The organism is Pseudomonas sp. IT-P258, assembly GCF_949767825.1.
Classification (GTDB): domain Bacteria; phylum Pseudomonadota; class Gammaproteobacteria; order Pseudomonadales; family Pseudomonadaceae; genus Aquipseudomonas; species Aquipseudomonas monachiensis.
This window is the reverse complement of record NZ_CATKPU010000021.1, coordinates 113,968-226,242: the sequence shown is the minus strand read 5'-3', so window position 1 is coordinate 226,242 and position 112,275 is coordinate 113,968. Positions and strand designations below refer to the sequence as shown.

The window sequence follows — 112,275 nt, the reverse complement described above, 5'->3', positions numbered from 1 at the left end:
GTGGCTGTTCTCGATGCAACTGTGTGCCGCGTGGACCTGCAATTGCAGACACCGTCGGGCGCCGTTGCCTTGCGCGAATGGGCCGGCGCTTCGTCGCGGGTCCTGCTGAAAAGTGCCACTCAGGCCAGCCTGGTGACTGATCCGTGGAATCCACAGGAGCAAGCAGCATGAGCAGCTTGCTGGTGTTCCCCGGCCAGGGCGCGCAACAACCCGGAATGCTCGCGCGTTTGCCTGGGGAAACATTGAACGAGGCGAGCGACCTGCTCGGTGAGGATGTGACGCAGCTGGATTCTGCCGAGGCGTTGCAGTCGACGAGGGCGGTGCAGCTTTGCCTGCTGATCGCTGGTGTCGCCGCTTCACGCCAGTTGGGCTTGACCCCGGACTACGTGGCCGGCTTGTCGATCGGTGCTTACCCGGCAGCGGTGGTGGCCGGTGCCCTGGGGTTCAGCGATGCGTTGCATCTGGTCAGCCTGCGCGGTGAGCTGATGCAGCAGGCTTATCCGCAGGGCTACGGTATGACCGCGATCATCGGTCTGGACCTGGCCACGGTGGAAGGATTGCTGGCCCGGGTGCACAGCGCGCAAATGCCGGTTTATCTGGCCAATATCAACGCCGATAACCAGGTGGTGATTGCCGGTAGCGACACGGCGATGAAAGCAGTGGCCGAGTTGGCGAAAGGTTGCGGGGCTGGCCTGGCCAAGCGTCTGGCAGTGAGCGTGCCGTCCCACTGCCCATTGCTTGAGGTGCCCGCGCAACGGTTGGCCGAAGCCTTCGCCAAGGTGCCGCTGCAAACCCCGAAGATCGGTTACCTGAGCGGCAGTCGCGCGCGCCCGCTGATCAAGCCTGAAGCCTTGCGTGACGACCTGGCCTTCAATATGTGCCGCATCGTCGATTGGCGCGGCACGGTACAAGGCGCCTACGAGCGCGGTGTACGTCTACAGATCGAACTGCCGCCCGGTGCGGTGCTGACCGGACTGGCGCGCCGGGTGTTCGAGCAGGGTACCGTGATTGCCTTCGACGGTGCCCGGCTCGATACCTTGCAGGCGCTGATGCGAGAGGAGGAAGGCCGCCACTCTTAAATCACCCGACTTAAGGCTTCGAACAACAAAAACAACATTCGAAATGCACTTTGAGGACTACAACAATGATTATTTACGGTGTGGCGCTGTTGGCGATCTGTACGCTGGCAGGGGTGATCATGGGTGACATGCTCGGTGTGTTGCTGGGAGTGAAGTCAAACGTCGGCGGAGTCGGGATCGCGATGATCCTGCTGATCTGCGCACGGTTGTGGATGCACAGGCGTGGCGGCATGACCAAGGATTGCGAGCTGGGCGTCGGCTTCTGGGGCGCCATGTATATCCCGGTGGTGGTGGCGATGGCCGCGCAACAAAACGTGGTCACGGCGCTGCATGGCGGTCCGGTGGCGGTGTTGGCGGCGATCGGTTCGGTGGTGATCTGCGGCTGCACCATTGCCCTGATCAGCCGGACCCACAAAGGCGAACCCTTGCCCGATGAACCGGTGGATGTAACACCGGTTGGCGCACCGGCAGGAGGTCGCTGATATGTGGGATCTCATCAAGAGCGGTCTGGAGCACAACGGTCTGGTCACCGCATTCGCCTTCGTCGGCGTGATCATGTGGGTGTCAGTGCTGATCTCCAAGCGCCTGACCTTCGGGCGTATCCACGGCTCGGCGATTGCCATCGTCATTGGCCTGGTACTGGCCTGGGTCGGCGGCACGATGACCGGCGGGCAAAAAGGCCTGGCGGACCTGACACTGTTTTCCGGTATCGGGCTGATGGGCGGCGCGATGCTGCGGGACTTCGCCATCGTCGCCACGGCATTCGAGGTGCAAGCCACGGAAGCGAAAAAGGCCGGCTTGATCGGCGTGATCGCGCTGCTGTTGGGCACGGTGCTGCCGTTTATTGTCGGCGCATGCATGGCCTGGGCATTCGGCTACCGCGATGCGGTAAGCATGACCACCATCGGCGCGGGTGCGGTGACTTACATCGTCGGGCCGGTGACCGGTGCGGCCATTGGTGCCAGTTCCGATGTGGTGGCGCTGTCGATTGCCACGGGTCTGATCAAGGCGATTCTGGTGATGGTCGGCACGCCGATGGCGGCGCGCTGGATGGGCCTGGATAACCCGCGTTCGGCGATGGTGTTCGGTGGGCTGGCCGGGACGGTCAGTGGCGTCACCGCCGGCTTGGCGGCGACGGATCGGCGTCTGGTGCCTTATGGCGCGTTGACTGCGACCTTCCACACCGGGCTTGGCTGCTTGCTCGGGCCTTCGCTGTTGTACTTCATTGTTCGCGGGATTGTTGGGTAGTCCAGTGACTGCTGTTTGTGGCGAGGGAGCTTGCTCCCGCTGGGCTGCGTAGCAGCCCTGAAATCTACCACCGAGATGAGTCAGGTAAATCCGGTGGCCTGATTTTGCGGGCGCTTCGCACCCGAACGGGAGCAAGCTCCCTCGCCACAAGGGCTCCGTCAGACCTGCCGATTGGCATACATCCGACACTCCGCCAGCAACGCCAGCAGATTCGGATCACGCTCCTTGGCTTTCAGGAACACCACGCCAATGTGCTGCTGCAACCGGTACTTTTCCTGCAACGGGATCAGCTTCACCCGGTTCTCGTACACCGCCGCAATCCGCCCCGGCAGCAACGCATAACCCACACCTGAACTGACCATGCTCAGCAGGGTGAAGATGTCGTTGACCTGCATCGCCACCTTCGGCTCGAACCCTGCCTGCTCGAATACCCGCTTGCCGTCCTGATGGGTGGCGAAGCCTTGGGTCAGGGTGATGAAAGTTTCGTCGCGGACCTCGGCCAGGTCGACTTCGGTGCGCTGGGCAAACTTGGAATCGGCGGGTGTGGCGAGGAAAATATCGTCGGAAAACAGCGGGATCTGCTCGCAATCCGGATCGTTGACACTCTCGTCCAGGGACACCAGGGCCGCATCGACTTCCATGTTCTTGAGCTTGTAGAGCAGGTCGATGTTGGAACCCAGAATCAGGTCGATGTTGAGCTCGCTGCGACGGATCTTCAAACCCATGATCAGCTGTGGCACGGTCTTCACCGTCAGTGAGTACAGCGAGCCGAGTTTGAAACGCTCGGCCGAGAATCCGGCGGCTTCGCGGGTCAGGCGCACGCTTTCGACGACATCCTGAATCAGCTTCTGCGCTCGCTCTTCCAGCACATATGCGCTTTCCAGCGGCGTCAGGCTGCGGCCTTCGTGCTTGAACAAAGGACAGCGCAGGGCGCTTTCCAGGGAATGGATCGCCCGATGCACGCTGACGTTGCTGGTCTGCAACTCGGCCGCGGCCCGCGCCAGGTTGCCGGTGCGCATGAAGGCCAGGAACACCTCGAGTTTTTTAAGGGTCAACTCTTCATCGATCAGCATGGGGCGGACTCTTTTTGGAATGACTCGATTGTGCCCAATTACGCCGGGCCCGTCGTACAGAAACATTGCGCTTTTACGCTGCAAGCCTGAGCCTTGCGCTCTGCGGCAATGAAATTCGAGGTGAGCAACGTATGTATCACGGGGAAAGACTGAACGCCTGGACGCATCTGGCCGGGGCCGTGGCGGCGTTTATCGGCGGGGTTTGGCTGATTGTGCTGGCCAGTCTCGACGGCAGCCCGTGGAAGATCGTCAGCATGGCGATCTACGCCTTTACCTTACTGGTGCTCTACAGCGCATCGACCGTGTACCACAGCGTGCGCGGGCGCAAGAAAGCGATCATGCAGAAGGTCGATCACTTTTCGATCTACCTGTTGATCGCCGGCAGCTATACGCCGTTTTGCCTGGTGACCCTGCGCGGGCCGTGGGGCTGGACGTTGTTCGGGATTGTCTGGGGACTGGCACTGATCGGCATCCTGCAGGAGATCAAGCCACGTTCGGAAGCGCGGATTCTGTCGATCGTGATTTATGCGGTGATGGGCTGGATTGTGCTGGTGGCGGTCAAGCCGCTGCTCGCGGCGCTGGGCGGCGCCGGGTTTGCGTGGCTGGCATCAGGCGGGGTGCTGTACACCGTCGGGATTATCTTTTTTGCCCTCGATCATCGCCTGCGCCATGCCCACGGGATCTGGCATCTGTTCGTGATCGCCGGGAGCTTGCTGCACTTTGTGGCGATTTTCTTTTATGTCCTTTAAGGCTGTACCGGGACCAGGCGATCCAGCTGCTCCCGGGCTCGACGGCTGAATACCTGCAACAGATCGTTCAAGGTGTGGGGCGGCGGTTCGGCGGCGCGGGTCACTGCGTACAGGGTGATGGGTAACGGTGGTGCCAGGGGGCGGATCGTTGTGGTGGCGGGAGAGGCGCCAAGGGCGGTGAACGGATCGATCACCGCCAGGCCCGCGCCGGACTCCACCATCGCCCGTGCCAGTGAGTAGGTTTGTACGGCGATGCGTACCCTAGGCGGCGGTTCGACCGCTTCCAGGTAACTGTCGAGTCGCGCGGCCAGTGGATCGGCGCTGGATAAACCGATCAGCGGCGCATCCGCCAGCGCCAGCAGAGGCAACGGTTTACCCACCTCTTCCTGGGGCCAGTAACCAATCGGAGCCAGCGCCACCAGCACGCCGGACGCCAGCGCCTGGGCCTTGAGCCCCGGGTGATCCGGACGTTGCAGGGTCAGGGCGACATCCACTTCGCGCATCAACAGGTTCTGCACCAGTTCGCGACTGTGGGCGCTGGAGAGTTCGCAAGCGATGTCCGGGTAACGCCCGGTCCATTCGTGAATGGCCGGCGGCAGCAATGACAGGGCCAGCGCCGGGGTGGCACCGATGCGCAGGCTGTGGCCCGGTTCGCGGCGCAGGCTCTGCGCCAGGCGTCGCACGCCTTGCAGGCTTTCGCTGACCTTGTCCACTTCGCGCTCCAGTTCCAGCGCTTCCGGCGTCGCCTGCAACTTGCCGCGTACCCGCAGGAACAGCGGAAAACCCAATTGTTGCTCGGCGTGCTGCAACACCTTGCTCACCGCCGGTTGCGAGACGTGCAGCAATTGCGCGGCAGCGCTGATCGAACCGGTCTGGCGGATGGCCTGGAAAATCTCGATATGGCGAAGACGCATGGCAAGTCCATAACCTTTGTTTATGGGGTTGCCATCTTTATGCATTGTTCAGCGTCTGTCACCTGGCTCTAACCTTGGCCTCGTCTTCACAACAGTTTTAAGGACGGACATGGCTCAGCGTGTGTGCATCATCGGTGGCGGTGTGATTGGCCTGGCAACGGCCTACGCGCTGGTGCGCGACGGCTTTGAGGTGACGGTGGTCGAGGCCCGAGACTCGCTGGGCAGCGAAACCAGCTTCGCCAACGGCGGCCAGTTGTCCTATCGCTATGTCGCGCCCCTGGCCGACGCCGGTGTGCCATTGCAAGCCATCGGCTGGATGCTGCGCGGCGATTCACCGCTGAAGCTACGCCCGCGCTTCGACCTGGCCCAGTGGCGCTGGATGGCGTCGTTCCTCGGCGCTTGCCGTCGCTCGGTCAACCGCGAGAACGCCGCGCACTTGCTGCGCCTGGCGCTGTTCAGCCAGGACACATTGAAGTCTTGGCGCGAGGATGATGGATTGGCGGGATTTCAGTGGCGGCGCAACGGCAAACTGGTGACTTTCCGCCAGAGCAGCAGCTTCGAGCATGCGCGCCTGGGCCTGGCTGACCCGCAGCACCAGCAGGTGTTGTCGCCGGCCGAATGCGCGCACCTTGAACCGGCGCTGATCGATGCGCCCTTTGTCGGCGCGATCTACACCCCGGACGAAGAGGTCGGCGACTGCCACGGTTTTTGCCAGCAACTGGCCGCCCGGCTGCAAGCGTCCGGCCGTTGCGAATTTCGTCTCGGACAAGCAGTGACCGGCATCCGCCACAGCAACGGCGGCGTCAACGCCATCGAACTGGGTGAGCTAGTGCTGTCGGTCGATCAACTGGTGATCGCCGCCGGTCACCGCAGTCCGCTGTTGGCGCTTCCCGGGCTGCAACTGCCGCTTTATCCGCTAAAGGGCTACAGCCTGACCGTGCCGATCGACGCCGGTCACCGGGCGCCGGACGTGAGCATCACTGACTACGACCGCAAGATCGTTTACGCCCGCATCGGCCAGCAATTGCGAGTGGCGGCGATGGTCGACATCGTCGGTTTCGACCCTGCCCTGGACCCCAAGCGCCTGGCGCTGATCAAGCGTCAGGCCCATGACACCTTTCCCAATGCCGGCGCCTATGACGAAGCCATTGAGTGGGCCGGCATGCGTCCGGCCACCCCCAGCGGCGTGCCGTTGCTGGGCGCGACGGCGTATCGCAACCTGTGGCTCAACCTCGGCCACGGCGCGCTGGGTTTCACCCTGGCCTGCGGCAGCGGGCGCTTGCTCAGCGAGCTGATCGGCGAGCGCCGGCCGTCCATTGACCTTCAGGGTTTCAGCCACCGGGCCGCCTGAATACTGATTTTTGAAGAGGGCACTGCAATGACCATTACCCGACTGCACAGCAACCCGCGCCTGTCTGGCGCCGTGACCTTTGGCGACCTGGTGTTTCTCTCCGGGCAGGTGCCGGGCGATGCCCGGGATGCCAGCGGTCAGACCCGCGAAGTGCTGGCGAAAATCGATACCTTGCTGGCCGAGGCGGGCAGCGACAAGGATCATCTGCTCAGTGCGACCATTTACCTGAAGAACATCACCGAGGATTTTGCCGCGATGAACGAGGTCTGGTCGGCCTGGCTATCGCCGGGACAGGCACCGAGCCGCACCACCGTGCAGGCCGAGCTGGCCCGACCGCAGGTGCTGGTGGAAATCACCGTCATCGCTGCGCGCGTCTGATAAACCAACACCCACAACGGAGAATAACAATGCAAAAAATCACGTTGCTCGCTTGTACGCTTGGCCTGTTGCTCGGCAGTCAGGTCCGGGCCAATGAAGCGCCGCTGACCGGCACCCTGAGCAAAATCGCCAGCGCCAACAGCATTACCCTGGGCTATCGCGATGCTTCGGTGCCGTTTTCCTACGTGGGTGATCACAGCGGCAAGCCGATGGGTTACTCGGTGGATCTGGCGGGCAAGATCGTCGAGCGCATCCAGCAGCAACTGGCGCTGCCGGACTTGAAGGTGAAGTACAACCTGGTGACCTCGCAGACCCGCATTCCACTGGTGCAGAACGGCACCGTGGACCTGGAGTGCGGCTCCACCGGCGTGACCGCCGAACGGCAGAAGCAGGTGGCGTTCTCCTATGGCTTCATCTACGTCAAAGGCCAGTTGCTGACCGCGAAGGACAGCGGGATCAAGAGCTTCGCCGATCTGCGTGGCAAGAACGTGGTGACCACCGCCGGTACTACCAACGAGCGCTTCCTGAAAAGCTACAACGTCGATCACAAGATCGACATGTTCGTGATCAGCGCCAAGGACCACGGCGAAGCCTTCCAGATGCTGCAGTCGGGCCGGGCGGCGGCGTTCTACATGGACGACGCGCTGCTCTATGGCGAGCGCGCCAAGGCCAATGACCCGCACAAGTGGGTGGTGGTCGGGGAGGAGCAATCTCGGGAGATCTACAGCTGCATGGTGCGCAAGGACGATCCGCAGTTCCTGGCGCTGGTCAACGGCGCGTTGGCGGATCTGTACAGCTCGGGCGAGATCAATGGCATCTACAAGCGCTGGTTCGAGCAGCCGATCCCGCCGAAGGGGTTGAACCTTGAGTTCCCGATGACCAGCGAACTCAAGGCAATCATTGCCAAACCGGTGAGTGATCCGGTGCAGTAAATGCAAAAGATCGCAGCCTGCGGCAGCTCCTACAATTGGATGGCGTACATCCTGTAGGAGCTGCCGCAGGCTGCGATCTTTTTAGAAATCACCCCAGAGTTGCTGGGCCACCGCCAGTGCAACAACCGGCGCGGTTTCGGTGCGCAGTACCCGTGGACCGAGGCGGGCGGCGTGGAAGCCGCTGGCCTTGGCCTGATCGACTTCGGCATCGGACAAGCCACCTTCCGGACCGATCAGGAATGCCAGACTTGAAGGTTTGGCATGGCTCACCATCGGCTCCGCCACCGGATGCAGCACCAGCTTCAATTCGGCTTCGGTCTGCTTCAACCAGTCAACCAGTAACAGCGGCGGATGAATCACCGGTACTCGCGAGCGTCCGCACTGTTCGCATGCGCTGATCGCCACCTGGCGCCAGTGCAGCAGGCGTTTGTCGGCGCGCTCGTCCTTGAGCCGGACTTCGCAGCGCTCGGTGAAGATCGGGGTGATTTCGGTGACGCCCAGCTCCGTGGCTTTCTGGATCGCCCAGTCCATGCGTTCGCCCCGGGACAGGCCCTGGCCGAGATGGATCTGCAGCGGCGATTCGATCTGCCCGGCGAAGCTTTCATCGATCTGTACCACGACACGCTTTTTGCCGACGTCGGCCAGCCTGGCGCGAAACTCCTGGCCCGAACCGTCGAACAACTGCAACGCATCACCCTCGGCCATGCGCAGCACGCGGCTGATGTAATGGGCCTGGGCTTCGGGCAACTCGTGCTCGCCGATGCTCAGGGGGGCGTCGATAAAGAAGCGGGACAGTCTCATGCGGGGTCTCTGTAATTCATGTATAGGTCTTATGGGCGTCTTCACGAGCAAGTCGGATCGCCGCACCGCCGCTCCCACAGGGGATTGCGGTCAACTGTGGGAGCGGGCTTGCTCGCGAAAGCTTCAGCCCTGACACCACAGAAACTCAGGAAACAAATCAGCCCGGATCACGGAACCCCGGATGGAAGTCCTTCGGCACCGCCACGCTGACGCTGTCACGGGTCGCAATGTCGATCCCTTCGCTGGCCACTTCGGCAAGGAAGTCGATCTGCTCCGGGGTAATCACATAGGGCGGCAGGAAATACACCACGCTACCCAGCGGGCGCAGTAAAGCACCGCGCTCCAGGGCATGCTGGAACACCTTCAGGCCGCGACGTTCCTGCCATGGGTAAGCTTCCTTGGTGGCCTTGTCCTTGACCATCTCGATGGCCAGCACCATGCCGGTCTGGCGCACTTCGGATACGTTCGGGTGATCGACCAGGTGCGCCGTCGACGAAGCCATGCGCTGGGCCAGGGCCTTGTTGTTCTCGATGACGTTGTCTTCTTCGAAAATATCCAGGGTCGCCAGGGCCGCCGCGCACGCCAGCGGGTTGCCGGTGTAGCTGTGGGAGTGCAGGAAGGCGCGCAGGGTCGGGTAGTCGTCGTAGAACGCGCTGTAGACGTCGTCTGTGGTCATGCATGCCGCCAGCGGCAGATAGCCGCCTGTCAGGGCCTTGGACAGGCACAGGAAATCAGGGCGGATGCCGGCCTGTTCGCAGGCGAACATCGTCCCGGTGCGGCCGAAGCCGACGGCGATTTCGTCGTGGATCAGGTGCACGCCGTAACGGTCGCAGGCCTCTCGCAGCAGCTTGAGGTACACCGGGTGGTACATGCGCATGCCACCGGCGCCCTGGATCAGCGGCTCGACGATCACCGCCGCGACCGTGTCGTGGTTTTCGGCCAGGGTCTGCTCCATGGCGGCGAACATGTTGCGCGAGTGTTCTTCCCAGCTCATGCCTTGGGGGCGCAGGTAGCAGTCCGGGCTCGGTACCTTGATGGTGTCCATCAACAGCGCTTTGTAGGTCTCGGTGAACAGCGGTACGTCGCCCACTGACATCGCCGCCATGGTTTCGCCGTGGTAGCTGTTGGTCAGTGTGACGAAGCGCTTCTTGTTCGGCTGGCCGCGATTGAGCCAGTAGTGAAAGCTCATTTTCAGTGCGACTTCGATGCAGGACGAGCCATTATCGGCGTAGAAGCACCGGGTCAGGCCTTCCGGTGTCATCTTCACCAGGCGCTCGGACAACTCGATCACCGGTTGATGGCTGAAGCCGGCAAGAATCACATGTTCGAGCTGGTCGACCTGGTCCTTGATGCGTTGGTTGATCCGCGGGTTGGCGTGGCCGAACACATTGACCCACCAGGAGCTGACCGCATCGAGGTAGCGCTTGCCTTCGAAGTCTTCCAGCCACACGCCTTCCCCGCGCTTGATCGGGATCAGCGGCAGTTGTTCGTGATCTTTCATCTGGGTGCAGGGATGCCACAGCACGGCGAGGTCGCGTTGCATCCACTGATTATTCAGGCCCATTTTCACTCTCCTGGAGGCGGTCCGTGACCAGCGCGGACAAACAATCGCGCAAGCCTATGCAATGCGTGCCACGGGGACAACCCATTGTGTCGAATGAGCTACTTTGTACAGGCCGATAGACGTTGCTGGCGGGCGTCTGAAGGCTGACGTATCCTTCGCCGTTCTTGAGCCGTCTGGCTCGCAAAAACTGCTGTTTTCCTCGTGTGATTCCGGAGTTCGCTGAATGTCTGTCGGTTGGCTGCGCGCCTGTGCGCTGGTGATGTTGGGGCTGTTCAGCGTGTCTGCGCTGGCCAAGGATAAAACCGCGATCGTGATCGGCGGCGGCCTGTCGGGCCTGACTGCCGCGTACGAACTGCAGAACAAGGGCTGGCAGGTCATCTTGCTGGAAGCCAAGTCGAGCCTGGGCGGTCGCTCGGGCATGGCCACCAGCGAGTGGATCGGCAACGACAAGGTCCAGCCGGTGCTGAACAAGTACGTCTCGACCTTCAAGCTGAGCACCACGCCGGCCCCTGAGTTCGTGCGGACCCCAGGCTACCTGATCGATGGCGAGTATTTCTCCGCCGCCGACCTGGCGACCAAACAGCCGGCCACCGCCGAGGCGCTCAAGCGCTTTGACAAGACCGTGGACGATCTGGCCCGCTCGATCGACGACCCGCAGAACCCGGCCGCCAACAATACGCTGTACGCGCTGGACCAGATCAACGTGTCGAACTGGCTCGACAAGCAGAACCTGCCGGCCACCGCCCGCCAGTTGATCAACCAGCAAATCCGTACCCGCTACGACGAACCTTCGCGCTTGTCGCTGCTGTACTTCGCGCAACAGAGCCGCGTCTATCGTGGCGTCTCCGATCGTGACCTGCGAGCTTCGCGCCTGGTCGGTGGCAGCCCGGTGCTGGCCCAGGCCTTCGTCAAGCAGCTGAAAACCATCAAGACCAGCTCCCCGGTCTCGTCGATCACCCAGGACAAGGACGGCGTGACCGTCAAAGTCGACAACGTCGGCTATCAGGCGGACTACGTGGTACTGGCCGTGCCACTGCGCGCCCTGAACAAGATCCAGATGACCCCGGCGCTTGACGCCCAGCACCTGGCGGCGATCAAGGGCACCAACTACGGTTGGCGCGACCAGATCATGCTCAAGTTCAAGACGCCGGTGTGGGAAAGCAAGGCGCGCATGTCCGGCGAGATCTACAGCAACGCCGGCCTGGGGATGTTGTGGGTCGAGCCTGCCATGAAGGGTGGCGCCAACGTGGTGATCAACCTGTCCGGCGACAACGCGCGGGTGATGCAGGCATTCGGCGACAAGCAGATGGTCGACCAGGTGTTGATCCGCCTGCACGCGTTCTATCCACAGGCGCGTGGTTCGTTCACCGGTTATGAAATCCGTCGCTACAGCACCGACCCGTCCACCGGCGGCGCCTACCTGGCCTTCGGTCCGGGCCAGATCAGCAAGTTCTGGCGCCTGTGGGAGCGCCCGATTCAGCGCGTAGCCTTCGCTGGTGAACACACCGATACCCTGTACCCGGGCACCCTGGAAGGCGCGCTGCGTACCGGTCAGCGTGCAGCCAGTCAGGTTGAAGACCTGGCGGCGGGCAAGTCGTTCGAACCGGCGAAAGTGGGTCCGGCTGCCGCAGCGGCGGGCGCTGGTGCGGTGGTGGCGAAGAAAGGCAATTTCTTCAGCAACCTGTTCGGCGGCTCCGACGACGAGAAGAAGCCGGAGCCGGTCAAGGCGCCAGAGCCGGTAGCGCCGGCAACTCCGGCACCTGCTCCGGTACCGGTTGTTGCACCGGCTCCGGTCGAAGCACCGAAGCCAGTAACCCCGGCAAAAGCCGAGCCGGTCAAAAAGGCTCCGGCGAAACCGGCTGCCAAGACCGAGGCGAAAAAAGCCCCGGCCAAGGCACCGGTAAAGAAGGCCGAGCCAGTGAAGAAGCCAGTGGCTAAACCCGCGGCGACTCCGACAACGGATGCCAAGGCGTAGTCAGCCCTGGGATAAAAAAACGCGGCGCAAATGCCGCGTTTTTTTATGCCCGGAGAAATCTGGGCACACAATCGAATAAACCTTTGGCAGGAAGTGTTATTGAGTTGGGCTACATTTTTGTACACACATTGGCCTTTAATCTTTTCTTAACTCATCTGTTTCAGACTCTTGATCGTATTTCTCGATATTTCAAAGCAAAATTTTCCGCTTTAATTCGATAGATAACTCGATAGTCTTGGGCCAGCACTTACAGGGATCTAGGCAATGCAGCTACGTAACTCTACCTCCCGCTACGGCTGGGTCAGCATCGTCATTCACTGGGTGGTGGCACTGGCGGTCTTCGGTCTGTTCGCGCTTGGGCTGTGGATGGTCGGGCTCGATTACTACAGCACCTGGCGCAAAGACGCGCCGGACCTGCACAAGAGCATCGGCCTGGTGTTGCTGGGTGTGATGCTGCTGCGGGTGCTTTGGCGCTTCATCAGCCCGCCGCCACCGACCTTGTCCAGCTACAGCCGCATGACGCGCCTCGGCGCCAGGTTCGGCCATGGATTTCTCTATCTCAGTCTGTTTGCCGTGTTGATTGCCGGTTACCTGATTTCCACCGCAGAAGGTGTCGGTATCCCGGTATTTGGCTTGTTTGAAGTCCCGGCGCTGATATCCGGACTGCCGGACCAGGCAGATACCGCTGGCGTGATTCACCTCTATCTGGCGTGGGTGCTGGTAATTTTTTCCGGCCTCCATGCGTTGGCAGCATTGAAGCACCACTTTATCGACCGTGATGTGACCCTCAAGCGAATGCTGGGTCGCAAAGCCTGAAGTTCAACCTCGACTCCAAAGGAAAACAAAGCATGTTGAAAAAGACTCTGGCCGCCCTGGCAATCGGTTCGGCCCTGTTGTCCGCCGGTAACGTAATGGCCGCTGACTATGTGGTCGACAAAGAAGGCCAGCACGCCTTCGTTGACTTCAAGATCAGCCACCTGGGCTACAGCTTCATCACCGGTACTTTCAAGGACATCGACGGCAAGTTCAGCTTCGACGCTGCCAAGCCTGAAGACAGCAAGATCGAGTTCAACGTGAACACCGCCAGTGTGTTCACCAACAACGCCGAGCGTGACAAGCACATCGCCAGCAAAGACTTCCTGAACGCCAGCAAAGCCACGTTTGTGTCGACCAGCGTCAAACCCACCGGCAAAAACGCCGCTGGCAAGGACACTGCTGACGTGGCTGGTGACCTGACGATCCTCGGTGTAACCAAGCCAATCGTGGTCAAGGCCACGTTCCTGGGCGAAGGCAAGGATCCATGGGGCGGCTACCGTGCAGGCTTTGAGGGTACTTTCAGCCTCAAGCGTTCCGATTTCGGCAAGCAGAAAGACCTGGGCCCATCGTCCGATGCGGTTGAGATGTACGTGACCTTTGAAGGTGTAAAAGCGAAGTAATGCTGAGACCGTAGGAGCTGGCGCAGGCTGCGATCTTTTCAGAATCAAAAGATCGCAGGCTTCGCCAGCTCCTGCAAAAGCAATTCGCGGCACAAACAAAAATGCCCTGATCGCGAGATCAGGGCATTTTTTATTTCAGCGATAACTCAGCGATTGCGGGTCAGCAACGCTGGTTTTTCACCACGAGGACGGCTTGGCAGTTGATCCAGCTGCTCAGGTGTCGGGAAGCGGTCAGCCTTCGACTCCTTGTGCATGATCTTCGGCGCGGGACCGCGCGGGTTCTGTACGGCAGGCTCCGAACGCGGCTGGTCGTCACGGGCCGGGCGGCGATTGCGCGAGTCTTCGCGGCGGGCCTGGCCGTCGCGCGGTGCGCCACTGCGAGGACCGCTACGCTTGGCCGGTGGGGTGCCAGTGCTGGCGCCATCGCTGTTGCGTGGACCGTTCTGGCGACCTTGTGGCTTGCCGGAACGTGGAGCGCCCGAACCTGCCGCGGTGCCCTGTGCCGGAGCGCCCGGACGGCGACCACGGCCTTGAGCCGGCTTTTGCTGTGGCACGTAGTCGACGCGGTTACCGAAGTTATCCACATCGTCGTCCAGGAACTCGTCCGGGGCACGGTCAGCGGCGGCACGAGGAGGCTGCGACGGACGCTGTTCGCGAGCCGGAGTGCCTTCACGTGGTTTTTGCTGACGGGCCGGGCGCTCACCGCGTTCGCCGGCCGGTTTTTCCTTGCCCTTGTCCTTGCCTTTGTCCTTGCGACCACCGCCGCCACCGCTGCCATTCGGACCGTCGCCGCGCGGGCCACGTGGATTGCGTGGGTTACGCATGTCCGGACGCTCGCGCACTTCAGGCTTTTCCGCCTCGATGGTGCTGGCATCGAAGCCCATCAGGTCGCCGTCGGCGATTTTCTGCCTGGTCATGCGTTCGATGCTTTTCAGCAGTTTTTCTTCGTCCGGGGCTACCAGCGAAATCGCCTCGCCCGAACGGCCGGCACGGCCGGTACGACCGATACGGTGCACGTAGTCTTCATCGACGTTCGGCAGCTCAAAGTTGACCACGTGTGGCAACTGGTCGATGTCCAGGCCGCGAGCGGCGATGTCGGTGGCGACCAGGATGCGCACGGTGCCGGCCTTGAAGTCGGCCAGGGCTTTGGTGCGGGCGTTCTGGCTCTTGTTGCCGTGGATCGCGACGGCGCTCAGGCCGTGCTTGTCCAGGTACTCGGCCAGGCGGTTGGCGCCGTGCTTGGTGCGGGTGAACACCAACACTTGTTCCCAGGCGCCAGCGGTGATCAGGTGCGCCAGCAGCGAACGCTTGTGGCTGGCCGGCAGGCGGAACACGCGCTGTTCGATGCGCTCGACCGTGGTGTTCGGCGGCGTGACTTCGATGCGTTCCGGATTGTGCAGCAGCTTGCCGGCGAGGTCGGTGATGTCCTTGGAGAAGGTCGCCGAGAACAGCAGGTTCTGGCGTTTGGCCGGCAGACGGGCCAGGACCTTCTTCACGTCATGGACGAAGCCCATGTCGAGCATGCGGTCGGCTTCGTCCAGCACGAGGATTTCCACGTGGGACAGATCGACGCTGCCTTGGCCGGCGAGGTCGAGCAGGCGGCCAGGGCAGGCCACCAGCACGTCTACGCCACGGGACATGGCCTGAACCTGCGGGTTCATGCCGACACCGCCGAAGATGCAGGCGCTGACGAACTTCAGGTCACGGGCATAGACCTTGAAGCTTTCATGCACTTGGGCTGCGAGTTCGCGAGTCGGGGTCAGGACCAGGACGCGCGGTTGGCGCGGGCCGTGACGCTGGGATTTGTCCGGGTGACCGTTGGGGAACAACCGCTCCAGAATCGGAAGGGCGAAACCGCCGGTTTTACCAGTACCTGTCTGTGCCGCGACCATCAGGTCGCGACCTTGCAACACGGCGGGAATGGCCCGCTGTTGCACCGGAGTAGGCTCGGTATAGCCCGCTGCCTCGATGGCGCGGACTAAAGCCTCGGAGAGACCGAGGGAAGCAAAGGACATGAGTAATCCTGTTCTAGTTAGGGCTTGGCCCAATGGGAGTCTTGCCTGGCGCGAATCGCGTTTAAGAGGACGCAATCCCGTCCGGTCCTGCTGGGTCTCGAAGGCTCGTCTGCAAGCGCTCGCGCGGGCTGAAAGCTGCGCAGTAGCGGGGTTGAGATGCCTTTAACGATTCCGAGCGTCCGGGCGTGAGCCTGGCGGGAAGGCCGGAGTATAACAGAGCAATCACTGCGCGCCGCTTTCCTGCTGCTCAACGGTTTTTTCCGTGGCAACCGTGGCCTTTTCAGTCTTCACGCTGGCTGCCGGTTCCGCGCCGTAGCGGGCACTCAGTTCAGCGTAGGCGGGCTCACGTTTGAAACGCTTGAGTTCGGCGCCGAAACGCTGCACCAGCAGATCCATGCCCGCATTGCGCCGCACGGCGAGAAACTGGCTTTGCTGGCTGATGATCGTGGGGTTTTCGGTGATCTTGTCGCGGATGCCCAGTTCGTCGAGCAAATGCTGACCGACCCGGCGGTCGGTGATCAGCAGGTCAATCCGTCCGCGCACCAGTTTGCCGAAGTTGGCTTCATGGGTAGGGGCCGGCTCGCGGGTGAAAAACGTCGAATCGCTGAAATCCTTGCTGTAAAGGTAACCCGGCGAGGTGCCAATGGTCAGGCCTTGCAAGTCATCGAGGGTGCGAAACGGATGGGGCCGTTCATTGGCGTAGAACATCACGAACTGGACTTCAGACAGGGGTTCGCTGGGGTAGAGCAGGGTCGCTTCGCGTTCTTCGCTGTGAAAGATGTCCAGCGCGCCGTCGGCCTGGCCTGTCTCCAGCATCGACAGGCAGCGTTTCCATGGCAGGAACTGCCACTCCACTTCGATGCCCAGGCGCTTGAAGACAATGGCGGTGGTTTCGTAGTCCAGGCCCAGGGATTTGCCGTTGTTGTCTTCGTATACGTAGGGCGCCCAGGGTTCCGTGACAATGCGCAGCTTCTCGCCCCGGGCGGTGAGGCTCAGGCAAGTGAAGACAAGCACGGCGATTAGCTGCGTGATCAAAGGCATGGGCTGAGATTACGACGAGAAACCGGAAAGAGCCAGAAACTGACCGCAGATGCTCTAACTCCGTGGATTGCCGCACATTAATAGTGCGTTGAAAGCAAAAGATCGCAGCCTGCGGCGGCTCCTACAGGGAATACACATTTCTCTGTAGGAGCTGCCGCAGGCTGCGATCTTTTAATCGTGCTTTAACGACTTTTAACGCGGCAACTTCAGGTTGTTCCACACCGCCAGGCTCGCTTCAGCCTGGTTCAGGGTGTAGAAGTGCAGCCCTGGAGCGCCACCCTGCAGCAGTTGTTCGCACATCTCGGTGATGACCTGTTCGCCAAAGCGTTGAATGCTCTGGGTGTCGTCGCCGTAGGCTTCCAGTTGCTTGCGGATCCAGCGCGGGATTTCCGCACCGCAGGCATCGGAGAAGCGCGCCAGCTTGCTGTAGTTGGTGATCGGCATGATGCCCGGCACGATCGGGATGTTCACGCCCAGCGCCCGCACGCGTTCCACGAAGTAGAAGTAGCAGTCGGCGTTGAAGAAGTACTGGGTGATCGCACTGTCGGCGCCAGCCTTGGCCTTGCGCACGAAGTTGGCAACATCGTCTTCGAAATTGCGCGCTTGCGGATGCATTTCCGGGTAAGCGGCGACTTCGATGTGGAAATGATCACCGGTTTCTTCACGAATGAATTCAACCAGGTCATTGGCGTGGCGCATTTCACCGCTGGCCATGCCCATGCCCGAAGGCAGGTCACCGCGCAGGGCGACGATACGCTTGATGCCGGCGGCCTTGTACTGGGCCAGCAGGCCACGCAGGTCAGCTTTGCTATCGCCCACGCAGGACAGGTGCGGAGCGGCAGGGATTTTGACTTCGCTTTCGAGCTGCAACACGGTGTTCAGCGTGCGATCACGGGTCGAACCGCCGGCGCCGTAGGTGCAGGAGAAGAAATCGGGGTTGTAGGCGGCCAGCTGGCGAGCAGTGGCCAGCAGCTTTTCTTGCCCAGCATCGGTCTTCGTAGGGAAGAACTCGAAGCTGTAGCGACGATCTTGGGACATGGGAATACCCTTGAAAACGCGTAAGCCTGTGAGGCTTGCACATCCCATGTGGGAGCGGGCTTGCTCGCGAAAGCAGTGGGTCAGTCGACATTAATGTTGAATGATAAATCGCTTTCGCGGGCAAGCCCGCTCCCACAGGGAGAGCAGGCAGCAGATCCGATCAGTAGCGGTAAGCGTGCGGCTTGAACGGACCTTCGACGGTCACGCCGATGTAGTCGGCCTGGGTCTTGGTCAGTTGAGTCACAACGCCGCCGAAGCCGCGAACCATTTCCAGGGCCACTTCTTCGTCGAGTTTCTTCGGCAGTACTTCAACGGTCAGGCGCTCGGCTTTCTGGGCTGGCGACAGGTCGGCGTACTTCTGGCCGAACAGGAAGATCTGCGCCAGAACCTGGTTGGCGAACGAACCGTCCATGATGCGGCTCGGGTGGCCGGTTGCGTTACCCAGGTTAACCAGACGGCCTTCGGCCAGCAGGATCAGGTAGTCGTCGTTCTGCGGGTCGAAATCGCCAGCGCCGGTACGGTGGATCTTGTGAACCTGCGGCTTCACTTCTTCCCATGCCCAGTTCTTGCGCATGAAAGCGGTGTCGATTTCGTTGTCGAAATGGCCGATGTTGCAGACAACAGCGCGCTTCTTCAGGGCTTTGAGCATGTTTGCATCGCAAACATTGACGTTACCGGTGGTGGTCACGATCAGGTCGATCTTGCCCAGCAGTGCCTTGTCGATGCTTGCTTCAGTACCGGTGTTGATACCGTCGATGAACGGCGAAACCAGTTCGAAACCGTCCATGCAGGCTTGCATGGCGCAGATCGGGTCGACTTCGGAGACTTTGACGATCATGCCTTCCTGACGCAGGGACTGGGCCGAACCCTTGCCCACGTCGCCGTAGCCGATGACCAGCGCTTGCTTGCCGGACAGCAGGTGGTCGGTGCCGCGCTTGATCGCATCGTTCAGGCTGTGACGGCAGCCGTACTTGTTGTCGTTCTTGCTCTTGGTCACCGAGTCGTTGACGTTGATGGCCGGGATTTTCAGCTCGCCCTTGGCCAGCATGTCCAGCAGGCGGTGAACGCCGGTGGTGGTTTCTTCGGTCACGCCGTGGACGCGGTCCAGAACGGCTGGGTACTTCTTGTGCAGCAGTTCGGTCAGGTCGCCGCCGTCGTCGAGGATCATGTTGGCATCCCAAGGCGCGCCATCTTTCAGGATGGTTTGCTCCAGGCACCATTCGTACTCTTGTTCAGTCTCGCCTTTCCAGGCGAAAACCGGGATGCCGGCAGCGGCGATGGAAGCGGCGGCCTGATCCTGAGTCGAGAAAATGTTGCAGGACGACCAGCGCACTTCGGCACCCAGGGCAACCAGGGTTTCGATCAGCACGGCAGTCTGAATGGTCATGTGGATGCAGCCGAGGATCTTCGCGCCCTTGAGCGGTTGCTCTTCGGAGTACTTGCGACGCAGACCCATCAGGGCCGGCATTTCGGATTCGGCGATGATGGTTTCGCGGCGGCCCCAGGCAGCCAGGGACATGTCGGCGACTTTGTAGTCGGTAAAATCTGCAGGCGTGATAACAGCGCTCATGAAGAGCCTCCATTCGTAATGTATGCGAATGGGCGCCGTTGTGCGTTTAGTGTCCAGCCACTGAAGGCCAGGCAACGCCCCATCCGAGCCTGACAGGTCGAACCTGCTGCAGCGCCCCTCGGACAGGTGGCGGGAAACGGTATCAAGTAGAGGTTACCGTTTTGAAACGGTGGCGATTATAGCGGGCTCTGCCGATCTTCCAAAGCGTTTCTGTCGGTCAATGTCCGAACGGTAATCGAGACCATAGACGACGCTCAATAGAGCTCTAGGTCGGGCTCTGCCATGATGGTCAGCATCATTCGGCAAGACGCTCAGGAGTGAACATGAATTTCCACACCCGCAAATGGGTAAAACCCGAAGACCTCAACCCCAACGGCACGCTGTTCGGCGGCAGCCTTCTGCGCTGGATCGACGAAGAGGCGGCGATCTACGCCATCGTCCAGTTGGGCAACCAGCGTGTGGTCACCAAGTACATCTCCGAAATCAACTTCGTCAGCGCCTCGCGCCAGGGCGACATCATCGAGTTGGGCATTACCGCTACCGAGTTCGGTCGCACCTCGATCACCCTGACGTGCGAAGTACGCAACAAGATCACCCGCAAGAGCATTCTCACCGTTGAAAAAATGGTGTTCGTGAACCTCGGTGAAGACGGCTTGCCGGCACCTCACGGCCGGACCGAGATCAAGTACGTCAAGGATCAGTTCAAGGATGATGACGTCGGCTCGTAAGACGAGCCCCGTAGGAGCTGCCGCAGGCTGCGATCTTTTGATCTTGATTTTAAGCAGTCAGTGATGACGCCAGGATCCAAGTCAAAAGATCGCAACCTTCGGCAGCTCCTACCGAACGTAACTTGATCGGCGCGTGTCGTAGCTAAATAGCCCGCCACCGGTTGCGCATCCCATGAACTCGGCACAAGACGGCAAGACCCCGAACCTTTCGGCGCAAGAAGAGCACGAAGTCGAAAAGAGCCAGCCACCCCGCGCCGCGGTGCTGCACGAGATCATCCGTACCCAGGGCGATCAGGAACTGGACCGCAGCATTGGCGCGTTGTGGTGGTCGGCGCTGGCGGCGGGGTTAACCATGGGCCTGTCGCTGATGGGCATGGGGTTGCTCAATTCGCGTCTGCCGGATGGCGAAGGGTTCAAGGTGATCGCGAGTTTCGGTTATTGCGCCGGTTTTCTCGCGGTGATCCTGGCCCGCCAGCAGCTGTTCACCGAAAACACTCTGACCGCCGTGCTGCCGGTAATGACCAAACCGACGCTGGCCAACTTCGGCCGGCTGCTACGACTGTGGGCGGTGGTGCTGGTCGGCAACCTCTGTGGCACCTTGCTGGTGGCGTACGTGATGCTGGAACTGCCGATTTTCGACAGCAAGACCGATGTCGCCTTCCTCGATATCGGCCGCAAGGTCATGGAAAACCACGCCAGCCAGATGTTCGCCAAGGGCATCATTTCCGGATGGATGATCGCCACCATGGTCTGGATGATCCCGTCCATGGAGAGCGCCAAGATGTGGATCATCATCCTCATCACCTACTTCATGGCGCTGGGGGATTTCACCCACATCGTGGTCGGTTCGCTGGAGGTTTCGTATCTGGTGTTTGCCGGCGAGCTGCCGTGGAGTGATTTCTGGCTGGTGTTCGCCGGGCCGACGCTGGTGGGGAACATCATCGGTGGCAGTTTTATTTTCGCGCTGATCAGCCATGCGCAGATTCGCAGCGAAACCGGGGCTGCCCCTCCGGACAAGAAACGAAGCGATGATTCGCCATGAAGAGCCTATGTTCGTACGGCACGGGTGGTAACCGGCTACCACCTTTGCAGTTGCTGCGTGAGCCACGCTGGTGCACGGGCTGACTGGCGAACTCTGCGTACAGGGCCCGCTTCTCGATCAAGGACTCGATTAATGGCCACCCCCTCACTCCCTCCGCATTTGACCGCCCTGTTGGCGGTCGCCCGAAAGATTCAAACGCTGTTTGCCGCCCGCTCCTCATTGCAGGTGGTTGCCGCCCGTGACCTGCAGAAGACTCTGCGCTGCAATTATCCGCAATTGGTGATTACTGACAGCACCCCGGTACTGATGTCACCGCATTACGAATATGTCGATAGTACGGTCCGCAAAACGCGGTTCAGCCGCTCCTCCATGACGGATGAACTGATCAACCGCTTCGTCGATGACAAGCTGGTTGATTACAGTGAAGGCCAGGTCATTACGGATCAGCCCGATGCGCAACCTGTGGTGCCGGGCGCACTGAAGAACTTCGATGCCCAGACCGCCGTCAATGCCGGTGGTACCCGTTTGACCCAGCTTTGCCAGCAAGCGTTGCTGGATGACTGGAGCGAACTGTCGGAAACCGCGCAATCACGCTTCGAACTTCTGGCTGCACTGCTCAAGGAGGCGCTCAGGGACGTGGCCCGCCAGACACCAACGCTCAATGCCAAGCAGCAACAGATGATAGCGGACGTCCTGCTAACGCCGGATAACAACCTGCGCACAGGAGCGACCCGTGCGTATCTGATCGATCAATGGGGCAAGCAGGGCGGCGAGCAGTTTGAGCTGCTCAGGGGCATGGTGCTGGTATCAACTCAGGACGCTACCACCGACGTCGTCCTGTTTACCCTGGCTGCGGGTATCGAGGTGTTTGCTTCCCTGGCCGCGCTGGGGGCGGCGTTATTCAATCGTATGACCGGACTGTCGCCCGAGAGCTTGATGCAATGGCGCTTGTTTGAACCCGATACAAACATTTTCGACGGTTTCGCCTTGACCTTTCTGGTCAAGCAACTGGCCGACCTTGAATACGCTGTCGCCCATGGCCGTGGCTCACCCTATTGGAGCGCGGCCTTGCTGGACCGGGCTCACGAGTTGGCGACCGGTGACTTTGACAGCCTTGATCTCAAGCCACATAGCGACCTGCAACGACTGTACGCGGCCATGCCACTTTGGCTGAAACAGGCCAATCGTGAAGTCCGTGGCTTGTTCAGCGAGTACTTCGAAGCGCTGGGCACGCTGTTCAAACGGGCGGACTGGAAGTTCTTCAACGACGGCTTGCCATCGATTCTCGATTACACCCGGGAAAAGCTCATGGACAAGTATCCACAGCCCGAGACGCTCAAGCCCGATGACGTGATGATCACCATTCATACCGTCAGGGGTGTTTCCGCGGCAGGCGGTTTTCCGGTGAGAGTCATCACCACTTTGCTCCATGTCGCCCTGGAAAATCTCGGCGGCCTGCCGGGCAGTTCCATCACCCTCAAGCGCAGGGACGGCAGCGCGGTGCCCTCATGGATGACGCCCGATACCATCAAGCAGTGGATCAGCGATCTCGATATCGGCCAGAACTATCCCGCCCTTATTGCCTCCTCGCTCAAAGATGACGCGGTTGAAGTGAGCTTGCGGCGTCGTCGCTTTCTCCAGCAATTGCGCATTGAGTTACCCATGCTCGCCCTGGAATTGTTTGCTCGCGGTCAGGCGGGTTTCACGCGCGCCGCCTACCAGATGGTCGTGGCGGTCATGAGCAAGCGGGCCGAGGATCGCTACGTGGCACAGAAGGCTATCGTGTTGCGACCGCTGACGTTCAAGGCGGGTGCCTTGAGCGAACCGGACAGCGTGACGAACATGTTTGTGATCGGTCCCAAGGATTTCGATCAGGGGCCGCAAATCCTCTACTGCCCGATGAGCGCAACGAAGTTGCAGGCATTTTTCAGTCATCAGGCATTGTTCGAGGCCATCAAGCGACCTGGTCAGTTGCAGCAACAGGTCCTGGCCTGGATGAGCGAGACTGGCCGTGCGACTTATCAGGCTGGCGGGTTCCAGGATCCCCACTTCAACAGTATCGATGGCCTGACAATGTTGATCGACGCCATGACCAGCAAGCCGGCCCAGCTTGGGCGCGAGGAGGTCGAAGGCGACTACGGTGATCACCTTTATAAAAGTCAGGTCCAGGCGCTTATGGAACAAGCGGACCGGCAGTCGGTGTCCAACAGCGAAAACCGCTGGGCGCGCCGCAAGGAGGGCTTGTACCTGGGGCTGAACAGTGTCATGCCGTTTGTCACGGGGCCGCTAGCGGCGGTGGGCTGGTTGTTGGTGGCATGGGACGTTCAACAGCAAATCAATATGGTCCGCGGCAAAAAGGCAGAAGGCAAGGAGGTGGCCATGGCCGGTTTCCTGATGAACATGGCGTTGGTGACGGCGCATTACTCGCGCACAAACATCGAAAGCCCTCTGGATGAAGCGTCCTCCAGCGAAACTCAGGAAACGTCGCAGGGCGCCAGGATCATTGAAGCAGAAGTAACGCCGGGCGAAGCAATTACTCCCGTCGTCGCATCAGACAATCCCCAGGTGCTGGCGCCGCAAACATCCGTCGCGGGCGGCTTTTGCATGTCGACCGCACGGGTCGACTATGGCTGGATAACGCCCTCCAGTCGATTGACGGCCTCCCAGGAGGCCAGCCTGAACACCTTTACGGTATCCGAACCCCAACGAGCCGAGTCGATCAGCAGCGGCTTGAACACAGGGTTGCATGATGCCCTTGGCCAGTTGTATGTCCGGGTCAAGGATGACTGGTTCAAGGTGACGAGGTTCTCCGAAGGGGTTCGGATTGCGTCGGCAGAGGGCGATGGGCGTCCGGGACCTTGGCTCAAGTCCAATGGCCGGGGGGGATGGATGCTGGACCTGAGACTGCGCTTGCTCGGGGGGAGCTCGGGCGTACAGGCGTCGACCACTGCTCAGGCGGGCGTTGAACTCAAGGCGCGATTTGATGAGCTCTATGCCGAATTCGACGGACAGTCCGCGGTGGAGGTGAATACGCAGGAGGCGCTCGGTAACGTTCAAGACCCTGCAACGGGTATCAGGCAGCTCAGCGGTGAGTTCGCCAGGGTTGAAACCTTGGGAGGCCGGGCGAAACAACTGTTGGAGTTGCTCGAACAGCGTCGTCGGTTTGAAGTCGTGAGCGGGTTTTCGACGTTGCGCAGTGCATTCCTTGGCCGGCAGATCCATTGCCTGCGCAAGCAAATCGAACTCAAGACGGCACTGCGGCAATTACGTTATACGGAGTTGGGCGGGCCGCAACAGGATATCAGCGTCCTGAGCCTGAGTGATTTTGGCCGTACGTCCATCACCTCACAAAACCGCCTCGCCCTGTTTCAGTTGGGCAAGCTTCATGAGCAGGTCATCGGCCTCCATCGGCAAGCGTATCTACTGCTTGGGCAGATGCGAAAAACGGCCGTTACCGGCGATGCTCAACTCAGCGAACTGGACGTCGCCCCCTGGGCTGACCAGGGGGCGATGGTCGCCTGGCAAGAAGCCGGTTTGCGCCCGAAAATGTTGTATTGCCTCAAGCAATCCACGGTAGGGCAGGCCCTGGAAAAGTTGGTGCAGATCACACTGCTCTGCCAGGTGAAGCTCTCGACCTATCGACGGTTGCAGGGCGCAGAACGCCCGGAATTGGAGACGCGGATTCGGGTGATGAATGACGTGATCGACGCACTTGCCTGGGCCGATGTCCGGCTGGGCAGACTGAGCGAAGCGTCAGGCGAATTTTTAGACCAGGCCGCATTCAATGACTTTCGAAAATACCTGCAGCAATTGCGTGGAAATGTCCTGAAGGATGTCCTCAAGCAATATGCGCAGCGTGCAGGTGAAACGCGGAAAAAGCAGTTCGCCAGGCAAACGCTCAGGGTCCAAAGCCGTGAGTGGGGGGCGCTTATCGGCGAAAAGTCACTCAATCCTGACATTGGCGATGCTGTGACCTTTACCGATCCCTACAGCCGGCGGGTCTACGCGACCTTTGAAAAAATCACGACATCCGGCCAGGTGGACTGGAGGTTGCGCCGAGTGCCAGGGGGGGCCGCATCGAGTGCCCTGCACTACCTCAGGGCGGCTGAACTCAAGCAACTCGGAGAGCGCCGCAAGGAACGGCTACCGACCCTGGAAGCCAATCTGCGCCTGGCGCCACGCACTATCAGGAGGGAACTTGAGACATTGGCCGAAAGCATGCTGGAACTGCGCGAGCACTTTGCAGGTGAAGAGCCGATCGACAAGCAGTGGCACCAACAGATGACTGACCAGGCCAACGACTTGAAAAAACTCGCCCGTGAGGCGTATGCACGTATGGTGCTGGCCCGTGAACCGACGACGGCGGGGGTCGAGGACCTGTTGGCCGAGGGCGTCATATCAATCAAGGAAGTACCCGGTAGCGGTATCGTATCGGGCGGAGGCAGGGCGCCGCTGTTTCGCTGCTTCTATATCAGCAAGGTGGCCCCCTCCGGCGACGCCGTGACACCCCCGCAAATCATCTGGTTCGCCCACTTTCGCTATCCTGCAGGCACCGTCAGCCGCAGTGGCGTGGACTTTTCCAAAGCCTATCTGCGCCGTTACGCCGATCCCTATCTGAGCTTCGAGCAACGTTTGGGCGAGGCCCGTGATCTGGAGCGACGGCTGAGCCTGATGCGCTCCACCCTTGACCTGAAATCGGCGCAACAACTGTTTTTCAGTCAGGAACCTGTGAGCTGAAAAGCCCGACCCTTTAGTTGCCTTGACCCGCGGGACTGAGCCTGGGCGTGTTGCCGGATTCAGCCGGTTGCATTGATCGGGCTGGTCGCGCGGCGTTGTCGATAGATGAAATACAACGCGGTCAGTACGGTCAGCCCGCTGACCAGCGCGCCGGTCCAGGGCAGGTCTGCCAGGTCGGCGCCGCTGGCCACCACCAGCCCGCCGATCCAGGCGCCGGCCGCGTTGCCCAGGTTGAAGGCGCTCTGGTTCAGGGTCGAACCCAGGTTCGGTGCTTCGTGGGCCTGGTCGATGATCAGCAGTTGCAGGATCGGGCACAGGGCGAAGGCAAATGTCCCCCACAACACCAGCGTGATCGCCGCCGGGATCACCGAATGGCTGGTTTGCGTGAAGGCCGCCAACACCACCAGAACCGCCAGCGCCATGCCCACCAGAGAAGGCAGCAAGCGGCTGTCCGCCAGACGACCACCGAGCATGCTGCCGGCGGTCAAGCCAACACCGAACAACAACAGCATGATGGTGACGCCGTGGGGGCTGACACCGGTGATGTCCTGCAGGATCGGCGCAATATAGGTGAACACACTGAACAGGCTGGTCGAGGCCAGCACGCTCATGCCCAGGGCCAGCAGCACGTTGGCCTTGCCCAGCACCTTGAACTCGCTGGCCAGGTTGGCTTTATCCATCGCAATGTTTTTCGGCAGCCAGACCCATTGCGCAATCGCCGCCAGAACCCCGATCACTGACACCGCCCAGAAGGTCGAGCGCCAGCCGGCGTATTGCCCGAGTGCGGTGCCCAGTGGCACGCCGAGCACGTTGGCCAGGGTCAGGCCGGTGAACATCATGGCAATCGCCTGAGCCCGTTTGTTGGGGGCCACCAGCCCGGCAGCCACCACCGAACCGATGCCGAAAAATGCGCCGTGGCACAGTGCTGTGATCACGCGTGCGGCCATCAGCGTGGCGTAGTTCGGCGCCAGTGCACAGAGCATGTTGCCGAGGATGAACATCAGCGTCATGCCCAACAGCGTGGCCTTGCGGGGCATGTTGGCGGTGCCGACCGCGAGGATCGGCGCACCGAACACCACGCCCAGGGCGTAGCCGGTGATCAGCAATCCGGCATCGGGAATACTCACGCTGAGGTCGCGGGCGACATCGGGCAAAAGACCCATGATGACGAATTCAGTGGTGCCGATGCCGAAGGCGGCAACAGCGAGGGCAAGCAAAGCGAGTGGCATGCGCAAGGTCTCTGTCGGTAGTCTTGACGCTGTGATCAGGCATACGCAGGCCGACGACCGTTCTCGATGAGAGCGGGCCGGGCAGAATTTTTTTGGAATTAGTCTGTGCGCAACTGAGTGCGGCGTGGTCGCTTGCAGTATAAACAGACACTGAAATATGGCGAATCAATTCTCTGCACCCCAACAAGGATCGTGGAGACAACAAAAGGAGTGGGTCGTGCTTGCGACTGCGTTGGTGTTGGTGGCGGCGCTGTTGCATGCGGCGTGGAATACCCTGATCAAGTTCAGTGCCGAGCGACTGTTGGTAGTGGCCTGCATGGACAGCGTGGCGCTGCTCTTTGTCGTGCTGATGTTGCCGTTCCTGAGTGTGCCGCCGCTGGAGATCTGGCCGTGGATCCTGGCATCGGCGGCGTTCGAGTTGCTCTATCGCTATTTGCTGATCCAGGCCTATCGGGTCGGCGACCTCGGGCTGGTCTATCCATTGATGCGCGGCCTCTCGCCGTTGGTGGTGCTGGCGCTGACGCTGATCTTTGCCGGGGAAGTGCTGACCCATCAGCAGATTTTCGGCATCCTGCTGATTCCGTTCGGCATGTTGTGTCTGCTCTGGCAGGGCGGCGGCGGAGCGCGTTTGCCGTGGTCAATGTTGCCGGTGGTGGCACTGATCGGCCTGTGCATCGGTTGCTACACCTACATCGACGGGCAGGCATTGCGGCGCTGGTCCCATCCACTGGATTACCTGGTCTGGGTCACCTTGCTCAGTGCCTGGCCTTTTCCGCTGTTGGCATTGGTGCGCAAACGGCCTGCGTTCATGTTGTTCTGGCGCGAGCAGTGGCGACTGGGCCTGGCCGTCGGGTTCTGCGTGTTGTTCAGCTACGCTCTGGTGCTGTGGGCGATGCAATTGGGATCGATTGCAGAGGCAGCGGCGTTGCGCGAGATCAGCGTAATCCTGGTGGTACTGTTTGGCATGCGTTACCTCAAAGAACCTTTTGGCGGGCCGCGCCTCTTAGCCTGTGGGCTGGTGCTGATCGGTATATTGATCATGAAATTTTGACTGTTCTGAAACGTGAAGAAGGGACTGCTTTATGACGGTTGCTCTGTGGTGCATTTTGATTGCGATCTTCCTGCCATATCTGTGCACGGGTGTCGCGAAGGTCAGTGGCGGGTACAGACTGAAAGACAATCATGATCCACGAGGGTTTCTCGATTCCCTGGAGGGGTTGGGCAAGCGGGCGAATGCGGCGCAGTTGAACAGTTTTGAAGTGACGCCAGCGTTCGCAGCCGCGGTGATCGTGGCGCACCTGGCGGGCAACGCCGAATTGGTGACAATCAATGTTCTGTCGGTGTTGTTCATCACCAGCCGTCTGCTTTACATCATTTTCTATCTGACGGACCTGGCGACGCTGCGGTCGTTGATGTGGTTGCTGGGGATGGGGTTGATCGTGAGTTTCTTTGTGGCGTCGGTTTAAAGGCAAGATCAAAGGATTGCAGGCTTCGCCAGCTCCTACCGGGTGTCGAATGTGCCTGTAGGAGCTGGCGAAGCCTGCGATCTTTTGACGTTAAAGTTTGTCCGCCACCTGCGGCACTTGCGGTAGCACTGCACCTTTGGGCCAGAGCATCCAGATCTGTCCCTGCTGTTTCATGTCCCCGGCCAGTTGCCCGGCCGCATCGCCGGTACCCCAGAACAGATCTGCCCGAACCTCGCCGGCAATGGCGCCGCCAGTGTCCTGCGCTGCCACGGGGCGAACCAGGGCCGTGCCGTCCGGTTTTGTAGTGGACAGCCACAACAGACTGCCCAGCGGAATCACCTTGCGATCCACCGCCGCGCTGTAGCCGGCGGTCAGCGGTACGTTCAGCGAGCCGCGCGGACCTTCATTGCTGTCCGGGTTTCGGGTGAAGAACACGTAGCTGGGGTTGCTGCCGAGCAGTTCGGGAATGCGCGAAGGATTGGCCTTGGCCCAGGTGCTGATGGCGCCCATGGTCACGTCTTCTTTTTTCAACTCGCCCTGTTCCACCAGCCAGCGGCCGATCGGTCGATACGGATGGCCGTTCTGATCGGCGTAAGCGATGCGCAGCTGGCGACCATTGTCGAGCTGGATACGACCCGACCCCTGGATTTGCAGGAACTGCAGGTTCATCGGGTCGGTCAGCCAGGCCACGACCGGCGCCTTGACCCCTTTGCTCTCGATGGTTGCCGCATCGTCGTACGGCTTGAGCACGCGACCTTCGAGTCGCCCGCGCAGGCGCTTGCCCTTGAGTTCCGGGTAAATGCTGTCGAGGGCGACGATGATCATGTCTTCGGGGACGCCATAGACCGGGACATTGGCAGCGCCGGTCTGGGTCAGGCTCCCGGGATAGACCGGTTCGTAGTAGCCGGTGATCAGGCCGTTGGGGTTGTCGTTGGCGGCGCGCAGGCCATAGACATCGAGGTTCTGCTGGAGAAAACCGCGAATGTCGCTGGCGGTTTGCGGCACGTTGGCAGCCGCGGCGCAGGTGCCACCCCAGACCGGGTCCGCCTTGAGTCGGGTGCAGGCGCTGCGCCAGGAGCCGAAACCGGCGACCAGATCGCTGTCGGACACCGCCGGCAGTGCTTCCCATGTGGCGCTGGAGTAGGTGGCCAGGGCGTGGGTTTTCGGTTGTTGTTTGTCGCCACCGGTGCAGCCTGCGAGCAGGGCCACCATCGGCAGGGTCCAGGCCAGGCTGTGACGCCATGCCTTGAAACGGCTGTTCATGGAGTGATTCCTTTGCCGGTTGCCTGAGCGCTCCATGTGCTCAAGCAACCCTTGTTGATAATAGGGCTATTGGTCTTTGCCGATGACGCGAGGATACTGGCCGCCGTTTCCCGTGACCTGAAGCCACCATGACTCTTAAAAGACTTTCTGTTGTATTGCTGGCCTGCCTGACGCTGTCCGCTTGTGGCGGTATCGACCCCAACTCGCCGCTCGGCCAGCGCAAGGCCATTTTCAAGCAGATGCTCAAAACTGGCGAAGACCTGGGCGGCATGTTGCGTGGACGCATTGCGTTCGATGGTCCTAAGTTCGCCGAAGGCGCGGTGAAGCTCGATGCGTTGTCCCGTGAGCCGTGGCAGCATTTTCCGCAAGTGCGCGAAGAGGATCACACCAGCGCCAAGAGCGATGTCTGGGAGCAACAGACACGTTTTCAGGCAATGGCCCGTGACCTTGAAGGCGCCACCGGTGAATTGGTGATTGCCAGCCAGGTCCAGCCCTACAAGGCTAGCAATCTGGGGCCGGCGGTGCAGAAAGTCGAAGATGCTTGCAGTGCTTGTCATAAGGCGTTTCGGGATCATTGATTGGTGTTGCTCGGTCTGACGAAGGCTGCTTCGGCAATACCAAAGCTCTTTGTTCGTTATCCGTTCTTACTTATCCAGCTCATCCAATGCGTTCTGCAATTCCTTACGGGCATCGGCGAGTTTGTCTTTGCGCTTGTTGATCTTGTCGGGGTCGCCTTTGCTCATGGCCTTGTCGAGGTCCGCCTGACGCTTGCTGACTTCGTGCTTGGCGTCGAGCACCTTGTTTTCCCGTTCCTTCTTCAGCGAGGCGTCGGTGCAGTTGGCTTCGACTTCGCTCAGGGCCTTTTCCAGCCCGGCCTGCTGATCGGCATTGCCGTGGACCTTGGCCAATTCGATCTGGTTGACGATACCTTGCTTCTTGGCGGCGCAACCGGTCAGCCCCGGCGCTTCCTCGTCCGCCATCAACGGGGTGGCCAGCACGCTGCAAAGGGTCAACAGGGCGAGCGGTGAAAGAAGTTTCATAAAAGCTCCATGTAGGAAAGCAAGCAGACCGGTGTGGCAATGGCTTGTTGGAGCCCAGCGGTCTCCTGGGGTTCCCGGTGGGTGCAGGGTCGACCGCTAAAAGCCGTCAATCCCCGCATCACGTAACGTTTCACTCAAGGCCAGAACCTGCGGATCGCGGAAAAAAGCGTTCAGTTGCGCTGCGCGCCCTGGCCCGATATCGGCCACGGCCCGCCATTGTTCGATGTCGCGCCGGGCCAGTGCCTGCCATGAGTCGCCGAGAGGCGCCTGGCCTGTCGGCGGTAATCCCAAGGCTTTGAGCCAGTGTATAAACGGGCGTTGCCGGGCCTGGCTGAAGCTGTCCGCAAGGCGAAGCGCACTGCGCTCGCCGAAACCGTCAATGGTAGCAAGCTCTTGGGCATCGAGGGTCAACCAATCCAGCAGACTGTTCAGGCGACCTGTTGCAAGAAGTTTTTCCCAAGTCCCCGGACCCACATTGGGCAGCGCCAGGCCCTGTTTGCTGCTGAGCCAGGTCAGGCGCGCGAGGAACTGGCTCTCGCAGCCTGGAGTCGGTTGCCAGCAACTCAATGAATGAAAGTCCTCTGCCAGGGGTGCGTTCAATTCGGCGCGCTCGCTGCTGCGCAATACAACGCTATCGAGCCTGGGAATGGTCAGCCCGGCCAGGCTGATGGCAACCTGATCACCCGGGCGGATGTCCAGCGTCTGCCAGCGTTGCAACGAACCGACGCTGACGTGTTTGATCTGCCGGTCATCGAGCTTCACCGGGGTCAGTTCAAGTACCGGAGTGATCCGCCCGGTCCGGCCGATTTTGAAGTGAACCTGGCGGACTTCGGCCAGTGCCTTGGCGAAGGGGTATTTCCAGGCAATGGCCCAGTAGGGTGACCTGGCCTGCCAGCGTTCGGCGGCTGGGCGCTGGTTTTGACGCAGGACCACACCGTCGCTGGCAAAGGGCAGGGGGGAGCTATACCAGTGTTCGCGCCAGCGTTCGGCATCGATGACTGAAGTAATTGGCTGGCTGTATGCCGTGGTATTCGGGAAGCCCAGCGCAGTCAGCGCCGCGGCACGCTCGGGCACGCTCGACGGCCCTTGGGGCCAGTCCCAGACAAACAAGTCGATGTTGGCGGCCTGTTTGGCGCTCAAGACCTTGCGCGCCATCAGGCCGGCCACCGAGCCGCGGGCATTGAGGCTGCCGGCCCGGGCCTGCACATGATCGGTCAGGCGCCAATACAGTTCGCCTTGCACGATCAAGTCCCGGGCCTGCGATAGCCGTTGCGGGATGGCCGGAATCAGCCGCGCAGGAACCGTCCAGTCCTGACCGCTCTGGCCGTCACCACGACTGATTGCCTGGGCCAACAGGCCGTTGCGGTAAACCAGGGTCACCGCCACACCATCGATTTTAGGCTGGACCCAGACGTCCACCCGGTCACGCAGCCATTTTTCCACGGCGGGCCGATCGTGCAGCTTGTCCAGGCCGGTGTGGACGATGGGGTGGGGCAAGGTGCCGCGCGCGGTGCGCAAGGGGTCTGCGGACGGGCTCAGGTTGAAGCAGTGGCGCCATTGGGTGAGTCGCGCGCGGGACTGGTCGTAGAGTTCATCGGCGACCAGTGAACGTCCCAGGCGGTGATAGCTGTCGTCCCAGAGGTCGATTTGCTGTTGCAGTTTGTCGACTTCGTTCCGGGCGCGTTCGGGTGGCCAGGCCGGGCACTCGGCGGCGCTGGCGGTCAGATAGGTAAAGGTCAGTAGAACGGCGAAAAACAGGCGCAGGTCGGGAAGCATCTTGAGCGTCCTTGCTCGGTGAGGTGCGTGAAGGCTAGGTCAGTATGGGGTGGCGCGCAGAGGGGTGTTTTTGCCGGGTATTTCCGGTAGCTGTGCTGGCCACTTCGCGAGCAGGCTGCGACGCGGTGTAAAGCGAATCCCAATAAAAAAGCCCCGCAGGGCGCGAACCGTGCGGGGCTTCGGGTGTTGCGGGGAATCCTTACAGGCCGGCAGCAGAACGCAGGGCGTCGGCGCGGTCGGTTTTTTCCCAGGTGAACGTGGTGAAGGTGTCGTCACCCACGGTCTTGGTCGCCGGGGTGCGACCGAAGTGGCCGTACGCAGCGGTTTCCTGATACATCGGGTGCAGCAGGTCGAGCATGGTGGTGATCGCGTATGGGCGCAGGTCGAATACTTCGCGGACCAGTTTGACGATCTTGTCGTCGCTGATCTTGCCGGTGCCGAAGGTGTTCAGCGAGATCGACGTCGGCTGGGCAACGCCGATGGCGTAGGACACCTGGATCTCGCAGCGCTCGGCCAGGCCGGCAGCGACGATGTTCTTGGCCACATAACGACCGGCGTAGGCCGCCGAACGGTCAACCTTCGATGGATCCTTGCCGGAGAACGCGCCACCGCCGTGACGGGCCATGCCGCCGTAGCTGTCGACGATGATCTTGCGACCGGTCAGGCCGCAGTCGCCCACCGGGCCGCCAATGATGAACTGGCCGGTCGGATTGATGTGGAACTGGGTGTCCTTGCTCAGCAGTTCGGCAGGCAGCACGTGCTTGACGATCAGCTCCATCACGCCTTCGCGCAGGTCGTTGTACGACACTTCAGGGTTGTGCTGGGTCGACAGAACGACGGCGTCGATGCCGACAACCTTGCCGTTTTCGTAACGGCAGGTCACTTGCGACTTGGCGTCCGGGCGCAGCCAGGGCAGCAGGCCGGATTTACGGGCTTCGGCTTGCCTTTGTACAAGCTGGTGCGAGAAGGTGATCGGTGCTGGCATCAAAACGTCGGTTTCATTGCTGGCGTAGCCGAACATCAGGCCCTGGTCGCCGGCGCCCTGATCTTCAGGCTTGGCACGGTCGACACCCTGGTTGATGTCGGGGGACTGCTTGCCGATGATGTTCATCACGCCGCAGGTCGCGCCGTCGAAGCCGACGTCGGAGCTGGTGTAGCCGATGTTGGTGATCACGTCACGAACGATCTGCTCCAGGTCAACCCAGGCCGAAGTGGTGACTTCGCCGGCGATGATGGCCACGCCCGTTTTCACCAGAGTCTCGCACGCCACACGGGCGAACTTGTCTTCAGCAATGATGGCGTCCAGCACCGCATCAGAAATCTGGTCGGCGATTTTGTCCGGATGCCCTTCAGACACGGACTCGGAGGTGAAAAGGGAGTATTCGCTCATCTCGATGTTTTCCTGAAATTACCGATGGTGAGTGTCGCCAGCCGGTCGCTGAAAATGGCGGACCTGGATCTGGAAACCATTACGTAAGCCTACATAGAGGCTTTCCCCGGGAACGAGTCCCGCAGCGGTGGCCCAACGGGCCAGATCGTCCTGTTCAAACCCCAGCCAGAGATCACCGCAGGCCTCCTTGGCCCAACTCTGGTTGTGGCTACATAACTCTGTCACTAACAGGCTACCGCCTGATTGCAGCAAATTGGCCATGTGCTTGAGCGCATCGGCCGGCGCGGCAAAATGGTGCAGCACCATGTTCAGTACAACGCAATCGGCCTTGAGGCTGACGCCGTTCAATGCATCGGCCAATTGCAGACTAACGTTAGTCAGCTTGTCGCGTTCGCAGACCTGGCGCGCCAGTTCGAGCATTGCGCTGCTGTTATCCAGCGCCGTCACCTGCGCGAAGCGGCGCGCCAGTTCCGGCAGGAATGCGCCGTCTCCGGGGCCGACTTCAATGGCCGTGGCGTCTTTGTCAAAACTCAGCTTGTCGAGCAGGGCCACCACGCTTTCGCGGTATTGCGGCAGGCCGGCGATCAAGTCTTGCTGGGCGCGAAACTTTTCCGCCACCCGTGAGAAAAAGTCCTGGCTGGCGGCCGCCCGTTGCCCATGGACCTGAGCGATGCGCGACTGTACGTCAGTCGGCAGCGTCAGGTTGTCCACCTCTTCGAGCAAGGCGGCGTGCAATTTGCCACCCGGCAGTTCGGTGTGGGGCAGGGCGCGACGGTAGAAAATCGCGTTGCCTTCGCGGCGCGTCGCCACCAGGTCGGCCTGGGCCAGTACCTTGAGGTGGTGGCTCATGCCTGACTGACCGATGCCGAAGATCTGCGCCAGCTCCAGTACGCCGAACGAGTCGTTGGCCAGTGCGCGTAAAACATTCAACCGCAGAGGATCGCCGCCAGCCTTGCACAAGGCCGCCAGCTCATCGCAATCGTCGTGTTGAATGGATGGCACGCGTAAATTCATAAGGCCGGCAGTCTAGTCACGGGTCGAAGGCATCGCAAGAGCAATATCAAAAAGTTTTGATATTGCTCGATAGATGGCACTTCTTAACGTTAGCTTCTGTCAACAAACGGATGGCGGAAAGGTTTCACCAAGCGAAACCGTCGTTATCCATTGGAAAAACGCCTTCAGATGACTATCTATCATTGCCCCGAGGCGTCCCGGTGAGGGAAAATGCTCGCCTTTTTTCCGTTTCGTTTTATTCAAGCCCCCAGGAGAACAGCGATGCCTAGCCGTCGTGAGCGTGCCAACGCCATTCGTGCCCTCAGCATGGATGCCGTGCAAAAAGCCAACAGCGGCCATCCCGGTGCCCCGATGGGTATGGCGGATATCGCCGAGGTACTTTGGCGCGACTACCTCAAGCACAACCCGAGCAATCCATCGTTCGCCGACCGTGACCGCTTCGTGCTGTCCAACGGCCACGGCTCGATGTTGATCTACTCGCTGCTGCACCTGACCGGCTACGACCTGTCGATCGACGACCTGAAGCAGTTCCGTCAACTGCACAGCCGCACCCCGGGCCACCCGGAACTCGGCTACACCCCGGGCGTCGAAACCACCACCGGTCCACTGGGCCAGGGCCTGGCCAACGCCGTGGGTTTTGCCCTGGCTGAAAAAGTCATGGCGGCGCAATTCAACCGTCCTGGTCACAACATCGTCGACCACCACACCTATGTGTTCCTGGGTGATGGCTGCATGATGGAAGGCATTTCCCACGAAGTCGCTTCCCTGGCCGGTACCCTGGGCCTGGGCAAGCTGATCGCCTTCTACGATGACAACGGCATCTCCATCGATGGCGAAGTCGAAGGCTGGTTCACCGACGATACGCCGAAGCGTTTTGAGTCCTACAACTGGCAAGTGATCCGCAATGTCGACGGTCACGACCCGGAAGAAATCAAGACGGCGATCGACACTGCACGTAAAAGCGAGCAGCCAACCCTGATCTGCTGCAAGACCACCATTGGTTTCGGTTCGCCGAACAAGCAAGGCAAGGAAGATTGCCACGGCGCTCCACTGGGTGACGCGGAAATCGCCCTGACCCGTGCGGCGCTGAAATGGAACCACGGTCCGTTCGAAATTCCGGCCGATATCTACGCCGAGTGGGATGCCAAGGAAGCAGGTCGCGCCGTGGAAGCCGAGTGGGACCAGCGTTTCGCCGCTTACTCCGCCGCGTTCCCGACTGAAGCCAGCGAACTGGTGCGTCGTCTGAGCGGTGACCTGCCAGCTGACTTCAGCGAAAAAGCCTCGGCCTACATCGCCGAAGTGGCGGCCAAGGGCGAAACCATCGCCAGCCGTAAAGCCAGCCAGAATGCCCTGAACGCGTTCGGCCCGTTGCTGCCTGAGTTCCTCGGCGGTTCGGCTGACCTGGCCGGTTCCAACCTGACCCTGTGGAAAGGCTGCAAAGGCGTCACCGCCGAAGACGCCAGCGGCAACTACATGTACTACGGCGTGCGCGAGTTCGGCATGACCGCGATCATGAACGGTGTTGCCCTGCACGGTGGCCTGGTGCCTTACGGCGCGACCTTCCTGATGTTCATGGAATATGCCCGCAACGCGGTACGCATGTCGGCCCTGATGAAGCAGCGTGTGATCCACGTCTACACCCATGACTCCATCGGTCTGGGCGAAGACGGCCCGACTCACCAGCCAATCGAGCAACTGGCCAGCCTGCGCTGCACGCCGAACCTCGATACCTGGCGCCCAGCCGACGCCGTTGAATCGGCGGTGAGCTGGAAATACGCACTGGAGCGCAAGGACGGTCCTTCGGCCCTGATCTTCTCCCGTCAGAACCTGCAGCACCAGACCCGCGACGCCGGCCAGATCGCCGACATCAGCCGTGGTGGCTATGTGCTGAAAGACTGCGCGGGCGAGCCTGAGCTGATCCTGATCGCCACCGGTTCGGAAGTCGGCCTGGCCGTTCAGGCCTTTGACAAACTTACCGAGCAGGGCCGCAAGGTTCGCGTGGTTTCCATGCCGTGCACCAGCGTGTTCGATGCCCAGGAAGCAGGCTACAAGCAATCGGTCCTGCCGTTGCAGGTCAGCGCCCGTATCGCCATCGAGGCCGCTCACGCGGACTACTGGTACAAGTACGTGGGCCTGGAAGGCCGCGTGATCGGCATGACCACCTACGGCGAGTCGGCGCCTGCTTCGGCCTTGTTCGAAGAGTTCGGCTTCACCCTGGAAAACATCCTGGGTCAGGCTGAAGAGCTGCTGGAGGACTAAGCACGACGCGGTGGTTTCACGACCACCGCGGTCCCCTGTAGGAGCTGCCGAAGGCTGCGATCTTTTGATCTTGTTTTTAAGATCAAGGTCAAAAGATCGCAGCCTGCGGCAGCTCCTACAGGGTTTGTGAAGTTAACGAGATTTCGATCCGCCCGCGTCTATCGAGAACCCCATGCCTCAACCGCGTCCCTACAAAGTTGCACTCAACGGCTACGGCCGGATTGGTCGTTGCGTCTTGCGTGCGTTGTTCGAGCGAGGCTCGACGGCTGGGTTCGAGATTGTCGCGATCAACGATCTGGCGGACATGGCCAGCATCGAATACCTGACACGCTTCGACTCCACCCACGGCCGGTTCCCTGGCGAAGTGAAGGTCGACGGCGATTGTCTGCATATCAATGGCGACTGCGTGAAGGTCCTGCGCAGTGCCACCCCCGAAGGCATCGATTGGGCGTCCCTGGGCGTCGATCTGGTGCTGGAGTGCTCCGGCGCTTACCACACCCGCGAAGACGGCCAGCGTTTCCTCGACGCCGGCGCCCCGCGTGTGCTGTTTTCCCAGCCGATGGCCAGCGAGACGGACGTCGACGCGACCATCGTCTACGGCGTGAACCAGGATTGCCTGACTGGCGACGAGTTGCTGGTGTCCAACGCGTCCTGCACCACCAACTGCGGCGTGCCGTTGTTGCGTCTGCTGAATCAGGCCATTGGTCTGGATTACGTGTCGATCACCACCATTCACTCGGCCATGAACGATCAGCCGGTCATCGATGCCTACCACCACGAAGACCTGCGCCGTACCCGTTCGGCGTTCCAGTCGGTGATTCCGGTGTCCACCGGTCTGGCGCGAGGTATCGAGCGCCTGCTGCCGGAACTTGCCGGCCGAATTCAGGCCAAAGCCGTGCGGGTGCCGACGGTCAACGTGTCCTGCCTCGATATCACGATGCAGACCGCCACCGCGACCGACGCCACCGAGGTCAACCGGATCCTGCGCGAAGCCGCCACCAGCGGCCCGCTCAAAGGCCTGCTGGCTTATACCGAGTTGCCTCACGCAAGCTGTGATTTCAACCATGACCCACATTCGGCCATCGTCGATGCCAGTCAGACCCGCGTTTCCGGCCCACGGCTGGTGAACATCCTGGCCTGGTTCGACAACGAGTGGGGTTTTGCCAACCGAATGCTGGACGTTGCAGAACACTATCTGCAAACAGCAACTTCAAAAAAACCGTAGGAAGTGCGACCCATGACCGTGTTGAAGATGTCCGACCTCGATCTGCAAGGTAAGCGCGTATTGATCCGCGAAGACCTCAACGTCCCAGTCAAGGACGGTGTTGTCACCAGCGATGCGCGTATCCTGGCCTCGCTGCCGACCATCAAGCTGGCCCTGGAAAAAGGCGCGGCCGTGATGGTCTGCTCGCACCTTGGCCGTCCGACCGAAGGCGAGTTCTCGGCCGAGAACAGCCTCAAGCCAGTCGCCGACTACCTGAGCCGTGCCCTGGGTCGTGAAGTGCCGCTGGTAGCCGATTACCTGGGCGGTGTCGACGTGAAAGCGGGCGACATCGTGCTGTTCGAAAACGTGCGCTTCAACAAGGGCGAGAAAAAGAACGCTGACGAACTGGCCCGGCAATACGCCGCCCTGTGCGACGTGTTCGTGATGGACGCCTTCGGCACCGCTCACCGTGCCGAGGGTTCGACCCACGGCGTGGCCAAGTTCGCCAAAGTCGCTGCTGCCGGCCCGCTGCTGGCCGCTGAACTGGAAGCACTGGGCAAAGCCCTGGGCGCCCCGGCCCAGCCGATGGCGGCCATTGTTGCCGGTTCCAAGGTGTCGACCAAACTCGACGTGCTGAACAGCCTGAGCCAGATCTGCAACCAGTTGATCGTTGGTGGCGGTATCGCCAACACCTTCCTGGCCGCCGCCGGTCACCCGGTCGGCAAATCCCTGTACGAGCCGGACCTGCTGGACACCGCGCGCGCCATCGCCGCCAAGGTCAGCGTACCGCTGCCAGTAGATGTGGTGGTTGCCAAGGAATTCGCCGAAAGCGCCGTTGCGACCGTCAAGCTGATCGCTGACGTCGCTGCCGACGACATGATCCTGGACATCGGCCCGCAGACCGCTGCCAACTTCGCCGAGCTGCTGAAGTCGTCGCAAACCATCCTGTGGAACGGTCCGGTCGGCGTGTTCGAATTCGATCAGTTCGGTAACGGTACCAAGGTGCTGGCCCAGGCCATCGCAGACAGCGCAGCGTTCTCCATCGCTGGCGGCGGCGACACCCTGGCGGCCATCGACAAATATGGCGTGGCCGAGCAGATCTCCTACATTTCTACCGGTGGCGGCGCGTTCCTCGAATTCGTCGAAGGCAAGGTCCTGCCAGCCGTTGAAGTCCTGGAAAGCCGGGCCAAGGCCTGAGGGTCGCCCGTTTGACCAGGCAGGGAGTGTTGAAATGGTCAAGACGTTAGCGCTGTTGATCGTCGCAGGTTCGCTGGTGGCGTGCGGGAGTAACCCGAAGGCCACCCCGGAGCCTGCGCCGTCCGAGTCGGACAAAGGCTGCTACCAGGCTGACTGGCAGGCGGAAACCAACCCGGTGCTCAACAAGCGTTCCGGGCCGGAAGGCCTGGACAAATACGAGACCCAGGCACCCGCCAAGGAACATGGCTGCCCTTGACGGGTCTGACTCATTACTCAGGGCTGGCAGCGTGCGCCGTCAGTCGAGGGACACGGATGAAAGGTTTTATCGCCGTTGCGGCGCTGACGTTGTTGGCCGGTTGTGCTCAGTTCAATCAGTTGAACCCGTTCCAGTCGTCCGCGCCTGTGGATAACTGGACCACCTGGACCTGCGACAGCCAGGCCAAGGTGCTGTGGCGCTACACCGACGACAGCCGCAGGGAAGTCGACGTGCGCCTGGGCGGTGCCGATCAGGTCTACCGCCTGAAGCAGGAACCGGGTGCATCGGGTTCGCTGTACAGCAATGACATGCTGGCGTTCCACATAAAAGGTGAGGAAGGCCTGGTTTACTGGGTCGCCACCAATGATTTGATCGGCCGTGGTTGCAAGGCCGAGTAAAACGAAGAACACCGAATCCGCAGCCCGGCTTAACCCCCGATCTGCAAAAACTTGAATAGCCGCCGCCGCTCCGGCAGGCTGGCACGATTAACGACCCTCAACCGGGAGAGATACACACAATGGCACTTATCAGCATGCGCCAGATGCTGGACCACGCAGCCGAGTTCGGCTACGGCGTTCCAGCCTTCAACGTCAACAACCTTGAGCAGATGCGCGCCATCATGGAAGCCGCTGACAAGACTGACTCCCCGGTGATCGTCCAGGCTTCGGCCGGTGCTCGCAAATACGCCGGCGCACCGTTCCTGCGTCACCTGATCCTGGCTGCCATCGAAGAATTTCCGCACATCCCGGTGTGCATGCACCAGGACCACGGCACCAGCCCTGACGTCTGCCAGCGCTCCATCCAGTTGGGCTTCAGCTCGGTGATGATGGACGGTTCCCTCGGTGAAGACGGCAAGACCCCGACCGACTACGACTACAACGTCCGCGTTACCCAGCAAACCGTCGCCATGGCTCACGCCTGCGGTGTTTCGGTAGAAGGCGAGCTGGGCTGCCTGGGTTCGCTGGAAACCGGCATGGCCGGTGAAGAAGACGGCATCGGCGCCGAAGGCGTCCTGGATCACAGCCAGATGCTGACCGACCCGGAAGAAGCCGCTGACTTCGTAAAACGCACTCAGGTGGATGCCCTGGCCATCGCCATCGGCACCAGCCACGGCGCCTACAAGTTCACCAAGCCGCCTACCGGCGACGTGCTGGCCATCGACCGTATCAAAGAGATCCACAAGCGCATTCCGAACACTCACCTGGTGATGCACGGTTCGTCTTCGGTTCCGCAAGAGTGGCTGGCGATCATCAACCAGTACGGCGGCGACATCAAGGAAACCTACGGCGTACCGGTTGAAGAAATCGTCGAAGGCATCAAGCACGGCGTGCGCAAGGTCAACATCGACACCGACCTGCGCCTGGCATCCACTGGCGCCATGCGTCGCCTGATGGCCACCAACCCGAGCGAGTTCGACCCGCGTAAATTCTTCGGCGCCACCGTCACCGCCATGCGCGATGTATGCATCGCTCGCTACGAAGCCTTCGGCACTGCCGGCAACGCTTCGAAGATCAAGGCGATCTCGCTGGAAGGCATGTATCAGCGTTACCTGAAAGGTGAGTTGAACGCCAAGGTCAACTGAGCCTGAGCGTTAAACTGCCTTGATGAAAAACCCGTCGAGAGGCGGGTTTTTTGTGGGCCAGAGAAATGTATGCCACGGGCTATCGGGCTATTGATTGTGATCGATATCCAGCTTGCTGAAGGTCACCTTGCCGCCTTCGGTGGTGTACCCGGTGTTGTCCTGCACATAGACCCCGGCCTTGAAGTACAGCGGTTTGTCGCGCCAGGTTGTGCTGATTTGCGTATCCCACTGATAACCTGCCGCGCTGATGCCCAAGGCGCCACCGGGGCTGAGGTGTATGAGGTAGTTGAACTCCTGGTCGAGTTTCACCCCCGTCGCAACGATGATCACCCGGCCAGTATCGTCATCGGGATGCATCCGGACCTTGGCGACGATATTGCCGGTGCCTGTACTGGTTTTGTATTGGTATTCGACCTTCACCAGAGGTTTCTGGCTTTGATAGGCATGGATCTGGCCGATGACGACCTTCCCGGAACTCGGCACCTGGTTTACTGCCAAAGTGGCATACAACAAATTGTCGGCCTCCGGGTAGTACCAGTTTTTCAACGTGCCGTTGCTGTAGGTTTCACGCAATTCGGTGCGCGGATAAATCGCGTTTTCGGTACGGGAACCGGTCACGGGCGTCCAGAAAAACAATGTGCCGGTGTCGGAATGGAAGTATTGATCCTTGAAGCCATCCACCAGTTTGGCGGTTTCGACGGTGTACGGCGGGCTGCCAACGGGAACGCTGAGGTTCCAGGTTGCGAGGTCGATCATGTCGGTTCTTCCACTGGGTTCATGCTGCACGGGCGTGCCAGAAGCTCTAGATCGCACCTTTGGGGCGGCCTTTATAAGCGTAGCGGGGGATTTTGTTAATGCTCCCCTGACGGGTGGTTGACGTCAACATCCTGTCGAAATGCCATCTTTCGGGTTTTCACCGGACTGGGCATTCGACCGTTAGTCGGTAAAAAGACACAATGATTAAGTGGTGGCTCACTGACACCTTCTGCTTTTGCAGAACCGGGTCTAGAGTGAGGGCACAGTATTTGTCCGGTTTTCACGAGAAACCGGCCTGACACCCCCGCAATTAGAGAAGCAGCATGGAATGCGCGCAACCCACGCCAGTAGAAGGCGGCTCAACCCTTTTAGTCGTCGACGATTACCCTGAAAACCTGATCAGCATGCGCGCGTTGTTACAGCGCCAGGGCTGGCGGGTCATTACTGCCACCTCGGGTTTCGAGGCTCTCGGCTTGTTACTTGAACACGAAATCGACCTGGTGCTGCTGGACGTGCAGATGCCGGGCATGGACGGTTATGAAGTGGCACGCCTGATGCGCGGTAGCCAGCGAACCCGTCTCACCCCGATCATTTTCCTGACCGCCAACGAACAGTCCCAGGACGCCGTGATCAAGGGCTATGCCAGTGGAGCGGTGGATTACCTGTTCAAACCGTTCGACCCACAGATCTTCACGCCCAAGGTCCAGGCGTTGCTCGAACACCAGCGTAACCGTCGGGCCCTGCAGCGTCTGAGTCACGATCTGGAAGCCGCTCGTGCCTTTAATGCGTCGGTGCTGGATAACGCAGCCGAAGGCATTCTGGTGTTGGGCGAGGACGGTCTGATTCGTTTTGCCAATCCGGCGATGTCACGGTTGCTCAATGCCACGGTGCAGGAACTGCAAGGCAAGGAGTTTCTGGACTACCTGCAAAAGCCGCATATCCCGATCTGGGCCGATTCCGAGTTGCTGGCCGGATACAAGCGCGGCGAAACCTTGCGCCTGCACGATGCCCAGTTACGAACCGCGCCCGGCCAGCAGGTGCCGGTGGCCTTGTCCTGCGCGCCATTGCCCGCCGAGCAACACGCGATGGTTGTGACCGTGCTGGACATGTCGGTGGTGCGCCATCTGCATCAACAACTGGAATTTCAGGCGGTTACCGATCCGTTGAGCGGATTGCTCAACCGTCGGGGTTTCTACCAGACCGTAGAGAACCTGCTGTTGCGCGGTGAGCGTTCCAACAGCTCCTGGGTCTTGATGTACCTGGACCTCGACGGCTTCAAGCGAGTCAACGATTCCCTCGGGCACGATGCCGGCGATCGGGTGCTGCGCTGGGTCTCCGAACAGTTGAAGGCTTGCCTGCGGCCCTTCGACATTCTGGCGCGGATGGGCGGTGACGAGTTCACCGCGCTGCTGGATCTGGAGTTCCCCGAGCAGGCGGCGAAGATTGCCGAGAAGCTGATCGAGCGAGTGTCGATCTGTCAGCAGATCGATGGCCTCGATATCGCCCTGGGTGCCAGCATCGGCATTGCCACGTTCCCTGAATGTGGCGCCAATCTCGACGGCATGCTGCGGGCGGCCGACATCGCCATGTACGAAGCCAAGCGTGCCGGCCGCCAACAATATCGTTTCTACGATCATGAAATGAACGGCCGGGCGCGCACGCGGCTGATGCTGGAAGAAAGTGTGCGCACAGCCATCGAGAATCGGGATTTCAATCTGGTGTATCAGCCTCAGGTTGCGATTTCCGACGGGCGGATTCGGGGTTTCGAGGCCTTGTTGCGCTGGCAGCATCCGAGCGTTGGCGATGTCCCGCCGGGGCTGTTTTTGCCATTGCTGGAGGAGGCACGGCTGATCAGTCGCCTGGGCAGCTGGATCTACCATCGCGGCGCCGGGCAGCGTAAAGCCTGGGAATCCCTGTTTGCCGAGGACCTGGTGCTCGGCGTCAGCTTGAGCAGTACGCAGTTCGGCATGCCCAACCTGGTCACCGAGTTGCGCCAGGTGCTGGAGCGCCATGGCCTGCAACCGCATCATCTGGAGGTCGAGGTCACGGAAGAGGCCTTGATGCACAACCCCGAAGAAACCCGCAAGCAATTGCGCCTGCTGCACAATCTGGGCGTACGCGTGGCATTGGATGACTTCGGGGCCGGACCTTGCTCCCTGACGCACCTGCGTGACCTGGAGCTGGATACCCTCAAGATCGACCGCCATTTGATCGCCCGGTTGCCGGAGTCGGCAAGGGATGCGGCGCTGGTGCGCAGTGTGATCGACCTGTGCAGACAGTTCGGGATGCTGGTGATTGCCGAAGGGGTGGAAACCGTCGCGCAGTATGAATGGCTGCAAGCCAATGGCTGTGCATATGTGCAAGGTTTTCTCGTGGCCCGGCCGCTGATGGCCGAAGACACCGGGGCCTTTGTCCAGCCGTTTGACTGGAGCGCGCTGCCTCGCTGAATTCGCTACACTGGCGACCTTTCAGTGACCTGTATTGCCGCCCCGATGACCGTGTTGAAATATCTCCAGGCTTATCCCGCTACCTTGCAGGATCAGGTGCGCCAGCTGATCGCCGACGGTCGGCTGGGCGACTACCTGAGCCAGCGTTACCCGCAAAAGCACGGGGTGCAGAGTGACAAGGCGCTGTACACCTATGCCCTGGACCTCAAGCAGGAATACCTGCGTAATGCCCCGGCCATCGACAAGGTGCTGTTCGACAACCGTCTGGACCTGACCCACCGTGCCCTTGGCCTGCACACTACGATTTCCCGGGTGCAGGGCGGCAAGCTCAAGTCCAAGAAGGAAATCCGCATCGCTTCGCTTTTCAAGGAGGCGCCTTCCGAGTTCCTGAAAATGATCGTGGTGCATGAGCTGGCGCACTTCAAGGAGTCGGACCACAACAAGGCGTTCTACAAACTGTGCGAACACATGCTGCCGGGTTATCACCAGGTGGAATTTGATGTGCGGGTATACCTGACATGGCGGGATCTGTAGGAGCTGCCGCAGGCTGCGATCTTTTAAGGAGCATTGGATGGACGTGAGCAAGACCAAGAGCAGCTTCTATCGCCGGTTGTACGTGGCGTACCTTATCGACAGCGGGCTGGCCAGCAGCGTCCCGACACTGACCGAGGTCACCGGCATGCCCCGGCGCACGGCGCAGGACACCATCGCGGCGTTGGCGGATCTGGATATCATTTGTGAGTTCGAGCAGGAAGAGGGCGCGCGCAACCATGCGGGGCGCTATCGGATTCGCGAGTGGGGGGCGATTGATCGCGGGTGGATCGAGCGTAATCTGCGGCAGATCAAGGCGGTGCTGGAGTATCCCTGAAATCTTTTCAGAGGATTGACTGGCGCCTTCGTCGGAACGCCGCCCGGAGCAAGCCCGCTCCCACATTTGATCTCTATCGCACACAAAGTCTGTGTTCACTGCTGATCTGATGTGGGAGCGGGCTTGCTCGCGAAGAGGCCCTTACGGACGACGCATGCCAATGTGTGGAATGCCATCCTCGACAAATTCCTCACCCGTCACGACAAACCCGTACCGCCCGTAATACCCCTGCAAATGCGTCTGGGCCGAGAGGTAGATCGGCGTTTGCGGCCAGCGTTCTTCAATCTGCTTCAATGCCTGCTCCATCAACTCATGTCCAAGCCCGGCACCTCGTGCTTGTGGAGCAATGATCACCCGACCGATCACTACGTCCCCGCCTTGCAGTTCCGGGTCGAGCAGCCGCAGATAGGCCACCAGTTGATTGTTGTCCCAGGCCATCAAGTGACAAGTGTCACCTTCCAGGTCCTGGCCATCCACGTCTTGATAAGCGCATTGCTGCTCGACGACGAACACTTGCGCACGCAACTGCAAAATGGCGTATAGCTGTTCCTTGCCCAGGTCGCTGTGGTGTTTGCAAATCCAATCGACTGTCATGTTTTGATTCCCTGAAAACGTCGTTCCGATACTAAGCGCACTCACGCCAGAAGTCTTTATGGCGGAAGAATCTGTGACAAAGGCCAAAATGCCATCATTCATTTTTCGCGCGGATGTCTTCTTTGTGTAATCTGGATCGCAGCGCTGGGTTGTTGCTTCGATGAGCTAATGTTGAGTACCCGGGTCCTGCCGGTAAGGGGGGCTTGGGGTTTTGGCTGAAAACACGTCGGGCAACCCGCCCGCTAAGGATTTTCTGGCATGCCGCGATTGCATCGAGCGTTGGCCTTGATTGGATTGCTGTGGCTGGCTCAGGGAGCGGCTGCAGAAAAACTGCGGTTGGTTGCTGATGCCTGGCCACCCTTTACCGACTCCACGCTCGTCAACGGTGGTCTGGCCACGGACATTGTCAGTACCGCGCTCGCCAGGGCTGGTTATGCCAGTGATTTCGAACAGGTGCCCTGGGCACGGGCCTTGATGGGATTGGGCGAGGGTCGATACGACGTGCTGGTCAACGCCTGGTACACCGAGGAGCGAACCAGGCTTGGCCAGTTTTCCGGCGAGTACCTGCTCAATCGCGTGCGTTTTCTCAAGCGCAAAGATGCGCCCATCGAATTCAATAACCTGCAGCAATTGCACACTTATCCGATTGCCATCGTGCGTGGATACGCCTATTCGCCTCCGTTCGACAACGACGAGTCGTTGCAGAAAATCCCCGTGCACAGTTTCGCCATGGCGGTGCGCATGCTCGCGGCCGACCGGGTCAAGCTGACGCTGGAAGATGAATTCGTCGCCCGCTACTACCTGGCCCGTGAGTCACCCAAGGTGCGAAACGCCGTGGAGTTCCTGCCCAAGCCATTGAGCGAGAACAGCCTGCATATCATGGTCAGCCTGAAGAATCCCGAGCATGCACGGATCGTCGCCGGTTTCGACCGGGAGATCGCGGCGATGAAGGCGGACGGGAGTTATGACAAGTTGATTAAACAGCACGGGATGTGAGTGGGTTGAGCCAGTTTCTGTGCTGTTGCTGATGGCCTCTTCGCGGGCAAGCTCGCTCCCACACTAGATCTTCAGTCGACACAAATTTTGTGAACACAAGAGAACCCCTGTGGGAGCGAGCTTGCTCGCGATGAGGGCAGACCAGGCACCACAAATCTCAATCTTCACTGGTGTCCTTGATCAGATGCGCCGCCAATGTCCTCAACGGCCCCAACTGCCGGCAGATCAGTGCCAGTTGCGTCTGTACCAACCGCTGCCCTTCATCGATTTCATCAGGCATCTGTTCCAGTTCATTGGCCAGTGCTTCTTCTTCATCGCTCTGAATCTCGATCGAAGACTTGCTCGCCAGTCCTTGGGCGATCGCGTCGATGCTGGCGGCCAGTTTCACCCCGGCCCCTTCGATCAAGTGCTCACGCATGTCCGCCGGCAGTTGGGTTTCCCGGTGCGCGCCCAGGCCCGACAGGTAACTCAGTAACGTGTGTGACAGCACCAGGAAGCGGAAGCCTACGTCCGCTTCCTTTCGGAAATGCCCCGGCTCCATCAGCATGTTGGCCAGTGTGGTCGACAGCGCCGCGTCGGCGTTGTGCGCGTTGCGGCGGGCCAGGCGGTAAGCCAGGTCGTCGCTTTTGCCCGCCGCGTATTGCTGCATGATCTGGCGCAGGTAAATGCTGTTGCAGGCCAGGGTGTTGGCCAGCACCTTGTTCAGGCGTCGGCCTTGCCAGTCCGGCAGGAACAGGAACACCGCGAGGCCAGCGATCAGGCTGCCGAGCAAGGTGTCGAACAGCCGGGGCAGGAACAGCCCGTAACCGTCACCCACCTGGTTGAAGCAGAACAGCACCATCAGGGTGATCGCGGCCGTCGCCAGGGTGTAGCGGGTGGTGCGGTTGGTAAAAAACACCACCCCGGCGGCGATGGCGAAACACGACTGGATCAGCGGGTTCGGGAACAGGTCGAACAGCGCCCAGGCCAGGGTCAGGCCGATGGCGGTGCCGATGATCCGTTGACCGAGTTTGCGGCGGGTGGCGCCGTAGTTCGGTTGGCAGACGAACAGCGTGGTGAGGATGATCCAGTAGCCTTGGGACGGGTGAATCAAATGCACCATGGCGTAGCCGATGCTCAACGCCAGGGGCAATCGCAGGGCATGGCGAAACAGCAGCGAGGTTGGCGTCAGTTGCGTGCGCAAGCGCAGCCACACGTCCTTGAGGCTGCGCGGCGAGCGGTCGAGCAGGCTGCTGTCGGTGGCATCGGCCAGGGCGTCGGGGTTGCTGGCATCGCTGAGCAGGCGGTCGAGGGTGCCGAGGTTGGCCGCCAGTGCCCGCAGTGAACGCAGCAAACCGCGCCAGGCCGGGTTGCTCTGGATGCGCAGGTGTTCGAGGGAGGCATCGAGGTCGCTCAGGGCCTCGGCGAAACTGGCGTCATAGGTGAACGGCTGGCGCATCTGGATCGATTCGGCCAGGGCCCGGCAGGCCTTGCCTTGCTGGCGCAACAGGCGTTGGCAGCGGAACAGCACGTCGCTGTGGAAGAAGGCGTCGGCCAGGGCGTTGTAAGGGTAGTGCGACGAACTGGCGCGCTCGTGGATGTCCTGGGCGAGGAAGTACAGCTTGAGGTAGCGGCTGACTTTCGACCCCGGGCGCCCGTTGCCGACCCGGTGCAGGATGATCTCCTTGGCGGCGTTCAGTGCCGCCACCACCCGGCCGTTCTGCTGGGCCAGTTCCAGGCGCCGAGCCTCCACGTCCATCTGCCGGATCGGCTCGAACAACGAGGATTTGAGCTTCAGGTAAAAGCCCAGTTCGCGGAACAACCGTGCCAGGCTCTGCTGCACCGGCTGATTGGAAAACAGCGCCTGCCACAACACTGACAGCACGCCGTACCAGGCTGCGCCTGCCACCAAAAGCAGGGGCTCGTGCCAGAAGTCGGTGACCGCGCCCCCACGCTGGTCCACGCCGATCATGGTGTAGACCGAAAGGATCAACGTCGCCGAGGCAATCGCGCCATAACGTTCGCCCAGGGCGCCGAGCATGGTCAGGCAGAACGCGGCCAGGGCGAAGGCAATGATGAAGAGGTAGGGGTAGGGGAAGAGCAGTTCGACGGAGAGGGCGGCAACCGCGAAGCACACCAGCGTCACCGCCAGCGCGTTGAGACGGCCCTGCCAGCTGTCGTCGGTCTCGGCCAGGGCGCTGGCGATAATCCCCAGGAACAACGGGATCAGCAGGCCCATTTCATCCTGATACCAACACAGCGCCATGGTGCCGGTCAGGGCAATGAACACCCGCACGCTGTAGCTGAATTTATCCAGCGCCCAAAGGCGACGCAGAGACTGGCGGAACGAAGTCGATGACATGAAATGCGAAGGCCTTCCGAGGCAATGACGCTAAATTGAGCCACTAATGACGCCGACGCAATGGCGTCGATCACATCAGATAGCAAAATCTGTTCCTTTCCTGACTGAAATACGGTCCCTGTAGGAGCTGCCGCAGGCTGCGATCTTTTGACTTTGCTTTTCAAGATCAAAAGATCGCAGCCTCGTTTCACTCGGCAGCTCCTACAAGAACGGTGCGATCAGACGTACTGCGCAGCGGCGTAACCGGAAGCCCAGGCCCACTGGAAGTTGAACCCGCCCAGATGCCCGGTCACGTCCAGCACTTCGCCGATGAAGTACAGCCCCGGGCTTTTCAGCGATTCCATGGTCTTGGACGACACTTCATTGGTGTTGACGCCGCCCAGGGTCACCTCGGCAGTGCGATAGCCTTCGGTGCCGGCGGGCACGACTTTCCAGCTCGCCAGTTTCTCCGCGATATCGGCCAGTTCCGCGTGGGTGTACTGCTTCATCGGTTTGGAGACGAACCAGTTGTCCGCCAGCAGGTTGGCCATCTTCTTGGTGAAGATTTCACCGAGCAGGGTTTTCAGCTCGCTGTTTGGACGTTCGGCCTGTTGCTGTTGCAGCCATTCCGGCACGTCGTGATCCGGCATCAGGTTGATCTCGACGGTATCGCCGGACTCCCAGAACGACGAGATCTGCAAGATCGCCGGGCCGCTGAGGCCGCGGTGGGTGAACAGGATATTCTCGCGAAAGCTCTGGTCGTTGCAGCTCACCAGGCAATCCACCGACGTACCGGACAGCTCGGTGCACAAGGCCTTGAGCTGATCGGTGATGGTGAATGGCACCAGGCCGGCGCGGGTCGGCAGCAGTTCGTGGCCGAACTGTTTGGCCACCTGGTAACCGAAGCCGGTGGCGCCCAGGGTCGGGATCGACAGGCCGCCGGTGGCGATCACCAGGGATTCGCAGGTGATCTGGTCAAGCGTCGTGTCCAGCAAATAGCCATTTTCGAGCTTCTCGATGGTCTGGATCGAGGTGTCCAGGTGCAGGCTGACGCCGACCTGATCGCACTCGTTGAGCAGCATCTCAAGGATGTCGCTGGATTTGTTATCGCAGAACAGCTGGCCGAGTTTTTTCTCGTGGTACGGCACGCCGTGCTTGGCGACCATGCCGATGAAATCCCACTGGGTATAGCGGGCCAGGGCGGATTTGCAGAAGTGCGCGTTCTGCGAGAGGAAATTGCTCGGCTCTGTGTACATGTTGGTGAAATTGCAGCGGCCTCCGCCCGACATCAGGATTTTCTTGCCGGCCTTGTTGGCATGGTCCAGCAGCAACACCTTGCGCCCACGCCCGGCGGCGGTCAGTGCACACATCAACCCTGCGGCGCCAGCGCCAATGATCACGACTTCGGTAGAGCGCAAAACGGTGTCCTCTTGATGTATCACCACAAAACCAATGTGGGAGCGGGCTTGCTCGCGAAAGGGCCATCACATTCAACATCAATGTCGACTGATAAACCGCTTTCGCGAGCAAGCCCGCTCCCACAGGGGGATCTTCGTTGGGTCGAAGATCGCTTACAAAATACGAACGCGCAACGAACGGCCCTTGATCTTGCCGTCGTTCAAACGCTGCAAGGCCTGCTTGGCAACGCCGCGCTCCACGGCCACATAGGCCTGGAAGTCGAAAATCGCGATCTTGCCGACCTGGGCACCGGGGATGCCGGCGTCACCGGTCAGTGCGCCAAGAATGTCGCCCGGACGAACCTTGTCCTTACGGCCGGCAGCGATGCACAGGGTGCTCATCTGCGGCAGCAGCGGACCACCACCCTTGGAGGTGAGGTTGTCCACCTGATCCCAGGTCAATGGTGTCTTCTGCAATTGTTCGATGGCCTGGGCGCGCTGCGCTTCGGACGGCGCCACCAGGCTGATGGCGAGGCCTTTCTCACCGGCTCGGCCAGTACGGCCGACGCGGTGGATGTGGATTTCCGAATCGCGGGCCAGTTCGACGTTGATCACCATGTCCAGCGAGTCGATATCGAGGCCGCGGGCGGCGACGTCGGTCGCCACCAGCACTGAAGTACTGCGGTTGGCGAACATCGCCAGCACCTGGTCGCGGTCACGCTGTTCCAGATCGCCGTGCAGGCCGACGGCGGAAATGCCTTTGGCGGTCAGGTGGTCGACGGTTTCCTGAACCTGCTGCTTGGTGTAGCAGAAAGCCACGCAGGAGGCCGGGCGGAAGTGGCCAAGGACCTTGGTCACCGCACTCATGCGGTCATCCGGAGAGATCTCGAAGAAGCGCTGCTCGATCTGCGTGTCGTCGTGGAACGCTTCGGCCTTCACTTGCTGCGGGTTGCGCATGAACTTCGAGGCCAGCTGCTTGATGCCTACCGGGTAGGTGGCGGAGAACAGCAGGGTCTGGCGACGCTCCGGGGCCTGCATGATGATTTCTTCGATGGAATCGTAGAAACCCATGTCGAGCATGCGGTCGGCTTCGTCGAGGATCAGGGTGTTCAGGCCGTGGAGTACCAGCGAACCCTTGCGCAGGTGCTGCTGGATGCGTCCCGGGGTGCCGACGATGATGTGCGCGCCGTGTTCCAGCGAAGCGATCTGCGGGCCGAGGGACACGCCGCCGCACAGGGTCAGGACCTTGATGTTGTCTTCGGCGCGGGCCAGGCGACGGATTTCCTTGGCGACCTGGTCAGCCAGCTCGCGGGTCGGGCACAGGATCAGCGCCTGGCAACCGAAGTAGCGCGGATTGATCGGGTTCAGCAGGCCGATGCCGAAGGCAGCGGTCTTGCCGCTGCCGGTCTTGGCCTGGGCGATCAGGTCCATCCCCTTGAGGATCACCGGCAAGCTTTGCGCCTGGATCGGCGTCATCTGGGCATAACCGAGGGAGTCGAGGTTAGCCAGCATGGCGGCGGACAGCGGCAAAGTATTAAATTCGGTGGCGATGGTGGTCACGGGACTGGCCTGCAAAACAAAATGTCGCGCAGTGTACCAGCCCAGTGGCCATTCGCCCTAAGGCTCTATGTGTTCTTCCGGACGTTTAACACGCCGTCCGTCATTCCGTGACAGCTGGGAAAAGATCGTCGCGGCCAACATTGCCATGATTCCTACGGTCACGAAGGTCAATTGGAATGCCCCCAAAACCGTGTCCACGCCATCATTGCCAATCTCCGCCGTAAAGCCACCGAGCAATGCACCCGCGCACGCAACCCCCAGGCTCAGGGACAATTGCGCGACCACCGACAGCAAGCTGTTGCCACTGCTGGCGCTGGCATCGTCGAGGTCGATCAGGGTCACGGTGTTCATCGCAGTGAACTGCAAGGAGTTGATCGCGCCAAGGATCGCCAGCTGGCACAGCAGCAGCCAGTACGGCGTCTGCTCGCTGACCAGGCCCATGCTCGCCAGCATGATCCCCAGGGCCAGGGTGTTGCCGGTGAGCACGATGCGGTAGCCCAGACGCTCGATCAGCGGCCGCGCCACCCACTTGGCGATCATCGCCGCCGCCGCCAGCGGCAGCATGCTCATCCCGGCCTGGGACGGCGAATAGCCCAGCGCCACTTGCAGCAGCAACGGCACCAGAAAGGGCAGGGCGCCGCTGCCGAGACGGGCGAACAGGTTGCCGAGAATGCCCACGGCAAAGGTCCGGGTCTTGAACAGCGACGGCGCGAACAACGGGTTCTCGATATGCCCGGCGCGCAGCCAGTACGCCGCCAGGCACGCCATGCCGCCGAACAGCAGCAACATCACCCGCAGATGCGGCAGGTGCAATTCGCCCAGGCCTTCCATGGCGATGGTGATCAGAATCATCGCCGCGCCAAACAGCACGAAGCCCAGGCTATCGAAGCGCGTGCGCTCGGAACCGCGCAGGTCCGGGATGAATTTCCACACGGCGTAGCAACCGACCAGCCCCACCGGCAGGTTGATCAGGAAGATCCAGTGCCAGGTCAGGTATTGCACCATCCAGCCGCCCATGGTCGGGCCGATCAAGGGGCCGAGCAGCCCGGGAATGGTGATGAAGCCCATGATCCGCACCAGCTCCGAACGCGGGTAGGCGCGCAGCACCACCAGCCGCCCAACCGGCAGCATCAATGCGCCGCCCAGGCCCTGGATCACCCGGGCACCGATCAGCATGCTCAGGCTGCTCGACAATGCGCAGAGCAGCGAGCCGAGGCTGAACAGCAAAATCGCACTGAAGAAGATTTTCCGGGTGCCAAAGCGGTCGGCGATCCAGCCGGACGCGGGAATCAGCAAGGCGACGGTGAGCATGTAGGCGATGATCACGCCCTGCATGCGCAGCGGATCTTCGGCCAGGTCCCGGGCCATGGCGGGCAGGGCGGTGTTGAGGATCGTCCCGTCGAGGGACTGCATGAAGAAGGCAATGGCGACGACCCAGGGTATCCAGCGGGCGGTCACGGCGTCGAGAGGCGGGCGGTTGGGCATGGGACCTCTGAGTCAGATAGTGCTCGGTCCCTGTGGCGAGGGAGCTTGCTCCCGCTCGGCTGCGCAGCAGTCGTAAATCCGGTTTGTGTGGTCTTTCAGGTGAACCGGACTTGCAAGTTTTGGGGCTGCTTCGCCGCCCAGCGGGAGCAAGCTCCCTCGCCACAGGTGTGTTGTGTTTACAGGGTCAGGGTCAATCGGCTGACCAACGCCCCCGGCAACAACGCCGACGCCGTCGCTCGCTGACTATAGGTACTCGCCGACAACAACAACTCCCGCTCCTCGGTCAAGGCTTCCAGTTGCGAACCGAGCAGGCTGAAGGCGCTGTCATCGAAGCGCATGGTGTTGACCGGCGCCTGGATCTCGCCGTTCTCGACCCAGAACGTGGCAAACCGGGTCATGCCGGTCAGGCGTGCGGCCGGTTGATCCGAGAAGTTCAGGTACCACAGGTTGCTGATGTACAGCCCCGTGCCCAGTTGCTTGAGGATGTCCGCGTCAGGCAATGCCCCGGCTTTCATGTTCAGCGCGCTCGGTGACTCACCGCCGCTGGCGCCATTGGCGGTCAAGCCGTATTCGGCGGCGCTGCGCGAACTGACCAGTCGTGCCCCGGCCTTGCCGTCGACGATCAACTTAAGATCGCTGCGTGGATAACCCTCATCGGAAAACGCCGGGCTCAGCGAGCCGCTGACTTTTTCATCCAGCGAGACCTGCGGGCTGAACGCGCTGTCGCCACCGTAGAGCTTTTGCAGCGGGCTGCTTTTGCTGGCGATCGACTGTGCCGAGAAACCACCCCAGCACAGCATGCCCATGATTTCTTCCAGCGCCGCCGGTGCCAGGTAAGCGCGGTACTGGCCGGGCGGCAAAGTGCGCAGCGGCCGGCCCAGAAACTCAAGCTGCTCGCGGGCCTGCTGGAAGCGTCTGGCAAAGCCTTCGCTATTCCAGTCGTGCCCGGCGTAACTGGCTTTCACGGCCTGGCCATTCTCGTGGAACAGGCTGAAGTCGAAATTGAAACTGTTGGCCTGATGCCAGCCGAAGGCGCCCGAAGAACTGGCAAAGCCACGACTGATAGGGCCGGCGGCGTAGAAACCGACAAGATCCAGACCTTCGGCGGCCTGGGTGATTTGCGCGACTACCTCCTCGGTGTCCGGCAGCGGATGCGATTGCACGTTGTTGCTCTGCCAGCCGTTGTGGTTGAGCAGCAAATAAGGATCCTGAGGCAGCAGCGGCAAGGTTTCCCGCAGCTGTTGCAGGCCTTCGGTCAAACGTTGCAGATCAACCTGGGGATCGCCGCCCAGGGTGATGTTCAGGTCGGCATGGCGGCCTTCGTTAATCAGTTTCAGGCCGATACTCGCCTGCTGCACCTGACCGGCCTGACGCACCCTGGCGTGGTTGAAACGCACGAAGGCCGACGACTCGGCGGCGTAGCTGAGGGTGAACTGCTCGGGCTCGCGCAGGGCTTCACGCAGGCTGTTGACCAGCGCCTTGAACGACGCGGACTGGCTGTTTGAAGGATTCATCAGGCGTCTCCTCCGAATACATCAACATTGCTGAACACGCAGGCCGGTGACGCGTGGCCGACGCGGATCACCTGGTTCGGTTCGCCCTTGCCGCAGTTCGGTGTGCCGAGGACCTTCAGGGTACTGGCATCGCCGACGGCGCTGAGGCTCTTCCAGAATTGCGCGGAGATGCCCCGGTAATTGGGGTTCTTCACCACACCCTTGAGTTCGCCGTTTTCGATCAGTTGGCCCCATTCGCAGCCGAACTGGAATTTGTTGCGCGCATCGTCGATCGACCATGAACGGTTGGTCGACATCAGCACGCCGTGTTCGATACCGCCGATCAGTTGTTCGATGGACTGGTCGCCCGGCTCGATGTTGAGGTTGGCCATGCGGTCGATCGGCGGGCGGTTCCAGCCACAGGCACGGCTGTTGGCGACGCCGTCCACGCCCGCACGAAATTGCGACAACGCACCGCCCAGCGGGCGCAGTAGCAGGCCTTCGCGGATCAGGAACTGTTTGCTGGCAGGCGTGCCGTCGTCGTCATGGCTGTAGCTGGCGAGTTCCTCGGGGATGTCCGGGTCGAAGGACACGTTGAGCAGGCCGGAACCGTATTGCAGGCGCCCGAAATCACTGGCTTTGACGAAGCTGGTGCCGGCGTAGTTGCGCTCGTCGCCGAGGATGCGGTCCAGCTCCAGCGGATGGCCGATGGACTCGTGGATTTGCAGCATCATCTGGTCGGGCATCAGCAACAGGTCGCGCTTGCCTTGCGGGGTGTTCGGCGCCAGGAGCAATTGCAGGGCCTGATCGGCCACCTCGGCACCGGCACCGATCAGGCCGCAGCGGCTGATGACGTCCGCCGCGCCTTGCTGGCCGAAGTTCTCGCGGCCAAGGCTGCGGGTCTGGCTGTCGTTGCCGTCGTAGGCCGTGACGTCCAGGCCGGGGTACACAAAGCGTTGGGCCTGGCGAAGTTCGGCACCGGCGCTGTTGAGGTAGATCTGCTCGACGTGGGTGATACCGAGGCTGACCTGCCAGTTCACCAGGCGGTCGTCCTTGGGCACGGCGGCGGATTCGGCGCCGAGCAACTGGTAGCACTCACTCAGGGACGGGAAGGCCTGGTCGAGGTTAGGTGAGAAGTAATCGGCGCGGTCGCTGGAAACAGCTTGTTCGCGCAGGTCCAGCAAGGCGTGGGGCTTGAGTCGACGGGCCTGGAGTTCGGCGCGTTCGAGGGCGGCTTGCAGGCCTTGTTGCGACAAATCGTTGGTGGCCGCATAGGCCTCGACGCCATTGACCCGCACGGTCAGCATCGCCCCTTCGTCACGGCTCAGGCTCGGCGGTTCGGCGACGTTCTTGCGCACCGACAGGTACTGCCCGGACTCGCGTACATAACGCAGGGAAAAGAATTCGGCACCCGTGCGCAAGGCAGCGAAGCGCTGCTTGAGCTGGGGGTAAAAATCGAACATTCGTGAACCTCCTGGGTATGGAGTGGCGATGGAGCGGTGCTGCGAGGGGAGAGGTGAAACGATTGCGTGGCGCTAGATTAGGCCTGCAAGGGGGGAGGGATCAAGGATGGAGCGGTCTAGAGCGGTGGATACTTTGGGAGGGATGGTGGCTGACAGGGCCCCTTCGCGAGCAAGCCCGCTCCCACATTTAATCCCGGGTGTTCACAAAATCTGTGTCCACTGGAGATCAAGTGTGGGAGCGGGCTTGCTCGCGAATAGCCGTAACGGGGGTTAACGCCTTAAGCGATCTGGCTCACTTCCCGCACCGGCTTGCCCTTCACCGGCGCTTCACCCGCCACATAGTAAGTGGCGGTGCTGCGCGGCAACGGCTTGCGGCCACGGATCTTGTCGGCGATTTTCTCGGCCATCATGATCGTTGGTGCGTTGAGGTTGCCGGTGGTGATGATCGGCATGATCGAGGCATCGACCACGCGCAGGCCTTGCATGCCATGCACGCGACCTTCGCCATCGACCACGGCCATTTCGTCGGTGCCCATCTTGCACGAGCAGGACGGGTGGAACGCGGTTTCGGCGTGTTCGCGGATGAACTTGTCCAGTTGCTCGTCGCTCTGCACGTCGATACCCGGGCTGATTTCGCGACCACGGAAGGCGTCCAGTGCAGGCTGCTGCATGATTTCACGGGTCAGGCGGATGCCGTCGCGGAATTCCTGCCAGTCCTGCTCGGTGGCCATGTAGTTGAACAGGATGCTCGGGTGCTGGCGCGGGTCCTTGGACTTGGCCTGGATGCGCCCGCGGCTCGGCGAACGCATGGAGCCCATGTGCGCCTGGAAGCCGTGCTCTTTCACGCCGTTGCTGCCGTTGTAGTTAATCGCTACCGGCAGGAAGTGGTACTGGATGTTCGGCCATTCGAATTCCGGACGGGTACGGATGAAACCGCCGGCTTCGAACTGGTTGCTGGCGCCGATGCCGGTGCCGTTGAACAGCCACTCGGCACCGATGGCCGGCTGGTTGTACCAGAGCAGCGACGGGTACAGCGAGACCGGTTGGGTGCAAGCGTATTGCAGGTACAACTCAAGGTGATCCTGCAGGTTTTCACCGACGCCCGGCAGGTCGTGGACCACCGGAATGTCGAGCTTGTTCAGCAGTTCGGCCGGGCCGACGCCGGAGCGTTGCAGGATCTGCGGCGAAGCGATGGCGCCGGAGCACAGCAGCACTTCCTTGCGCGCCTTGACCTCAACGCGCTCTTCAGCGGCGCCGACCAGGTAACGCACGCCGACCGCACGCTTGCCTTCGAACAGGATCTTGTCGGTCAGGGCATGGGTGACGATGGTCAGGGTCGAACGCTTCTTGGCCACGTCCAGATAACCACGGGCGGTGGAGGCACGACGACCTTTGGGTGTCACGGTGCGGTCCATCGGGCCGAAGCCTTCCTGCTGGTAGCCGTTCAAGTCTTCGGTACGCGGGTAACCGGCCTGCACGCCGGCTTCAACCATGGCGTGGAACAGCGGGTTGTTGCCGGCTTTCGGCGTGGTCACGCTGACCGGGCCGTCGCCACCGTGGTAGTCGTTCGGGCCGATGTCGCGGGTTTCCGCTTTACGGAAATATGGCAGGCAATCCAGGTACGACCAGTCTTCCAGGCCTGGCAGTTTCGCCCAGCCGTCGTAGTCCATGGCGTTGCCGCGGATGTAGCACATGCCGTTGATCAGCGAGGAACCACCCAGGCCCTTGCCGCGACCGCATTCCATGCGACGGCCATCCATGTGTGGTTCTGGATCGGTTTCGTAGGCCCAGTTGTAGCGACGGCCTTGCAGCGGGAACGCCAAGGCGGCCGGCATCTGCGTACGGAAGTCGAAACGGTAGTCCGGGCCGCCCGCTTCGAGCAGCAGGACGGTGACGCCTGCGTCTTCGGTCAGACGGGTCGCCAGGGTGTTACCGGCCGAGCCGGCACCGATGATGATGTAGTCGAATTCTTGGGACATTGAATGCACCCTCTTTGATGTTGGTCAGGTCTGGCCTGACGAGTGCTGCGCACTCGATTCGCGAGCAAGCCCGCTCCCACATTTGATCTCTGGTGTACACAGGATCTGTGTTCGCCACTGGTCCCTTGTGGGAGCAGGCTTGCTCGCGAGAGGCCCTCGCGAGCAATACGGGTCTCAGTCTTAGAACACCGAGACGTAATCGCCCAGCTCGACCTGTACCGATTTGATGCGGGTGAAGTTGTTCAGCGAGCTGATGCCGTTCTCACGGCCGACACCCGACTGCTTGTAGCCGCCAACCGGCATCTTCGCGTCGGACTCGCCCCAGGCGTTGATCCAGCAGATACCGGCTTCCAGCTGATGAATCACGCGGTGGGCGCGGTTCAGGTCCTTGGTGACGATACCGGCGGCCAGGCCGAAGTCGGTATCGTTGGCGCGGCGGATCACTTCTTCCTCGGTTTCGTAGGACAGGATCGCCATTACCGGGCCAAAGATTTCTTCACGCACGATGGTCATGTCGTCGGTGCAGTCGGTGAACACGGTCGGCGCCACGAACGCACCTTTGGCGAGTTCGCCGTCGGTCAGGCGCTCACCGCCGCACAGCAGGCGGGCACCTTCTTCCTTGCCCTTGGCGATGTAGCCCAGCACGCTTTCCATGTGCGCAAAGCTGACCAGCGGACCGAAGTTGGTGTTTTCGTCTTGCGGATTGCCGATGCGGATGCGTGCGACGCGCTCGGCGATCTTGGCTTCGAAAGCGCCTTTCAGGTGGGCCGGGACGAACACGCGAGTGCCGTTGGTGCAGACCTGCCCGGAGCTGTAGAAGTTGGCCATCATCGCGGTGTCGGCGGCGCGATCGAGGTCGGCGTCGTCGCAGATGATCAGCGGGGATTTGCCGCCCAGTTCCATGGTCACGTCCTTGAGCGAAGAGCTCGAGGCGCTGGCCATGACTTTCTTGCCGGTGTCGGTGCCGCCGGTGAACGAGACTTTCTCGATGCGCGGGTGCTCGGTCAGCCAGGTGCCGACTTCACGGCCGCTGCCGGTCAGGACGTTGAACACGCCGTTTGGCACGCCGGCTTCGGTGTAGATCTCGGCCAGTTTCAGGGTGGTCAGCGAGGTGACTTCGCTTGGCTTGAAGATCATCGCGTTGCCGGCCGCCAGGGCGGGTGCGGATTTCCACAGGGCGATCTGGATCGGGTAGTTCCACGCGCCGATACCGGCCACGACGCCCAGCGGCTCGCGACGGGTGTAGACGAACGAAGTGGTGCGCAGCGGAATCTGCTCGCCTTCGATGGCCGGTACCAGGCCTGCGTAGTACTCCAGCACGTCAGCGCCGGTGACGATGTCGACGTAGCGGGTTTCGGAGTAGGCCTTGCCGGTGTCCAGGGTTTCCAGGGCTGCCAGTTCGTCGTTGCGCTCGCGCAGGATTTCCACGGCGCGACGCAGGATGCGCGAACGCTCCATGGCGGTCATGGCGGCCCAGATCTTCTGGCCCTTTTCGGCGCTGACGACGGCGCGTTCGACGTCTTCCTTGGTCGCACGTTGCACTTTTGCGAGGACTTCACCGTTAGCCGGGTTGATGGCTTCGAAAGTGGCGTCGCTGCTGGCGTCGCTGTACGCGCCATCGATGTAGAGTTTTTGCAGTTCGAAACGGGCCATAAAGTCCTCGCAAGAGCATTAAGTGGCTGGCGCGGTTCGGTGGTTGAGCGTTTATGTGTGCTCTAACTCACCCGCTTGGCCAGTTGGGTATCCATGTATTCGTAAGCAATCTGTTGCGCCTGCCCGGTGTCGAAAGCATCTCCCGACAGCGCGCCGCGTAACCACAAGCCGTCGATCAACGCAGCCAGGCCTCGGGCGGCACTGCGCGCATCATTGAGCGGCAGTACGCGGCGGAACTGGCAGCACAGGTTGGAATACAGACGGTGATCGTTGATCCGCTGCAACCTGTGCAAAGACGGCTGGTGCATGCTGGTGGCCCAAAAGGCCAGCCAGGTTTTCATCGCCGGGCCATTGACCTGGCTGGCGTCGAAGTTGCCTTCGATGATCACCTGCAGATGCGCCCGCGGGCTGTCATCTGTCAGCGCCTGTCGGCGCAGGGTGACGTTCTCGCTCAGGACGGTCATCAGGTACCCCATGGTGGCGGCAATCAGGCCGTTCTTGTCCTGAAAGTAGTGACTGATGATGCCATTCGAGACACCTGCCAAACGGGCGATCAGCGCAATGCTGGCGTCCCCCATTCCGACCTGATCGACGGCCAGCAAAGTGGCTTCGATCAATTGCTGGCGGCGGATGGGTTGCATACCGACCTTGGGCATCTTGCACATCTCCTTAGGCCTTCCGGTGGACGTAGTACGGCTACCGGGTTGAAGGCCAGTCTATTTTGTTTTGATTGAACGTTCAATCAACAAAGAATAAGATCTGCGACAAATCGTCGCTGCCTGTGAATTTTCCTACGCGCTGTGGCGGAAAAAACGACAACTGAAACGGCTCGAAACCTACGCGCTGCGGCGCTCCAGGGGTTTCGGGCTTTTTTCGGGGTGTCTTTATATCACCCGCCGGTCGGCTGCCCACTAACCGATTGGTCGGGTAACACGTTTGTCTTGCGTTCTTCTCTCGCACTGCCCGGAGCATCTGTGCCATGAGTTCTGCCTCGCTAATAAAGACCCCACCCGAGAAGGTGACGGTCAACGGTTGGGTGTTCTACACCTCTACCGCGTTGATTCTGTTGTTGACCGCCATTCTGATCATCGCCCCGCAAGAGGCCGGCAGAATGCTGGGTACGGCGCAAGCCTGGTTGTCCCGCAGCTTCGGCTGGTACTACATGGTGGTGATTGCCGCCTACCTGATTTTCGTCGTCGGCCTGGCGTTTTCGTCCTACGGCAAATTGAAACTGGGCAGCAAGGACGACACCCCGGACTTCAGCTACGGCGCCTGGGCGGGGATGCTGTTCTCGTCGGGTATCGGCATCTCATTGCTGTACTTCGGCGCGTCCGAGCCGCTGGACCACTACTTCAACCCGCCGGAAGGCGTGGCCGGCAGCAACCTTGCCGCCCGTCAGGCCGTTCAACTGACGTTCCTGCACTGGGGCCTGCACGGCTGGGCGATCTATGCGCTGGTGGGGTTGGCCGTGGCGTACTTTGCCTACCGGCATAACCAGCCGCTGGCGTTGCGTTCGGCGTTGTATCCGCTGGTGGGCGAGCGTTGGGTCAAGGGCGCGGCCGGGCATGCGGTGGACGGCTTCGGCATGTTCGTGACCCTGCTGGGGCTGGTGACGAACCTGGGGATCGGTTCGCTGCAAGTGTCGTCGGGGCTGGAAAACCTGTTCGGCATGGAACACAGCAACACCAACCTGCTGATCGTGATCATCGTGATGAGCACCGTGGCGACCATCGCTGCCGTGTCGGGCGTGGAAAACGGCATCCGCCGTCTGTCCAACCTGAACATCGTGCTGTTCAGTGGCCTGCTGATTTTCGTGCTGTTGTTCGGCCCGACCTTGCACCTGCTCAACGGCTTCGTACAGAACGTCGGTGACTACCTGAACGGCGTGGTGCTGAAGACTTTCGACCTCTATGTCTACGAGGGCGATAGTGAGAAGTCCGACCGCTGGTTGGGCCTGTGGACCCTGTTCTACTGGGCCTGGTGGATTTCCTGGGCGCCATTCGTGGGCATGTTCATCGCGCGTATTTCCCGTGGCCGCACCGTGCGCGAACTGGTAGCCGGCGTGCTGCTGATTCCGCTGGGCTTCACCCTCGCGTGGCTGTCGATCTTCGGTAACTCGGCTTTGGACCTGGTGATGAACCATGGGGCGGTGGAGCTCGGGAAGACGGCACTGGAACAGCCGTCCATGGCGATCTACCAGTTGCTTGAGCACTACCCGGCGTCGAAGGTTGTGATCGGCGTGTCGATCTTTGTCGGTTTCGTGCTGTTCCTGACTCCGGCGGACTCCGGCGCGGTGATGATGGCCAACCTTTCGTGCAAGGGCGGTAATGTCGACGAAGACGCACCGCACTGGCTGCGGATCTTCTGGTCGGCGGTGATCACCCTGGTGACCATCGGCCTGCTGTTCGCCGGCAACTTCGAAGCCATGCAAACCATGGTGGTGCTGGCCGGTCTGCCGTTTTCGGTGGTGTTGGTGTTCTTCATGTTCGGATTGCACAAGGCCATGCGCCAGGACGTGCAGATCGAACAGGAGCAAGCGCAGTTGGCCGAACGTGGTCGTCGAGGTTTCAGCGAGCGCTTGACTCAGCTGGACCTGCAACCGAGCCAATCGGTGGTGCAGCGCTTCATGGACAAACAGGTGAGTCCGGCGCTGGAAGATGCGACGGCGCAGATGCGTGCACAAGGCCTGCAAGTGCAGACTTTGCTCGGTAAGTCCAAGCGTTGCATGGGCGTGCGCGTGGAAATGGAAGAGGGCAACCCTTTCGTCTACGAAGTGAGCCTGGATGGCTATCTGGCCACGCCGACCGAATCGGTGCAATCCGACGAGGCGCGCCAGCGTTTCTATCGCGCCGAGGTGTACCTGCACAACGGCAGCCAGGACTACGACTTGATGGGCTTCACCCAGGATCAGATCACCCGTGACGTGCTCGATCAGTTTGAAAGCCATCGGCAGCTACTTGGCCGGGTTTATAGCTGAGTGGTGAAAGGGCGCGGTGTGTCAGTGGCATCGCGTCAGCCTTAAAAGATCGCAGCCTTCGGCAGCTCCTGCAGGGGAATGCGTTTTAGGTAGGAGCTGCCGAAGGCTGCGATCTTTTGATCTTTGCTCTTCAAACAAAAACGCCGCGATTCTATCGCGGCGTTTTTGTGTCTGTTGCCTTACCCCAGGTTCTTGCCGAGCAGTGCGTGATACAGCTCGCTGTCGCCAAGGATCCCCACCACCTTGTTGTTGTCGTGCAGCACCAGCTTGTTGCCGGTCTGATAACGAATCTGCAGTGCATCGCGCATGCCGATGTTCGAGTCCACCAGGGTTGGTCGACGACCCAGGCCTTCAACGGCCTGACCCGGTATCCAGTTCTGCAAGTCCAGCACAGAGCCGTTTTGGCGAGCGCCCTTGATGGTGTTGCCATCGGCCAGGTCCAGCCACGAATCACCGCCTGGATCCAGGCACACCGAACCGTTGATGCGTTTGCAGTTGTCCAGGGTGCGCATCAGGCTGCGACCGCACAGTACGTTCAGCGGGTTGGTGTGGGCAACGAAGGTCCGCACGTAATCGTCCGCAGGGTTGAGGACGATTTCTTCCGGTTTGCTGTACTGGATAATCCGGCCGTCTTTCATGATCGCGATGCGGCTGCCCAGTTTCAGGGCCTCATCGAGGTCGTGGCTGACGAATACGATGGTCTTGTTGAGCTTGTGCTGCAACTCCAGCAGCTCGTCTTGCAGGCCCTGGCGGATCAACGGGTCGAGGGCCGAGAACGGTTCGTCCATCAGCAATATGTCGGCGTCCATCGCCAGCGCACGGGCCAGGCCCACGCGTTGCTGCATACCACCGGACAGCTCATCGGGTTTCTTGTTGCGCCACTGGGCCAGGCCCACCAGCTCAAGCTTTTCGTCCACCAGTTTGCGTCGTTCCTTTTCCGGACGACCCTGCATTTCCAGGCCGAAGCTGATGTTCTCGCGCACTGTCAGCCAAGGCATCAGGGCGAACTTCTGGAACACCATCGCGATGCGCTTGGTGCGCATCATTTTCAGTTCTGCCGGGGTGCACGAGGCAATGTCGATCTGCTTGCCTTCGTGCTCGACGAACAGCTTGCCGCGGCTGACGGTGTTGAGGCCGTTGATGCAGCGCAGCAGGCTGGACTTGCCGGAGCCGGACAGGCCCATCAGCACGCAGATTTCACCTTTTTCGATATCCAGGCTGGCTTTTTCAACGCCGACAATCTGCCCGGTCTTTTTCAGGATTTCGTTACGGGTCATGCCTTGATCCAGCAGCTTGAGGGCCTCGCGTGGATCCTTGGAGAAGATAACGTCAACGTTATCAAAGCGAATAATGCTCATGCATCACCCCCTACTTTGGCGTCGGGTTGTTTGCAGATACGGTCGAGCATGATCGCCAGCAGTACGATCGCCAGGCCTGCTTCGAAGCCCAGGGCGATATCAGCAGTGTTCAGTGCGTTGACCACCGGTTTGCCCAGGCCATCGGCGCCCACCAGTGCCGCAATCACCACCATCGAAAGGGACAGCATGATGCACTGGGTGATGCCGGCCGCGATGCTTGGCATGGCGTGGGGCAGTTCGATTCTTGAAAGCAACTGACGGCGCGAGCAGCCAAAGGCCTTGCCGGCATCCATCAATTCTTCCGGAACATCGCGGATACCCAGGTAAGTCAGGCGGATGGGCGCGGCAATCGCGAACACCACCGTGGAGATCAGGCCCGGGACCACACCCAGCCCGAAGAGGGTGAGGGTAGGAATGAGGTACACGAAGGTCGGTACGGTCTGCATCAGATCGAGTACCGGACGCATTAAAGTATAGAACATCGGCTTGTGCGCGGCGACGATGCCCAATGGCACACCGATGAGCACGCAGACCAGGGTGGCGAACAGCACCTGGGCGAGGGTTTCCATGGTTTCCTGCCAGTACCCCAGATTGAGGATCAGCAGGAAGGAGGCAACGACAAACGCGGTCAGGCCCCATTTGCGTTGAATGAAGTGTGCCAGTAGTGCGATCAGGCCGATCAATGCCAGCGGGTTGAACCAGGTCAGCGCAAACGTCACGCCGTGGATCATCGTTTCCAGTGTCACGGCGATGGCGTCGAAGGTGCTGGCGCCGTGTTGCGTCAACCATTCAACGAAGCCTGCGATGTACTGGCCTAGGGGTATTTTCTGATCAATCAGCATGGTAGTGAACGTCCGCATGCAAGGTAATTAACAGCCCGGGCAGGCGAACCTGCCCGGCATAAACGATGCTCCCTAATTCAAGGCGTCAGTTTGGCTTTCACGGCCTCCAGGCCAGGTTTACCGTCAATGGTGGTCACGCCAGCGAGCCAGGTATCGAGCACCTGTGGATTCTTTTTCAGCCAGGCCTTGGCGGCCGCGTCAGGCTTCATCTTGTCGTCCAGGATGTTGCCCATCAGTTCGCTTTCCATGTCGACAGTGAACTCCAGGTTCTTCAGCAACTGGCCAACGTTGCTGCACTCCTGGGCGTAACCCTTGCGGGTGTTGGTCGCCACGGTGGCGGCACCGAAATCCGGGCCGAAGAAGTCATCACCACCGGTCAGGTATTGAATTTTGAAACGCTTGTTCATCGGGTGCGGCGCCCAGCCGAGGAACACCACGGCGGTGTCGCGTTTCTGCGCGCGGTCGACCTGCGACAGCATGCCGGCTTCGGAGGACTCGACGACTTTGAAGCCGGCGGTCTTCAGGCCGAAGGCATCCTTGTCGATCATGCTCTGGATCAGACGATTGCCATCGTTGCCCGGCTCGATGCCGTAGATCTTGCCGTCGAGCTCTTTCTTGAATTTGGCAATGTCGGCGAAGTCATGCAGGCCCTTGTCGTACAGCGCCTGAGGGACGGCGAGGGTGTACTTGGCGCCCTTTAGGTTGGTGCGCACGGTTTCCACGGTGCCGGCATCGCGGTAGGCCTTGATGTCGTTTTCCATGGTCGGCATCCAGTTGCCCAGGAACACGTCCATGTTCTTGCCGTCGGCCAGGGACTTATAGGTCACGGGCACGGAAATCATGGTGGTCTTGGTCTTGTAGCCGAGGGCGTTGAGCACGACGCTGGTGGTTGCGGTTGTCGCGGTGATGTCGGTCCAGCCGACATCGGAGAAGTTTACGGTGCTGCATTGGGCCGGTTCGGCGGCTTGCGCCAGAACCGGCAGACTAAGCATTGCGGCCAACAACAACGACGGGGAACCTTTCATGGATGGACTCCTTGGTGTTTTTTTTGGCAGTGTTCCGACTGGACCACCGCACTTATAGGTTGCGGTTGGATGGCGTTCTGGAGACAGCTCTACCACGTCGCCTTGCAATCGAGTCGATACGATCATGTACCAGTGAAAATCTGACGCCTACAGGGTGCGTCGTATCCAGTACAGGGATGGTCGCATCCAGTGTCGGTGACGTCGTTTACAGATTTTTTCAGCCCGATTTCCCCCTCTGAACCGCAAAAAAACGGCGAAAACACAGCGTAAAAGACACGCGGCGCTGGTGGGCATGAGTGCGTCGGTTAGAGACGTCGAACAACTGGATAAAAGCTTGATGATGCGGTCATCTCGGCGGATTGCAGCTTGAGCGTAGCAGCTCCGTCACCGTGCGCTTTCGCGTGCGCAGTGGGCCCATCCAGGAGTTCGGCAGTAATGGCTATCAGTGTTTTCGACCTGTTCAAAATCGGCATCGGCCCTTCCAGTTCACACACCGTGGGGCCCATGCGGGCGGCGGCGTTGTTTGTGCAGGGCCTGCGTGAGCGCGGGCTGCTTGAGCAAGTGCGGCGTGTCGAAGTCCAGCTGTTCGGCTCGTTGTCGGCCACCGGCATCGGCCATGGCAGCGACAATGCCGTGATCATGGGCCTGATGGGCGAGTGGCCGGACGCGATCGATCCGTCGCAAATCGGCATTCGTATCGCCACCCTGCGCGAGACCGATACGCTGCTGCTCGACAGTCGCTTGCCGGTGCCCTTCATCTGGGCCCGGGACATGCGCCTGATCGACGAGAACCTGCCATTCCACCCCAACGCCATGACCCTGATTGTCGAGGGCGATGACGGCGAGTTGCATCGCGACACCTACTATTCGGTTGGCGGCGGTTTTGTCGTCGATGAGGCGCAGGCCTCCAGCGGTGTCGTCGACCTCGACCGCACCGTGTTGCCTTATGACTTTTCCAGCGCTGCCGAGCTTCTGGAGCTGTGTAAAAAGCACAAGCTGCGCGTGGCTGAGTTAATGATGGCCAACGAGAAAGTCTGGCGCAGCGAGGATGAAATCCGCAGCGGCCTGATGAAGCTCTGGCGCGCCATGCAGGATTGCGTTGAACAAGGCCTTAAACACGAAGGCATCCTGCCCGGCGGGCTGAACGTGCGTCGCCGTGCGGCCAAGCTGCATCGCAGCCTGCAGGAACTGAACAAACCCAACGTGATCGGCTCGACCTTGAGCGCCATGGAATGGGTCAACCTGTTCGCCCTGGCGGTCAACGAAGAAAACGCCGCCGGCGGGCGTATGGTCACGGCACCGACCAACGGCGCGGCGGGGATCATTCCGGCGGTACTGCACTACTTCATGAAGTTCAGCGAGGCCGTGACCGACGCCAATGTCGTCGACTACTTCCTCGGCGCGGCGGCGGTGGGAATCCTGTGCAAGAAGAACGCTTCGATCTCCGGTGCCGAAGTCGGCTGCCAGGGCGAAGTCGGTTCGGCCTGCGCCATGGCGGCGGCGGGACTGGCGGAAATTCTTGGTGCCACGCCAGAGCAGTTGTGCAACGCGGCGGAGATCGGTCTGGAGCACAACCTCGGCCTGACCTGCGACCCGGTGGGTGGGTTGGTCCAGGTGCCGTGCATCGAGCGCAACGCGATTGCCGCGGTGAAGGCGATCAATGCCGCACAAATGGCATTACGCGGTGATGGCCAGCACTTTATTTCGCTGGATCGGGTGATCCGCACCATGCGCGATACCGGTGCCGATATGCATGACAAATATAAGGAGACATCGCGGGGTGGGTTGGCGGTTAGTGCGGTGGAGTGCTGAGACCGCGTCGCCTTCATCGCGAGCTTGCTCGCGATAGCGCCAGACCAGTCAAAACTGCGCGCTAAGTGAACACCCTGTTTAAAACGCGCCACCTTTTGGCGCGTCGCTCACAGATAAATCGTCTTGCCACTGATCGAGGGCCAACCGGCCTTCGACCGCCTGTCACCCGTGCCTGCGGTGACACTCCTTTCCACCGCGGCGCAACGCCGTTCCCACAAGTGCTACCGAATTGCTCAAAGCTTGTGGGCCGGGGCGCTTGCAGTCCTGATGGCCATTTAAATCCCCCTGCCTTGCAAGACATATATAGACACATTCCGACGTCGTTTTTAGGAGTTATTGAACGCGCATTCAAATTTAGGCATGGCAATTGCTCTGTCATTACAAAGCCCGTCTCCCACGCGAGAACGATGGCGATAAAAAGAGCCTCCGCCTGAGGCCATTACCCGCTTTGTGTGAGGAGATACCGCGATGACGACGTTCAACTCCGGGGCTCAACCCCAGAACCGTGCGCCTCAATCCATCGGCTTTCTGCTGCTGGACAATTTCACGCTGATTTCTCTGGCCTCCGCAGTGGAACCCCTGCGCATGGCCAACCAGTTGTCCGGTCGCGAGCTGTATCGCTGGACCACCCTCACCGTCGACGGCGGCCAGGTCTGGGCCAGTGACGGCCTGCAGATCACCCCCGACGCCTCCATGCACAAAGCGCCGCCAATGGACACGGTCATCGTCTGCGGCGGTATCGGCATCCAGCGCACTGTTACCCGCGAACATGTGTCATGGCTGCAAAGCCAGGCTCGCCAGTCCCGCCGCCTCGGTGCGGTGTGCACCGGCAGCTGGGCCCTGGCCTGCGCCGGCCTGCTCGACGGTTTTGATTGCAGCGTGCACTGGGAATGCCTGGCGGCGATGCAGGAAGCTTTCCCGCGTGTAGCGATGAGCACACGCTTGTTCACCCTCGACCGTAACCGTTTCACCAGCTCCGGCGGCACCGCGCCGCTGGACATGATGCTGCACTTGATCAGCCGCGATCACGGTCGTGAGCTGTCGGCGGCCATTTCGGAAATGTTCGTCTACGAGCGCATCCGCAACGAGCAGGATCACCAGCGTGTGCCGCTCAAGCACATGCTCGGCACCAACCAGCCGAAGTTGCAGGAAATCGTCGCGTTGATGGAAGCCAACCTCGAAGAACCGATCGACCTGGACGAACTGGCGGTGTATGTCGCGGTGTCCCGTCGTCAGCTCGAGCGCCTGTTCCAGAAGTACCTGCACTGCTCGCCGTCGCGTTACTACCTCAAGCTGCGCCTGATCCGCGCGCGGCAGTTGCTCAAGCAAACGCCGATGTCGATCATCGAAGTGGCGTCGGTCTGTGGCTTCGTGTCCACGCCGCACTTCTCCAAGTGCTACCGCGAATACTTCGGCATTCCGCCGCGTGACGAGCGCGTAGGGTCCAACACCACCCAGCAAGTGGCGATGATGCCGCTGCCGCAAGCATTGGTGCTGTCGCCGTTGTCCGGCCCGTTGTCGGCGCTGAGCCAGGCGCGCAATGAGTCGACTTTCGCTAGCGTAAGGCTTTAAGCCGAGAAGCCATTAAAAGATCGCAGCCTTCGGCAGCTCCTACAGGGAACGTGTTTCAACTGTAGGAGCTGCCGAAGGCTGCGATCTTTTGATTTTCTGTCAGCCGCGATGGCTTTGCTGGTACTCCGACAACGCCGGCAGCAATTGTTTGTCGATGGCCTGGCGCACTGCCGGCAGGATCGTCGCGCTGCTGGTGTACATCTCCTTGACCATCTTGCGAAGTTCATACGCCCGGGCATCGTCCAAGCCCCTTACCACGCACTCGCAAGCCTGCTCGGCGGTGGCTCCAGTGGGCACGTTGAATCCCAACGACTTGAGCTGGCCCAACAGGTCTTCCTGGTCTATCAAATCGGCGTGCATCATGACGCAATCCTTCTTCAGGGAACGGTGTCGTGGTTCGATTCTGGTAGGGGTACCGGGTGTCGGCAAGGACGAATTGTCGCAATGGCAGCATTGGCTATGAACAGGTCGCTTTCGGGCAACTTGCCGGCCAAAGGAGGGGGCACACTGGACTCAGCTTGCTTCACGAAGGTTTGGTCACCCTCGCACGGCAGCTCCTCAACAGTACCCTCTGCCTCGATCCTGTCACGGCTTGATCGGGGTTTTTTTTGCCTGTGATTCAGTGGGTTTTGTGTTGATTGATATACCGCTTTCGCGAGCAAGCCCGCTCCCACAGTTGACCGAGTTCTCCCAGAGGAATGCGATCGAATGTGGGAGCGGGCTTGCTCCGGGCGGCGTTCCGACGAAGAACGATGACGCGGTTTAACGCTGCAACACCAGAATCCGCGACAACAACTCATCACGGTCCACATAGCAGCCCTGGAAGTGCCGCGCCCCGGTGGCGGGGTCGAAGGCGTTGCGGGCATGCAGGGTGCGGCGGTTGTCAAAGCACCACAGCTCACCGGGATTGAGCCGCTGCATCAACCTGAATCGAGGCTCGCGGGTCATCGCGATAAAGCGCCGGTAGGCCTGATACAGCTTGGGCATCTGCTCCACCGAAGCATCGAACGGCCCGCGCAGAAAGTTCGCCATGCGGATTTCCGACACCTGCCCCAACGCATCCAGAGCGATGATCGGCGCCAGGCAGCGGTAGTCGCTGTGGCGGTCCTTATTGCGAAACTCCACGGGGATTTCACACAGGCTTTTAAACGCCTCCGGGGCTTCCAGGCGCAGGGTGTCGGCAATGGCAAAACCGTCGACAAAAATGCTCTCGCCACCCTCGGCATCATTGACCAGGCAATGCAAAAATTGCAGCCCCGGTTGCAACTCCCGGGTCGGCAGGTCGCTGTGCAGCGGCAGGTTGAAGGCGGTGTAGGCGTTGCTGTCTGCGTCGGCCTTGGATTGCACGTTGAACAGCACGCCGAAATTGCTCTCGCGGATGAAGGAAATACGCTGGGCGATCAGTTTCAGGGAGCCGGGCTCGGTGGGCACGCCACGGACCTGGGTCAATCCGACATCCCGCACAGCCAACAACCATTGCAACAAGGCGTCGGAGTCGCTCATCAGCGCTTGATACTCGAACACCGGCAACTGCAAATCGCTGTGCCAGAGCCTGGCTTTCGGCTTGCGCTGCTGACGCTCGGCGCGGGATTCATCGTCATAGGCGTGGGCGCGCAGCCAACCAGGGTCGAAGCGGCTGCTGTGGCCGTCCCGCCAAGCCACCGACAGGCAACCTTCGCTGTCGATACCGGCGTTATCGGGCATCAGATCTTGAGCCACGTCGACGATTTCCAGTACTTGCTCGCGGGTCACGGTGTAGACGCATTGCGGGCACGGGCAGTTATCCCGCAGCCATTGATGGTGGAAAGGGCTGACGCGATCGTCGGCCCATTTCACCAGAACACTGTCCGCCAGGGTCTGCACGCCAGCCAGCGCGCTGATCAACGGATAGGTACGGAAGTCGGCAAATGCAGCGGCGGTATTCATGGCGATCTCCTTGTTATTTTTTTGGGGGTAGTGCGATCACTCGGCCAATGTACCCGGGTGTTGGCAGGTCCGCCTGTTCGGCGACGATGGCTTGCAAGCGGTCCAACGACTGTTCGCTGAACGGCGCCGAACGCGGCCCGGCGAGATCCACGTGCAGCAGCATCTGTTCGTTGCCTGCGAGCTCCTGGGCTTCACCGACCAGATGCAGGCTGTGATAGAGGTGCACGCGCTTGCTGTCGTGGGCGATGATTTGGGTGTGCACTTCGACCTGGGCGTCGAGCTTCACTTCGTGCAGGTAATTGAGGTGCAGTTCGAGGGTGAACAGCGAGTTGCCGCTGGCCTCGCGGCTGTTGCTGTCCAGGCCCAGGCGATCCATCAGGGCGTCGGTGGCGTAGCTGAAGATCAGCAGGTAGAAGGCGTCGCGCAGGTGGCCGTTGTAGTCGACCCAGTCGGGGATGATGGTGGTTTGGTAGGTGGTGAGGGTGGGCATGGTTTCTGATCCAATTTATAGAGTGACTGGGCTGCCGCTTTCGCGAGCAAGTGCTGTTGGCCCCAAGCCTAGGGGTTACTCGCTGAAAGCCATCCCATGCTTCTCTTTGGTGGTCTTTACCGCCTCCAGCACCGCCAGCAGGCAGTCATCACGATAGCGCTCCAGCGCCGAAATGCTGTGTTTGCCCAATTGATCGCTGGTGCCATCGACCACGTCGTCGATCAGCTTGTCGGTCAACTCCGGTGCCGGCAGGTAGGTCCACGGCAATTGCAACGCCGGGCCGAACTGTGCCATGAAGTGGCGCATGCCGGCATCGCCACCGGCCAGGGTGTAAGTCAGGAAGGTGCCCATGAACGACCAGCGCAAACCCGCGCCAAAACGGATCGCGTCGTCGATTTCGCCGGTGGTCGCCACGCCGTCGTTGACCAGGTGCAGAGCCTCACGCCACAGCGCTTCGAGCAGGCGGTCGGCGATGAAGCCCGGCACTTCCTTGCGCACGTGTAGCGGGCGCATTCCCAGGGATTCATAGACTTTCATGGCCGCTTGCACTGCTTCAGGGGCAGTGTTTTTACCGCCGACCACTTCCACCAATGGCAGCAGGTAAACCGGGTTGAACGGATGACCGACCACGCAACGTTCCGGGTGCGTGGCGCTCTCGTAGAACTCGCTCGGCAACAGCCCGGAAGTGCTGGAGCCGATCAACGCATTGGGCTTGGCTGCCGCGCTGATTTTGCTGTGCAGCTCCAGTTTCAGCTCCAGTCGTTCCGGGGCGCTCTCCTGGATGAAATCGGCATCGCGCACGCACTCTTCGATGGTCGCGACAAAGCGCAGGCGATCTTGCGATGCACCCGGCGCCAGACCTTGTTTCTCCAGCGCGCCCCAGGCATTGGCGACGCGTTTGCGCAAGGCGGCTTCGGCGCCGGGGGCCGGATCCCAGGCCACGACATCCAGGCCATGGGCGAGGGCGCGGGACACCCAGCCGCTGCCGATGACACCGCTGCCTAACGCTGCGAAGGTTTTGATTTCGGTGATGAAGCTCATGGTGACGTCCTAATAAGTTCGGTGAGCCCTGTAGGAGCTGCCGCAGGCTGCGATCTTTTGACTTTGTTTTTTACAAGCAAGATCAAAAGATCGCAGCCTGCGGCAGCTCCTACGGGTTTTGTGTTTGAGGTTAACCGCGCTTGGTCAGGCCCATTTTTGCCCGGCCTTCAGCCGGGGTCAGGATGCGGGCACCGAGGCGGCTGAGGATTTCGCCGGCGCGCTCGACCAGTTGGCCGTTGGTCGCCAGCACGCCCTTGTCCAGCCACAGGTTGTCTTCCAGCCCGACCCGCACGTTGCCGCCGAGCAACACCGCTTGCGCCGCCATCGGCATCTGCATGCGACCGATACCGAAGCCGGCCCAGACCGCGTCGGCCGGCAGGTTGTCGACCATGGCTTTCATGGTGGTGGTGTCTGCGGGAGCGCCCCAAGGGATGCCCAGGCACAGCTGGAACAACGGGTTGTCGAGCAGGCCTTCCTTGATCATCTGCTTGGCGAACCACAGGTGGCCAGTGTCGAAGATTTCCAGCTCGGCTTTAACGCCCAGCTCTTGAATGCGTTTGGCACCGGCACGCAGCTGGGCCGGGGTGGAGACGTAAATGGTGTCGCCGTCGCCGAAGTTCAGGGTGCCGCAGTCGAGGGTGCAGATTTCCGGCAGCAGTTCTTCGACGTGGGCCAGGCGGGTCAGCGGGCCGACCAGGTCGGTATTCGGGCCGAACTCCATCGGGTTCTCGCCGGCACCGATCTCCAGGTCGCCGCCCATGCCAGCGGTGAGGTTGACGATGATGTCGACGTCCGCCTCGCGGATGCGCTCCATCACTTCGCGGTACAGCGCCACGTCACGGCTGAATTTGCCGGTTTGCGGGTCACGCACATGGCAGTGAACCACGGTGGCGCCGGCCTTGGCGGCTTCCACGGCGGCAGCGGCGATCTGTTTCGGGGTGACCGGCACGTGTGGGCTCTTGGCGGTCGTGTCGCCAGCACCGGTGAGTGCGCAGGTGATGATGACGTCGTGGTTCATTTGGCGGTTCCTTACAGGCGAGTTTTGGCTTTGGCCAGGCGTGGTGGTCCCGTTCGCAGCCCGTCGGGGCTGCGAGTCGGTGGTTCGTTCGGGTTTATTTACTGGTCAGTTGCAGGTTTTCAGCGGCCGGCTTGCCATCGAAGGTGGTGACGCCTTCAAGCCAGCGCTTTTTGTCCTGCGGGTGATCCTTGAGCCATTGTTTGGCCGACTCGAAAGCGTCCTTGTGATCCAGCAGCGGCTGCATCATCCGGCTCTCGTCTTCGGCGGTGAACGTCAGGTTGCTCAGCAGGCGACCGATGTTCGGGCATTGTTCGGTATATGTCGGCGCAGTGACGGTCCACACGGTGGCCTTGCCTTCGTTCGGGCCGAGGGCGTCGTCGCTGCCGGTGAGGTAGGTCATCTTGACGTTGACGTTCATTGGGTGCGGCGCCCAGCCGAAGAACACCACGGCTTCGTTGCGACGTACGGCGCGATCCACGGCGGCGAGCATGCCGGCTTCGCTGGATTCGACCAGCTGGAACTTGCCGAGGCCGAACTGGTTCTTGGAGATCATTGCCTTGATCTGGGTGTTGGCGCCCGAGCCAGGCTCGATGCCGTAGATCTTGCCGCCCAGTTCTTTTTCGAACTTGGCGATGTCGGCGAAGGTTTTCAGGCCCTTGTCGGCGAGGTAGGTCGGCACGGCGAGAGTCGCGCGGGCGTCCTGCAGGCTTGGCGCCTCAAGCACCTTGACCTGTTTGGCGTCGACGAACGGGGTGATGGTCTGGGTCATCAGCGGGTTCCAGTAGCCGAGGAACAGGTCCAGACGCTGGTCGCGGATCCCGGCGAAGATGATTTGCTGGGAGGCGCTGGTTTGTTTGGTGCTGTAGCCGAGGCCATCGAGCAATACCTGGGTCATGGCGCTGGTGGCGATCACGTCGGTCCAGTTCACTACACCCATGCGCACGTTCTGGCATGCGGCGGGTTCGGCGGCCATGACACTGGCGCTCAGCAAAGCGGTACCACTGAGTGCAAGAACACAGCTGCTGATCAGTCGTTTCATTCTCAGGTTCCTCGGCAGGTCGTTTATTGTGAGTTCCGGTGTCTGATGCGCCGGTGATGCCAAGTTACGCAGCAAAGCCCCCATGAAAGCGCACTGCGGCGACCAGCTCTTGCACTGCAGCGACCTGCCCCCTTGAATGCCGCTTGCAAGTGGCGTATCAACATCCCTACGCTGCCCGCCCTCTCGTTACCTGGCCTCCTGTTACCCGCTAAGCGAGTGCGCTCCATGTCCCAGGATTTCTACTTCTTGTTGATGCCGGGTTTCTCGGCTATCGGGTTTATCTCAGCCATCGAGCCGCTGCGGGTCGCCAATCGCTTTCGCGGCGAGCTGTACCGCTGGCATGTGCTGAGCGCGGATGGCGGGGCGGTGCTGGCGAGCAACGGCATGTCGGTCAACGCCGATGCGGCGCTGGAGCCGCTCAAGAAAGGCGCAACACTGCTGGTGGTCGCCGGGTTCGAACCCCTGAAGTTCACCACCCCGGCGCTGGAACACTGGCTGCGCCGCCTGGACAACGAAGGCGTGACCCTCGGCGCCATCGACACCGGCAGTTTCATCCTCGCCGAAGCCGGCCTGCTCGATGGCCATCGCCTGACCCTGCACTGGGAAGCCATCGACGCCTTCAAGGAATCCTATCCACAGCTCAGCGTTACTCAGGAGCTGTTCGAGATCGACCGCCGTCGCATCACTTCCGCCGGCGGCACTGCTTCCATTGACCTGATGCTGGATCTGATCGCCCAGGCCCACGGACCGGAACTGGCGATCCAGGTCAGCGAGCAATTCGTGCTCGGCCGCATCCGCCCGCGCAAAGACCACCAGCGCATGGAAGTCGCCACACGCTATGGCATCAGCAACAAGAAGCTGGTGCATGTGATTGGCGAGATGGAGCAGCACAGTGAACCGCCGCTGAGCACGCTGGAACTGGCGGAATCGATCAAGGTGACGCGGCGACAGCTGGAGCGCCTGTTTCGCCTGCATCTGAACGACACACCGAGTAATTTCTATCTGCGGTTACGATTGGAAAAAGCGCGGCAGTTGCTGCGACAGACGGACATGAGCGTGCTGGAAGTGAGTATTGCCTGTGGGTTTGAATCCCCGTCGTATTTCACCCGCAGTTATCGGGCGAAATATGAGCGGTGCCCGAGGGAAGACCGGCGTACTGCCAAGGCATAAATTAAAAGATCGCAGCCTTCGGCAGCTCTTACATGAGATCTCCTGTAGGAGCTGCCGAAGGCTGCGATCTTTTGATCTTATTTCTTCACCAACGCCGAACACGCCGCTTTGTAAGCCTCATGCTGATACTTGTTCAGCGTCCCTGGCAGTTCGAAATTGTGCTTTTTAGCCTGGGCATTGATGGTCTGCGGCGACAGCAGGGTCACCTCGCAATTCTCCTGCAACTGGAAAACCCCTTCGATCTTGAAGGTGGTCGGCCCGCCAGCGAACTCGCCTTTCTTGCTGCGCTTCTTGATCGCGATGCGATCGATGGAATTCTCGCGGATAAACGAAGCGACCTGAGCGGCGAATACTTTGACGTTGGCGGCTTCGTCGTCATCGTCCAGGGCAATTTTCTTGGTGGCGAGCGCGACATGGCCCAGCGCCTGACCGTCCAGCGTGGCCACGGCGATGATCGCTTCGCTGCCTTTGATTTCGATGCCGCAGACTTTCATGTTCAATCCCATTAGTGACAGAGGGTGTGCAGCTTACAGCTCAAGCTGGCTGGCCGTGATGCCAAACGCCAAAGCGATTTTTTCGCGAGTGGCTTTACGGGGCTTGGCGACTGTTTCCTGTTGGGCAAAGGCAGGCTGGGTTATGCCCATGCGTTTGGCTACTTCATCCTGGGTAAGGTTCAAATGTTCGCGCCAGGCGCGGATAGGGGTAGCGCCATCGACGATACGGCTCACTACCTCATGGGGGATCAAGTCGGGCTCGATTTTCTGCGCCACGTATTGTGCATAGGGAATGACCACGAAGGCTGGATTGCCTTCGGCGTCGTTGATGATTTGAATGTCAGTAGGTGCGTTCATCGCGTTTTTTGACCTCTTGAATACTGACCACTTTGATCGCGCCATCCCAATCAAACATGACCCGGTAATTACCGACACGCAGCCGATAAGCGTAGTCATGACCGACCAGTGCTTTGACATTGCCTGCCTCAGGCATGCCAGCGAGCGCCGTGATGGCATCACGAACCTGAATCTGGTGAACGGAATGCAATCTCAAGAGTTGCTTAACGGCCTTTCGAGTCCAGTGAATGCTGTTCATGGAAGAATATAAGTCTTTTATAAGATTTGCGAATTTTTACTTATATTTTTATGCTTGGCCATCAGCAACATTTGTCGGCATGTTGCGTGAAAGGTCCGCAGAGCAGCGGCTTTGGACAGAAGCTGTAGGTCAGAGCAGAGTGCTTTGTGGGAGAAGGTTTTTTGGCGATTGAAAGCTGGTGGTAGCGCCAGCTTTCAGCGGGATACTCAGGACTATTCCTGCCCAATCGACTCCAAAAACTCCGACCGTTCATCGCTCATCCGCGCCACACAATCGTTCTGGGCAATGGTGAGCGCCTTGCTGCCGGCGGTGGCCGGGAAGGTTTCGACGGCGCAGTCTGCGTCGCGGGTCTTCAGCCATTGCTGTTGGGCGGCTTTGATCCTGGCGGTGATGTCGGCCAGTTGCGACGGGTTTTTGCCGTACTGCGACTGCATGCGCTCGGTCAGGCCCTGGAGGTTTTCCTTGAGCAGGTCTTCGGCGGAGGTTTTGCTGAAGGCCGAGCATTCCAGGGTCTGGATGTCGTTTTCGACTTTGTCGCACGGGTTGTCGTCGGACACCTGCGCTGCGTGTACGCCGGTCGCAATCAGGGCCATTGCCAGAATGATCGATTTCATTATCGTCGCCGCTCTTGTCCAGTGAAGCATCCAGTGATGCGGCGAATTCTGGCCCAAGCCGCGGGCCTTGAACAGGTCGGTGATTGTGCCTGGCGACGACCCTTTGTCGCGGATTGACGCTTTCGGCAATTCCCCTGTCGTTTTTGCACCCGGGTGCTTGGGCACCGAGGCATATGCTGGCCCCAAAGCGCCGGCAGACGATTCGGCGCATGAATCGCCAACAAGGGGACAGCCTGATGAGCCCAGCCGAATTGCACGCCGACAGCATCGTTATCGACGGGCTGATTATCGCCAAGTGGAACCGTGAACTGTTCGAAGACATGCGCAAGGGCGGTCTGACCGCGGCCAATTGCACTGTGTCGGTGTGGGAGGGCTTCCAGGCCACCGTCAACAACATCGCCGCGAGCCAGAAGCTGATCCGCGAGAACAGCGACCTGGTGATTCCGGTCCGCACCACCGCCGACATCCGTAAAGCCAAGGAGCAGGGCAAGACCGGCATCCTTTTCGGCTTCCAGAATGCCCACGCCTTTGAAGACCAGATCGGCTATGTCGAGGTCTTCAAGCAGCTTGGCGTCGGTATCGTGCAGATGTGCTACAACACCCAGAACCTGGTGGGCACCGGCTGCTACGAGCGTGACGGCGGTCTGTCGGGCTTCGGTCGCGAAATCGTCGCCGAGATGAACCGTGTTGGCGTGATGTGCGACCTGTCCCACGTCGGTTCCAAGACTTCCGAAGAAGTCATCCTCGAATCGAAGAAGCCGGTCTGCTACTCCCACTGCCTGCCGTCGGGGCTCAAGGAGCACCCGCGCAACAAGTCCGATGAAGAGCTCAAGTTCATTGCCGACCACGGTGGTTTTGTCGGCGTGACCATGTTCGCGCCGTTCCTGGCCAAGGGTATCGATTCGACCATCGACGACTACGCCGAAGCCATCGAGTACGTGATGAACATCGTCGGCGAAGACGCCATCGGCATCGGTACCGACTTCACCCAGGGCCATGGCCAGGACTTCTTCGAATACCTGACCCACGACAAGGGCTACGCCCGCCGCCTGACCAGCTTCGGCAAGATCATCAACCCGCTGGGTATCCGCACCGTGGGCGAGTTCCCGAACCTGACCGAGACCCTGCTCAAGCGCGGCCACTCCGAGCGGGTAGTGCGCAAAATCATGGGCGAGAACTGGGTCAACGTCCTCAAGGACGTTTGGGGCGAATAAGCCGCCGCATCTCTGAATCCTTTCCCGCTGCCGTCCGTGCAGCGGGCAACACAACAAATTTTCTGGAGTTAAGTTTTCATGGCCAAGATCGCCCCTCAATTGCCAATCGAAGTCGACAGTGAAACCGGTATCTGGACCTCCGACGCCTTGCCGATGCTGTACGTGCCGCGCCATTTCTTCGTCAACAACCACATGGGCATCGAGGAAGTGCTGGGCGCTGAAGCCTACGCCGAAATCCTCTACAAGGCCGGCTACAAGTCCGCCTGGCACTGGTGTGAAAAAGAAGCCGAATGCCATGGCCTGGAAGGCGTCGCGGTGTTCGAGCACTACATGAAGCGCCTGTCGCAGCGCGGCTGGGGGCTGTTCAAGATCCAGGACATTGACCTCGACAAAGGCACCGCCAGCGTCAAGCTCGAACACTCGGCATTCGTCTACGTGTACGGCAAAGTCGGGCGCAAGGTCGACTACATGTTCACTGGCTGGTTTGCAGGGGCGATGGACCAGATCCTCGCCGCTCGCGGCAGCAAGATCCGTACCGTGGCCGAACAAGTCTACGGTGGCTCCGAAGAGGGTCACGAAGACGGCTTGTTCACCGTCAAGCCGTTGTAAGTCGAGGAACCCGCCATGGCTTTCGAAGCAATGTTCCAGCCGATCCAGATCGGCAAACTGACCATCCGCAACCGCGTGCTCAGCACCGCGCACGCCGAGGTCTATGCCACCGACGGCGGCATGACCACCGACCGGTACGTCAAGTATTACGAAGAGAAAGCCAAGGGCGGGATCGGCCTGGCGATTTGTGGCGGCTCGTCCGTCGTGGCGATCGACAGCCCGCAGGAGTGGTGGAGCTCGGTGAACCTGTCCACCGACCGCATCATTCCGCACTTCCAGAATCTGGCCGATGCCATGCACAAGCACGGCGCCAAGATCATGATCCAGATTACCCACATGGGTCGACGCTCGCGTTGGGACGGCTTTAACTGGCCAACGTTGATGTCGCCGTCGGGCGTGCGTGAGCCGGTGCACCGTGCCACTTGCAAGACCATCGAGCCGGAAGAAATCTGGCGGGTGATCGGCAACTATGCGCAGGCTGCGCGTCGTGCCAAGGCCGGTGGCCTGGACGGCGTGGAATTGTCGGCTGTGCACCAGCACATGATCGACCAGTTCTGGAGCCCGCGCGTCAACAAGCGTACCGACGAATGGGGCGGTACCTTCGAAGGCCGCATGAAGTTCGGCCTGGAAGTCTTGAAAGCCGTGCGCGCCGAGGTCGGTGACGACTTCTGCGTGGGCATGCGCATCTGCGGTGATGAGTTCCACCCGGACGGCCTGTCCCACGAAGACATGAAGCAGATCGCCAAATATTACGACGACACCGGCATGCTCGATTTCATCGGCGTCGTCGGCTCGGGTTGCGACACTCACAACACCCTGGCCAACGTGATTCCGAACATGAGCTACCCGCCCGAGCCGTTCCTGCACCTGGCGGCCGGGATCAAGGAGGTGGTCAAGGTTCCGGTGCTGCACGCGCAGAACATCAAGGACCCGAACCAGGCCACGCGCATTCTGGAGGGTGGCTACGTCGACATGGTCGGCATGACCCGCGCCCACATTGCCGACCCGCACCTGATCGCCAAGATCAAGATGGGCCAGATCGACCAGATCAAGCAGTGCGTCGGGGCCAACTACTGCATCGACCGTCAATACCAGGGTCTGGATGTGTTGTGCATCCAGAACGCCGCAACTTCCCGTGAATACATGGGCCTGCCACACATCATTGAAAAAACCACCGGCGTGAAACGCAAAGTGGTGGTAGTTGGCGCTGGCCCTGCGGGGATGGAAGCCGCTCGCGTTGCCGCCGAACGTGGCCACAACGTGACCCTGTTCGAGAAGAAAGAATTCATCGGCGGCCAAATCACCACCGCTTCGAAAGCACCACAACGGGATCAGATCGCCGGTATCACCCGCTGGTACCAGCTGGAGCTGGCTCGGTTGAAAGTCGATCTGCGCCTGGGCACTGCGGCGGATGCGCCGACCATCATGGACCTGCGTCCAGACGTGGTGGTGCTGGCCGTCGGTGGACATCCGTTCATCGAGCAGAACGAACACTGGGGTGCGGCTGAAGGTCTGGTGGTCAGCAGCTGGGATGTGCTCGACGGCAAGGTTCTGCCTGGCAAGAACGTGCTGGTTTACGACACCATTTGCGAGTTCACCGGCATGTCTACCGCGGACTTCATTGCGGACAAGGGCAGCCAGGTCGAAATCGTCACCGACGACATCAAGCCGGGCGTGGCGATTGGCGGCACGTCGTTCCCGACGTACTACCGCAGCATGTACCCGAAAGAAGTGATCATGACCGGCGACATGATGCTGGAGAAGGTTTACCGCGAAGGTGACAAGCTGGTTGCAGTGCTGGAAAACGAATACACCGGTGCCAAAGAGGAGCGGGTGGTGGACCAGGTGGTCATCGAAAACGGTGTGCGCCCGGACGAGGAAATCTACTACGCCTTGAAGGAAGGCTCGCGCAACAAAGGCCAGATCGACGTCGAAGCCTTGTTCGCGATCAAGCCGCAACCTTGCCTGGAGCAGAGCGGCGACGGCTACCTGCTGTTCCGCATCGGTGACTGCGTGGCACAGCGCAACGTGCATGCGGCGATCTACGACGCGCTGCGGTTGTGCAAGGATTTCTAAGGTTTTGACACCCCCTGTGTAGGAGCTGCCGCAGGCTGCGATCTTTTGATCTTGTTTTTAAGATCAAGATCAAAAGATCGCAGCCTTCGGCAGCTCCTACGCCGACCGTGTTTCTCCAAGATGTACTGGTGGGAGCTTCACCATGTTGAACACCCTTCTTCCAATCCTGTTGTTCGCCGCCCTGGGCCTTGGTGTCCTGGGCGCGTTACGGCGGGTGGCCATGTGGCGCCGGGGCCGGGCTTCGAAAGTCGACCTGATCGGCGGCCTGTTCGCCATGCCCAAGCGCTACATGGTCGACTTGCACCATGTGGTGGCGCGAGACAAATACATTGCCAACACCCACGTCGCCACGGCCGGCGGTGCGGTGGCGTCCATCGTGCTGGCGATTCTGGTGCATGGTTTCGGCCTGCATAACCGTTTCCTCGGCTATGCGCTGCTGCTGATGACAGCGGTGATGTTCGTCGGCGCGATCTTTGTTTACCTGCGTCGGCGCAACCCTCCGTCGCGCTTGTCGAAAGGCCCGTGGATGCGCCTGCCGAAAAGCTTGCTGGCGTTCTCGGTCTCGTTCTTCCTGTTGACCCTGCCGGTGGCCGGGATCCTCCCGGAAAACTTCGGTGGCTGGCTGGTGGCGGCGGTTCTCGGGGTAGGCGTGTTGTGGGGCGTGTCGGAACTGTTCTTTGGCATGACCTGGGGCGGGCCGATGAAGCACGCCTTCGCCGGTGCGCTGCACCTGGCCTGGCACCGTCGCGCCGAACGCTTCGGTGGCGGTCGTTCCACGGGCCTCAAGCCTCTGGACTTGAACGACCCGACCGCGCCACTGGGCGTGGAAAAACCCAAGGATTTTACCTGGAACCAATTGCTCGGCTTCGACGCCTGCGTGCAGTGCGGTAAATGCGAAGCAGCGTGCCCGGCCTTCGCCGCCGGTCAGCCGCTGAACCCGAAAAAACTGATTCAGGACATGGTCGTCGGCCTGGCCGGTGGCACCGATGCAAAATTCGCCGGCAGCCCGTATCCGGGCAAGCCGATAGGCGAACACGGGGGCAATCCGCATCAACCGATCGTCAACGGTCTGGTGGACGCCGAAACCCTGTGGTCGTGCACCACCTGCCGTGCCTGCGTCGAGGAATGCCCGATGATGATCGAGCACGTCGATGCCATCGTCGATATGCGCCGCCATCTAACCCTGGAAAAAGGCGCGACTCCGAACAAGGGTGCCGAAGTCCTGGAAAACCTGATCGCCACCGACAACCCGGGCGGTTTCGCGCCGGGCGGGCGGATGAACTGGGCAGCAGACTTGAACCTCAATCTGCTGAGCGAAAAGAAATCCACCGACGTGCTGTTCTGGGTTGGCGATGGCGCCTTCGACATGCGCAACCAGCGCACCCTGCGCGCCTTCGTCAAAGTGCTCAAGGCGGCGAAAATCGACTTCGCCGTGCTCGGCCTCGAAGAGCGCGATAGCGGGGATGTGGCCCGACGTCTGGGCGACGAAGCGACCTTCCAGCTGTTGGCCAAACGCAACATCCAGACCCTGGCCAAGTACAGCTTCAACCGCATCGTCACCTGCGATCCGCACAGCTTCCACGTGCTGAAAAACGAGTACGGCGCCTTCGATGGCAACTACCTGGTGCAGCACCACAGCACCTACATGGCGGAAATCATTGATGCTGGCGCGCTGAACCTCGGTCAGCACAAAGGCGACAGCGTGACCTACCACGACCCGTGCTACCTCGGCCGCTACAACGGCGAATACGAGGCGCCGCGTCAGGTCCTGCGCGCCCTCGGGATCGAAGTGAAAGAGATGCAACGTTCCGGTTTCCGCTCCCGCTGCTGCGGCGGTGGTGGCGGCGCGCCGATCACCGACATTCCGGGCAAGCAGCGCATTCCCGACATGCGCATGGAAGACATCCGCGAAACCGGCGCCGAACTGGTGGCCGTGGGTTGTCCACAATGCACCGCGATGCTTGAAGGCGTGGTCGAACCCCGGCCGATGATCAAGGACATCGCCGAACTGGTGGCTGATGCGCTGCTCGAAGACGCCGCGCCGGGAAAGCCTTCGGCACCGGCCAAACGTGAACCTGCGGAGGTGCACTGATGAGCGACATTATCCGCCGCGACCCTCGGGCCGAATGGATTGCCCGCAACCGTCTGCACCCGCTGCACGCGGCCATGCAGCCGGCGCAACACAGCTGGATGGGGCCTAACGGCGTCATCCGCAAAAATCCCCATGGCATCGGTTTCATTGGTCCCAATGGCATCAAGCGTATCGACCGTAGCGGCGCTCAGCAGGGTGGAGCGACAAAACGTTCAGCCGCTGTTGAAGTGCAATTGCCGCTACATCAGGTGACCGCGCCGGCGTTTTACATCAGCGTGGTGCCGGATATGGTCGGTGGTCGCTTGAGCAGCCACGACCGTGACCTGCTGGGCCTGGCCCATCAACTGGCCGGCAAGGACGGCGCAGTGCTGGCCGTGGTGTTCGGCGAACACAAGGAAAACGCCTTCGCCACGACGGGCGTTGATCGCCTGCTGGTGCTTGAGGGCGAAGAGTTCAATGGTTATGCACCGGAACAACGGGTCCAGGGGCTGCGGGCTGTGGATAACCAGTTCAGTCCGCTTCACTGGTTGCTGCCGGACAGCCGCAGCGGTGGTGGCGAACTCGGTCGACGTTTTGCCGCGGCACTGGGCGAGCGCCCGGCCACGCGGGTCTGGCAGGTCAAGGATCAGGAGTGCATCGGCCGCGCCGGTGCTGGTTTGCAGGATCTTGCACGTCCGGTCGCCCGATTGATTCTGGCGGCTGCCGAATGCGCCGAACCGGTCAGCGAAACCCGTCACGAAGCCTTGCCCGTGGAGTTATCCACAACCGTGGCGCGCAGCCTGTCGCGGATCGAAGATCTGGGCGCGGTGGCCGTCGATCCGGCGGCAATTCCCATGGCCGAAGCCGAGTTCATCTTCTCCGGCGGCAACGGGGTCAAGGACTGGGGCCTTTTCCACAGGACCGCCGAAGCCCTCGGCGCGACCGAAGGCGCATCGCGGGTGGCGGTGGACGACGGCTTCATGGCCCGCGACCGCCAGGTCGGCGCATCCGGTACCTGGGTCACCGCACGGGTCTATGTGGCGGTGGGGATTTCCGGGGCGATCCAGCACCTGCAAGGCATTGGTGCCTGCGACAAGGTGGTGGCGATCAACCTCGACCCTGGCTGCGACATGATCAAGCGAGCGGACCTCTCGGTGATCGGCGAGAGCGCGGAAATTCTTCAAGCCTTGATCGAGGCGGTAGAGGCTTACCGCAACGACGCCAAGCGCGATGCGGCTTAAGGGAAGGAAAGGGTTATGAGCACGAAAATCATCAGCCTGGTGTCCATCGGCGCCCACCCGACATCCGGTCGGCCGCGTCGCGCGGAGCAGGATGCGCGGGCGGTTGAACTGGGCCTGCAATTGGCTGGGGATAACTTGCAGGTGCTGCATGCCGGTGACATCGCCGAGCCAGCCTTGCGCGCTTACCTGGGCATGGGGCTTGAGCAACTGCATGTGCTGGAGCAACCCCAAGGCGCCGACGCGCTACCGGCGCTGACCGACTATTTGCGTGATGCCGGGGCGCAGGTGGTGTTGACCGGCAGCCAGGCGGAAACCGGTGAAGGCTCGGGCATGTTGCCCTTCCTGCTGGCCGAAAGTCTGGGCTGGCCGCTGGTGGTGGGGCTGGCGCAGGTCGAGTCCATCGACGGCGGTTCGGCGCTGGTGCTGCAAGCCTTGCCCCGTGGTCAACGCCGTCGCCTGAAGGTACGCCTGCCGTTTCTGGCGACGGTGGATAACGCCGCCCCCAAGCCTCGGCAAAGCGCTTACGGCCCGGCTCGACGCGGTGTGCTGCAAGCGCAGGACGTCGAGGTCATCGACGATGAACTGCTCGCGGTCGCCACGCTGCAACCGGCCAAGCCACGGCCCAAGCGCCTGAAGGTGATCAAGGCCAAGAGCGGCGCCGACCGCATGAAAGCCGCGACGGCCAAGGCAAGTGGTGGAGGCGGGCAGGTGCTTAAAGGCGTAACGGCCCAGGCCGGTGCCGAGGCCATCCTCAAATTGCTGATTGAAGAAGGTGTGGTCCGCTAACGCTTTCCTTCATGTGGACTGGATAAATCTGGCAGAGAAAAAACAATGGCAGTTGAATTTCGTTCGGCAGTGCGTGCGGACGCGCGCGCGATTGCGCGTCTGTTCCAGATTTCCTCAGAGGGCGCTTCGGATTACATCTGGAGCCAGTTGGCCGAGCCCGGTCAGGACTTGCTGGATGTAGGTGCCATTCGATACGCCCGGGACGACGTGGATTTCTCCTACCAGAACTGCCTGATTGCCGAGGCCGATGGTCAGGTCATTGGCATGATGCACAGCTACGCGATGCGCCACGATCCACTGGCTGTGCCGACGACCGACCCGGTACTGGCGCCTTACGCCGACATGGAGGTACCCGATACCCTGTACATCTCCAGCCTGGCCCTGCATGAAGGCTGGCGCAACCGGGGGCTGGGCGTGCAGTTTCTCGCCCATGCTCAAGAACGCGCCGACCAACTGGGGCTCAATGGCCTGAGCCTGATCGACTACGCCGCCAACGCTGGCGCCCGGCGTTTTTACGAGCGGCACGGTTTCGGGATCATCAAGACCTGCCAGATCACCCCTCATCCCATGATCCGCGTCAGCGGTGACGCCTATCTTATGCATAGGCCTTGAGCTTGCTCGAGGGGGCGACCGGCGGCGGTTATCCACAACGCCACGAACCCTTGCTCTCGCCCCACGCCGACGAGGGCAGTGAGCTACAGTTTTCAATGCGCTGATCAGGGGTGCGGTACGCTTTCGGGAGCTTTCAGACATTCAGCGCTGACTCATAAAAACCGGTTTTTATGACTGGCCTGAATATGAAGACTTTCGCTCTTCTGGCGCTCTGTGCATCGGCCATGTGGTTATCCACAGGTGTGATCTCTGCCGCCCAGACAAATGCGCCTGTGGCTGACCAGGATTTTTACCGCTGGATAGACTCCGAACAGGGGCGCAGCGCGTCCCTGGCGCAACTGCGGCAACAGTGCGACAAGGTGCTGGATGCCGATAGACACCTCAGTTGCTCGGTAACTGTCTTCGCCAGATTGCTCGAAGCCAAGGCCGCCAACCAACTCCCTGAATACTACCTCGCGATCAAGGCCAGGCATGCCCGGGCGATTGCCGCCAGCGCCGATCTGAAGCCTCTGTTCTCCACGTTTGGCAGCAAATCACTGGCTATGCTGGCGGCGACTGGCGATTTCACGGTCAAGGGTTCGATGCGGCATGAGGTGCTGCCGCTCTATCCGTATGCCGGCGACTTTTACATCGCTGAACAAGTGCTGCCATTTATCGAGGTCGGCGCGGCCAATGGTGCCTCGGCGCGTTTTGTACTGGACACGGGGGCCCCGCAAACCCGGGTCAACATCGACACCGCGAAACAGATGGGCATCAGGTTGTTGCCCGATGCTTTTTATCGCTACAGCACGTTTTATGGCGAAAAAGGCCTGGCTGCGAGGCTGGGCATTCTCCGGTCGCTGAAAGTCGGCACCCGTGAATTCAGGAACGTCCTGGTCTTTGTCAGCGACCGCGATAATCTGTTGGGGCTGGATCTGATCAGCAAGCTGGGGCGCTTGAAGATCACCAGCAGAACACTGGAGCTGGATCCACCGCCGGCCACAGGCTGTGATGCGTCGGTTGTCGTTAGCCGCCTGGATCTCAATCAACGGTTGGTGGTGGCCGCACAGCTGGATCGCCGGGCAACGCAGGCCATCATCGATACGGGAAATGTCGACTACCTGACGGCCTCGTCGCCCGGCAGGCGGCTCAGTGTCGTACAGGCGCTGACACCGGGAAGCTCGAGCGTTTCCACCAACGACAACAAGCGTTTCCAACGCTTCGACGGCGTATTGGCCCTGCAGGGCAACACCATGGCGGTTACCTACAAATACTACCCGGGCTTTACCATCCCGCCGGCGCTGATAGCAGGGCAATACGTCCCGTCGATATTGCTCGGATGGCGCGCGTTCAAAGACTTTGAATTGAACCTGGACCTGGATTCAGGTCATTCATGCCTCAATAAAGTCTGAACAACTCGGTGTTTACCCACAATCCCTGTTGGTGGTTCTGTGGATAACATGTTCGCCCCTCGCTACACCCCATATAGATCAAGCCCTGCAAGCCTTCGGTTAAAAAACAACCAGCCCTGTTCGTGGTTTTCCCAAGCTTTTTCAAGGGGATAAGTGCTGCTGGGGATGCAGACTTGCCCCCAATCTCTGTTGGCGCTTCTGTGGATAAGATGTTTGCTATCGGCTGTAGGCCTTACAAATAGCGGCTTTCATGGTTGTGATCAAAAAATGATCAATTGACGGTTGTGAGCCGTGGAATTGCACCTGAACGCCGGTTTATTGCGGGTTATGGCAGTTTTCCACAGCGTCTTCGAAGTTAACCCCAAAGTCTGTTGGCGCTTCTGTGGATAAGGTGTTTGCCATCCTCTGAAGGCCTTGTAATACGTGGCTTTCAGGTTGTCGATCAAAAAATGATCAGTCCATCTGTGGAAGCATGCTTCTGGATAAGTCACGATTTTTCTTTGGGTTTTGTGAAGAAAATTTGCGGCCTTTCCACAGTTGTCCCCAATAGCTGTGGGTGGAGATGTGGATAACTTGTTTGCGGAAGGCTGGGAGGTGCGGCGGGCATAGGCCTGAACGAGATAGATCATATTTCGTACAGTTCTAAATGATCGGGGAAAGTGAGGCCGCTTTCGCGAGCAAGCCCGCTCCCACAATGACCGAGGCGTTCACAGGGTTTGTGTGCGCCACCGATCCACTGTGGGAGCGGGCTTGCTCGCTAAGCTTTTTGCTTTTGATGTTTAGCCGCTAACCGGAACCCCTTTCAGATACGGCGCAGGCTCGGCCCCCAGGTTGCTCAGCAGACGCTCGCTGTACCAGTCCACGAAGTTCACCACGCCAAACTCATAGGTCTTGGAGTATGGCCCAGGCTGGTACGCGGTGGAGTTGATGCCGCGCTGGTTCTCTTCGGCCAGGCGGCGGTCCTGGTCGTTGGTGGCGTCCCAGACCTGGCGCATGCGCTCCACGTCGTAGTCCACGCCTTCGACCGCGTCCTTGTGCACGATCCACTTGGTGGTGACCATGGTTTCCTGGGCGCTGATCGGCCACACGGTGAACACGATGATGTGGTCGCCCATGCAGTGGTTCCAGGAGTGGGGCAGGTGCAGGATGCGCATCGAGCCCAGGTCCGGGTTCTTGATGCGGCCCATCAGCTTGGCGCAGCCCTGTTTGCCGTCCATGGTCATCGACACGGTGCCCTTGAGCAGCGGCATGCGCACAATGCGGTTGCGCAGGCCGAAGCTGGCGTGGGCGTAAGGGATCTTCTCGGCTTCCCAGGCTGCGGCGGAGGCGGCGACGTGGTCCTTGAACGCCTGGTCGGCGCGCGGGTCGGTGACGTCGTCCCATTCCAGCAGGGTTTTGAGCAGTTCCGGGTGCGACGCGTTGCAGTGGTAGCACTCGCGGTTGTTTTCCAGCACCAGTTTCCAGTTGGCCTTTTCCATCAAGGTGGTTTGCACCGCCACCTTGGTGTTCTCCATGTCGTACGGTTCCATGTAGTGGTTGAGCGTCGACAGGAAGTCATCGATGGCCGGCGGGTTCTCCGCCAGGCTGATGAAGATGTAGCCGCCAGCGATCTTCACGTTCACTGGCTTGAGGCCGTACTGGTTCATGTCGAAGTCGGCGCCCATTTCGGTGCCGGCGAACAGCAGGCGGCCGTCCAGTTCGTAGGTCCACTGGTGGTAGTGGCAGACCAGCTTGGCGACCTTGCCCTTGTCGCTGGTGCACAGACGCGAGCCACGGTGGCGGCAGACGTTGTGGAACGCATGCACCACGCCTTCGGCGCCACGGATCACGATGATCGGGTTCTTGCCGATCTGCAGGGTCAGGTAGTTGCCCTTGGCGGGGATCTCGCAGGTCATGCCGGCGATCAACCACTCTTTCTGAAAGATTTCCTGCATGTCGATATCAAACAGGCGCTCGTCGGAGTAAAACGGCTGCGGCAGCGAGAACGTGCGCTCGCGCTCTTGCAGCATCTGTGCAGTGGCCTTGCGTGCGGGTTCCAGCGGATCGCCCAGGCTGATTTTTGCGGTGACGTCCATCGATTTGATCCTCAAGGCCATTCTGTGTGGCCGGCGAAAGTGACTTGGCTACGGTTTGCTACGCAAGGTGTAAAAGGTTGTGTCTTGGTATGGGGCGAGTGTGGGGCCGGCGCTGGGCAGAACCTTATCCATGGGCGACATGGTGCAATCTGTTCCCGACGCGCAAGCCCCGGTAGCCGGGGGCTGGTCGCGATAAGCATGTCAATGTCGCAGATAGGTAAATGGATGGTTCGCGCTATACGCAGAATCGCCAACATGAAGGCCGGCAGTCGGCCGTGGAGATCAGCATGTCCAATAGTTTCCTGAATCCGGTAACCACCCAGACCTGGGCCAATGGTCGACACATCGTCCGTTGCGTCAAAGTCATCCAGGAAACCTGGGATGTGCGCACCTTTTGCTTCATGGCCGACCAACCGATCATGTTCTTCTTCAAGCCGGGGCAGTTCGTCACCCTTGAGCTGGAGATCGAAGGACAGCCGATCATGCGCTCGTACACCATTTCCAGCTCGCCGTCGGTGCCGTACAGCTTTTCGGTAACCATCAAGCGCGTGCCGGGTGGCAAGGTGTCCAACTGGTTGCACGACACCCTGCACGAAGGCCAGGAGCTGGCGGTGCACGGGCCGGTCGGGCTGTTCAATGCCATGGACTTCCCGAGCCCGAAAGTCCTGTACCTGAGCGGCGGCGTGGGGATCACCCCGTGCATGTCCATGGCGCGCTGGTTCTATGACACCAACGCCAACGTCGACATGACGTTTATCCACAGCGCCCGCTCGCCCAAAGACATCATCTATCACCGCGAGCTGGAACACATGGCGTCGCGGATCGACAACTTCAGCCTGCACCTGATCTGCGAGAAGCACGGACTGGGCGAGCCATGGGCCGGTTATCGCGGTTACCTCAATCACAAGATGCTGGAGCTGATGGTTCCTGACTTCCTCGAGCGCGAAGTGTTCTGCTGCGGCCCGACGCCATACATGAACGCGGTCAAACGCTTGCTCGAAGCCGCTGGCTTCGACATGTCTCGTTACCACGAAGAGTCCTTCGGAGCGACCCCGCCAGAGGCGCGCGCCGACGCCGTGGAGCACGCCGAGCAAGCGGCCGACGCACCGGAGCTCGACGCGGCAGACCTGCATCAAGTGGAATTCACCGCCTCCGGCAAGAGCATCCGCGTGGCCCCGGGCGAGACCGTGCATGCGGCAGCGGCCAAGGTCGGCCTGCTGATTCCGAAAGCGTGCGGCATGGGGATTTGCGGGACGTGCAAGGTGTTGAAGCTGGGCGGCGAAGTGGAGATGGAGCACAACGGCGGGATCACCGAGGAAGACGAAGCCGAAGGGTTCATCCTGTCGTGCTGCAGCGTGCCGAAGGGGGATGTGCGGATCGAGTTCTAAACAGCGCCGATCTTCGCCCCGCAGGAGCAGCCTTCGGCAGCTCCTGCGGGGCATGTGTAGAAAATCAGTCGACAAACAGATCCGTCATCAGCTTGTCGCTGCTGTCGGGCGCGTACCGATAGTGTTCGAACTCCGTCACACCGTTCTCCCGCAGTATTTCCTCATCAATCAGCAAGCGCCCGGTGATGCTGCGCCCGCTGCTGCCCAGAATCACATGCGCCGCATCCGCCATGATCGCTGGCAGGCGCGCATGCTTGAACGATTCCCTCGACCCCAGCTGAAACTCGATGGCGGCGGTGGCAATCATCGTCTGTGGCCACAGCGAGTTGACGCTGATCCCGTAGTTCTTGAATTCCTCACTCATGCCAAGCGTCAGCATGCTCATGCCGTACTTGGTGACGGTATAGGGGCTGTATTGGGCGAACCACTTGGTGGCCAGGTTCAGCGGAGGGGACAGGTTGAGGATGTGGCCACCGGACTTCTTCAGGTACGGCAACGCAGCCTGGCTGCACAGCAAGACGGCGCGGGTGTTGATCTGGTGCATCAGGTCGAAGCGCTTGAGTTCGAGGTGCTGGACCCCGGTGAGCTTGATCGCCCCGGCGTTGTTGATCAGTGCATCGATACCACCGAAATGTTCGTTGGCCTGGGCCAGGGCCTCACGTACGGCATCCTCCTCCCGCACATCCACTTGCAAGGCCAGCGCCTTGCCGCCAGCGGCTTCCACTTCCTTGGCCACACTGAAAATCGTGCCCGGCAGCTTGGCGTGGGGTTCGGCGCTTTTGGCGGCTATGACGATGTTGGCCCCGTCGCGTGCGGCCCGCAGCGCGATCTCGCGGCCAATGCCGCGGCTGGCGCCGGTGATGAACAGGGTTTTGCCTTGCAATGACATGCTGACGCTCCTGATTGTTGTTATGTGAGCGGTTCGGCTCGACAAACAATGTAGACGAAGTCTTCAGGTGCGAAAGTTTCCTGTAGGAGCTGCCGAAGGCTGCGATCTTTTGATCCTGAGCATCAAAAGATCGCAGCCTCGTTTCACTCGACAGCTCCTGCAGGGGCGGGTGTCAGGCGGACATCACTTCGCGGATGTCCTTCGCCAGTTCCCGCACCCGCTCTTCCTCGGTGTCCCACGAGCACATGAAGCGTGCGCCGCCGTTGCCGATGAAGGTGTAGAAGCGCCAGCCCTTGGCGGTCAATGCGGCGATGGCCGGTTCCGACAGTTGCAGGAACACGCCGTTGGCCTGTACCGGGAACATCAGCTCAACGCCGGGAATGTCGCTGACCAGTTCGGCGAGCAATTGTGCGCAGTGGTTGGCGTGGTTGGCGTATTTGAGCCAGGCGTCGTTTTCCAGGATCCCGACCCACGGTGCCGACAGGAAGCGCATTTTCGAGGCCAGTTGCCCGGCCTGCTTGCAGCGGTAATCGAAGTCTTCGGCCAGTTTGTGGTTGAAGAACAGTATCGCCTCGCCCACCGCCATGCCGTTTTTCGTGCCGCCAAAGCACAGCACGTCGACACCGGCCTTCCAGGTCAGGTCAGCCGGGGTGCAGCCGAGGAATGCGCAGGCGTTGGAGAAGCGCGCGCCGTCCATGTGCAGGTTCAAGCCAAGCTCTTTGCAGGTGGCGCTGATGGCGCGGATTTCGTCCGGCGTGTAGACGCTGCCGACTTCGGTGGCCTGGGTCAGGGTCACGACGCGGGGTTTCGGGTAATGGATGTCCTGGCGCTTGAGCGCGACCTCGCGGATCGATTCCGGGGTCAGCTTGCCGTTTTCAGTGCGGGCGATCAGCAGTTTGGAGCCGTTGGAGAAGAATTCCGGGGCGCCGCATTCGTCAGTTTCGACGTGGGCGGTTTCCGAGCAGATCACGCTGTGGTAACTCTGGCACAACGACGACAACGCCAGCGAGTTGGCGGCGGTGCCATTGAAGGCGAAAAACACTTCGCAGTCGGTTTCGAACAGCTTGCGGAATCCGTCAGAGGCGCGGGCGGTCCACTCGTCGTCGCCGTATGCGCGTTGGTGGCCGTGGTTGGCCTGTTCCATGGCCGCCCAGGCTTCAGGGCAGATGCCGGAATAGTTGTCGCTGGCGAATTGTTGGCTCTTGTCGGTCATGGCCTGCTTCCGTGGTCGAGATGCCTATGGTGAAGCGTCCCGTGGTCAATGAGGGTGCGCACCGTACCCAAGATCGTCAGGTGGAGCACACTGGATGTCGCTGTCGGGAACATACACAGTCGAAGGGCAATTATGCACGTGACTATGTACAAGAGCATGTACAAGAGCATGCACGAGGCCATGCACTTAAAGCCGCGCGATGGGGCACTGGATCTGCTCAAGTGGCTGGCGCTTTTGAGCATGGTGCTCGATCACCTGCGATATGTCGGTTATTCCGCCGATTTGTTGTATGTGCCGGGGCGCCTGGCGTTTCCGTGGTTCTGCCTGGCGATGGCGGTCAATCTGGCGCGAAAGCCTGTTGTGGTAAACGCCGGGCATTGGCGCTATCTGGGCTGGTTGTTGCTGTTTAGTGCGGTGAGTGAAATTCCTTACCGGATGTACATTCCTAATCCCGACACCTTGAACGTACTGCCCACCCTTGCCCTGGGCTTGCTGGTGGTTCGTGGCTGGCAGCAGCCGGTACTTGTGTCGCGGCTGCTGGCGGTGGGCGCGTTGCTGTTGGCAGGGTTTTTCTCCCAGCGATTGATGTTCGGGTTCTTTGGCGTGCTGTTGCCACTGGCGATGTTGCTGGTACTGCAACGGCCCTGGTATTTCGCGCTGTTGGCGGGGTTGGTATGCCTGGCGGCCAATCAGTGGCAGGTGCTGTATTACGCCGCTCGTCTGGGCAATTTCACGGCGATTCCGGCCATCGTCGCGTGTCTGATTGCGCCATGGCTCGGGCTGTTCTTGTTGCGACATGCAATGGACGTAAAACCACCACCGATGCGGCGCTGGGCGTATGCGCTCTATCCATTGCATTTCCTGGTGTTGCTTGCAGTGCGTCAGGTTATCGCCTGACCCTGTGGGAGCTGCCGCAGGCTGCGATCTTTTGATATTGACCTTCTAGCGCCGGCGTTGACGCCAAAAGATCGCAGCCTGCGGCAGCTCCTACAGAGGCATGCGTAACACCGTATGGCAGTCCATGTCGTAAACGCACCTTTGCGTGGCGCCCGTAGGCATTTGACCCTTTGAAGCCAGTCATACCATCGCTACCAAAGGGCACTGCCGAAATGCCAGTGCCTTACCGAGACGAATGGCGCAAAGATGCCGCTGGGAGAGACGCGATGTTCAGCAAGCAAGACCAGATCCAGGGTTACGACGATGCACTGCTGGCGGCGATGAATGCCGAGGAGCAACGCCAGGAAGATCACATCGAGCTGATCGCGTCGGAGAACTACACCAGCAAGCGCGTGATGGAAGCGCAAGGCAGCGGTCTGACCAACAAATATGCCGAAGGCTACCCGGGCAAGCGCTACTACGGTGGCTGCGAGCACGTCGACAAGGTTGAGGCGCTGGCCATCGAGCGCGCCAAGCAACTGTTCGGCGCCGATTACGCCAACGTGCAGCCGCACTCCGGTTCCTCGGCCAACAGCGCCGTGTACCTGGCCCTGCTGCAAGCCGGCGACACCATCCTCGGCATGAGCCTGGCCCACGGCGGTCACCTGACCCACGGCGCCAAAGTGTCGTCCTCGGGCAAGCTGTACAACGCCGTGCAGTACGGCATCGACACCAAGACCGGTCTGATCGATTACGACGAAGTCGAGCGTCTGGCCGTCGAGTGCAAGCCGAAGATGATCGTTGCCGGCTTCTCGGCCTACTCCAAGACCCTCGACTTCCCACGCTTCCGCCAGATTGCCGACAAGGTTGGTGCACTGCTGTTCGTCGACATGGCCCACGTGGCCGGTCTGGTCGCTGCCGGCCTGTACCCGAATCCGCTGCCGTACGCCGATGTGGTCACCACCACTACCCACAAGACCCTGCGCGGTCCACGTGGCGGCCTGATCCTGGCCAAGTCCAACGAAGAAATCGAGAAGAAGCTCAACGCGGCAGTTTTCCCTGGTGCCCAGGGCGGCCCGCTGATGCACGTGATCGCCGGTAAGGCGGTGTGCTTCAAGGAAGCGCTGGAGCCTGGCTTCAAGGTTTACCAGCAGCAAGTGATCGACAACGCCCAGGCCATGGCCGGCGTGTTTATCAAACGCGGCTACGATGTAGTGTCCGGCGGTACCGACAACCATCTGTTCCTGGTCAGCCTGATCCGTCAGGGCCTCACCGGTAAAGAGGCAGATGCCGCTCTCGGTCGCGCCCACATCACTGTGAACAAGAACGCTGTCCCGAACGATCCACAGTCGCCGTTCGTGACCTCGGGCCTGCGCATCGGTACCCCGGCGGTCACCACTCGCGGCTTCAAGGTGACCCAGTGCGTCACGCTGGCCGGCTGGATCTGCGACATCCTCGACAACCTCGGCGACGCCGATGTCGAGGCCAATGTCGCCGAGCAAGTGGCAGCCCTGTGCGCGGACTTCCCGGTTTATCGCTGAGTGCGGTTTTGGAGTAAATGACTATGCAACGCTACTCGGGCTTCGGCCTCTTCAAACACTCTCTCAGCCATCATGAAAACTGGCAGAAAATGTGGCGCACGCCGACCCCTAAAAAGGTCTACGACGTGGTCATCGTCGGCGGTGGCGGGCATGGTCTCGCCACGGCCTACTACCTGGCCAAGGAGCACGGCATCACCAACGTGGCCGTGGTCGAGAAAGGCTGGCTGGGCGGTGGTAACACTGCGCGCAACACCACCATCGTTCGCTCCAACTACCTGTGGGACGAGTCGGCGCACCTGTACGAACACGCGATGAAACTGTGGGAAGGCCTGTCCCAGGACCTGAACTACAACGTGATGTTCTCCCAGCGTGGCGTCTACAACCTGTGCCACACCCTGCAGGACATCCGTGATTCCGAGCGTCGGGTCAGCGCCAACCGCCTCAACGGCGTGGACGGTGAACTGCTCGATGCCAAACAGGTGGCCGACGAGATTCCGTACCTCGACTGCTCCAAGAACACCCGCTACCCGGTGATGGGCGCTACCGTCCAGCGTCGCGGCGGCGTGGCCCGGCACGATGCCGTGGCCTGGGGCTTTGCCCGTGCCGCTGATGCCTTGGGCGTGGACCTGATTCAACAAACCGAAGTGATCGGGTTCCGCAAGGAAAACGGCGTGTGCATCGGCGTTGAAACCAACAAAGGCTTTATCGGCGCCAAGCGCGTCGGCGTAGTGACCGCCGGTAACTCCGGGCACATGGCCAAGCTCGCCGGTTTCCGCCTGCCGATCGAATCGCACCCGCTGCAGGCGCTGGTGTCCGAGCCGATCAAGCCGATTATCGACAGCGTGATCATGTCCAACGCCGTACACGGCTACATCAGCCAGTCCGACAAGGGCGACCTGGTGATCGGCGCCGGTATCGACGGCTACAACGGCTACGGCCAGCGTGGTTCGTACCCGGTGATCGAGCACACCGTCCAGGCCATCGTCGAGATGTTCCCGGTGCTGTCGCGGGTACGCATGAACCGTCAGTGGGGCGGCATCGTCGACACCACGCCGGACGCATGCCCGATCATCTCGAAAACCCCGGTACCGAACATGTTCTTCAACTGCGGTTGGGGCACCGGCGGCTTCAAGGCCACACCTGGTTCGGGCAACGTGTTTGCCGCGAGCCTGGCCAAGGGTGAAATGCACCCACTGGCCGCACCTTTCTCCATCGACCGTTTCCACAACGGTGCGTTGATCGATGAACACGGCGCTGCTGCGGTTGCCCACTAACAGGAGAAATCCCCATGTTGCATATCTTCTGTCCTCACTGCGGCGAGTTGCGCTCCGAAGAGGAATTCCACGCATCCGGCCAGGCGCACATCCCGCGTCCACTGGATCCGAACACCTGCACCGACGAGGAGTGGGGCGACTACATGTTCTTCCGCGATAACCCGCGCGGTCTGCACCACGAGCTGTGGGATCACGTCGCCGGTTGCCGTCAGTACTTCAACGTCACCCGTGACACCGTGACCTACGAGATTCTCGAAACCTACAAGATCGGCGCCAAGCCACAATTCACCGACAAGACCGATAGCCCGAAAGCGGCCAGCGCGGCTCTGGGAGAGAAGGTATGAGCCAGATCAATCGCCTGTCCAATGGCGGACGGATCGACCGCAACAAAGTCTTGACCTTCACCTTCAACGGCCAGAACTACAAAGGCTTCGAAGGCGATTCCCTGGCCGCTGCTCTGCTGGCCAATGGCGTCGACATCATCGGTCGCAGCTTCAAGTATTCCCGTCCGCGCGGCATCTTCGCCGCCGGCGCCGAAGAGCCGAACGCGGTACTGCAGATCGGCGCCACCGAAGCCACGCAGATCCCGAACGTGCGCGCCACGCAACAGGCGCTGTACCAAGGCCTGGTCGCCACCAGCACCAACGGCTGGCCGAGCGTCAACAACGACATGATGGGGATTCTCGGCAAGGTCGGCGGCAAGCTGATGCCACCGGGTTTCTACTACAAAACCTTCATGTACCCGCAATCGTTCTGGATGACTTACGAGAAGTACATTCGTAAGGCTGCCGGTCTTGGCCGCTCGCCGACCGAGAACGATCCGGACACCTACGACTACATGAACCAGCACTGCGACGTGCTGATCGTCGGCGCCGGCCCTGCCGGCCTGGCCGCTGCACTGGCCGCTGCGCGCAGCGGTGCCCGTGTGATCCTGGCTGACGAACAGGAAGAGTTCGGCGGCAGCTTGCTCGACTCCCGCGAAAGCCTCGACGGCAAACCGGCGATGGAGTGGGTGGCCAGCGTTATCGACGAACTGAAGAACACCCCGGACGTGCTGCTCTTGCCGCGCGCCACCGTAAACGGCTATCACGATCACAACTTCCTGACCATTCACGAGCGTTTGACCGATCACCTCGGCGACCGCGCACCGATTGGCCAGGTGCGTCAGCGCATTCACCGGGTCCGCGCCAATCGCGTGGTACTGGCGACCGGCGCTCACGAGCGTCCATTGGTCTACGGTAACAACGACGTGCCGGGCAACATGCTCGCCGGCGCCATCTCGACCTACGTGCGCCGTTACGGTGTGGCACCGGGCAAGAAGCTGGTGCTGTCGACCAACAACGACCACGCCTACCGCGTTGCCCTGGATTGGCTCGATGCCAGCCTGCAAGTGGTGGCTATCGCCGATGCCCGCAGCAATCCGCGTGGTGCGCTGGTGGAAGAAGCCCGCGCCAAAGGCATCCGCATCCTCACCGGCAGCGCCGTGATCGAGGCCCGTGGCAGCAAGCGCGTGACCGCTGCCCGTGTGGCCGCCATCGACGTCAAAGCCCACACCGTGACCAGCCCGGGCGAATGGCTCGACTGCGATGTGGTCGCCAGCTCCGGTGGCTACAGCCCGGTGGTTCACCTGGCTTCGCACCTGGGCGGCAAGCCGACCTGGCGCGAAGACATCCTCGGTTTCGTACCGGGCGAAGCACCGCAGAAGCGCGTGTGTGTCGGTGGCATCAACGGCGTCTACGGCCTTGGCGATTCCCTGGCCGATGGTTTTGAAGGAGGCGCTCGCGCCGCCGCTGAAGCCGGATTCCAGACTGTCGAAAGCGTACTGCCGAAAGCCCTGAGCCGTCTCGAAGAGCCGACCGTGGCGCTGTTCCAGGTGCCCCATGAAAAGAACACCGCCCGGGCGCCGAAGCAATTCGTCGACCTGCAAAACGACGTCACCGCCGCCGCCATCGAACTGGCGACCCGCGAGGGCTTCGAGTCGGTCGAGCACGTCAAGCGCTACACCGCGCTGGGCTTCGGTACCGATCAGGGCAAGCTTGGCAACGTCAACGGCCTCGCCATCGCTGCCCGCTCGCTGAACGTGACCATCCCGCAGATGGGCACCACCATGTTCCGCCCGAACTACACGCCGGTGACTTTCGGCGCCGTGGCCGGTCGTCACTGTGGGCACATCTTCGAGCCGGTGCGTTACACCGCACTGCATCAATGGCACCTGAAAAACGGCGCCGAGTTCGAAGACGTCGGCCAGTGGAAACGTCCTTGGTACTTCCCGAAATCCGGTGAAGACCTGCATGCCGCCGTGAAGCGCGAATGCAAAGCCGTGCGCGACAGCGTCGGCCTGCTGGATGCTTCGACCCTCGGCAAGATCGACATCCAGGGCCCGGATGCGCGTGAGTTCCTCAACCGCGTCTACACCAACGCCTGGACCAAGCTCGATGTGGGCAAGGCGCGTTACGGCCTGATGTGCAAAGAAGACGGCATGGTCTTCGACGACGGCGTGACGGCTTGCCTGGCCGACAACCACTTCGTCATGACCACCACCACCGGCGGCGCGGCTCGTGTTCTGCAGTGGCTGGAGCTGTACCACCAGACCGAATGGCCGGACATGAAGGTGTACTTCACCTCCGTCACCGACCACTGGGCGACCATGACCCTGTCCGGGCCGAACAGCCGCAAGCTGCTCGCTGAAGTCACCGACATCGACCTGAGCAGCGAAGCCTTCCCGTTCATGACCTGGAAAGAAGGCCTGGTGGGTGGTGTGCCGGCGCGGGTATTCCGGATTTCGTTTACCGGTGAGCTGTCGTACGAAGTCAACGTGCAAGCCGACTACGCCATGGGCGTGCTGGAAAAAATCGTCGACGCCGGCAAGAAGTACAACCTGACCCCGTACGGCACCGAAACCATGCACGTACTGCGGGCGGAGAAGGGCTTCATCATCGTCGGCCAGGACACTGACAGCTCGATGACCCCGGACGACCTGAACATGGGCTGGTGTGTCGGTCGCACCAAACCGTTCTCGTGGATCGGCTGGCGTGGCATGAACCGTGAAGACTGCGTGCGTGATCAGCGCAAGCAACTGGTTGGGCTGAAGCCGATCGATCCGAACAAATGGCTGCCGGAAGGCGCGCAACTGGTGTTCAACACCAAGCAAGCCATCCCGATGACCATGGTGGGTCACGTGACTTCCAGTTACCTGCACAACTCCCTGGGCTATTCGTTCGCCATGGGCGTGGTCAAGGGCGGGTTGCAGCGGATGGGCGAGCGAGTGTTCGCACCGCTGGCCGACGGCAGCGTGATCGAGGCGGAAATCGTTTCTTCGGTGTTCTTCGATCCGAAGGGCGAACGCCAGAACGTTTGATGGCTTCAAGGCTTGTGAGTGGGCATTGACACCGAGTCGGCCCATTCGCGAGCAAGCCCGCTCCCACAGGGGAATGCGGTCAAATGTGGGAGCGGCGGTGCGACGATTCGCCTTGCTCGCGAAGGCGGTAGTGCAGCCACCACAAGGCCGGAACCAACAGAATTCAGGAAAGGTGCTTTATGACCGCAGCCAATGTTTACCAACAACGCCCAACCTCCGGGGCCAAGGCCGAGTCGTCGTTGCATCACGCCGACCTCGCCAGCCTGGTGGGCAAGGGTCGCAAGAACGCCGGCGTGATCGTGCGTGAAAAGAAACTCCTCGGCCACCTGACCATCCGTGGCGATGGCCACGATGCAGCATTCGCCGCAGGCGTGCACAAGGCCCTGGGCATTGAGTTGCCCGGCGCACTGAGCGTCATTGTCAAAGGCGAAACCAGTCTGCAATGGATGGGGCCGGATGAGTGGCTGCTGATCGTGCCGACCGGTGAAGAACTGGTCGCCGAGCAAAAACTGCGCAAAGCGCTGGGCGATTTGCACATTGCGATCGTCAACGTCAGCGGCGGCCAGCAACTCCTCGAACTGAGCGGCCCGAACGTGCGCCAGGTGCTGATGAAGTCCACCAGCTACGACGTGCACCCGAACAACTTCCCGGTGGGCAAGGCCGTCGGCACGGTGTTCGCCAAATCGCAACTGATGATCCGTCACACCGCCGAAGACACCTGGGAACTGCTGATTCGTCGCAGCTTCTCGGATTACTGGTGGTTGTGGTTGCAGGACGCTTCTGCCGAGTATGGCCTGAGCGTGCAGGCCTGATCACCACCTTTACCGATTTCTCAGGAGTCACCGCATTATGAGCCGCGCCCCAGACACATGGATTCTGACCGCCGACTGCCCCAGCGTACTCGGCACCGTGGACGCGGTGACCCGCTTTCTGTTCGAGCAGGGCTGCTACGTTACCGAGCACCATTCCTTCGATGACCGGCTCTCGGGCCGTTTTTTCATTCGTGTGGAATTCCGCCAGCCTGACGGTTTCGACGAGCAGTCCTTTCGCGCGGGCCTGGCCGAGCGCGGTGAAGCCTTCGGCATGATCTTCGAACTGACCGCGCCGAACTACCGGCCGAAAGTGGTGATCATGGTTTCCAAGGCCGATCACTGCCTCAACGACTTGCTCTATCGCCAGCGCATCGGCCAGTTGTCGATGGACGTGGCCGCCGTGGTCTCCAACCACCCGGACCTCAAGCCACTGGCCGACTGGCACCAGATTCCGTACTACCACTTCCCGCTGGATCCGAACGACAAGCCGTCGCAAGAGCGTCAGGTGTGGCAGGTGATCGAAGAATCCGGTGCGGAACTGGTGATCCTTGCGCGCTACATGCAAGTGCTGTCGCCGGAGCTGTGCCGCAAGCTCGATGGCAAGGCGATCAACATTCACCACTCCCTGCTGCCCGGGTTCAAGGGCGCCAAGCCCTACCACCAGGCCTACAACAAGGGCGTGAAACTGGTGGGCGCCACCGCGCATTACATCAACAACGACCTGGATGAAGGCCCGATCATTGCCCAGGGTGTGGAGGCAGTGGATCACAGCCATTACCCGGAAGACCTGATCGCCAAAGGGCGGGATATCGAGGGGCTGACGCTGGCGCGGGCGGTTGGGTATCACATTGAGAGACGAGTGTTTTTGAACGCCAATCGTACGGTCGTTCTCTAGATTGCTATCGCGAGCAAGTCGAATCGTCGCACCGTCGCTCCCACAGGGTTTTGTGTCGTTCACAAATCTTAAGTTCAACCCGAATCACTGTGGGAGCGGGCTTGCCCGCGAAGAGGCCCTTACAGGCAACACAAGAAACAGCATCTGTACCCAAGCACTTAACGCGCTGCCTGCCTGGGCAACGCGGTTCCATAAAAACAACAGCGAGGTGAAAGCATGTCTGGCAATCGTGGTGTGGTGTATCTCGGCAATGGCAAAGTCGAAATACAGAAAATCGACTATCCAAAAATGCAGGACCCGCGCGGCAGGAAGATTAACCACGCTGTCATCCTGCGTGTGGTTTCCACCAACATCTGTGGTTCCGACCAGCACATGGTGCGCGGGCGTACCACAGCGCAAACCGGCCTGGTGCTGGGCCATGAGATCACCGGTGAAGTGATCGAGAAGGGCAGCGACGTCGAGAACCTGCAAATCGGCGACCTGGTGTCCGTACCGTTCAACGTGGCTTGCGGGCGCTGCCGTTCCTGCAAGGAAATGCATACCGGCGTGTGCCTGAGCGTCAACCCGGCGCGTCCGGGCGGTGCTTATGGTTACGTCGACATGGGCGACTGGACCGGTGGCCAGGCCGAATACGCCATGGTGCCGTACGCCGACTTCAACCTGCTGAAACTGCCGGATCGCGACCGTGCGATGGAAAAAATCCGCGACCTGACCTGCCTCTCCGACATCCTGCCGACCGGCTATCACGGTGCCGTGACCGCTGGCGTCGGCCCGGGCAGTACCGTATACATCGCCGGTGCCGGTCCGGTCGGCCTGGCGGCGGCCGCTTCCGCTCGCCTGTTGGGTGCGGCGGTGGTGATCGTCGGTGACGTCAACACCGTGCGCCTGGCCCACGCCAAGGCCCAGGGCTTCGAGATCGCCGACCTGTCACTCGATACCCCGCTGCACGAACAGATCGCCGCACTGCTGGGCGAACCGGAAGTGGATTGCGCTATCGACGCCGTCGGCTTCGAAGCCCGTGGCCACGGCCATGACGGCGTGAAGCACGAAGCGCCGGCCACCGTGCTCAACTCGCTGATGGGCGTGGTGCGCGTGGCAGGCAAGATCGGCATCCCTGGCCTCTACGTGACCGAAGATCCGGGTGCTGTCGACGCTGCCGCGAAAATGGGCAGCCTGAGCATCCGCTTCGGCCTGGGTTGGGCCAAATCCCACAGCTTCCACACCGGCCAGACCCCGGTGATGAAGTACAACCGCGCGCTCATGCAAGCGATCATGTGGGACCGCATCAACATTGCTGAAGTGGTGGGGGTGCAGGTGATCAGCCTGGATCAGGCGCCGCAGGGGTATGGCGAGTTTGACGCGGGTGTGCCGAAGAAGTTTGTGATTGATCCGCATAAGATGTTTAGTGCGGCGTAAAAAATCTCAATGAAAAATAGGGCGACTTGATGTCGCCCTATTTGCATATTTCAAAACCAGTTTCCGCTTCTTATATCCGAAGACAATGCATTGGACTGTTCACGTCGCGAAATACCTGGAGGTAGAGGTCCAAAGTGGACAGCTCTATTGTTAATAACCTGCACCATCGGATATGGATATTTTCGTTGAGCATCTTGAAAGGTTACTCCTGATTGTACGGCTGAGGAGGGTGCGACACCTTTGATTCGACCGAAGCCTGCATCTGTTATGAGTGGTACGAGATTTTGCTCGGGTGCATCTGCAATGAGTTTTGTCATGTTTATTGAAGATAGTGCTTCAACAGACTCGTTCATTCGTTTTGAAGTCCTGGAAACATTCGCAAGATCTTTGCCCTGAAGATTGTCGAATATTTTTCCCAGTACTTCATTGGGCATATCTTCAAGGCCTATATTTTTTGACTGTCTTAATCCGAAAGTTTTCCCTATCCATTTCAGCACTTTCATAAACCCAACATGTCCCGTCGGATCCACCTGATTTACCGGATCCCCCACACAATACGCATACCCATTCAACCCACCCTCCCCAAACGGGCTCCAACTGTCCGGGCTGTTAAACCGCATCAACACCGGGTTAAACGCCCGATAACCATTCCCCAACAAATAACACCCCGTCACCGGATCCGGCCGCTCGCCGTTGAAACCGAGCAGGCTGAGTAAGCCGCTTTCCGCAGGGCGATGACCATAGGGTGAGTAGGCGAGGGGATGTGGCCGAGCGACATCAAGTACATTCAAAACCGAACGCTGTTGATCTGTGGCAAGCAAGCGCGCTTCCACGGCACCGTTCTGACGCTGTTGCTGAGCCAGCAGTTGATCGTCGTGCTGAATGATCGAACGTTGCACAGCGTCTTGAATCTCGGTGGCCAAACGATCTTTCAGGTAAAAGCGTCGGGTGGGTGCCTGCGCTGAGGGAGTGCAATCAACCAGTCGATCCAGCGGGTCGTAGTGGTAGCGGCAGAGCAGCGTTTCTCGGGTGGGGAGCATGGCCGGGCTTCCTGAGTGAGTTCGTCGATCCAGGGTTTTACTGTGGCGCATTCGAACAGAGCCGCCTACTGGCAGATCTGATAGTGCCGCAGGCTTCAGGGCTGCTTTGTGACGAGCGGATGGGAAATGGGTGGAAGCCTGAGGAACATGCCGGCGTTTGCCCGGTCAAATCGGCAGCTTTGCGCCCGTAAGCCGGGCGTTTTTCATGAAACAAGAGGATGTCTGAATGAAGATTTCACGCGGTTTTGCATTGGCATCACTCCTGACCCTGTCCGCCAGCCCGGCCTTTGCACAGTTCAGCCTGGGCGATGCGGCCAATGCCATTGCCGGCATGAAGGGCGGTGACGCAGCTGCGACCGCCGCACCGACGCCGCAGACAGCCGATCTGCTGAGCACTCTCAGTGAACTGGACATCACCCCAGAGCAAGCCATTGGCGGTGCCGGGGCGATGCTGGGGCTGGCGAAGAACCAGTTGAGTTCGACCGACTACTCGCAACTGGCCAAAAGCGTGCCGGGCATCGACATGCTCTCGGGCGGCGGTGAGTTGGGCGCACTGGCCGGTCTGCTTGGCTCCAGCGGCAAAGCGGCAGGGCTGGATAACGCCCTGGGCAACGTCAAGGACACCAACGACCTGAACAATGCCTTCAGCGCCTTGGGCATGGACAGCGGCATGATTGGCCAGTTTGCCCCGGTGCTCCTGCAATACTTCGGTCAGCAGGGCGTCGGCGGTACGCTGCTGAGCAGTCTGGGCAGCATCTGGGGCGCTGGCGCCGGTAGCTGATTCAGCGGCGTCCGGCGCGCAAGGCGTCGATGCGCCGTTCCTTCTCGATCCAGAGCTGGTTGACCCAGTTCTGGACCTTCTCGCGAAATACAGGATCGTTTTCGTAATCGCCCTGCCACAGCGCCGGGTCGAGTTCGCGGGTCTGGATATCGATGATGACCCTCGGCACATTGCCGCTGATCAAGTCCCAGAACCCCGGAATCTTCTGCTGCGGGTAAACCACCGTCACATCGAGAATCGCGTCCAGCTGTTCACCCATCGCCGCCAGCACAAAGGCCACCCCGCCAGCCTTGGGCTTGAGCAGGTGATTGAACGGTGACTGTTGCTGGGCACTTTTGGCCGCCGTGAAGCGGGTGCCTTCCAGATAATTGACCACTGTTACCGGTTGGCGCATGAACAGTTCGCAAGCCTGTCTGGTGATTTCCAGATCCTTGCCGGCCAGTTCCGGGTGCTTGGCCAGGAACGCCTTGCTGTAGCGCTTCATGAACGGGTAATCCAGCGCCCACCACGCCAGGCCCAGGAAGGGTACCCAGATCAGTTCTTTCTTGAGGAAGAATTTGAAGAACGGCGTGCGCCGGTTCAGCGTCTGGATCAGCGCCGGGATGTCGACCCAGGATTGATGGTTGCTGATCACCAGATATGAAGTGTCGCGACGCAGATCGTCACCGCCGCGGATGTCCCATTGGGTGGGGATACAGCAGCGGAAAATCAGCTTGTCGATCTCCGACCAGGTCTCGGCGATCCACATCACCGACCAGGAGGCGTAATCGCGAAAACGGCCGGGCAGGACCAGCTTGAGCAGGGCAAACACCATCAACGGCCCGATCAGGACCAAGGTGTTGAGCACAAGCAGCAGGGTCACGAAACAGCCGGTGAGCAGGCGGCGCATAAGTCACTCGTGGAAGCGGTTGGGCGCGCCATGATAAGCAGCTTCGGGCGACAGGCCAAATCGGTGCTGACGAATGTTTCACTTTTGGGTCGGTAGGCTTGTGGGAACGTTCAAGCGCACGACGGTCTAAAATCCGACTGTTCACTCTCATGGAAACCCATTACGTGAAATCCCTCCTTGCAGTGCTCTCCCTCATCGCCCTGCCGGTCATGGCCGCCGAGCCGACCCTCTATGGTCGTTACGAATACATCGCCCTGCCGGAAATCGGCGGGAAGGTCCTCAAGGCGAAAATGGACACCGGCGCCCTGACCGCGTCGCTGTCGGCCAAGGACATCGAAACCTTCAAGCGTGACGGCGAAGACTGGGTGCGTTTCCGCCTAGCCACCAAGGATGCGGGCAATCAGGTCTATGAACACAAGGTCGCACGGGTAAGCAAGATCAAGACCCGTTCCGAAGAGGAAGAGGATGACAGCGAAGTGATCGCACCCACCAAGCGTCCGGTGGTCGATCTGGAACTGTGCCTGGGTAACGTCAAGCGCACGGTCGAGGTCAATTTGACGGATCGCAGCAGCTTTAACTATCCACTACTGATTGGTGCCAAGGCGCTGCGTGAATTTGGGGCTGCGGTGAATCCGGCGCGGCGTTTTACCGCGGACAAGCCCGATTGCTGATTGACGGGGTGTGAGGCTTGGGGCACCGTTCGCCCACAACACTGCCGGGCTCGGACGCCATGCCTCATATCCTGATTGTCGAAGACGAAGCGGCCATTGCCGACACCCTGGTTTTCGCCCTGCAAGGCGAGGGCTTCACCACTACATGGCTTAGCCTCGGCGCGGCGGCGCTGGAGCACCAGCGCCAGACTCCGGCGGATCTGATCATTCTCGATATCGGCCTGCCGGACATCAGCGGCTTCGAAACCTGCAAGCAACTGCGGCGCTTCAGCGAAGTGCCGGTGATGTTTCTCAGTGCCCGGGATGGCGAGATCGATCGCGTCGTGGGCCTGGAAATCGGCGCCGACGATTACGTGGTCAAACCGTTCAGCCCTCGGGAAGTAGCGGCGCGGGTCCGGGCGATTCTCAAGCGCATGGCGCCCCGCATAGTGAGCGAACCGTCGACGCCGCTGTTTCGTATCGATAGCGAACGTGTGCAAATCAGTTATCGCGGTCAATTGCTGACCCTGACTCGCCATGAATTCCGTCTGTTGCAATGCCTGCTGGAGCAGCCCGGGCGCGTCTTCAGTCGAGAACAGTTGCTCGATGCCCTGGGCGTGGCCGCCGACGCCGGTTACGAGCGCAGCATCGACAGCCACATCAAGAGCGTGCGCGCCAAGTTGCGACTGGTGAAGGCTGACGCCGAGCCGATCCAGACTCACCGCGGCCTCGGCTATAGCTACAACCCGGGACAAAGCTGATGCCGTTGGGAATCCGGATTTTCCTGGTCTATGCACTGTTCATCGGCTTGACTGGCTACTTTGTGCTCAACACGGTCATGCAAGAGATCCGCCCCGGCGTTCGCCAGTCCACCGAAGAAACCCTGGTCGATACCGCCAACCTGATGGCCGAGATCCTGCGCGACGATTTCAAGGCCGGCAGCCTCAACCAGAACCGCTGGCCGGAACTGCTCAAGGCCTATGGTGAGCGACAGCCCGGAGCGAAAATCTGGGGTTTGCCAAAGAATCAGGTCAATCACCGCATCTACGTCACAGATGCCAAAGGTATCGTCGTGCTGGACTCCAGCGGGGTGGCGGTGGGGCAGGATTACTCGCGCTGGAATGACGTCTACCTGACCCTGCGCGGCGAATACGGCGCTCGCTCCACGCGCAATGACCCGAACGATCCGGGGTCTTCGGTGATGCACGTCGGCGCGCCGATTCGCGACAACGGCCAGATCATCGGCGTGGTCACCGTGGCCAAGCCCAACAGCTCGTTGCAGCCTTATGTGGATCGCACCGAACGCCGGTTGCTGGCGTATGGAGCCGGGCTGATCGGCCTCGGTCTGCTGTTCGGCGCATTGTTGTCCTGGTGGCTGAGCCGTGCCCTGCGAAGATTGACGGCCTACGCCCAAGGCGTCAGTAAAGGCCGGCGGGTTGAAGTGCCGCATTATCGCGGCGGTGAACTCGAGCAGTTGGCCACGGCGGTGGAGCAGATGCGCACGCAGCTTGAAGGCAAGGCCTATGTCGAGCGTTACGTGCACACATTGACCCATGAGCTGAAGAGTCCGCTGGCGGCGATTCGTGGTGCGGCGGAGCTGTTGCAGGGCGAGATGCCTCCGGGACAGCGGCAACGGTTCGTCGGCAACATCGACAGCGAAAGTGCGCGCATGCAGCAGTTGATCGAGCGGCTTTTGAACCTGGCACAGGTCGAGCAGCGCCAAGGGTTGGAGGAGCGGGTGGCGGTGCCATTGGCGGCATTGGTGGATGGCCTGCTGAACGCGCAATCTGCGCAGATCGAAGGTAAACAGTTGCGCGTAGAGCAAACGATTCCATCGGACCTGGTGCTAATCGGCGAGCCATTTCTGCTGCGTCAGGCGTTGGGCAATCTGCTGGACAACGCGCTGGATTTCACCCCTGTTGAAGGCGTGCTGCGATTTACCGCCGAACGGGCAGGCGAGCAGGTCGAGTTCAAGCTTTTCAATCAGGCAGAGCCTATTCCCGACTACGCGCTGCCGCGTTTGAGCGAGCGTTTCTACTCGTTGCCGCGTCCCGACAGTGGGCGCAAAAGTACCGGGCTCGGGCTCAATTTTGTCGAGGAGGTGGTCAAGCTGCATGGCGGCACCCTGAGCATCGGCAATGTCGATGGCGGTGTGCAAGTGACAGTGCACCTGCCATAGGGCCGGGTCCAGTCTCCACAAAGTCTCCACACTCCCTCCATTCATTCCTCACACAGCCAACCCAGACTTTCCCCATCCAAAACAGGGAGAGTCCCATGAACCGTAGCCTGACCCTAAAACTCGGGGCAATTGCCCTGCTGATTCTGTTGTTGCTGGTTCCACTGCTGATGATCAACGGCGTGATTCAGGACCGCCAGCAACTGCGTGACGGTGTGCTCGAAGACATTGCCCGCAGTTCCAGTTACAGCCAGCAATTGAGCGGGCCGCTGATGGTGGTGCCGTATCGCAAGGTGGTGCGTACCTGGAAGACCCGTGAAAAAACCAACGAGCGTTATCAGGAGATCGGCGAAGAGCGCGGTCGACTGTATTTCCTGCCGGAACGCTTCGAACTCGACGGCCAGGTGCAGACTGAGTTGCGCTCCCGGGGGATTTACCAGGCGCGGCTGTTTCATGCCGACAATCGCATCAGTGGGCATTTTTCGCTGCCGGCGCAGCTCGGTATCAAGGAAGACTTTGCCGATTACCGGTTCGACCAGCCGTTTCTCGCCGTTGGCATCAGCGACATCCGTGGTATCGAAAATGCCTTGAAACTCGAACTCGACGGCCAGAGTCTGGACTTCATTCCCGGAAGTCAGGTCGGATGGCTGGGGGAGGGCGTGCATGTGGCGCTACCGACGCTCAACACAGAGAAGGCCACGGAGCTGGATTTCGGTTTTGACCTGCGCCTGCAAGGCACGGGTGTGTTACAGGTTTTACCTGTGGGTAAAACCAGCACAGTCTCGCTGAGCGCCGACTGGCCTCACCCAAGCTTCATCGGCAACTATCTGCCAGCCCAGCGTAAAGTCACCGATCAGGGATTCTCCGCCAACTGGCAGGCGTCATTCTTCTCTACCAATTTGCAGGAGGCCTTGAACAGTTGCGTCACCGGCGGTGACTGCACAGCCTTTAGCGGCCGCAGCTTCGGCGTGAGCTTCATCGACCCGGTGGACCAGTACCTGAAAAGCGATCGGGCGATCAAATATGCGTTGTTGTTCATCGTCCTGACTTTCGCCGGGTTCTTCCTGTTCGAAGTGCTGAAAAGCCTCGCGGTACACCCGGTGCAATATGCATTGGTAGGTGTGGCGCTGGCATTCTTCTACCTGTTGTTGCTGTCGTTGTCCGAGCACATCGGCTTTGCCCTGGCGTACCTGTTGTCAGCCAGCGGTTGTGTGTTGTTGATCGGGTTCTACGTTTGCCACGTGTTGCGCAGCGTGCGACACGGGCTGAGCTTTTCCGCGGGATTGGCGGCGTTGTATGGACTGCTCTACGGGTTGTTGAGCGCAGAGGACTACGCGCTATTGATGGGCTCGTTGCTGCTGTTCGGTTTGTTGGGTGTGTTCATGGTGCTGACCCGCAAGCTGGACTGGTATGGGGTTGGGCAAAAAACGCCAAAACCGTTGGACTTCGATATTGGAGCGGTGCAATGAGCCGGTCGGTGGGGCTGCGCGAGGACCAGCGCTGGAGCGAGGTGCTGGCGACGCGGATTTTGCAGTGGTTGCCGGATGAACCGCGTTGGTATTTTCGCGATCAGGCTCGCTCCCACATGGGACCGCAGTCAAAGGTGGGAGCGAGCCTGCTCGCGAAGGGGGCGACGCAGTCAGCGAAGATCTAAACCTTTGGCATCGTCGCAATCATTGATGGCCGCTGGCTCACCTCGAAATACCACGCTGCAAGTTGAGGGTTCGCTGTGCGCCAGTCCAGATCCGGATGGCGCAGGTCCAGGTAACCCAGTGCACAGGCCACGCTGATCGCGGCCACGTCGAAGTGGCAGGTCAGCTCGGCAATCGCGTCCTTTTCCAGCAATGCCAGGGCGCGACGGATTTTGTCGCGCTGGCCGTCGAGCCATTCGTCCCAGTGTTTTTCCGGGGCGCGCAGGGCGGTTTCGTAGCGCACCAGCACGGCCGCGTCCATGACCCCGTCGGCCAGTGAGGCGAGGGTAAGACGACGCCAACGGGCTGAACCTTCACGGGGGATCAGCGGGTTGCCGACGTGCTGGTGGTCGAGGTAGTCGAGGATGACCCGGCTGTCGTGGATGATGTTGCCGTCGGCCAGGCGCAGGGCCGGGATTTTGCTCAGGGGGTTGTCTTCGATCAGGGTCAGGTCCGGGTTGACCGGTGTGAGTACGCTGGATTGCAACGCCACGCGGTTCTGCTGGCCGGTTTCGTGGAGCAGCACCATGACTTTGCGAACGAAGGGAGAGAGCGGGTTGTGGTACAGGGTCATGCTCGGGGCGGACATGGCTGTGTCTCGATCGGTGGCAGTGTCGGGCAGCATAGCGTGTTGGGGGGATAGCTCAAGATGGCAAACACCTTTGTAGGAGCGAGCAGGCTCGCTCCTACAGGTTTTGTGTTTTAGCTCGCGGGTTGCAGCGTTTGATCAGCGGCAGGCCCCGAAACTATCTTCGGCTTGATCTCACGGGCAACGGTCCAGACGATGAACGCGGCAACGATGTCGAAAATCGCCAGTACCACGAACAGCGGGCTGTAGCCGATCCTGGTCACCATCACGCCAAACACCAGGGTGAACGCAGCTGCGCCCAGGTAGCCGAACATGCCGCCCATGCCGGTGGCGGTGGCCACTTCGTTTTTGCCGAAGGAGTCGGAGGTGATCGCATACAGCGCACCGGACA

Annotated in this window: 99 protein-coding genes and 1 riboswitch (2 of these 100 cut by a window edge); of the genes, 54 read left to right on the top strand and 45 right to left on the bottom strand. The window is 60.6% G+C overall.

What is annotated here, in order from left to right; all coding sequences use genetic code 11:
• From ACM6G4_RS08265 to madM, 4 genes are all read left to right on the top strand, one after another.
• On the top strand, positions 1–171 hold the final stretch of the coding sequence (locus ACM6G4_RS08265; protein WP_414913459.1) for a malonate decarboxylase holo-ACP synthase. Its footprint begins 450 nt before the window's first position; only the last 171 of its 621 coding nucleotides appear in the window; the start codon falls outside the window, past its left edge; its stop codon occupies positions 169–171.
• Positions 168–1,079 carry a malonate decarboxylase subunit epsilon gene (mdcH, locus tag ACM6G4_RS08260; RefSeq protein ID WP_414913458.1) on the top strand — a complete coding sequence of 304 codons (912 nt, stop codon included), beginning with the start codon at positions 168–170 and terminating at the stop codon, positions 1,077–1,079. The genes ACM6G4_RS08265 and mdcH overlap by 4 nt, the downstream gene beginning before the upstream one ends.
• A 65-nt stretch (positions 1,080–1,144) precedes the next feature.
• Positions 1,145–1,561 (top strand): malonate transporter subunit MadL, encoded by a 417-nt coding sequence (madL, locus tag ACM6G4_RS08255; RefSeq protein ID WP_056726512.1) that lies wholly within the window; start codon positions 1,145–1,147, stop codon positions 1,559–1,561.
• A gap of 1 nt (position 1,562) precedes the next feature.
• Positions 1,563–2,327, top strand: coding sequence for a malonate transporter subunit MadM (madM, locus tag ACM6G4_RS08250; protein ID WP_414913457.1), 765 nt, complete (start codon positions 1,563–1,565; stop codon positions 2,325–2,327).
• A gap of 158 nt (positions 2,328–2,485) precedes the next feature.
• Here the strand turns inward: madM and ACM6G4_RS08245 are convergent, their stop codons facing one another.
• Positions 2,486–3,400 (bottom strand): LysR substrate-binding domain-containing protein, encoded by a 915-nt coding sequence (locus ACM6G4_RS08245; protein WP_046039288.1) that lies wholly within the window; start codon positions 3,398–3,400, stop codon positions 2,486–2,488.
• 131 nt (positions 3,401–3,531) lie between these two features.
• Here ACM6G4_RS08245 and trhA point away from each other — a divergent pair, with 131 nt between their 5' ends.
• Entirely contained in the window at positions 3,532–4,149 is a 618-nt protein-coding gene (trhA, locus tag ACM6G4_RS08240; RefSeq protein ID WP_007975433.1) for a PAQR family membrane homeostasis protein TrhA, read from the top strand.
• Here the strand turns inward: trhA and ACM6G4_RS08235 are convergent.
• Positions 4,146–5,063 (bottom strand): LysR family transcriptional regulator, encoded by a 918-nt coding sequence (locus ACM6G4_RS08235; RefSeq protein ID WP_056726514.1) that lies wholly within the window; start codon positions 5,061–5,063, stop codon positions 4,146–4,148. The genes trhA and ACM6G4_RS08235 overlap by 4 nt on opposite strands.
• 109 nt (positions 5,064–5,172) lie before the next feature.
• On the opposite strand from ACM6G4_RS08235, the gene ACM6G4_RS08230 reads away from it, so the two are divergent.
• From ACM6G4_RS08230 to ACM6G4_RS08220, 3 genes are read left to right on the top strand one after another with little or no spacing between them, the layout of a single operon-like run.
• The gene (locus tag ACM6G4_RS08230; protein WP_414913456.1) at positions 5,173–6,414 is read left to right on the top strand and encodes a D-amino acid dehydrogenase; all 1,242 of its coding nucleotides are present in this window, start codon (positions 5,173–5,175) and stop codon (positions 6,412–6,414) included.
• Between the two features lie 27 nt (positions 6,415–6,441).
• The gene (locus tag ACM6G4_RS08225; protein WP_007975437.1) at positions 6,442–6,792 is read left to right on the top strand and encodes a RidA family protein; all 351 of its coding nucleotides are present in this window, start codon (positions 6,442–6,444) and stop codon (positions 6,790–6,792) included.
• A gap of 29 nt (positions 6,793–6,821) precedes the next feature.
• Entirely contained in the window at positions 6,822–7,724 is a 903-nt protein-coding gene (locus ACM6G4_RS08220) for a transporter substrate-binding domain-containing protein (protein WP_414913455.1), read from the top strand.
• Between the two features lie 81 nt (positions 7,725–7,805).
• On the opposite strand, the gene ACM6G4_RS08215 is transcribed toward ACM6G4_RS08220, so the two are convergent.
• Positions 7,806–8,525, bottom strand: coding sequence for a 16S rRNA (uracil(1498)-N(3))-methyltransferase (locus ACM6G4_RS08215; RefSeq protein WP_414913454.1), 720 nt, complete (start codon positions 8,523–8,525; stop codon positions 7,806–7,808).
• A gap of 157 nt (positions 8,526–8,682) precedes the next feature.
• Positions 8,683–10,089, bottom strand: a complete 1,407-nt coding sequence (locus ACM6G4_RS08210) for an adenosylmethionine--8-amino-7-oxononanoate transaminase (RefSeq protein WP_056726518.1) — start codon at positions 10,087–10,089, stop codon at positions 8,683–8,685.
• 223 nt (positions 10,090–10,312) lie between these two features.
• On the opposite strand from ACM6G4_RS08210, the gene ACM6G4_RS08205 reads away from it, so the two are divergent.
• The 3 genes from ACM6G4_RS08205 (at position 10,313) to ACM6G4_RS08195 (ending at position 13,500) form a co-directional block, all read left to right on the top strand.
• Positions 10,313–12,064 (top strand): flavin monoamine oxidase family protein, encoded by a 1,752-nt coding sequence (locus ACM6G4_RS08205; RefSeq protein WP_414913453.1) that lies wholly within the window; start codon positions 10,313–10,315, stop codon positions 12,062–12,064.
• Between the two features lie 264 nt (positions 12,065–12,328).
• Entirely contained in the window at positions 12,329–12,880 is a 552-nt protein-coding gene (locus ACM6G4_RS08200) for a cytochrome b (protein WP_414913452.1), read from the top strand.
• A 32-nt stretch (positions 12,881–12,912) separates the two neighbouring features.
• A complete protein-coding gene (locus ACM6G4_RS08195) occupies positions 12,913–13,500 on the top strand; it encodes a YceI family protein (RefSeq protein ID WP_015097179.1) in 588 nt (195 codons plus the stop codon).
• A 146-nt stretch (positions 13,501–13,646) separates the two neighbouring features.
• Here ACM6G4_RS08195 and ACM6G4_RS08190 read toward each other — a convergent pair whose 3' ends face one another.
• The 4 genes from ACM6G4_RS08190 to ahcY form a co-directional block, all read right to left on the bottom strand.
• Entirely contained in the window at positions 13,647–15,515 is a 1,869-nt protein-coding gene (locus tag ACM6G4_RS08190) for a DEAD/DEAH box helicase (protein WP_056726521.1), read from the bottom strand.
• 222 nt (positions 15,516–15,737) lie between these two features.
• The gene (locus ACM6G4_RS08185; RefSeq protein WP_414913451.1) at positions 15,738–16,556 is read right to left on the bottom strand and encodes a substrate-binding periplasmic protein; all 819 of its coding nucleotides are present in this window, start codon (positions 16,554–16,556) and stop codon (positions 15,738–15,740) included.
• A 192-nt stretch (positions 16,557–16,748) separates the two neighbouring features.
• Positions 16,749–17,594: a methylenetetrahydrofolate reductase [NAD(P)H] gene (gene metF / locus ACM6G4_RS08180; protein WP_056726523.1), complete on the bottom strand. Its 846-nt coding sequence runs from the start codon at positions 17,592–17,594 to the stop codon at positions 16,749–16,751.
• A 160-nt stretch (positions 17,595–17,754) separates the two neighbouring features.
• Positions 17,755–19,164: an adenosylhomocysteinase gene (gene ahcY, locus ACM6G4_RS08175; protein ID WP_056726524.1), complete on the bottom strand. Its 1,410-nt coding sequence runs from the start codon at positions 19,162–19,164 to the stop codon at positions 17,755–17,757.
• A gap of 23 nt (positions 19,165–19,187) precedes the next feature.
• Positions 19,188–19,290: riboswitch (S-adenosyl-L-homocysteine riboswitch) on the bottom strand.
• A 197-nt stretch (positions 19,291–19,487) separates the two neighbouring features.
• On the opposite strand from ahcY, the gene ACM6G4_RS08170 reads away from it, so the two are divergent.
• From ACM6G4_RS08170 to ACM6G4_RS08160, 3 genes are all read left to right on the top strand, one after another.
• Positions 19,488–19,892 carry an acyl-CoA thioesterase gene (locus ACM6G4_RS08170; protein ID WP_056726525.1) on the top strand — a complete coding sequence of 135 codons (405 nt, stop codon included), beginning with the start codon at positions 19,488–19,490 and terminating at the stop codon, positions 19,890–19,892.
• Positions 19,893–20,064: 172 nt separating this feature from the next.
• Entirely contained in the window at positions 20,065–20,934 is an 870-nt protein-coding gene (locus ACM6G4_RS08165; RefSeq protein ID WP_414913450.1) for a formate/nitrite transporter family protein, read from the top strand.
• Between the two features lie 132 nt (positions 20,935–21,066).
• The gene (locus tag ACM6G4_RS08160; RefSeq protein WP_414913449.1) at positions 21,067–25,671 is read left to right on the top strand and encodes a dermonecrotic toxin domain-containing protein; all 4,605 of its coding nucleotides are present in this window, start codon (positions 21,067–21,069) and stop codon (positions 25,669–25,671) included.
• Positions 25,672–25,730: 59 nt separating this feature from the next.
• Here ACM6G4_RS08160 and ACM6G4_RS08155 read toward each other — a convergent pair whose 3' ends face one another.
• Entirely contained in the window at positions 25,731–26,900 is a 1,170-nt protein-coding gene (locus ACM6G4_RS08155) for an MFS transporter (protein ID WP_414913448.1), read from the bottom strand.
• Positions 26,901–27,117: 217 nt separating this feature from the next.
• Between ACM6G4_RS08155 and ACM6G4_RS08150 the strand changes: the two genes are divergently transcribed.
• Both ACM6G4_RS08150 and ACM6G4_RS08145 read left to right on the top strand, forming a co-directional pair.
• Positions 27,118–27,951, top strand: a complete 834-nt coding sequence (locus tag ACM6G4_RS08150; protein WP_056726528.1) for an EamA family transporter — start codon at positions 27,118–27,120, stop codon at positions 27,949–27,951.
• Positions 27,952–27,982: 31 nt separating this feature from the next.
• Positions 27,983–28,366, top strand: a complete 384-nt coding sequence (locus ACM6G4_RS08145) for an MAPEG family protein (RefSeq protein ID WP_414913447.1) — start codon at positions 27,983–27,985, stop codon at positions 28,364–28,366.
• Positions 28,367–28,456: 90 nt separating this feature from the next.
• On the opposite strand, the gene ACM6G4_RS08140 is transcribed toward ACM6G4_RS08145, so the two are convergent.
• Positions 28,457–29,629, bottom strand: a complete 1,173-nt coding sequence (locus ACM6G4_RS08140) for a murein transglycosylase A (RefSeq protein ID WP_414913446.1) — start codon at positions 29,627–29,629, stop codon at positions 28,457–28,459.
• A gap of 128 nt (positions 29,630–29,757) precedes the next feature.
• Between ACM6G4_RS08140 and ACM6G4_RS08135 the strand changes: the two genes are divergently transcribed.
• A complete protein-coding gene (locus ACM6G4_RS08135) occupies positions 29,758–30,207 on the top strand; it encodes a c-type cytochrome (RefSeq protein WP_056726531.1) in 450 nt (149 codons plus the stop codon).
• Between the two features lie 66 nt (positions 30,208–30,273).
• Here ACM6G4_RS08135 and ACM6G4_RS08130 read toward each other — a convergent pair whose 3' ends face one another.
• The 4 genes from ACM6G4_RS08130 to ACM6G4_RS08115 all read right to left on the bottom strand — a co-directional run bounded on the left by ACM6G4_RS08130 (position 30,274) and on the right by ACM6G4_RS08115 (position 34,849).
• The gene (locus ACM6G4_RS08130; RefSeq protein ID WP_056726532.1) at positions 30,274–30,669 is read right to left on the bottom strand and encodes a DUF1090 domain-containing protein; all 396 of its coding nucleotides are present in this window, start codon (positions 30,667–30,669) and stop codon (positions 30,274–30,276) included.
• A gap of 96 nt (positions 30,670–30,765) precedes the next feature.
• Complete coding sequence (gene ligB, locus ACM6G4_RS08125) at positions 30,766–32,445, bottom strand: NAD-dependent DNA ligase LigB (RefSeq protein WP_414913445.1); 1,680 nt, start codon at positions 32,443–32,445, stop codon at positions 30,766–30,768.
• A 199-nt stretch (positions 32,446–32,644) separates the two neighbouring features.
• Positions 32,645–33,835: a methionine adenosyltransferase gene (gene metK / locus ACM6G4_RS08120; RefSeq protein WP_008050251.1), complete on the bottom strand. Its 1,191-nt coding sequence runs from the start codon at positions 33,833–33,835 to the stop codon at positions 32,645–32,647.
• An 18-nt stretch (positions 33,836–33,853) separates the two neighbouring features.
• Positions 33,854–34,849 carry an ArsR/SmtB family transcription factor gene (locus tag ACM6G4_RS08115; RefSeq protein WP_056726535.1) on the bottom strand — a complete coding sequence of 332 codons (996 nt, stop codon included), beginning with the start codon at positions 34,847–34,849 and terminating at the stop codon, positions 33,854–33,856.
• Between the two features lie 261 nt (positions 34,850–35,110).
• Between ACM6G4_RS08115 and tkt the strand changes: the two genes are divergently transcribed.
• The 6 genes from tkt to fba all read left to right on the top strand — a co-directional run bounded on the left by tkt (position 35,111) and on the right by fba (position 41,347).
• A complete protein-coding gene (tkt, locus tag ACM6G4_RS08110; RefSeq protein ID WP_056726536.1) occupies positions 35,111–37,108 on the top strand; it encodes a transketolase in 1,998 nt (665 codons plus the stop codon).
• A gap of 172 nt (positions 37,109–37,280) precedes the next feature.
• Positions 37,281–38,333, top strand: a complete 1,053-nt coding sequence (gene epd, locus ACM6G4_RS08105) for an erythrose-4-phosphate dehydrogenase (RefSeq protein ID WP_056726537.1) — start codon at positions 37,281–37,283, stop codon at positions 38,331–38,333.
• A gap of 12 nt (positions 38,334–38,345) precedes the next feature.
• Entirely contained in the window at positions 38,346–39,509 is a 1,164-nt protein-coding gene (locus ACM6G4_RS08100; RefSeq protein WP_056726538.1) for a phosphoglycerate kinase, read from the top strand.
• 34 nt (positions 39,510–39,543) lie between these two features.
• Complete coding sequence (locus ACM6G4_RS08095) at positions 39,544–39,765, top strand: hypothetical protein (RefSeq protein WP_056726539.1); 222 nt, start codon at positions 39,544–39,546, stop codon at positions 39,763–39,765.
• A gap of 56 nt (positions 39,766–39,821) precedes the next feature.
• Entirely contained in the window at positions 39,822–40,163 is a 342-nt protein-coding gene (locus tag ACM6G4_RS08090) for an MliC family protein (RefSeq protein ID WP_414913444.1), read from the top strand.
• A 119-nt stretch (positions 40,164–40,282) separates the two neighbouring features.
• A complete protein-coding gene (fba, locus tag ACM6G4_RS08085) occupies positions 40,283–41,347 on the top strand; it encodes a class II fructose-bisphosphate aldolase (protein ID WP_007981624.1) in 1,065 nt (354 codons plus the stop codon).
• 87 nt (positions 41,348–41,434) lie between these two features.
• Here fba and ACM6G4_RS08080 read toward each other — a convergent pair whose 3' ends face one another.
• Positions 41,435–42,103, bottom strand: coding sequence for a polysaccharide lyase family 7 protein (locus ACM6G4_RS08080; protein WP_056726541.1), 669 nt, complete (start codon positions 42,101–42,103; stop codon positions 41,435–41,437).
• Between the two features lie 323 nt (positions 42,104–42,426).
• Between ACM6G4_RS08080 and ACM6G4_RS08075 the strand changes: the two genes are divergently transcribed.
• The 3 genes from ACM6G4_RS08075 to ACM6G4_RS08065 are packed head-to-tail and all read left to right on the top strand — an operon-like array spanning position 42,427 to position 45,418.
• Positions 42,427–44,550 carry a putative bifunctional diguanylate cyclase/phosphodiesterase gene (locus ACM6G4_RS08075; RefSeq protein WP_223541339.1) on the top strand — a complete coding sequence of 708 codons (2,124 nt, stop codon included), beginning with the start codon at positions 42,427–42,429 and terminating at the stop codon, positions 44,548–44,550.
• A gap of 45 nt (positions 44,551–44,595) precedes the next feature.
• Positions 44,596–45,084 (top strand): M48 family metallopeptidase, encoded by a 489-nt coding sequence (locus ACM6G4_RS08070; protein WP_046039320.1) that lies wholly within the window; start codon positions 44,596–44,598, stop codon positions 45,082–45,084.
• Between the two features lie 37 nt (positions 45,085–45,121).
• Complete coding sequence (locus ACM6G4_RS08065; protein WP_008050237.1) at positions 45,122–45,418, top strand: winged helix-turn-helix domain-containing protein; 297 nt, start codon at positions 45,122–45,124, stop codon at positions 45,416–45,418.
• 141 nt (positions 45,419–45,559) lie between these two features.
• Here ACM6G4_RS08065 and ACM6G4_RS08060 read toward each other — a convergent pair whose 3' ends face one another.
• Positions 45,560–46,012 carry a GNAT family N-acetyltransferase gene (locus ACM6G4_RS08060; RefSeq protein WP_056726543.1) on the bottom strand — a complete coding sequence of 151 codons (453 nt, stop codon included), beginning with the start codon at positions 46,010–46,012 and terminating at the stop codon, positions 45,560–45,562.
• Positions 46,013–46,270: 258 nt separating this feature from the next.
• Here ACM6G4_RS08060 and ACM6G4_RS08055 point away from each other — a divergent pair, with 258 nt between their 5' ends.
• Positions 46,271–47,008 carry a substrate-binding periplasmic protein gene (locus tag ACM6G4_RS08055; RefSeq protein WP_056726544.1) on the top strand — a complete coding sequence of 246 codons (738 nt, stop codon included), beginning with the start codon at positions 46,271–46,273 and terminating at the stop codon, positions 47,006–47,008.
• A gap of 157 nt (positions 47,009–47,165) precedes the next feature.
• Here ACM6G4_RS08055 and yccS read toward each other — a convergent pair whose 3' ends face one another.
• The 9 genes from yccS to betI form a co-directional block, all read right to left on the bottom strand.
• Positions 47,166–49,349, bottom strand: coding sequence for a YccS family putative transporter (gene yccS, locus ACM6G4_RS08050; protein WP_414913443.1), 2,184 nt, complete (start codon positions 49,347–49,349; stop codon positions 47,166–47,168).
• 218 nt (positions 49,350–49,567) lie between these two features.
• Positions 49,568–50,746, bottom strand: a complete 1,179-nt coding sequence (locus tag ACM6G4_RS08045; protein WP_414913442.1) for an NAD(P)/FAD-dependent oxidoreductase — start codon at positions 50,744–50,746, stop codon at positions 49,568–49,570.
• Between the two features lie 153 nt (positions 50,747–50,899).
• The gene (gene dbpA, locus ACM6G4_RS08040) at positions 50,900–52,237 is read right to left on the bottom strand and encodes an ATP-dependent RNA helicase DbpA (RefSeq protein WP_236709710.1); all 1,338 of its coding nucleotides are present in this window, start codon (positions 52,235–52,237) and stop codon (positions 50,900–50,902) included.
• A gap of 105 nt (positions 52,238–52,342) precedes the next feature.
• The gene (gene mdtD / locus ACM6G4_RS08035; protein ID WP_056726548.1) at positions 52,343–53,770 is read right to left on the bottom strand and encodes a multidrug transporter subunit MdtD; all 1,428 of its coding nucleotides are present in this window, start codon (positions 53,768–53,770) and stop codon (positions 52,343–52,345) included.
• 176 nt (positions 53,771–53,946) lie between these two features.
• Entirely contained in the window at positions 53,947–55,284 is a 1,338-nt protein-coding gene (locus ACM6G4_RS08030) for a TldD/PmbA family protein (protein ID WP_414913441.1), read from the bottom strand.
• Positions 55,284–56,726: a TldD/PmbA family protein gene (locus ACM6G4_RS08025; protein ID WP_414913440.1), complete on the bottom strand. Its 1,443-nt coding sequence runs from the start codon at positions 56,724–56,726 to the stop codon at positions 55,284–55,286. The genes ACM6G4_RS08030 and ACM6G4_RS08025 overlap by 1 nt, the downstream gene beginning before the upstream one ends.
• Positions 56,727–57,004: 278 nt before the next feature.
• On the bottom strand, positions 57,005–58,705 hold the full coding sequence (gene betA / locus ACM6G4_RS08020; protein ID WP_223541340.1) for a choline dehydrogenase: 1,701 nt from the start codon (positions 58,703–58,705) through the stop codon (positions 57,005–57,007).
• A gap of 180 nt (positions 58,706–58,885) precedes the next feature.
• Positions 58,886–60,358 (bottom strand): betaine-aldehyde dehydrogenase, encoded by a 1,473-nt coding sequence (gene betB / locus ACM6G4_RS08015; RefSeq protein WP_414913439.1) that lies wholly within the window; start codon positions 60,356–60,358, stop codon positions 58,886–58,888.
• Positions 60,359–60,420: 62 nt separating this feature from the next.
• Positions 60,421–61,014: a transcriptional regulator BetI gene (betI, locus tag ACM6G4_RS08010; RefSeq protein WP_056726553.1), complete on the bottom strand. Its 594-nt coding sequence runs from the start codon at positions 61,012–61,014 to the stop codon at positions 60,421–60,423.
• Between the two features lie 380 nt (positions 61,015–61,394).
• On the opposite strand from betI, the gene ACM6G4_RS08005 reads away from it, so the two are divergent.
• Positions 61,395–63,335 carry a BCCT family transporter gene (locus ACM6G4_RS08005; RefSeq protein ID WP_223541379.1) on the top strand — a complete coding sequence of 647 codons (1,941 nt, stop codon included), beginning with the start codon at positions 61,395–61,397 and terminating at the stop codon, positions 63,333–63,335.
• 179 nt (positions 63,336–63,514) lie between these two features.
• Here ACM6G4_RS08005 and choV read toward each other — a convergent pair whose 3' ends face one another.
• The 3 genes from choV to ACM6G4_RS07990 form a co-directional block, all read right to left on the bottom strand.
• Positions 63,515–64,693, bottom strand: coding sequence for a choline ABC transporter ATP-binding protein (gene choV, locus ACM6G4_RS08000; protein WP_056726555.1), 1,179 nt, complete (start codon positions 64,691–64,693; stop codon positions 63,515–63,517).
• On the bottom strand, positions 64,690–65,535 hold the full coding sequence (gene choW / locus ACM6G4_RS07995; protein ID WP_056726556.1) for a choline ABC transporter permease subunit: 846 nt from the start codon (positions 65,533–65,535) through the stop codon (positions 64,690–64,692). Before choW ends, choV begins: the two co-directional genes overlap by 4 nt.
• Before the next feature lie 77 nt (positions 65,536–65,612).
• Positions 65,613–66,560, bottom strand: coding sequence for a choline ABC transporter substrate-binding protein (locus tag ACM6G4_RS07990; RefSeq protein ID WP_056726557.1), 948 nt, complete (start codon positions 66,558–66,560; stop codon positions 65,613–65,615).
• Between the two features lie 435 nt (positions 66,561–66,995).
• Between ACM6G4_RS07990 and ACM6G4_RS07985 the strand changes: the two genes are divergently transcribed.
• Positions 66,996–68,372, top strand: coding sequence for an L-serine ammonia-lyase (locus tag ACM6G4_RS07985; RefSeq protein ID WP_414913438.1), 1,377 nt, complete (start codon positions 66,996–66,998; stop codon positions 68,370–68,372).
• Positions 68,373–68,840: 468 nt separating this feature from the next.
• Positions 68,841–69,944: a GlxA family transcriptional regulator gene (locus ACM6G4_RS07980; RefSeq protein ID WP_007975492.1), complete on the top strand. Its 1,104-nt coding sequence runs from the start codon at positions 68,841–68,843 to the stop codon at positions 69,942–69,944.
• A 99-nt stretch (positions 69,945–70,043) separates the two neighbouring features.
• Here the strand turns inward: ACM6G4_RS07980 and ACM6G4_RS07975 are convergent, their stop codons facing one another.
• From ACM6G4_RS07975 to ACM6G4_RS07950, 6 genes are all read right to left on the bottom strand, one after another.
• Positions 70,044–70,307 (bottom strand): hypothetical protein, encoded by a 264-nt coding sequence (locus ACM6G4_RS07975; protein ID WP_056726559.1) that lies wholly within the window; start codon positions 70,305–70,307, stop codon positions 70,044–70,046.
• A 399-nt stretch (positions 70,308–70,706) separates the two neighbouring features.
• A complete protein-coding gene (locus ACM6G4_RS07970; RefSeq protein ID WP_414913437.1) occupies positions 70,707–71,870 on the bottom strand; it encodes a gamma-butyrobetaine dioxygenase in 1,164 nt (387 codons plus the stop codon).
• A 13-nt stretch (positions 71,871–71,883) separates the two neighbouring features.
• Positions 71,884–72,360 carry a thioesterase family protein gene (locus ACM6G4_RS07965; protein ID WP_414913436.1) on the bottom strand — a complete coding sequence of 159 codons (477 nt, stop codon included), beginning with the start codon at positions 72,358–72,360 and terminating at the stop codon, positions 71,884–71,886.
• Positions 72,361–72,435: 75 nt separating this feature from the next.
• On the bottom strand, positions 72,436–73,401 hold the full coding sequence (locus tag ACM6G4_RS07960; RefSeq protein WP_007975496.1) for an L-carnitine dehydrogenase: 966 nt from the start codon (positions 73,399–73,401) through the stop codon (positions 72,436–72,438).
• Positions 73,402–73,531: 130 nt separating this feature from the next.
• Positions 73,532–74,419, bottom strand: coding sequence for a 3-keto-5-aminohexanoate cleavage protein (locus ACM6G4_RS07955; RefSeq protein WP_056726562.1), 888 nt, complete (start codon positions 74,417–74,419; stop codon positions 73,532–73,534).
• Positions 74,420–74,513: 94 nt separating this feature from the next.
• Complete coding sequence (locus tag ACM6G4_RS07950; protein ID WP_414913435.1) at positions 74,514–75,458, bottom strand: choline ABC transporter substrate-binding protein; 945 nt, start codon at positions 75,456–75,458, stop codon at positions 74,514–74,516.
• Positions 75,459–75,683: 225 nt separating this feature from the next.
• On the opposite strand from ACM6G4_RS07950, the gene ACM6G4_RS07945 reads away from it, so the two are divergent.
• A complete protein-coding gene (locus tag ACM6G4_RS07945) occupies positions 75,684–76,628 on the top strand; it encodes a GlxA family transcriptional regulator (RefSeq protein ID WP_414913434.1) in 945 nt (314 codons plus the stop codon).
• A gap of 77 nt (positions 76,629–76,705) precedes the next feature.
• Here the strand turns inward: ACM6G4_RS07945 and ACM6G4_RS07940 are convergent, their stop codons facing one another.
• The 4 genes from ACM6G4_RS07940 to ACM6G4_RS07925 all read right to left on the bottom strand — a co-directional run bounded on the left by ACM6G4_RS07940 (position 76,706) and on the right by ACM6G4_RS07925 (position 78,331).
• Positions 76,706–77,122, bottom strand: a complete 417-nt coding sequence (locus ACM6G4_RS07940; protein ID WP_414913433.1) for a DUF3010 family protein — start codon at positions 77,120–77,122, stop codon at positions 76,706–76,708.
• Between the two features lie 33 nt (positions 77,123–77,155).
• Positions 77,156–77,479, bottom strand: a complete 324-nt coding sequence (locus ACM6G4_RS07935) for a helix-turn-helix domain-containing protein (protein ID WP_056726566.1) — start codon at positions 77,477–77,479, stop codon at positions 77,156–77,158.
• Positions 77,463–77,717: a type II toxin-antitoxin system RelE family toxin gene (locus tag ACM6G4_RS07930; protein ID WP_056726567.1), complete on the bottom strand. Its 255-nt coding sequence runs from the start codon at positions 77,715–77,717 to the stop codon at positions 77,463–77,465. The genes ACM6G4_RS07935 and ACM6G4_RS07930 overlap by 17 nt, the downstream gene beginning before the upstream one ends.
• Positions 77,718–77,929: 212 nt before the next feature.
• On the bottom strand, positions 77,930–78,331 hold the full coding sequence (locus ACM6G4_RS07925; protein WP_056726568.1) for a lysozyme inhibitor LprI family protein: 402 nt from the start codon (positions 78,329–78,331) through the stop codon (positions 77,930–77,932).
• A gap of 236 nt (positions 78,332–78,567) precedes the next feature.
• On the opposite strand from ACM6G4_RS07925, the gene ACM6G4_RS07920 reads away from it, so the two are divergent.
• From ACM6G4_RS07920 to ACM6G4_RS07885, 8 genes are all read left to right on the top strand, one after another.
• Positions 78,568–79,545 (top strand): dipeptidase, encoded by a 978-nt coding sequence (locus ACM6G4_RS07920; RefSeq protein WP_032829497.1) that lies wholly within the window; start codon positions 78,568–78,570, stop codon positions 79,543–79,545.
• A gap of 78 nt (positions 79,546–79,623) precedes the next feature.
• On the top strand, positions 79,624–80,154 hold the full coding sequence (locus ACM6G4_RS07915; RefSeq protein WP_056726569.1) for a DUF5943 domain-containing protein: 531 nt from the start codon (positions 79,624–79,626) through the stop codon (positions 80,152–80,154).
• A 15-nt stretch (positions 80,155–80,169) separates the two neighbouring features.
• Complete coding sequence (dgcA, locus tag ACM6G4_RS07910; protein ID WP_056726570.1) at positions 80,170–82,230, top strand: dimethylglycine demethylation protein DgcA; 2,061 nt, start codon at positions 80,170–80,172, stop codon at positions 82,228–82,230.
• A gap of 142 nt (positions 82,231–82,372) precedes the next feature.
• Complete coding sequence (dgcB, locus tag ACM6G4_RS07905; RefSeq protein ID WP_223541344.1) at positions 82,373–84,322, top strand: dimethylglycine demethylation protein DgcB; 1,950 nt, start codon at positions 82,373–82,375, stop codon at positions 84,320–84,322.
• On the top strand, positions 84,322–85,542 hold the full coding sequence (locus ACM6G4_RS07900) for an electron transfer flavoprotein subunit alpha/FixB family protein (RefSeq protein ID WP_414913432.1): 1,221 nt from the start codon (positions 84,322–84,324) through the stop codon (positions 85,540–85,542). The genes dgcB and ACM6G4_RS07900 overlap by 1 nt, the downstream gene beginning before the upstream one ends.
• A 15-nt stretch (positions 85,543–85,557) precedes the next feature.
• Positions 85,558–86,328 carry an electron transfer flavoprotein subunit beta gene (locus ACM6G4_RS07895; RefSeq protein ID WP_056726573.1) on the top strand — a complete coding sequence of 257 codons (771 nt, stop codon included), beginning with the start codon at positions 85,558–85,560 and terminating at the stop codon, positions 86,326–86,328.
• Positions 86,329–86,373: 45 nt separating this feature from the next.
• Positions 86,374–86,940, top strand: coding sequence for a GNAT family N-acetyltransferase (locus tag ACM6G4_RS07890; protein WP_414913431.1), 567 nt, complete (start codon positions 86,374–86,376; stop codon positions 86,938–86,940).
• Positions 86,941–87,164: 224 nt separating this feature from the next.
• The gene (locus ACM6G4_RS07885; RefSeq protein ID WP_414913430.1) at positions 87,165–88,331 is read left to right on the top strand and encodes a retropepsin-like aspartic protease; all 1,167 of its coding nucleotides are present in this window, start codon (positions 87,165–87,167) and stop codon (positions 88,329–88,331) included.
• Positions 88,332–89,110: 779 nt separating this feature from the next.
• Here ACM6G4_RS07885 and gbcA read toward each other — a convergent pair.
• Positions 89,111–90,406 carry a glycine-betaine demethylase subunit GbcA gene (gene gbcA, locus ACM6G4_RS07880; RefSeq protein ID WP_414913429.1) on the bottom strand — a complete coding sequence of 432 codons (1,296 nt, stop codon included), beginning with the start codon at positions 90,404–90,406 and terminating at the stop codon, positions 89,111–89,113.
• A gap of 287 nt (positions 90,407–90,693) precedes the next feature.
• Here gbcA and gbcB point away from each other — a divergent pair, with 287 nt between their 5' ends.
• Positions 90,694–91,794, top strand: coding sequence for a glycine-betaine demethylase subunit GbcB (gene gbcB, locus ACM6G4_RS07875; protein WP_056726680.1), 1,101 nt, complete (start codon positions 90,694–90,696; stop codon positions 91,792–91,794).
• Positions 91,795–91,858: 64 nt separating this feature from the next.
• On the opposite strand, the gene ACM6G4_RS07870 is transcribed toward gbcB, so the two are convergent.
• Together ACM6G4_RS07870 and ACM6G4_RS07865 are read right to left on the bottom strand one after the other, a co-directional pair.
• On the bottom strand, positions 91,859–92,683 hold the full coding sequence (locus ACM6G4_RS07870) for an SDR family oxidoreductase (RefSeq protein WP_414913428.1): 825 nt from the start codon (positions 92,681–92,683) through the stop codon (positions 91,859–91,861).
• Positions 92,684–92,855: 172 nt separating this feature from the next.
• On the bottom strand, positions 92,856–93,896 hold the full coding sequence (locus ACM6G4_RS07865) for a low specificity L-threonine aldolase (protein WP_414913427.1): 1,041 nt from the start codon (positions 93,894–93,896) through the stop codon (positions 92,856–92,858).
• Between the two features lie 132 nt (positions 93,897–94,028).
• Here ACM6G4_RS07865 and ACM6G4_RS07860 point away from each other — a divergent pair, with 132 nt between their 5' ends.
• The 8 genes from ACM6G4_RS07860 (at position 94,029) to fdhA (ending at position 104,068) form a co-directional block, all read left to right on the top strand.
• The gene (locus ACM6G4_RS07860; RefSeq protein ID WP_414913426.1) at positions 94,029–94,793 is read left to right on the top strand and encodes a TraX family protein; all 765 of its coding nucleotides are present in this window, start codon (positions 94,029–94,031) and stop codon (positions 94,791–94,793) included.
• Positions 94,794–95,059: 266 nt separating this feature from the next.
• Positions 95,060–96,313 (top strand): serine hydroxymethyltransferase, encoded by a 1,254-nt coding sequence (gene glyA, locus ACM6G4_RS07855; RefSeq protein WP_046039380.1) that lies wholly within the window; start codon positions 95,060–95,062, stop codon positions 96,311–96,313.
• A 23-nt stretch (positions 96,314–96,336) separates the two neighbouring features.
• Positions 96,337–97,587 (top strand): sarcosine oxidase subunit beta, encoded by a 1,251-nt coding sequence (locus ACM6G4_RS07850; protein WP_038981138.1) that lies wholly within the window; start codon positions 96,337–96,339, stop codon positions 97,585–97,587.
• Positions 97,588–97,601: 14 nt separating this feature from the next.
• Positions 97,602–97,931, top strand: a complete 330-nt coding sequence (locus tag ACM6G4_RS07845) for a sarcosine oxidase subunit delta (RefSeq protein ID WP_414913425.1) — start codon at positions 97,602–97,604, stop codon at positions 97,929–97,931.
• Positions 97,928–100,945 (top strand): sarcosine oxidase subunit alpha, encoded by a 3,018-nt coding sequence (locus ACM6G4_RS07840; RefSeq protein WP_414913424.1) that lies wholly within the window; start codon positions 97,928–97,930, stop codon positions 100,943–100,945. Before ACM6G4_RS07845 ends, ACM6G4_RS07840 begins: the two co-directional genes overlap by 4 nt.
• A 179-nt stretch (positions 100,946–101,124) precedes the next feature.
• Positions 101,125–101,757, top strand: a complete 633-nt coding sequence (locus ACM6G4_RS07835) for a sarcosine oxidase subunit gamma (RefSeq protein WP_056726582.1) — start codon at positions 101,125–101,127, stop codon at positions 101,755–101,757.
• A 37-nt stretch (positions 101,758–101,794) separates the two neighbouring features.
• Positions 101,795–102,652 (top strand): formyltetrahydrofolate deformylase, encoded by an 858-nt coding sequence (gene purU / locus ACM6G4_RS07830; protein ID WP_007981374.1) that lies wholly within the window; start codon positions 101,795–101,797, stop codon positions 102,650–102,652.
• Positions 102,653–102,868: 216 nt separating this feature from the next.
• Positions 102,869–104,068, top strand: a complete 1,200-nt coding sequence (gene fdhA, locus ACM6G4_RS07825; RefSeq protein ID WP_414913423.1) for a formaldehyde dehydrogenase, glutathione-independent — start codon at positions 102,869–102,871, stop codon at positions 104,066–104,068.
• Between the two features lie 50 nt (positions 104,069–104,118).
• Here the strand turns inward: fdhA and ACM6G4_RS07820 are convergent, their stop codons facing one another.
• Positions 104,119–105,108, bottom strand: a complete 990-nt coding sequence (locus ACM6G4_RS07820) for an RHS repeat-associated core domain-containing protein (RefSeq protein WP_414913422.1) — start codon at positions 105,106–105,108, stop codon at positions 104,119–104,121.
• 226 nt (positions 105,109–105,334) lie between these two features.
• Here ACM6G4_RS07820 and ACM6G4_RS07815 point away from each other — a divergent pair, with 226 nt between their 5' ends.
• Entirely contained in the window at positions 105,335–105,889 is a 555-nt protein-coding gene (locus ACM6G4_RS07815) for a DUF2780 domain-containing protein (RefSeq protein WP_056726585.1), read from the top strand.
• A gap of 1 nt (position 105,890) precedes the next feature.
• Here the strand turns inward: ACM6G4_RS07815 and ACM6G4_RS07810 are convergent, their stop codons facing one another.
• The gene (locus tag ACM6G4_RS07810; RefSeq protein ID WP_414913421.1) at positions 105,891–106,778 is read right to left on the bottom strand and encodes an acyltransferase; all 888 of its coding nucleotides are present in this window, start codon (positions 106,776–106,778) and stop codon (positions 105,891–105,893) included.
• A gap of 164 nt (positions 106,779–106,942) precedes the next feature.
• Between ACM6G4_RS07810 and ACM6G4_RS07805 the strand changes: the two genes are divergently transcribed.
• The 5 genes from ACM6G4_RS07805 to ACM6G4_RS07785 all read left to right on the top strand — a co-directional run bounded on the left by ACM6G4_RS07805 (position 106,943) and on the right by ACM6G4_RS07785 (position 111,258).
• On the top strand, positions 106,943–107,449 hold the full coding sequence (locus ACM6G4_RS07805; protein ID WP_414913420.1) for an ATP-dependent zinc protease: 507 nt from the start codon (positions 106,943–106,945) through the stop codon (positions 107,447–107,449).
• A 59-nt stretch (positions 107,450–107,508) separates the two neighbouring features.
• Positions 107,509–108,189 carry a two-component system response regulator CreB gene (gene creB / locus ACM6G4_RS07800; RefSeq protein ID WP_414913419.1) on the top strand — a complete coding sequence of 227 codons (681 nt, stop codon included), beginning with the start codon at positions 107,509–107,511 and terminating at the stop codon, positions 108,187–108,189.
• Positions 108,189–109,607 (top strand): two-component system sensor histidine kinase CreC, encoded by a 1,419-nt coding sequence (gene creC, locus ACM6G4_RS07795; RefSeq protein ID WP_409078134.1) that lies wholly within the window; start codon positions 108,189–108,191, stop codon positions 109,605–109,607. The genes creB and creC overlap by 1 nt, the downstream gene beginning before the upstream one ends.
• A gap of 95 nt (positions 109,608–109,702) precedes the next feature.
• Positions 109,703–111,073: a cell envelope integrity protein CreD gene (gene creD, locus ACM6G4_RS07790; protein ID WP_414913418.1), complete on the top strand. Its 1,371-nt coding sequence runs from the start codon at positions 109,703–109,705 to the stop codon at positions 111,071–111,073.
• Positions 111,070–111,258, top strand: coding sequence for a hypothetical protein (locus tag ACM6G4_RS07785; RefSeq protein WP_414913417.1), 189 nt, complete (start codon positions 111,070–111,072; stop codon positions 111,256–111,258). Before creD ends, ACM6G4_RS07785 begins: the two co-directional genes overlap by 4 nt.
• Here ACM6G4_RS07785 and ACM6G4_RS07780 read toward each other — a convergent pair.
• Both ACM6G4_RS07780 and ACM6G4_RS07775 read right to left on the bottom strand, forming a co-directional pair.
• Positions 111,255–111,884, bottom strand: coding sequence for a glutathione S-transferase family protein (locus ACM6G4_RS07780; RefSeq protein WP_414913416.1), 630 nt, complete (start codon positions 111,882–111,884; stop codon positions 111,255–111,257). The genes ACM6G4_RS07785 and ACM6G4_RS07780 overlap by 4 nt on opposite strands.
• 113 nt (positions 111,885–111,997) lie before the next feature.
• Positions 111,998–112,275, bottom strand: partial view of an MFS transporter gene (locus ACM6G4_RS07775; RefSeq protein ID WP_223541354.1) — the 3' end only. Its footprint extends 1,021 nt past the window's final position; only the last 278 of its 1,299 coding nucleotides appear in the window; the start codon falls outside the window, past its right edge; the stop codon is at positions 111,998–112,000.

What these genes read in the sequence shown, in the direction of transcription:
- ACM6G4_RS08055 (WP_056726544.1), top strand. Translation starts at nt 46,271, where the DNA reads ATGCCGCGATTGCATCGAGCGTTGGCCTTGATTGGATTGCTGTGGCTG.
- yccS (WP_414913443.1), bottom strand. Translation starts at nt 49,349, where the DNA reads ATGTCATCGACTTCGTTCCGCCAGTCTCTGCGTCGCCTTTGGGCGCTG.
- ACM6G4_RS08075 (WP_223541339.1), top strand. Translation starts at nt 42,427, where the DNA reads ATGGAATGCGCGCAACCCACGCCAGTAGAAGGCGGCTCAACCCTTTTA.
- ACM6G4_RS07950 (WP_414913435.1), bottom strand. Translation starts at nt 75,458, where the DNA reads ATGAAACGACTGATCAGCAGCTGTGTTCTTGCACTCAGTGGTACCGCT.
- ACM6G4_RS07890 (WP_414913431.1), top strand. Translation starts at nt 86,374, where the DNA reads ATGGCAGTTGAATTTCGTTCGGCAGTGCGTGCGGACGCGCGCGCGATT.
- ACM6G4_RS08245 (WP_046039288.1), bottom strand. Translation starts at nt 3,400, where the DNA reads ATGCTGATCGATGAAGAGTTGACCCTTAAAAAACTCGAGGTGTTCCTG.
- choV (WP_056726555.1), bottom strand. Translation starts at nt 64,693, where the DNA reads ATGAGCATTATTCGCTTTGATAACGTTGACGTTATCTTCTCCAAGGAT.
- ACM6G4_RS07955 (WP_056726562.1), bottom strand. Translation starts at nt 74,419, where the DNA reads ATGAACCACGACGTCATCATCACCTGCGCACTCACCGGTGCTGGCGAC.
- ACM6G4_RS07915 (WP_056726569.1), top strand. Translation starts at nt 79,624, where the DNA reads ATGGCCAAGATCGCCCCTCAATTGCCAATCGAAGTCGACAGTGAAACC.
- ACM6G4_RS07870 (WP_414913428.1), bottom strand. Translation starts at nt 92,683, where the DNA reads ATGTCATTGCAAGGCAAAACCCTGTTCATCACCGGCGCCAGCCGCGGC.
- ACM6G4_RS08205 (WP_414913453.1), top strand. Translation starts at nt 10,313, where the DNA reads ATGTCTGTCGGTTGGCTGCGCGCCTGTGCGCTGGTGATGTTGGGGCTG.
- ACM6G4_RS08165 (WP_414913450.1), top strand. Translation starts at nt 20,065, where the DNA reads ATGAACTCGGCACAAGACGGCAAGACCCCGAACCTTTCGGCGCAAGAA.
- mdtD (WP_056726548.1), bottom strand. Translation starts at nt 53,770, where the DNA reads ATGCCCAACCGCCCGCCTCTCGACGCCGTGACCGCCCGCTGGATACCC.
- ACM6G4_RS08225 (WP_007975437.1), top strand. Translation starts at nt 6,442, where the DNA reads ATGACCATTACCCGACTGCACAGCAACCCGCGCCTGTCTGGCGCCGTG.
- ACM6G4_RS08160 (WP_414913449.1), top strand. Translation starts at nt 21,067, where the DNA reads ATGGCCACCCCCTCACTCCCTCCGCATTTGACCGCCCTGTTGGCGGTC.
- madM (WP_414913457.1), top strand. Translation starts at nt 1,563, where the DNA reads ATGTGGGATCTCATCAAGAGCGGTCTGGAGCACAACGGTCTGGTCACC.
- ACM6G4_RS08025 (WP_414913440.1), bottom strand. Translation starts at nt 56,726, where the DNA reads ATGTTCGATTTTTACCCCCAGCTCAAGCAGCGCTTCGCTGCCTTGCGC.
- creD (WP_414913418.1), top strand. Translation starts at nt 109,703, where the DNA reads ATGAACCGTAGCCTGACCCTAAAACTCGGGGCAATTGCCCTGCTGATT.
- ACM6G4_RS07920 (WP_032829497.1), top strand. Translation starts at nt 78,568, where the DNA reads ATGAGCCCAGCCGAATTGCACGCCGACAGCATCGTTATCGACGGGCTG.
- ACM6G4_RS08090 (WP_414913444.1), top strand. Translation starts at nt 39,822, where the DNA reads ATGAAAGGTTTTATCGCCGTTGCGGCGCTGACGTTGTTGGCCGGTTGT.
- madL (WP_056726512.1), top strand. Translation starts at nt 1,145, where the DNA reads ATGATTATTTACGGTGTGGCGCTGTTGGCGATCTGTACGCTGGCAGGG.
- ACM6G4_RS07925 (WP_056726568.1), bottom strand. Translation starts at nt 78,331, where the DNA reads ATGAAATCGATCATTCTGGCAATGGCCCTGATTGCGACCGGCGTACAC.
- ACM6G4_RS07945 (WP_414913434.1), top strand. Translation starts at nt 75,684, where the DNA reads ATGTCCCAGGATTTCTACTTCTTGTTGATGCCGGGTTTCTCGGCTATC.
- ACM6G4_RS07970 (WP_414913437.1), bottom strand. Translation starts at nt 71,870, where the DNA reads ATGAATACCGCCGCTGCATTTGCCGACTTCCGTACCTATCCGTTGATC.
- ACM6G4_RS08060 (WP_056726543.1), bottom strand. Translation starts at nt 46,012, where the DNA reads ATGACAGTCGATTGGATTTGCAAACACCACAGCGACCTGGGCAAGGAA.
- ACM6G4_RS08235 (WP_056726514.1), bottom strand. Translation starts at nt 5,063, where the DNA reads ATGCGTCTTCGCCATATCGAGATTTTCCAGGCCATCCGCCAGACCGGT.
- ACM6G4_RS07960 (WP_007975496.1), bottom strand. Translation starts at nt 73,401, where the DNA reads ATGAGCTTCATCACCGAAATCAAAACCTTCGCAGCGTTAGGCAGCGGT.
- betI (WP_056726553.1), bottom strand. Translation starts at nt 61,014, where the DNA reads ATGCCCAAGGTCGGTATGCAACCCATCCGCCGCCAGCAATTGATCGAA.
- dgcB (WP_223541344.1), top strand. Translation starts at nt 82,373, where the DNA reads ATGTTGAACACCCTTCTTCCAATCCTGTTGTTCGCCGCCCTGGGCCTT.
- purU (WP_007981374.1), top strand. Translation starts at nt 101,795, where the DNA reads ATGAGCCGCGCCCCAGACACATGGATTCTGACCGCCGACTGCCCCAGC.
- ACM6G4_RS08115 (WP_056726535.1), bottom strand. Translation starts at nt 34,849, where the DNA reads ATGAATTTACGCGTGCCATCCATTCAACACGACGATTGCGATGAGCTG.
- ACM6G4_RS07885 (WP_414913430.1), top strand. Translation starts at nt 87,165, where the DNA reads ATGTGGTTATCCACAGGTGTGATCTCTGCCGCCCAGACAAATGCGCCT.
- choW (WP_056726556.1), bottom strand. Translation starts at nt 65,535, where the DNA reads ATGCTGATTGATCAGAAAATACCCCTAGGCCAGTACATCGCAGGCTTC.
- ACM6G4_RS08030 (WP_414913441.1), bottom strand. Translation starts at nt 55,284, where the DNA reads ATGAATCCTTCAAACAGCCAGTCCGCGTCGTTCAAGGCGCTGGTCAAC.
- tkt (WP_056726536.1), top strand. Translation starts at nt 35,111, where the DNA reads ATGCCTAGCCGTCGTGAGCGTGCCAACGCCATTCGTGCCCTCAGCATG.
- ACM6G4_RS07820 (WP_414913422.1), bottom strand. Translation starts at nt 105,108, where the DNA reads ATGCTCCCCACCCGAGAAACGCTGCTCTGCCGCTACCACTACGACCCG.
- ACM6G4_RS08210 (WP_056726518.1), bottom strand. Translation starts at nt 10,089, where the DNA reads ATGGGCCTGAATAATCAGTGGATGCAACGCGACCTCGCCGTGCTGTGG.
- metF (WP_056726523.1), bottom strand. Translation starts at nt 17,594, where the DNA reads ATGTCCCAAGATCGTCGCTACAGCTTCGAGTTCTTCCCTACGAAGACC.
- ACM6G4_RS08135 (WP_056726531.1), top strand. Translation starts at nt 29,758, where the DNA reads ATGACTCTTAAAAGACTTTCTGTTGTATTGCTGGCCTGCCTGACGCTG.
- ACM6G4_RS08095 (WP_056726539.1), top strand. Translation starts at nt 39,544, where the DNA reads ATGGTCAAGACGTTAGCGCTGTTGATCGTCGCAGGTTCGCTGGTGGCG.
- ACM6G4_RS07930 (WP_056726567.1), bottom strand. Translation starts at nt 77,717, where the DNA reads ATGAACAGCATTCACTGGACTCGAAAGGCCGTTAAGCAACTCTTGAGA.
- ACM6G4_RS08140 (WP_414913446.1), bottom strand. Translation starts at nt 29,629, where the DNA reads ATGAACAGCCGTTTCAAGGCATGGCGTCACAGCCTGGCCTGGACCCTG.
- ACM6G4_RS07980 (WP_007975492.1), top strand. Translation starts at nt 68,841, where the DNA reads ATGACGACGTTCAACTCCGGGGCTCAACCCCAGAACCGTGCGCCTCAA.
- gbcA (WP_414913429.1), bottom strand. Translation starts at nt 90,406, where the DNA reads ATGGACGTCACCGCAAAAATCAGCCTGGGCGATCCGCTGGAACCCGCA.
- epd (WP_056726537.1), top strand. Translation starts at nt 37,281, where the DNA reads ATGCCTCAACCGCGTCCCTACAAAGTTGCACTCAACGGCTACGGCCGG.
- ACM6G4_RS07810 (WP_414913421.1), bottom strand. Translation starts at nt 106,778, where the DNA reads ATGCGCCGCCTGCTCACCGGCTGTTTCGTGACCCTGCTGCTTGTGCTC.
- ligB (WP_414913445.1), bottom strand. Translation starts at nt 32,445, where the DNA reads ATGCTTCCCGACCTGCGCCTGTTTTTCGCCGTTCTACTGACCTTTACC.
- ACM6G4_RS07975 (WP_056726559.1), bottom strand. Translation starts at nt 70,307, where the DNA reads ATGATGCACGCCGATTTGATAGACCAGGAAGACCTGTTGGGCCAGCTC.
- ACM6G4_RS08215 (WP_414913454.1), bottom strand. Translation starts at nt 8,525, where the DNA reads ATGAGACTGTCCCGCTTCTTTATCGACGCCCCCCTGAGCATCGGCGAG.
- ACM6G4_RS08195 (WP_015097179.1), top strand. Translation starts at nt 12,913, where the DNA reads ATGTTGAAAAAGACTCTGGCCGCCCTGGCAATCGGTTCGGCCCTGTTG.
- ACM6G4_RS07860 (WP_414913426.1), top strand. Translation starts at nt 94,029, where the DNA reads ATGCACGTGACTATGTACAAGAGCATGTACAAGAGCATGCACGAGGCC.
- ACM6G4_RS07940 (WP_414913433.1), bottom strand. Translation starts at nt 77,122, where the DNA reads ATGAAAGTCTGCGGCATCGAAATCAAAGGCAGCGAAGCGATCATCGCC.
- ACM6G4_RS07985 (WP_414913438.1), top strand. Translation starts at nt 66,996, where the DNA reads ATGGCTATCAGTGTTTTCGACCTGTTCAAAATCGGCATCGGCCCTTCC.
- glyA (WP_046039380.1), top strand. Translation starts at nt 95,060, where the DNA reads ATGTTCAGCAAGCAAGACCAGATCCAGGGTTACGACGATGCACTGCTG.
- betA (WP_223541340.1), bottom strand. Translation starts at nt 58,705, where the DNA reads ATGTCCCAAGAATTCGACTACATCATCATCGGTGCCGGCTCGGCCGGT.
- betB (WP_414913439.1), bottom strand. Translation starts at nt 60,358, where the DNA reads ATGGCCCGTTTCGAACTGCAAAAACTCTACATCGATGGCGCGTACAGC.
- ACM6G4_RS08070 (WP_046039320.1), top strand. Translation starts at nt 44,596, where the DNA reads ATGACCGTGTTGAAATATCTCCAGGCTTATCCCGCTACCTTGCAGGAT.
- ACM6G4_RS08065 (WP_008050237.1), top strand. Translation starts at nt 45,122, where the DNA reads ATGGACGTGAGCAAGACCAAGAGCAGCTTCTATCGCCGGTTGTACGTG.
- ACM6G4_RS07935 (WP_056726566.1), bottom strand. Translation starts at nt 77,479, where the DNA reads ATGAACGCACCTACTGACATTCAAATCATCAACGACGCCGAAGGCAAT.
- ACM6G4_RS08220 (WP_414913455.1), top strand. Translation starts at nt 6,822, where the DNA reads ATGCAAAAAATCACGTTGCTCGCTTGTACGCTTGGCCTGTTGCTCGGC.
- dgcA (WP_056726570.1), top strand. Translation starts at nt 80,170, where the DNA reads ATGGCTTTCGAAGCAATGTTCCAGCCGATCCAGATCGGCAAACTGACC.
- ACM6G4_RS07815 (WP_056726585.1), top strand. Translation starts at nt 105,335, where the DNA reads ATGAAGATTTCACGCGGTTTTGCATTGGCATCACTCCTGACCCTGTCC.
- ACM6G4_RS07845 (WP_414913425.1), top strand. Translation starts at nt 97,602, where the DNA reads ATGTTGCATATCTTCTGTCCTCACTGCGGCGAGTTGCGCTCCGAAGAG.
- ACM6G4_RS07840 (WP_414913424.1), top strand. Translation starts at nt 97,928, where the DNA reads ATGAGCCAGATCAATCGCCTGTCCAATGGCGGACGGATCGACCGCAAC.
- ACM6G4_RS08230 (WP_414913456.1), top strand. Translation starts at nt 5,173, where the DNA reads ATGGCTCAGCGTGTGTGCATCATCGGTGGCGGTGTGATTGGCCTGGCA.
- ACM6G4_RS08145 (WP_414913447.1), top strand. Translation starts at nt 27,983, where the DNA reads ATGACGGTTGCTCTGTGGTGCATTTTGATTGCGATCTTCCTGCCATAT.
- ACM6G4_RS08080 (WP_056726541.1), bottom strand. Translation starts at nt 42,103, where the DNA reads ATGATCGACCTCGCAACCTGGAACCTCAGCGTTCCCGTTGGCAGCCCG.
- fba (WP_007981624.1), top strand. Translation starts at nt 40,283, where the DNA reads ATGGCACTTATCAGCATGCGCCAGATGCTGGACCACGCAGCCGAGTTC.
- ACM6G4_RS08185 (WP_414913451.1), bottom strand. Translation starts at nt 16,556, where the DNA reads ATGCCTTTGATCACGCAGCTAATCGCCGTGCTTGTCTTCACTTGCCTG.
- ACM6G4_RS07835 (WP_056726582.1), top strand. Translation starts at nt 101,125, where the DNA reads ATGACCGCAGCCAATGTTTACCAACAACGCCCAACCTCCGGGGCCAAG.
- metK (WP_008050251.1), bottom strand. Translation starts at nt 33,835, where the DNA reads ATGAGCGAATACTCCCTTTTCACCTCCGAGTCCGTGTCTGAAGGGCAT.
- creB (WP_414913419.1), top strand. Translation starts at nt 107,509, where the DNA reads ATGCCTCATATCCTGATTGTCGAAGACGAAGCGGCCATTGCCGACACC.
- ACM6G4_RS08190 (WP_056726521.1), bottom strand. Translation starts at nt 15,515, where the DNA reads ATGTCCTTTGCTTCCCTCGGTCTCTCCGAGGCTTTAGTCCGCGCCATC.
- ACM6G4_RS08100 (WP_056726538.1), top strand. Translation starts at nt 38,346, where the DNA reads ATGACCGTGTTGAAGATGTCCGACCTCGATCTGCAAGGTAAGCGCGTA.
- ACM6G4_RS07990 (WP_056726557.1), bottom strand. Translation starts at nt 66,560, where the DNA reads ATGAAAGGTTCCCCGTCGTTGTTGTTGGCCGCAATGCTTAGTCTGCCG.
- ACM6G4_RS07900 (WP_414913432.1), top strand. Translation starts at nt 84,322, where the DNA reads ATGAGCGACATTATCCGCCGCGACCCTCGGGCCGAATGGATTGCCCGC.
- fdhA (WP_414913423.1), top strand. Translation starts at nt 102,869, where the DNA reads ATGTCTGGCAATCGTGGTGTGGTGTATCTCGGCAATGGCAAAGTCGAA.
- ACM6G4_RS08200 (WP_414913452.1), top strand. Translation starts at nt 12,329, where the DNA reads ATGCAGCTACGTAACTCTACCTCCCGCTACGGCTGGGTCAGCATCGTC.
- ACM6G4_RS07865 (WP_414913427.1), bottom strand. Translation starts at nt 93,896, where the DNA reads ATGACCGACAAGAGCCAACAATTCGCCAGCGACAACTATTCCGGCATC.
- ACM6G4_RS08170 (WP_056726525.1), top strand. Translation starts at nt 19,488, where the DNA reads ATGAATTTCCACACCCGCAAATGGGTAAAACCCGAAGACCTCAACCCC.
- ACM6G4_RS08155 (WP_414913448.1), bottom strand. Translation starts at nt 26,900, where the DNA reads ATGCCACTCGCTTTGCTTGCCCTCGCTGTTGCCGCCTTCGGCATCGGC.
- ACM6G4_RS07850 (WP_038981138.1), top strand. Translation starts at nt 96,337, where the DNA reads ATGCAACGCTACTCGGGCTTCGGCCTCTTCAAACACTCTCTCAGCCAT.
- creC (WP_409078134.1), top strand. Translation starts at nt 108,189, where the DNA reads ATGCCGTTGGGAATCCGGATTTTCCTGGTCTATGCACTGTTCATCGGC.
- trhA (WP_007975433.1), top strand. Translation starts at nt 3,532, where the DNA reads ATGTATCACGGGGAAAGACTGAACGCCTGGACGCATCTGGCCGGGGCC.
- mdcH (WP_414913458.1), top strand. Translation starts at nt 168, where the DNA reads ATGAGCAGCTTGCTGGTGTTCCCCGGCCAGGGCGCGCAACAACCCGGA.
- ACM6G4_RS07785 (WP_414913417.1), top strand. Translation starts at nt 111,070, where the DNA reads ATGAGCCGGTCGGTGGGGCTGCGCGAGGACCAGCGCTGGAGCGAGGTG.
- ahcY (WP_056726524.1), bottom strand. Translation starts at nt 19,164, where the DNA reads ATGAGCGCTGTTATCACGCCTGCAGATTTTACCGACTACAAAGTCGCC.
- ACM6G4_RS07965 (WP_414913436.1), bottom strand. Translation starts at nt 72,360, where the DNA reads ATGCCCACCCTCACCACCTACCAAACCACCATCATCCCCGACTGGGTC.
- ACM6G4_RS08130 (WP_056726532.1), bottom strand. Translation starts at nt 30,669, where the DNA reads ATGAAACTTCTTTCACCGCTCGCCCTGTTGACCCTTTGCAGCGTGCTG.
- ACM6G4_RS07895 (WP_056726573.1), top strand. Translation starts at nt 85,558, where the DNA reads ATGAGCACGAAAATCATCAGCCTGGTGTCCATCGGCGCCCACCCGACA.
- gbcB (WP_056726680.1), top strand. Translation starts at nt 90,694, where the DNA reads ATGTCCAATAGTTTCCTGAATCCGGTAACCACCCAGACCTGGGCCAAT.
- dbpA (WP_236709710.1), bottom strand. Translation starts at nt 52,237, where the DNA reads ATGCTGGCTAACCTCGACTCCCTCGGTTATGCCCAGATGACGCCGATC.
- ACM6G4_RS07780 (WP_414913416.1), bottom strand. Translation starts at nt 111,884, where the DNA reads ATGTCCGCCCCGAGCATGACCCTGTACCACAACCCGCTCTCTCCCTTC.